Annotated in this window: 100 protein-coding genes and 1 pseudogene (1 of these 101 cut by a window edge); 56 read left to right on the top strand and 45 right to left on the bottom strand. The window is 71.8% G+C overall.

Translation table 11 applies throughout. The features are described 5' to 3' along the window. Window positions 1–828: SCO6745 family protein (locus G5C51_RS00775; protein WP_165229726.1), on the bottom strand; the 828-nt coding region annotated here is incomplete at its 3' end. A 105-nt stretch (window positions 829–933) separates the two neighbouring features. Here G5C51_RS00775 and G5C51_RS00770 point away from each other — a divergent pair. Beyond that, window positions 934–1,884: a GlxA family transcriptional regulator gene (locus G5C51_RS00770; protein ID WP_165229723.1), complete on the top strand. Its 951-nt coding sequence runs from the start codon at window positions 934–936 to the stop codon at window positions 1,882–1,884. A gap of 43 nt (window positions 1,885–1,927) precedes the next feature. Further along, a complete protein-coding gene (locus tag G5C51_RS00765; RefSeq protein ID WP_165229720.1) occupies window positions 1,928–2,557 on the top strand; it encodes a DJ-1/PfpI family protein in 630 nt (209 codons plus the stop codon). A 7-nt stretch (window positions 2,558–2,564) separates the two neighbouring features. On the opposite strand, the gene G5C51_RS00760 is transcribed toward G5C51_RS00765, so the two are convergent. The 3 genes from G5C51_RS00760 to G5C51_RS00750 form a co-directional block, all read right to left on the bottom strand. Then, entirely contained in the window at window positions 2,565–3,680 is a 1,116-nt protein-coding gene (locus tag G5C51_RS00760) for a DUF6528 family protein (RefSeq protein ID WP_165229717.1), read from the bottom strand. Window positions 3,681–3,793: 113 nt separating this feature from the next. Continuing rightward, window positions 3,794–4,549, bottom strand: a complete 756-nt coding sequence (locus G5C51_RS00755; RefSeq protein WP_165229714.1) for an enoyl-CoA hydratase/isomerase family protein — start codon at window positions 4,547–4,549, stop codon at window positions 3,794–3,796. A 62-nt stretch (window positions 4,550–4,611) separates the two neighbouring features. Next, on the bottom strand, window positions 4,612–6,246 hold the full coding sequence (locus tag G5C51_RS00750) for an ABC-F family ATP-binding cassette domain-containing protein (protein WP_165229711.1): 1,635 nt from the start codon (window positions 6,244–6,246) through the stop codon (window positions 4,612–4,614). Window positions 6,247–6,650: 404 nt separating this feature from the next. Here G5C51_RS00750 and G5C51_RS00745 point away from each other — a divergent pair, with 404 nt between their 5' ends. Next, on the top strand, window positions 6,651–7,154 hold the full coding sequence (locus G5C51_RS00745) for an ATP-binding protein (protein ID WP_165229708.1): 504 nt from the start codon (window positions 6,651–6,653) through the stop codon (window positions 7,152–7,154). On the opposite strand, the gene idi is transcribed toward G5C51_RS00745, so the two are convergent. Continuing rightward, complete coding sequence (gene idi, locus G5C51_RS00740; protein ID WP_240929274.1) at window positions 7,129–7,686, bottom strand: isopentenyl-diphosphate Delta-isomerase; 558 nt, start codon at window positions 7,684–7,686, stop codon at window positions 7,129–7,131. The genes G5C51_RS00745 and idi overlap by 26 nt on opposite strands. Window positions 7,687–7,819: 133 nt before the next feature. Between idi and G5C51_RS00735 the strand changes: the two genes are divergently transcribed. After that, the gene (locus G5C51_RS00735; RefSeq protein ID WP_165229704.1) at window positions 7,820–8,455 is read left to right on the top strand and encodes a GNAT family N-acetyltransferase; all 636 of its coding nucleotides are present in this window, start codon (window positions 7,820–7,822) and stop codon (window positions 8,453–8,455) included. Here G5C51_RS00735 and trxA read toward each other — a convergent pair. Then, window positions 8,347–8,718: a thioredoxin gene (trxA, locus tag G5C51_RS00730; RefSeq protein WP_165229701.1), complete on the bottom strand. Its 372-nt coding sequence runs from the start codon at window positions 8,716–8,718 to the stop codon at window positions 8,347–8,349. The two genes, G5C51_RS00735 and trxA, sit on opposite strands and share 109 nt — an antisense overlap. Window positions 8,719–8,772: 54 nt before the next feature. On the opposite strand from trxA, the gene G5C51_RS00725 reads away from it, so the two are divergent. The 4 genes from G5C51_RS00725 (at window position 8,773) to G5C51_RS00710 (ending at window position 13,522) form a co-directional block, all read left to right on the top strand. Beyond that, the gene (locus G5C51_RS00725; protein WP_165229698.1) at window positions 8,773–10,203 is read left to right on the top strand and encodes a dihydrolipoyl dehydrogenase family protein; all 1,431 of its coding nucleotides are present in this window, start codon (window positions 8,773–8,775) and stop codon (window positions 10,201–10,203) included. Window positions 10,204–10,298: 95 nt separating this feature from the next. Next, window positions 10,299–11,813, top strand: coding sequence for an NAD(P)/FAD-dependent oxidoreductase (locus tag G5C51_RS00720; RefSeq protein ID WP_165229695.1), 1,515 nt, complete (start codon window positions 10,299–10,301; stop codon window positions 11,811–11,813). Beyond that, the gene (locus G5C51_RS00715) at window positions 11,773–12,900 is read left to right on the top strand and encodes a hypothetical protein (RefSeq protein WP_165229692.1); all 1,128 of its coding nucleotides are present in this window, start codon (window positions 11,773–11,775) and stop codon (window positions 12,898–12,900) included. The genes G5C51_RS00720 and G5C51_RS00715 overlap by 41 nt, the downstream gene beginning before the upstream one ends. Before the next feature lie 4 nt (window positions 12,901–12,904). After that, window positions 12,905–13,522, top strand: a complete 618-nt coding sequence (locus tag G5C51_RS00710) for a TetR/AcrR family transcriptional regulator (protein WP_165229689.1) — start codon at window positions 12,905–12,907, stop codon at window positions 13,520–13,522. 1,223 nt (window positions 13,523–14,745) lie between these two features. Here G5C51_RS00710 and G5C51_RS00700 read toward each other — a convergent pair. Beyond that, a complete protein-coding gene (locus G5C51_RS00700) occupies window positions 14,746–15,282 on the bottom strand; it encodes an SAM-dependent methyltransferase (protein ID WP_165229774.1) in 537 nt (178 codons plus the stop codon). Between G5C51_RS00700 and G5C51_RS00695 the strand changes: the two genes are divergently transcribed. After that, on the top strand, window positions 15,281–15,889 hold the full coding sequence (locus tag G5C51_RS00695; protein ID WP_165229686.1) for a dihydrofolate reductase family protein: 609 nt from the start codon (window positions 15,281–15,283) through the stop codon (window positions 15,887–15,889). The two genes, G5C51_RS00700 and G5C51_RS00695, sit on opposite strands and share 2 nt — an antisense overlap. Before the next feature lie 46 nt (window positions 15,890–15,935). On the opposite strand, the gene G5C51_RS00690 is transcribed toward G5C51_RS00695, so the two are convergent. Further along, window positions 15,936–16,826: an arginase family protein gene (locus tag G5C51_RS00690; protein ID WP_165229683.1), complete on the bottom strand. Its 891-nt coding sequence runs from the start codon at window positions 16,824–16,826 to the stop codon at window positions 15,936–15,938. 43 nt (window positions 16,827–16,869) lie between these two features. Beyond that, window positions 16,870–18,231: a sulfatase family protein gene (locus tag G5C51_RS00685; protein ID WP_165229680.1), complete on the bottom strand. Its 1,362-nt coding sequence runs from the start codon at window positions 18,229–18,231 to the stop codon at window positions 16,870–16,872. Window positions 18,232–18,368: 137 nt separating this feature from the next. On the opposite strand from G5C51_RS00685, the gene G5C51_RS00680 reads away from it, so the two are divergent. Beyond that, window positions 18,369–19,355 (top strand): isopenicillin N synthase family dioxygenase, encoded by a 987-nt coding sequence (locus G5C51_RS00680; protein ID WP_165229677.1) that lies wholly within the window; start codon window positions 18,369–18,371, stop codon window positions 19,353–19,355. A 174-nt stretch (window positions 19,356–19,529) separates the two neighbouring features. Here G5C51_RS00680 and G5C51_RS00675 read toward each other — a convergent pair. The 7 genes and pseudogenes from G5C51_RS00675 to G5C51_RS00645 all read right to left on the bottom strand — a co-directional run. After that, a pseudogene (locus G5C51_RS00675) lies at window positions 19,530–20,087 on the bottom strand (NAD(P)H-dependent oxidoreductase); the annotation flags it as partial. A gap of 37 nt (window positions 20,088–20,124) precedes the next feature. After that, on the bottom strand, window positions 20,125–20,592 hold the full coding sequence (locus G5C51_RS00670; RefSeq protein WP_165229674.1) for an NUDIX hydrolase: 468 nt from the start codon (window positions 20,590–20,592) through the stop codon (window positions 20,125–20,127). 9 nt (window positions 20,593–20,601) lie between these two features. Continuing rightward, on the bottom strand, window positions 20,602–21,546 hold the full coding sequence (locus tag G5C51_RS00665; protein WP_165229671.1) for a DUF6895 family protein: 945 nt from the start codon (window positions 21,544–21,546) through the stop codon (window positions 20,602–20,604). Next, window positions 21,543–22,265, bottom strand: a complete 723-nt coding sequence (locus G5C51_RS00660; RefSeq protein ID WP_165229668.1) for a hypothetical protein — start codon at window positions 22,263–22,265, stop codon at window positions 21,543–21,545. The genes G5C51_RS00665 and G5C51_RS00660 overlap by 4 nt, the downstream gene beginning before the upstream one ends. 5 nt (window positions 22,266–22,270) lie before the next feature. Continuing rightward, complete coding sequence (locus G5C51_RS00655) at window positions 22,271–23,314, bottom strand: serine hydrolase domain-containing protein (protein WP_165229665.1); 1,044 nt, start codon at window positions 23,312–23,314, stop codon at window positions 22,271–22,273. Between the two features lie 110 nt (window positions 23,315–23,424). Further along, window positions 23,425–23,604 (bottom strand): hypothetical protein, encoded by a 180-nt coding sequence (locus G5C51_RS00650; RefSeq protein ID WP_165229662.1) that lies wholly within the window; start codon window positions 23,602–23,604, stop codon window positions 23,425–23,427. A 64-nt stretch (window positions 23,605–23,668) separates the two neighbouring features. Further along, the gene (locus tag G5C51_RS00645; RefSeq protein WP_165229659.1) at window positions 23,669–24,220 is read right to left on the bottom strand and encodes a hypothetical protein; all 552 of its coding nucleotides are present in this window, start codon (window positions 24,218–24,220) and stop codon (window positions 23,669–23,671) included. A gap of 232 nt (window positions 24,221–24,452) precedes the next feature. On the opposite strand from G5C51_RS00645, the gene G5C51_RS00640 reads away from it, so the two are divergent. After that, window positions 24,453–25,046, top strand: a complete 594-nt coding sequence (locus G5C51_RS00640; RefSeq protein ID WP_165229656.1) for a DinB family protein — start codon at window positions 24,453–24,455, stop codon at window positions 25,044–25,046. A 110-nt stretch (window positions 25,047–25,156) separates the two neighbouring features. Here the strand turns inward: G5C51_RS00640 and G5C51_RS00635 are convergent, their stop codons facing one another. The 4 genes from G5C51_RS00635 to galE form a co-directional block, all read right to left on the bottom strand. Continuing rightward, a complete protein-coding gene (locus G5C51_RS00635) occupies window positions 25,157–27,274 on the bottom strand; it encodes an ATP-binding protein (RefSeq protein WP_165229654.1) in 2,118 nt (705 codons plus the stop codon). A gap of 30 nt (window positions 27,275–27,304) precedes the next feature. Beyond that, window positions 27,305–28,288: a PP2C family protein-serine/threonine phosphatase gene (locus G5C51_RS00630; protein ID WP_165229651.1), complete on the bottom strand. Its 984-nt coding sequence runs from the start codon at window positions 28,286–28,288 to the stop codon at window positions 27,305–27,307. Between the two features lie 303 nt (window positions 28,289–28,591). Then, window positions 28,592–29,536 carry a cation diffusion facilitator family transporter gene (locus G5C51_RS00625; protein WP_165229648.1) on the bottom strand — a complete coding sequence of 315 codons (945 nt, stop codon included), beginning with the start codon at window positions 29,534–29,536 and terminating at the stop codon, window positions 28,592–28,594. Between the two features lie 145 nt (window positions 29,537–29,681). Then, a complete protein-coding gene (gene galE / locus G5C51_RS00620) occupies window positions 29,682–30,686 on the bottom strand; it encodes a UDP-glucose 4-epimerase GalE (protein WP_165229645.1) in 1,005 nt (334 codons plus the stop codon). 291 nt (window positions 30,687–30,977) lie between these two features. Here galE and G5C51_RS00615 point away from each other — a divergent pair, with 291 nt between their 5' ends. From G5C51_RS00615 to G5C51_RS00585, 7 genes are read left to right on the top strand one after another with little or no spacing between them, the layout of a single operon-like run. Further along, a complete protein-coding gene (locus G5C51_RS00615; RefSeq protein ID WP_165229771.1) occupies window positions 30,978–32,759 on the top strand; it encodes a DUF5941 domain-containing protein in 1,782 nt (593 codons plus the stop codon). Beyond that, window positions 32,756–33,493, top strand: a complete 738-nt coding sequence (locus G5C51_RS00610; protein ID WP_165229642.1) for a phosphocholine cytidylyltransferase family protein — start codon at window positions 32,756–32,758, stop codon at window positions 33,491–33,493. The genes G5C51_RS00615 and G5C51_RS00610 overlap by 4 nt, the downstream gene beginning before the upstream one ends. After that, a complete protein-coding gene (locus G5C51_RS00605) occupies window positions 33,481–34,545 on the top strand; it encodes an iron-containing alcohol dehydrogenase (RefSeq protein WP_165229639.1) in 1,065 nt (354 codons plus the stop codon). Before G5C51_RS00610 ends, G5C51_RS00605 begins: the two co-directional genes overlap by 13 nt. Next, complete coding sequence (locus G5C51_RS00600; protein ID WP_165229636.1) at window positions 34,523–35,302, top strand: CDP-alcohol phosphatidyltransferase family protein; 780 nt, start codon at window positions 34,523–34,525, stop codon at window positions 35,300–35,302. Before G5C51_RS00605 ends, G5C51_RS00600 begins: the two co-directional genes overlap by 23 nt. 5 nt (window positions 35,303–35,307) lie before the next feature. Beyond that, the gene (locus tag G5C51_RS00595; RefSeq protein WP_206313270.1) at window positions 35,308–36,195 is read left to right on the top strand and encodes a glycosyltransferase family 2 protein; all 888 of its coding nucleotides are present in this window, start codon (window positions 35,308–35,310) and stop codon (window positions 36,193–36,195) included. 59 nt (window positions 36,196–36,254) lie between these two features. Beyond that, complete coding sequence (locus G5C51_RS00590; protein WP_338117964.1) at window positions 36,255–37,187, top strand: ABC transporter permease; 933 nt, start codon at window positions 36,255–36,257, stop codon at window positions 37,185–37,187. Next, the gene (locus G5C51_RS00585; RefSeq protein WP_165229630.1) at window positions 37,174–37,977 is read left to right on the top strand and encodes an ABC transporter ATP-binding protein; all 804 of its coding nucleotides are present in this window, start codon (window positions 37,174–37,176) and stop codon (window positions 37,975–37,977) included. The genes G5C51_RS00590 and G5C51_RS00585 overlap by 14 nt, the downstream gene beginning before the upstream one ends. 30 nt (window positions 37,978–38,007) lie before the next feature. On the opposite strand, the gene G5C51_RS00580 is transcribed toward G5C51_RS00585, so the two are convergent. Beyond that, window positions 38,008–40,191 carry an MMPL family transporter gene (locus G5C51_RS00580; RefSeq protein WP_165229627.1) on the bottom strand — a complete coding sequence of 728 codons (2,184 nt, stop codon included), beginning with the start codon at window positions 40,189–40,191 and terminating at the stop codon, window positions 38,008–38,010. Window positions 40,192–40,275: 84 nt separating this feature from the next. On the opposite strand from G5C51_RS00580, the gene G5C51_RS00575 reads away from it, so the two are divergent. From G5C51_RS00575 to G5C51_RS00520, 12 genes are all read left to right on the top strand, one after another. After that, on the top strand, window positions 40,276–40,947 hold the full coding sequence (locus G5C51_RS00575) for a TetR/AcrR family transcriptional regulator (protein ID WP_165229624.1): 672 nt from the start codon (window positions 40,276–40,278) through the stop codon (window positions 40,945–40,947). A 419-nt stretch (window positions 40,948–41,366) separates the two neighbouring features. Continuing rightward, window positions 41,367–42,224 (top strand): squalene synthase HpnC, encoded by an 858-nt coding sequence (gene hpnC / locus G5C51_RS00570; RefSeq protein WP_165229621.1) that lies wholly within the window; start codon window positions 41,367–41,369, stop codon window positions 42,222–42,224. 8 nt (window positions 42,225–42,232) lie between these two features. Beyond that, window positions 42,233–43,174, top strand: coding sequence for a presqualene diphosphate synthase HpnD (gene hpnD / locus G5C51_RS00565; protein ID WP_165229618.1), 942 nt, complete (start codon window positions 42,233–42,235; stop codon window positions 43,172–43,174). A 142-nt stretch (window positions 43,175–43,316) separates the two neighbouring features. After that, entirely contained in the window at window positions 43,317–44,723 is a 1,407-nt protein-coding gene (gene hpnE / locus G5C51_RS00560) for a hydroxysqualene dehydroxylase HpnE (protein WP_165229616.1), read from the top strand. After that, on the top strand, window positions 44,720–45,823 hold the full coding sequence (locus G5C51_RS00555) for a polyprenyl synthetase family protein (protein WP_165229613.1): 1,104 nt from the start codon (window positions 44,720–44,722) through the stop codon (window positions 45,821–45,823). The genes hpnE and G5C51_RS00555 overlap by 4 nt, the downstream gene beginning before the upstream one ends. Before the next feature lie 31 nt (window positions 45,824–45,854). Beyond that, entirely contained in the window at window positions 45,855–47,843 is a 1,989-nt protein-coding gene (shc, locus tag G5C51_RS00550; protein WP_165229610.1) for a squalene--hopene cyclase, read from the top strand. Further along, the gene (locus G5C51_RS00545) at window positions 47,843–48,475 is read left to right on the top strand and encodes a phosphorylase family protein (RefSeq protein ID WP_165229608.1); all 633 of its coding nucleotides are present in this window, start codon (window positions 47,843–47,845) and stop codon (window positions 48,473–48,475) included. The genes shc and G5C51_RS00545 overlap by 1 nt, the downstream gene beginning before the upstream one ends. A 6-nt stretch (window positions 48,476–48,481) precedes the next feature. Beyond that, complete coding sequence (hpnH, locus tag G5C51_RS00540) at window positions 48,482–49,507, top strand: adenosyl-hopene transferase HpnH (protein ID WP_165229605.1); 1,026 nt, start codon at window positions 48,482–48,484, stop codon at window positions 49,505–49,507. A gap of 24 nt (window positions 49,508–49,531) precedes the next feature. Then, a complete protein-coding gene (gene dxs, locus G5C51_RS00535; protein WP_165229602.1) occupies window positions 49,532–51,427 on the top strand; it encodes a 1-deoxy-D-xylulose-5-phosphate synthase in 1,896 nt (631 codons plus the stop codon). Further along, on the top strand, window positions 51,424–52,803 hold the full coding sequence (locus G5C51_RS00530; RefSeq protein ID WP_165229598.1) for an aspartate aminotransferase family protein: 1,380 nt from the start codon (window positions 51,424–51,426) through the stop codon (window positions 52,801–52,803). The genes dxs and G5C51_RS00530 overlap by 4 nt, the downstream gene beginning before the upstream one ends. 190 nt (window positions 52,804–52,993) lie before the next feature. Further along, the gene (locus tag G5C51_RS00525; protein ID WP_165229595.1) at window positions 52,994–53,338 is read left to right on the top strand and encodes an STAS domain-containing protein; all 345 of its coding nucleotides are present in this window, start codon (window positions 52,994–52,996) and stop codon (window positions 53,336–53,338) included. Beyond that, entirely contained in the window at window positions 53,331–54,419 is a 1,089-nt protein-coding gene (locus tag G5C51_RS00520) for a sensor histidine kinase (RefSeq protein ID WP_165229592.1), read from the top strand. Before G5C51_RS00525 ends, G5C51_RS00520 begins: the two co-directional genes overlap by 8 nt. On the opposite strand, the gene G5C51_RS00515 is transcribed toward G5C51_RS00520, so the two are convergent. Beyond that, window positions 54,303–55,091: a tyrosine-protein phosphatase gene (locus G5C51_RS00515; RefSeq protein WP_165229589.1), complete on the bottom strand. Its 789-nt coding sequence runs from the start codon at window positions 55,089–55,091 to the stop codon at window positions 54,303–54,305. The genes G5C51_RS00520 and G5C51_RS00515 overlap by 117 nt on opposite strands. Before the next feature lie 109 nt (window positions 55,092–55,200). Here G5C51_RS00515 and G5C51_RS00510 point away from each other — a divergent pair, with 109 nt between their 5' ends. After that, window positions 55,201–57,288, top strand: a complete 2,088-nt coding sequence (locus G5C51_RS00510) for an alpha-galactosidase (RefSeq protein ID WP_165229586.1) — start codon at window positions 55,201–55,203, stop codon at window positions 57,286–57,288. 79 nt (window positions 57,289–57,367) lie between these two features. Further along, entirely contained in the window at window positions 57,368–58,192 is an 825-nt protein-coding gene (locus tag G5C51_RS00505; protein WP_165229583.1) for a GDSL-type esterase/lipase family protein, read from the top strand. Here G5C51_RS00505 and G5C51_RS00500 read toward each other — a convergent pair. After that, window positions 58,165–58,755, bottom strand: coding sequence for a carboxymuconolactone decarboxylase family protein (locus G5C51_RS00500; protein WP_165229581.1), 591 nt, complete (start codon window positions 58,753–58,755; stop codon window positions 58,165–58,167). The two genes, G5C51_RS00505 and G5C51_RS00500, sit on opposite strands and share 28 nt — an antisense overlap. A gap of 123 nt (window positions 58,756–58,878) precedes the next feature. Between G5C51_RS00500 and G5C51_RS00495 the strand changes: the two genes are divergently transcribed. After that, entirely contained in the window at window positions 58,879–59,472 is a 594-nt protein-coding gene (locus tag G5C51_RS00495; RefSeq protein ID WP_165229765.1) for a phosphoribosyltransferase, read from the top strand. On the opposite strand, the gene G5C51_RS00490 is transcribed toward G5C51_RS00495, so the two are convergent. Beyond that, entirely contained in the window at window positions 59,450–60,250 is an 801-nt protein-coding gene (locus G5C51_RS00490; protein ID WP_165229577.1) for a VOC family protein, read from the bottom strand. The genes G5C51_RS00495 and G5C51_RS00490 overlap by 23 nt on opposite strands. A 125-nt stretch (window positions 60,251–60,375) precedes the next feature. On the opposite strand from G5C51_RS00490, the gene G5C51_RS00485 reads away from it, so the two are divergent. Beyond that, on the top strand, window positions 60,376–61,308 hold the full coding sequence (locus G5C51_RS00485) for a DUF4436 family protein (protein ID WP_165229574.1): 933 nt from the start codon (window positions 60,376–60,378) through the stop codon (window positions 61,306–61,308). Here G5C51_RS00485 and G5C51_RS00480 read toward each other — a convergent pair. Next, window positions 61,259–62,044, bottom strand: a complete 786-nt coding sequence (locus G5C51_RS00480; RefSeq protein WP_165229571.1) for an SAM-dependent methyltransferase — start codon at window positions 62,042–62,044, stop codon at window positions 61,259–61,261. The genes G5C51_RS00485 and G5C51_RS00480 overlap by 50 nt on opposite strands. Before the next feature lie 207 nt (window positions 62,045–62,251). On the opposite strand from G5C51_RS00480, the gene G5C51_RS00475 reads away from it, so the two are divergent. Then, window positions 62,252–63,904: a GAF domain-containing sensor histidine kinase gene (locus G5C51_RS00475; RefSeq protein ID WP_165229762.1), complete on the top strand. Its 1,653-nt coding sequence runs from the start codon at window positions 62,252–62,254 to the stop codon at window positions 63,902–63,904. A gap of 6 nt (window positions 63,905–63,910) precedes the next feature. Here the strand turns inward: G5C51_RS00475 and G5C51_RS00470 are convergent, their stop codons facing one another. Both G5C51_RS00470 and G5C51_RS00465 read right to left on the bottom strand, forming a co-directional pair. Continuing rightward, complete coding sequence (locus tag G5C51_RS00470; protein WP_165229568.1) at window positions 63,911–64,645, bottom strand: hypothetical protein; 735 nt, start codon at window positions 64,643–64,645, stop codon at window positions 63,911–63,913. A 263-nt stretch (window positions 64,646–64,908) separates the two neighbouring features. After that, window positions 64,909–65,838: an SDR family NAD(P)-dependent oxidoreductase gene (locus tag G5C51_RS00465; protein WP_206313269.1), complete on the bottom strand. Its 930-nt coding sequence runs from the start codon at window positions 65,836–65,838 to the stop codon at window positions 64,909–64,911. A 173-nt stretch (window positions 65,839–66,011) separates the two neighbouring features. Between G5C51_RS00465 and G5C51_RS00460 the strand changes: the two genes are divergently transcribed. From G5C51_RS00460 to G5C51_RS00440, 5 genes are all read left to right on the top strand, one after another. Then, window positions 66,012–67,163 carry a sensor histidine kinase gene (locus G5C51_RS00460; RefSeq protein WP_165229565.1) on the top strand — a complete coding sequence of 384 codons (1,152 nt, stop codon included), beginning with the start codon at window positions 66,012–66,014 and terminating at the stop codon, window positions 67,161–67,163. Beyond that, entirely contained in the window at window positions 67,160–67,816 is a 657-nt protein-coding gene (locus G5C51_RS00455; RefSeq protein WP_165229561.1) for a response regulator transcription factor, read from the top strand. The genes G5C51_RS00460 and G5C51_RS00455 overlap by 4 nt, the downstream gene beginning before the upstream one ends. A gap of 167 nt (window positions 67,817–67,983) precedes the next feature. Continuing rightward, a complete protein-coding gene (gene bdeA / locus G5C51_RS00450; protein ID WP_476715128.1) occupies window positions 67,984–68,895 on the top strand; it encodes a bis(hydroxyethyl) terephthalate hydrolase in 912 nt (303 codons plus the stop codon). Between the two features lie 82 nt (window positions 68,896–68,977). Next, window positions 68,978–70,642 carry a LuxR C-terminal-related transcriptional regulator gene (locus G5C51_RS43910; protein ID WP_165229554.1) on the top strand — a complete coding sequence of 555 codons (1,665 nt, stop codon included), beginning with the start codon at window positions 68,978–68,980 and terminating at the stop codon, window positions 70,640–70,642. Window positions 70,643–70,703: 61 nt separating this feature from the next. Next, window positions 70,704–71,222, top strand: a complete 519-nt coding sequence (locus tag G5C51_RS00440; protein ID WP_165229551.1) for a mycothiol transferase — start codon at window positions 70,704–70,706, stop codon at window positions 71,220–71,222. Window positions 71,223–71,267: 45 nt separating this feature from the next. On the opposite strand, the gene G5C51_RS00435 is transcribed toward G5C51_RS00440, so the two are convergent. The 6 genes from G5C51_RS00435 to G5C51_RS00415 all read right to left on the bottom strand — a co-directional run bounded on the left by G5C51_RS00435 (window position 71,268) and on the right by G5C51_RS00415 (window position 77,167). After that, complete coding sequence (locus G5C51_RS00435; protein WP_165229548.1) at window positions 71,268–72,860, bottom strand: serine/threonine-protein kinase; 1,593 nt, start codon at window positions 72,858–72,860, stop codon at window positions 71,268–71,270. Window positions 72,861–72,914: 54 nt separating this feature from the next. After that, window positions 72,915–73,712 (bottom strand): SAM-dependent methyltransferase, encoded by a 798-nt coding sequence (locus tag G5C51_RS00430; RefSeq protein WP_338117963.1) that lies wholly within the window; start codon window positions 73,710–73,712, stop codon window positions 72,915–72,917. A 14-nt stretch (window positions 73,713–73,726) separates the two neighbouring features. Next, window positions 73,727–73,960, bottom strand: coding sequence for a DUF1963 domain-containing protein (locus tag G5C51_RS42715; RefSeq protein ID WP_338117962.1), 234 nt, complete (start codon window positions 73,958–73,960; stop codon window positions 73,727–73,729). Between the two features lie 17 nt (window positions 73,961–73,977). Further along, window positions 73,978–74,409: a DUF1963 domain-containing protein gene (locus G5C51_RS42710; RefSeq protein ID WP_240929286.1), complete on the bottom strand. Its 432-nt coding sequence runs from the start codon at window positions 74,407–74,409 to the stop codon at window positions 73,978–73,980. A gap of 77 nt (window positions 74,410–74,486) precedes the next feature. Beyond that, entirely contained in the window at window positions 74,487–76,199 is a 1,713-nt protein-coding gene (locus G5C51_RS00420; protein ID WP_165229542.1) for a P-loop NTPase fold protein, read from the bottom strand. A gap of 11 nt (window positions 76,200–76,210) precedes the next feature. Further along, a complete protein-coding gene (locus G5C51_RS00415) occupies window positions 76,211–77,167 on the bottom strand; it encodes an NHL repeat-containing protein (protein ID WP_165229539.1) in 957 nt (318 codons plus the stop codon). A gap of 161 nt (window positions 77,168–77,328) precedes the next feature. On the opposite strand from G5C51_RS00415, the gene G5C51_RS00410 reads away from it, so the two are divergent. Next, window positions 77,329–78,483, top strand: a complete 1,155-nt coding sequence (locus G5C51_RS00410) for a magnesium and cobalt transport protein CorA (protein WP_165229536.1) — start codon at window positions 77,329–77,331, stop codon at window positions 78,481–78,483. 21 nt (window positions 78,484–78,504) lie between these two features. On the opposite strand, the gene G5C51_RS00405 is transcribed toward G5C51_RS00410, so the two are convergent. Further along, on the bottom strand, window positions 78,505–79,491 hold the full coding sequence (locus G5C51_RS00405; protein WP_165229533.1) for a glutathione S-transferase family protein: 987 nt from the start codon (window positions 79,489–79,491) through the stop codon (window positions 78,505–78,507). Between the two features lie 16 nt (window positions 79,492–79,507). Then, window positions 79,508–79,723, bottom strand: coding sequence for a DUF4236 domain-containing protein (locus tag G5C51_RS00400; RefSeq protein ID WP_165229530.1), 216 nt, complete (start codon window positions 79,721–79,723; stop codon window positions 79,508–79,510). Window positions 79,724–79,862: 139 nt separating this feature from the next. Here G5C51_RS00400 and G5C51_RS00395 point away from each other — a divergent pair, with 139 nt between their 5' ends. Beyond that, window positions 79,863–80,699 carry an enoyl-CoA hydratase-related protein gene (locus tag G5C51_RS00395; RefSeq protein ID WP_165229527.1) on the top strand — a complete coding sequence of 279 codons (837 nt, stop codon included), beginning with the start codon at window positions 79,863–79,865 and terminating at the stop codon, window positions 80,697–80,699. Window positions 80,700–80,706: 7 nt separating this feature from the next. Here G5C51_RS00395 and G5C51_RS00390 read toward each other — a convergent pair whose 3' ends face one another. The 5 genes from G5C51_RS00390 to G5C51_RS00370 all read right to left on the bottom strand — a co-directional run bounded on the left by G5C51_RS00390 (window position 80,707) and on the right by G5C51_RS00370 (window position 85,150). Further along, window positions 80,707–81,723, bottom strand: a complete 1,017-nt coding sequence (locus tag G5C51_RS00390; protein ID WP_165229524.1) for a CU044_5270 family protein — start codon at window positions 81,721–81,723, stop codon at window positions 80,707–80,709. Continuing rightward, window positions 81,720–82,307 carry an RNA polymerase sigma factor gene (locus G5C51_RS00385; RefSeq protein WP_165229756.1) on the bottom strand — a complete coding sequence of 196 codons (588 nt, stop codon included), beginning with the start codon at window positions 82,305–82,307 and terminating at the stop codon, window positions 81,720–81,722. The genes G5C51_RS00390 and G5C51_RS00385 overlap by 4 nt, the downstream gene beginning before the upstream one ends. A 75-nt stretch (window positions 82,308–82,382) precedes the next feature. Beyond that, on the bottom strand, window positions 82,383–83,258 hold the full coding sequence (locus G5C51_RS00380) for an SDR family oxidoreductase (protein WP_165229521.1): 876 nt from the start codon (window positions 83,256–83,258) through the stop codon (window positions 82,383–82,385). Further along, window positions 83,227–84,744 (bottom strand): SulP family inorganic anion transporter, encoded by a 1,518-nt coding sequence (locus G5C51_RS00375; RefSeq protein WP_165229518.1) that lies wholly within the window; start codon window positions 84,742–84,744, stop codon window positions 83,227–83,229. Before G5C51_RS00375 ends, G5C51_RS00380 begins: the two co-directional genes overlap by 32 nt. Before the next feature lie 49 nt (window positions 84,745–84,793). Continuing rightward, complete coding sequence (locus G5C51_RS00370; RefSeq protein WP_165229515.1) at window positions 84,794–85,150, bottom strand: hypothetical protein; 357 nt, start codon at window positions 85,148–85,150, stop codon at window positions 84,794–84,796. Window positions 85,151–85,294: 144 nt separating this feature from the next. Here G5C51_RS00370 and G5C51_RS00365 point away from each other — a divergent pair, with 144 nt between their 5' ends. The 8 genes from G5C51_RS00365 to G5C51_RS00330 all read left to right on the top strand — a co-directional run bounded on the left by G5C51_RS00365 (window position 85,295) and on the right by G5C51_RS00330 (window position 94,497). Then, window positions 85,295–86,329: a LacI family DNA-binding transcriptional regulator gene (locus G5C51_RS00365; protein ID WP_165229512.1), complete on the top strand. Its 1,035-nt coding sequence runs from the start codon at window positions 85,295–85,297 to the stop codon at window positions 86,327–86,329. A gap of 211 nt (window positions 86,330–86,540) precedes the next feature. Further along, a complete protein-coding gene (locus G5C51_RS00360; RefSeq protein ID WP_165229509.1) occupies window positions 86,541–87,464 on the top strand; it encodes a carbohydrate ABC transporter permease in 924 nt (307 codons plus the stop codon). Continuing rightward, window positions 87,457–88,374, top strand: coding sequence for a carbohydrate ABC transporter permease (locus G5C51_RS00355; RefSeq protein ID WP_165229506.1), 918 nt, complete (start codon window positions 87,457–87,459; stop codon window positions 88,372–88,374). The genes G5C51_RS00360 and G5C51_RS00355 overlap by 8 nt, the downstream gene beginning before the upstream one ends. After that, the gene (locus G5C51_RS00350; protein WP_165229503.1) at window positions 88,374–89,711 is read left to right on the top strand and encodes an ABC transporter substrate-binding protein; all 1,338 of its coding nucleotides are present in this window, start codon (window positions 88,374–88,376) and stop codon (window positions 89,709–89,711) included. The genes G5C51_RS00355 and G5C51_RS00350 overlap by 1 nt, the downstream gene beginning before the upstream one ends. A 115-nt stretch (window positions 89,712–89,826) precedes the next feature. Then, window positions 89,827–90,948, top strand: coding sequence for a Gfo/Idh/MocA family protein (locus G5C51_RS00345; protein ID WP_165229500.1), 1,122 nt, complete (start codon window positions 89,827–89,829; stop codon window positions 90,946–90,948). Further along, entirely contained in the window at window positions 90,945–91,883 is a 939-nt protein-coding gene (locus G5C51_RS00340) for a DUF6807 family protein (protein WP_165229497.1), read from the top strand. The genes G5C51_RS00345 and G5C51_RS00340 overlap by 4 nt, the downstream gene beginning before the upstream one ends. Next, window positions 91,877–92,635: a cupin domain-containing protein gene (locus G5C51_RS00335; protein ID WP_165229493.1), complete on the top strand. Its 759-nt coding sequence runs from the start codon at window positions 91,877–91,879 to the stop codon at window positions 92,633–92,635. Before G5C51_RS00340 ends, G5C51_RS00335 begins: the two co-directional genes overlap by 7 nt. A gap of 20 nt (window positions 92,636–92,655) precedes the next feature. Beyond that, the gene (locus tag G5C51_RS00330; protein ID WP_165229490.1) at window positions 92,656–94,497 is read left to right on the top strand and encodes a glycoside hydrolase family 2 protein; all 1,842 of its coding nucleotides are present in this window, start codon (window positions 92,656–92,658) and stop codon (window positions 94,495–94,497) included. Between the two features lie 11 nt (window positions 94,498–94,508). Here G5C51_RS00330 and G5C51_RS42450 read toward each other — a convergent pair whose 3' ends face one another. Together G5C51_RS42450 and G5C51_RS00320 are read right to left on the bottom strand one after the other, a co-directional pair. Then, window positions 94,509–94,946 carry a hypothetical protein gene (locus G5C51_RS42450; RefSeq protein ID WP_240929272.1) on the bottom strand — a complete coding sequence of 146 codons (438 nt, stop codon included), beginning with the start codon at window positions 94,944–94,946 and terminating at the stop codon, window positions 94,509–94,511. Window positions 94,947–94,968: 22 nt separating this feature from the next. Then, a complete protein-coding gene (locus G5C51_RS00320) occupies window positions 94,969–95,925 on the bottom strand; it encodes an alpha/beta hydrolase (RefSeq protein WP_165229487.1) in 957 nt (318 codons plus the stop codon). Between the two features lie 94 nt (window positions 95,926–96,019). Between G5C51_RS00320 and G5C51_RS00315 the strand changes: the two genes are divergently transcribed. The 5 genes from G5C51_RS00315 (at window position 96,020) to G5C51_RS00295 (ending at window position 103,315) form a co-directional block, all read left to right on the top strand. After that, window positions 96,020–96,673, top strand: a complete 654-nt coding sequence (locus tag G5C51_RS00315; protein WP_165229484.1) for a TetR/AcrR family transcriptional regulator — start codon at window positions 96,020–96,022, stop codon at window positions 96,671–96,673. A 181-nt stretch (window positions 96,674–96,854) separates the two neighbouring features. Continuing rightward, window positions 96,855–100,145 (top strand): serine hydrolase, encoded by a 3,291-nt coding sequence (locus tag G5C51_RS00310; RefSeq protein WP_165229481.1) that lies wholly within the window; start codon window positions 96,855–96,857, stop codon window positions 100,143–100,145. A 10-nt stretch (window positions 100,146–100,155) separates the two neighbouring features. Then, window positions 100,156–101,286, top strand: a complete 1,131-nt coding sequence (locus tag G5C51_RS00305; RefSeq protein WP_420824775.1) for a M20 family metallopeptidase — start codon at window positions 100,156–100,158, stop codon at window positions 101,284–101,286. Further along, the gene (gene menC, locus G5C51_RS00300; protein WP_165229475.1) at window positions 101,283–102,398 is read left to right on the top strand and encodes an o-succinylbenzoate synthase; all 1,116 of its coding nucleotides are present in this window, start codon (window positions 101,283–101,285) and stop codon (window positions 102,396–102,398) included. The genes G5C51_RS00305 and menC overlap by 4 nt, the downstream gene beginning before the upstream one ends. 56 nt (window positions 102,399–102,454) lie before the next feature. After that, window positions 102,455–103,315, top strand: coding sequence for a GNAT family N-acetyltransferase (locus G5C51_RS00295; RefSeq protein ID WP_165229472.1), 861 nt, complete (start codon window positions 102,455–102,457; stop codon window positions 103,313–103,315). Between the two features lie 15 nt (window positions 103,316–103,330). Here G5C51_RS00295 and G5C51_RS00290 read toward each other — a convergent pair whose 3' ends face one another. The 3 genes from G5C51_RS00290 to G5C51_RS00280 all read right to left on the bottom strand — a co-directional run bounded on the left by G5C51_RS00290 (window position 103,331) and on the right by G5C51_RS00280 (window position 106,763). Further along, the gene (locus G5C51_RS00290; RefSeq protein ID WP_240929271.1) at window positions 103,331–104,794 is read right to left on the bottom strand and encodes a sulfatase family protein; all 1,464 of its coding nucleotides are present in this window, start codon (window positions 104,792–104,794) and stop codon (window positions 103,331–103,333) included. A gap of 67 nt (window positions 104,795–104,861) precedes the next feature. Continuing rightward, the gene (locus G5C51_RS00285; RefSeq protein ID WP_338117960.1) at window positions 104,862–106,106 is read right to left on the bottom strand and encodes an MFS transporter; all 1,245 of its coding nucleotides are present in this window, start codon (window positions 106,104–106,106) and stop codon (window positions 104,862–104,864) included. A 207-nt stretch (window positions 106,107–106,313) separates the two neighbouring features. Beyond that, the gene (locus tag G5C51_RS00280; RefSeq protein WP_165229469.1) at window positions 106,314–106,763 is read right to left on the bottom strand and encodes a hypothetical protein; all 450 of its coding nucleotides are present in this window, start codon (window positions 106,761–106,763) and stop codon (window positions 106,314–106,316) included. A 130-nt stretch (window positions 106,764–106,893) separates the two neighbouring features. On the opposite strand from G5C51_RS00280, the gene G5C51_RS00275 reads away from it, so the two are divergent. Then, window positions 106,894–107,361, top strand: partial view of an ROK family protein gene (locus G5C51_RS00275; RefSeq protein WP_165229466.1) — the start only. It continues 687 nt past the right edge of the window; 468 of the gene's 1,155 nt are visible here — the first part of the coding sequence; it begins with the start codon at window positions 106,894–106,896; the stop codon falls past the right edge of the window.

The following is a 107,361-nucleotide window of genomic DNA, read 5'->3' as shown; positions in this document are numbered from 1 at the left end:
CGCCAGCGCCGCGCCGGCGAAGCCCCCCGCCAGCTCCGTCAGCCGCTCCACCCCCGCCGCACCCAGGTGCTCATACGGCGCGGCGTCCACCCGGTCCGTCTCGTCCTCCAGCCCTTTGCGCAGGCCCATCCCCGCCTCCGTCAGCGTGCCGTCATCGGCCAGCAGCCCGCGCTCGCGCAGTCGCTCCTCGGCCGTCGACCACGCGGCCTCGCTCCAGCCCCGCGACTTGCGTGCGAACTCCGGCGTGAAGCCCTTCCCCGACGCCGTGTGCGTGACCAGCGCCTCCAGACCGCCCAGTTCCGCGTTCACCAGCAGCGCGATGTGCCCGTCGCCGCGGTGCTCGCGCAGCATCGTCGCGGCGTGCCAGAGCGCGAGGTGCGGGGCCTCCGGTACGGGCAGCCCCGACTCGGCCGCGTACAGCGGGCGCCCGGAGACGCCGCACCCCTCCGCCGCGCGCAGCGCGAGCTCCGCGGCCTCCGCCATCTCCTTCGAGGCGACCGCCTCATCGCCCAGCAGCCGCCGCAGCGCCCGGTCGACCGCGCGCTCCCGCGTGGCCAGGACCGTCGCCGGTGCCGCCGTCTCCCACGCCGCCGGGATGCGCTCGGCGACCAGCTCCGGGCTGAAGTTGTAGAACGTCGCCGTGACCGTGCCGGCTCCCGGCGCACCCAGCGCCGCGGAGCGCGCGGCCAGATAGGCCCCGTTCCAGTCGGTGAAGCCGATCTCCTTCGCCTCCTCCAGGAACTCGGCGGAGAAGTACAGCGACGAGTGCAGCGGATTGAGGACGTTGTGACAGCGGCGGCCGGCCCGTGCCGGGAGGGTGATCGTCATACGGCGCAGCGTACTGAGCGGGCGCTTAGCAAGGAAGAGCGGGTGGCAGGAAAGGAGGGAGATTCGTCATTGCCGCCATCGGTGCGGTACCACCACGATGAGGACATGCCACGCGACGTCCTCTTCGTCCTCTACGACGACCTGCAGAGCCTCGATCTGACCGGCCCGCTCGAGGTCTTCGCCGGCGCCAACCGGGGCAAGCCCGGCACGTACCGGATCACCACCGCCTCCCTCGACGGCCGCACCGTCCGCGCCTCGAGCGGCCTGCGGCTGACGCCCGACACCGCGCTCGCCGACGCCCCGCCCCCGCACACCCTGGTCATCCCCGGCGGCTACGGATCGCGCCGGATCGACCCCGGCATCGTGGCGTGGCTGCGGCAGGCCGGGCCGCGCGCCGAGCGCCTCGTCTCGGTCTGCACCGGAGTCATCCCGCTGGCCCGGGCGGGTCTGCTGGACGGGCGACGGGCCACCACGCACTGGGCGTACGGCGACCAACTCGCCGCCGACCACCCGGACATCGACGTCGACCTCGAGCCGATCTACATCCGCGACGGCCGCATCGCCACCTCGGCCGGCGTCACCTCCGGCATCGACCTCGCGCTCGCCCTCGTCGAGGAGGACCTGGGCCGGGAGACGGCGCTCACCATCGCCCGGCACCTCGTCGTCTTCCTCCGCCGGCCGGGCAACCAGACCCAGTTCAGCGCCCAGCTCGCCGCCCAGACCGCGCTCCGCGAGCCGCTCCGCGACGTACAGCACTGGATCACCGAACACCCCGGCGCCGACCTCTCGGTGGAGGCGCTCGCCGAACGCGCCCGGCTGTCCCCGCGGCACTTCGCCCGCGCCTTCCGCGAGGAGACCGGCATGACACCGGGCCGCTACGTCGCCCGGGTCCGCCTGGAGGCAGCCCGCCGGCAGCTGGAGGACTCGTCCGACAGCATCGAGCAGATAGCCCGTGCGTGCGGCTACGGAGCGCCGGAGGCGATGCGCCGGGCGTTCGTGAAGACACTGGGCTCGGCACCCGCCGAGTACCGCCGCCGCTTCACCGCGGCCGACTGAATCAACTGAATCAACTGAATCAACTGAATCAATGGGAGCGAACATGCAGGTAGCCATCGCGCTCTACCCCGGCTTCACCGCCCTCGACGCCATCGGCCCGCACGACGTGCTGGCGCAACTCCCGGACACGGAGATCGTCTTCGTCGCCGAGACGGCGGGCCCGGTCCGTAACGACGCCGACACCTTCGATCTCGTCGCCGGCGCCTCCTTCGACGACGTCCGCAGCCCCGACATCGTCGTGGTGCCCGGAGGCCCGCTCAACCAGGTGCACGCCGAGGCCGGCCCGCTGCACGCCTGGCTGCGCGATGTGGACGCCACCGCCGACTGGATGACGTCGGTCTGCACCGGCTCCCTCGTCCTCGGCGTCGCCGGCCTGCTGAAGGGTCGGCGAGCCACATCCCACTGGCTCGCCGTCGACTTCCTCGCCGGGCACGGCGCCGAGCACGCCGCGGGCGAACGCGTCGTCTTCGACGGCAAATACATCACCGCCGCCGGCGTCTCCGCGGGCATCGACTTCGCCCTCACCCTCGCCGGCCGGCTGCGCGGCGACATCGCCGCGCAGGCCTGCCAGCTCGGCATCGAGTATGACCCGCAGCCGCCCTACGACGCCGGCTCCCCGGAAAAGGCGCCGGCCGAGGCGAAGGAGGCGCTGCTCGCGGCGTGGGCGGAGTGACGCCCGGTCAGTCCAGCTGCCGCGGGGTGGCCCAGCGCGCCTTGTAGAAGGGGTACGCCTTGCCGTTGTAGCGGAGCGTCCGGGTTTCGTACGGCCCGTGGAAGCGGGCCGTATGTGACCTCTGAGTCCGGTCGCCGTACGTGACGTTGGACAGCACCCGCCCCGACCCCGGATGCGTGCTCACGGCCTTGGTCCCCTTCTTGCTGACCCCGGGCACCTTCGACCACTTCTGCGTGCCCAGGCCGACCTGGTAGACGGGGGTGCCGCTGGCCACCCACACCCGGTCGGTGCCGGGCACCGGCATCAGATCGTGCAGCGCGCCGTACGGCGCCTTGATGCGCAGCGCAGTGTCCTCGACCAGCTTCGGCTTCCCGGGAATCGCCCTGTCGATGCGATACGCCACCAGCCTGGGCTCGTGCGGCCTGCGGGGGCTCAGCTGGCCGATGGCCCACAGCCGCTTGCGGGCCGGGTCCCAGTGGACGCCGTGCGCGTCGTACAGCTTCTGGCAGCTCCAGGCCTTCTTGCTGCCACGCGGGAAGAGGCAGACATTGCGGTTCGCGTACGCGACGCCTCCCTTCTTGGCGCTGCCGGAGGACGCCACGGCCACCTCGCCGGTGGGCAGCAGCTCGATGCTGTGCGGGTTGTACGCGTTCGGCTTGCGCGGCCGGGTGAGCACGTTCGTACCCCAGAAACGCTTCTTGCCCCGGCTGTACTCGACCACTGCCGCCAGCCCCCGGCCGGAGACCGTGGCCAGGTATGTCTTGCCGCCGAACGTGTAGAACTTGGCCTCGTTGGCCCCGTTCCACGTGCGCCCGGGGTCGAGATCGCCCCAGCCGGCGTCCTTGCGCGGGTCGAACGACCACTGCACGGCGCCGGGGTCGCGGCCGATGTCCCAGCGGGCCTTCCCCGGTTTCAGGACGAAGACCTTGGACGAGGTGACCGCCACCGGCGCCGGCAGCGCCGCCGCGGCGGCCGCGTCCCCGCCCGCCGCCCGCGCCCCGACCTTCGAGTCGCCGTCCCGGTCCGCGGCCCCGCCGCCGGTCGTTCCGTCCTGCCCGCAGCCGCTCGCGAGCAACGCCGCCACGGTGCCGCCCGCCACTCCTGCCCAGATACGTCGCCGCATCCGTCAACTCCCCCCGCTTGCCTGCACGTTCGAGGGAACGATCTCACCGGAAGCCGGGATTCGGCAGTGACGGCCGCGCCCTGTGACGCGGGAGTGACAATGCGGGGAAGCGGTCACACCGACCAGGTGAAGCGAGGCTCCCGCCGCTCCAGAAAGGCCGCCACGCCCTCCACCGTCTCGCCGCTGCCCCGCGCCTCGGCCTCCCAGTGCGCGATACGGTCCGCAGCCGCAGGGCCCGCCGCGTACTCCTTCGCCGCCGCCTGCGTCAGCTGCGACCGCGTGGCCAGTACGGCGGTGAACTCCGCCACCCGCTTGTCCAGTTCCGCCCCCGACGGCAGCACCTCGTCGACCAGACCGGTGCGCAGCGCCCGCGCCGAGTCGATCAACTCGCCGGAGAACAGCAGGTACTTCGCCGTCGCCGGGCCGACCAGCCGGACCAGGCGCTGCGTCGAATCGGGCCCGTAGACGATGCCGAGCTTCGCAGGCGTGATGCCGAAGCTGGCGCCGTCGGCGGCGAAGCGCAGGTCGCAGGCCGCGGCGAGCTGGCAGCCGCCGCCGACGCAGTGGCCACGGACGGCGGCGAGCGTCGGCTTCGGGAAGGTGGCTAGGGCCTCCTCGGCCGCGACCGCGAGGCCCTGCGTGCTGCCGCCCTGCTCGCGCAGCGAGGAGATGTCGGCGCCGGCGCAGAAGGTCTCCCCGGCGCCGGTGAGCACGACGGCCCGTACCGCCCGGTCGGCGGCCAGCCGGTCGAGCAGTACGGGCAGTTCGCGCCACATGTCCGCCGTCATCGCGTTGCGCTTGGCGGGGTGGTCGATGACGAGGGTGGCGACGGCGCCGTCTGTGGTGGCGCGCAGGTGTCCGGTGGGCATGCGGCGAGCGTAATGTGTCGCCCGCCGCACGCCCGCCGCACGCCCGGCGCGGCCCCCGCAGGTCACGCGGATTCCGGCTCCGGCTCCGCCCCCTCCCGCAGCTCGCCGTCCAGCTCGACCCAGCGGGTGATCCCGATCTCCTCCAGGAACCGCAGGTCGTGGCTCGCCACGATCAGCGCCCCTTGGAACGCGGCCAGCGCAGCCACCAGCTGCTTCACGCTCGCCATGTCGAGGTTGTTCGTCGGCTCGTCGAGCATCAGCAGCTGCGGCGCCGGCTCCGCCAGCATCAGCGCGGCCAGCGAGGCGCGGAAGCGCTCGCCGCCGGAGAGGGTGCCGGCGAGCTGGTTCGCGCGCTGTCCCCGGAAGAGGAAGCGGGCGAGCCGGTTGCGGATCTGCTGCTGCGGTGTGCCCGGGGCCAGCCGCGCCACGTTCTCGACGATGGTCAGCTCCGGGTCCAGGACATCGAGCCGCTGCGGGAGATAGCGCAGCGGCACATGCGCCTCGGCCGTCCCCGCCGCCGGTGCCAGCTCGCCCGTGATCGTGCGCAGCAGCGTGGACTTGCCCGCGCCGTTGCGCCCGGTCAGCGCGATCCGCTCGGGACCGCGCACGTCGAACGCCTCGGCGCGGGTGCCGTGCTGCAGCTCGAGCTCGCGCAGGCTGAGCACGGTGCGGCCCGCCGGGACGGCCGTGTACGGGAGGTCGACGCGGATCTCCTTGGCGTCCCGTACCGCCTGCTCGGCCTCGTCGAGCCGCTCCTTCGCGCCCTGCAGCCGGTCCTCGTGCAGCAGCCGGTGCTTGCCCGCGGACACTTGGGCGGCGCGCTTCTTGCCGCCCGCGACGATCTTCGGGATGCCGCCGGCGTCCTGGGCCCGCTGGCCGCGCGCGAGCCGCCCGGCGATCTTGTCGTGCGCCTCGACGAGATCGCGCTTCTGCCGCTTCACATCGGCCTTGGCGGCCCGCACCATCCGCTCGGCCGCCTCCTGCTCGGCCTCCAGGATCTCCTCGTACGCGGTGAAGTTGCCGCCGTAGTGCCGGACTTCGCCGTCGCGCAGGTCCGCGATCCGGTCGACGAGGTCGAGCAGCTCGCGGTCGTGGCTGACCACGACCATGACGCCCGGCCAGGACTGCACCGCGGCGTACAGGTGCTTACGGGCCTCCCGGTCGAGGTTGTTGGTGGGCTCGTCCAGCAGGAGCACGTCAGGCCGCTGCAGCAGCAGCGCGGCCAGCCGCAGCAGGACGGACTCGCCGCCGGAGACCTCGCCGATGGTGCGGTCGAGGCCGATCCGTTCCAGACCGAGGCCGTCGAGGGTGGCGCGGGCGCGCTCCTCGACGTCCCAGTCGTCGCCGACGATCGTGAAGTTCTCCTCGGTGGCCTCGCCCGCCTCGATGGCGTGCAGGGCTCGTCTCGTGGCGGCGATGCCGAGGGCCTCGTCGACCCGGGCGCCCGTGTCGAGGGTGAGGGTCTGCGGCAGATAGCCGACCTCGCCCTCGAAGTGGACGCTGCCGGCGGCCGGGGCGAGCTCGCCCGCGATGATCCGCAGCAGCGTCGACTTGCCGGCGCCGTTCAGGCCGATCAGGCCGGTGCGGCCCGGACCGAGGGCCAGGTCGAAGCCGTCGAAGACGGGGGTGCCGTCGGCCCAGGCGAAGCCGAGCCCGGTGATGACGACGGAGGTGGTGGGTGACTGGGGGAAAGACATGCGGGGGGCCTCCCGTGCGCGCTTCGTAAATGATCGATTACTGCGCGTACGAGACTCCGTACAAAGGCCATGCGACCGGGGGGATGGTTCGGTGCCCTGCAGGGACAGGGGGCGGCTCAAGCCTGAAGGTCGCACGTGCCACACGCGATCGCGTGATCGCGGGCACGGTGTCTCAAGACCTCAGGCGAGCAACGGCCTCTCCTATCGACGACTGCAGGGCCAAAGAAAAGGTACGACATCGCGGACAGCACCCGCAACGCATTTATTCGGTCTCAGGTTTCCCTGGCATATGCGAACCCGATCGGAAGATGTCCAATCCTGGCCAACTTCTACGCCTTGGCGTCCGGGACTGCCCCGTATACCAACACTCGGAGTGTGAGACGTCGCAAAGGTAGGTGCCGGTGATGACTGACCGCGGGACTTCCCCGCCCGAACCGACGGGTCAGCTCGCCCCGGCACCGTACGAAGGAGTGTGGAGATTCACCGCACCGGCCCTGGACTCGTCGGTGCCGCAGTCCCGGCATGCCGTACGGGACCTCCTGCACAAACAGGGGGTCCCGGTCGCCGACGAGCTGATCCACGGGCTGCTGCTGATCGTGTCCGAGCTGGTCACCAATGCCGTACGGCACGCGGCCCTGCTCTCGCCCCGGATCGGCGTCGAGGTCGCGATCGGCGCGGACTGGGTCCGGGTGTCGGTCGAGGACCAGCACCCGTACCGGCCGAAGGCGCTGCTGGCCGACGACGACGAGACCGGCGGGCGCGGGCTGCTGCTGGTCAAGTCGATCGCCGCGGAGGCGGGCGGGGTGTGCGACGTCCAGCACACCGACACCGGCGGCAAGATCATCTGGGCCTCGCTGCCGCTGTCCCCCGCGGCCGCCGTGCCTACCAGCCTGCCGCAGCCCCGGTGAGCTCCCGGATCGCCGGCCGCGCCGCATCCAGCACCGTCATGAACCACGCCGAGAACGGCCCCTGCTCATGCCGCTTGGCCAGCTCCTCGGGCGTGGCGAAGACGGTGTCGGCGACCTCCTCCGGGTCGGGCTGCGGGGTGCCGCGCACCCAGCCCGCGAAGAGGTGGTTGTACTCCTGCTCGACCAGACCGGAGTCCGGGTCCGGGTGGTTGTACGTGACGGTGCCGGCCTCGCGCAGCAGGAACGGCGAGATACCCAGCTCCTCGTGCGTCCGCCGGGCGGCCGCGGCGAACGGAGACTCGCCCGGGTAGGGGTGCCCGCAGCAGGTGTTCGACCACACGCCGGGGGAGTGGTACTTCCCCAGCGCCCGCTGCTGCAGCAGCAGCCGCCCGGCGTCGTCGAAGAGGAAGACGGAGAACGCGCGGTGCAGTTGCCCCGGGGCCTGGTGCGCGGCGAGCTTCTCCGCTGTGCCGATCGTCCGCCCGTCCTTGTCGACGAGCTCGAGCATGATCTGTTCCGTAGACGTCGGCATGACCCGTCCTCTGGTGCGTCGTGACTGACTCGCTGTTGGCTGCGGCTGCCAAGTGTGCCGTACGGGCCCGCCCGGACGGCGCCGGTCCCCGCCGGGCCGCTCGTCCGTGTCCCGGCTCACGTACCGTGGCGTTGTGGACTTCACGTGGCGCCGGCTGACGGAGGCCGACTTCCCGCTGCTGCGCGACTGGCTGCGGCAGCCGCACGTGCAGCGCTGGTGGAACCATGAGACCGCTCCGGAGGCGGTGGCCCGCGACTTCGGCCCGGCGGCGCGCGGCGAGGAGCCCTCGGAGGACCTGCTGGCCCTGCTGGACGACCGCCCGCTGGGCCTGGTCCAGCGCTCGTATCTGCGCGACTATCCGGATTACGAGGCCGAGTTGGCGTCGCTGACCCCGGTGCCGTCCGGCGCGATGACGCTCGACTATCTGATCGGCGATCAGAAACGGACCGGCAAGGGCACCGGCACGGCCATGATCCGCTCAGCCGTCGATCACCTCTGGACCGATCACCCCGCCGTTCCGGCCATCGTGGTCCCGGTGGTCGCGGCCAACACGGCCTCCTGGCGGGCCCTGGAGAAGTCCGGCTTCCGCCGCGTGGCCACGGGGCCGCTGACGCCGGACAACCCGGTCGACGACCCCACGCACCACGTGTACCGGCTCGATCAGTCCGTACCGCGCTCGGCGATCGACTTGCGGACCTCGGCCATGTCCAGCGCGCGCGCCTGGCCGATCACGTCGTCCAGGGCCTCCGACGGCAGCGCGCCGGGCTGACCGAACACGGCCACCTGGTCGCGGATGATCATGAGCGTCGGGATCGACTGGATGCTGAAGGCGGCGGCCAGCTCGGGCTGGGCCTCGGTGTCGACCTTGCCGAAGACCAGATCCGGGTTGGCCGCGGCGGCCTTCTCGTAGACCGGGGCGAACTGGCGGCACGGCCCGCACCAGGAGGCCCAGAAGTCGATCAGCACGAATTCGTTCTCGCTGACCGTCTGGTCGAAGTTCTCCTTGGTCAGCTCCACGGTGGTGCCGCTCATGGCCTTCTCTCCTCCTGCTGCTGGCGGGCGCGTCTTGTGACAACACTAGGCGTTATGACTGAAGCAATGACTTATGACGTAGTGGTGCTCGGCGCCGGTCCGGTGGGCGAGAACGTGGCCGAGCGGGCCCGGGCCGGCGGGCTGAGCGCGGCCATCGTGGAGAGCGAGCTGGTCGGCGGCGAGTGCTCCTATTGGGCGTGCATGCCCAGCAAGGCGCTGCTGCGTCCGGTGATCGCCCGCGCCGACGCCCGGCGGGTGCCGGGGCTACGCCAGTCGGTGCAGGGGCCGCTGGACGCGGCCGCCGTGCTCGCGCACCGCGACGGCTACACCAGCCACTGGAAGGACGACGGCCAGGCGAAATGGGTCGAGTCCATCGGTGTGGAGCTGCACCGCGGCCACGGCCGGCTGGCCGGGCCCCGTACGGTCACGGTCACCGCGCCCGACGGCGCCGTGACGACGCTGACCGCGCGGCACGCCGTCGCCGTCTGCACCGGCACCGCCGCCGCGCTGCCTGACCTGCCGGGCATCGCGGACGTGAAGCCGTGGACCAGCCGCGAAGCCACCAGCGCCGGCCACGCCCCCGGCCGCCTCGTGGTGGTCGGCGGCGGGGTGGTGGCCACCGAGATGGCCACGGCCTGGCAGGCGCTCGGCTCCCGGGTGACCATGCTGGTGCGCGGTTCCGGGCTGCTGCCCCGGATGGAGCCGTTCGCCGGCGAGCTGGTCGCGGGGGCGCTGACCGAGGCGGGCGTGGACGTGCGTACCGGCGTCTCGGTGTCGGCGGTGGCCCGCGATGCCGGCGGCGGCGCGGTCACCGTCACCCTCGACGACGGCTCGACGCTCGAGGCCGACGAGATCCTCTTCGCGACCGGCCGCGCCCCGCGCACCGCGGACATCGGCCTGGAGACCGTGGGGCTCGAGCCGGGCTCCTGGCTCACCGTCGACGAGAGCCTGCGCGTCGAGGGCAGCGACTGGCTGTACGCGGTCGGCGACGCCAACCACCGGGCGCTGCTGACCCACCAGGGCAAGTACCAGGCCCGGATCGCGGGCGCCGCGATCACGGCGCGGGCCGCGGGCGTCCCGCTGCTGGAGACCGACCGCTGGGGCGCGCACGCCGCGACCGCCGACCACGCCGCCGTCACCCAGGTCGTCTTCACCGACCCGGAGGCGGCGAGCGCGGGCCTCACCCTCGCCGAGGCCGAGGAAGCCGGCCACCGGGTGCGGGCCGTCGACTACGACCTCGCGAACGTCGCGGGCTCCGGCCTGTACGCCGACGGCTACGCGGGCCGGGCCCGCATGATCGTCGACCTGGACCGGGAGATCCTGCGCGGCGTCACCTTCGTCGGCCCCGCGGTCGGCGAGCTGATCCAGTCGGCCGCGATCGCGATCGCGGGCGAGGTCCCGGTCGAGCGGCTGTGGCACGCGGTGCCCGCGTATCCGACCATCAGCGAGATCTGGCTGCGGCTGCTGGAGGAGTACCGCGGCTGAAGTCCGAGGAAAGTCTGGCTTGTTGGAGCCACGGCTGTTAGCTTCCCCTGCCATCGATCATACATTCACTCGTGATGTGTATGAATGGAGGGCGGATGCGGGGAACGACGGCCGTGGTGCTCGGCGGCAGCGTGGCGGGGCTGTGTGCGGCGGGGGTGCTTGCCCGGCACTTCGACGAGGTGATCGTCCTGGAGCGGGACCGGCTCCCGCCGGACGCGGAGCACCGGCGGGGGGTGCCGCAGAGCAAGCACCCGCACTTCCTGCTCAACTCCGGGCGGCGCGCGATCGGCGAGATCTTCCCCGGGTTCGAGGAGGCGTTGATCGCCGCGGGCGGGATGCTCCTGATGCCGTCGCTGGACGCGGCGTACTGCGAGAATGACGGCTGGGCGCCGCGCAAGTCCGGCTCGATGACCATGATTTACAGCTCCCGGGTGCTCATCGAGCGGGTGCTGCGGGAGAAGGTCCGCGAGCTCCCGGCCATCGAGATCCGCGAGGGCGTGACCGTCACTGGGCTCCGTACCACCGGAGGCGGCAGCGCGGCCGGGCGCGTCGAGGGCGTCGAATTCCGCGCGGGCGACGTGGACGGCCACCTGCCCGCCGACCTGGTCGTCGACGCGCTGGGCCGCGGCTCTTCCGTCGCCGACTGGCTGGGCGCGGCGGGCTGGCCGGCGCCGCCCGAGAAGACCCTCGACGCCAAGGTCACCTACACCTCCCGGTGGTACGACCTGCCGCCCGCGGACAAGCGCCCGGACTCGTGGTGGTGGCAGCACCTGGTCGTCACCCCGACCCAGGACACCGGCGCACATCCGGACGAGCACGACTTCCTCAGCAACTTCTTCCCGATCGAGGGCGACCGCGCCATCGTGTGCATGGGGTCGTGGGGCATCCAGATGCCGCGCCAGGCCGACTCCTTCGAGGCGGCGGCGGATCGCGTACGGGCCGCGGCCTTCGGGCAGGCGACGCGCGTCTGCACGCCGACCTCCGAGGTGCACCTCACCCGCTCGACCGGCAATAAGTGGCGCCGCTACGACCTCCTCGACCGGCCTCCGCTCGGTCTGGTCAGCGTCGGCGACTCGATCTGCGCCTTCAATCCGTTCTACGCCCAGGGCATGAGCTCGGCGGCCCGCTCGGCGCTCATCCTGGCCGAGCTGCTGCAGGCCCGGGACGCCCTCGATCACGCCTTCTTCCGCGAGTTCCTGGCCCGGCAGAAGAAGTCCCTCGACGTGCCCTGGATGCTCGCGATGGCCCGCGACCAGGCCTACGACTTCGCCACCGGGACCGAGATCATCGCGCCCTGGCGCCGCCGGCTCGCCGCGCGCTTCAGCTGGCCGGTCTTCAACGCCATCACCGCCACCAGCCGCGAGGACGCGTATGTCGAGCGGACCTTCGCGGAGGTCTTCAACCTCGACAAGTCGCTGCGGCAGATGGCCACCGACCCGCGGTTCTGGTTCGGCATCGCCCGCTACAAGGTGCGGCAGCGGCTCGGCCGCACCGTCGTGCCCGGCGGCTTCGACGACCAGCAGGACCCGCCCGGCACCGACTTCACCGACGTGACCCGAGGAGCGAGCCATGGGCAACCCGTGCGATCCGGCAGCCGAGCGGCTCGCTGACCAGCTCGGCTTTTCCTGCCGCGACGCCAACCCCGTCATGGACCTGCGCAACCCGTTCGATCTCGCGAGCGGCACCATGCCGTTCCTCGAACTGCTCGTCATCGGCGGCGCCGTGTTCGCCCTCGTCCACGCCTGGCGGCGCCGGCGGCGCGACGGCGACCCGGTGAACATCGCGCTGTGGTTCGCCTCGGTCGTCTACCTCGCGGTGATCGAGCCGCCGCTCTACTTCCCGGCCTGGTTCGGCCTGGAGGAGCACGTCGGTCTGATCTTCTCCCACAACCTCTTCACCGTGCAGTTCATGTACGACCGGCTGCCGCTCTACATCGTCGCCTTCTACCCGGCGCTGTCCCAGCTCGCCTACGAACTCGTCCGCGCCCTCGGCATCTTCGCGCGCCGCGGACCCCTGGCCGGCTCGCTGGCGGTCGCCTTCGTCTGCCAGGTCTTCTACGAGATCTTCGACCAGCTCGGCCCCCAGCTGCGGTGGTGGGCCTGGAACCCCGGCAACGAGAAGATCAACGAGCCGGCGCTCGCCTCGGTCCCGATGAACAGCATGCTCCTGTTCGCCTCGGTGTCCTTCGGCGCGATGACGTATCTCGTCGTCCGGCTGGTCGGCGCGCGGGAGGGGCGGGGGACTCTCACCGGCAGGCAGATCAGCCTGCGCACCATCGCCGCCGGTGTCGTGACACCGCTGGCGATGACGATCGTCAGCGCACCCAGCGGCGCCTTCCGCGGCGAGGACCAGCTGTGGATCCAGCGGACCATCCTCGGCGCCGAGCTCGCCGTGGTCTGGATCATCGGCCTGTATCTGGTGGCGGAGGCCTGGCGCGCCCGGCGCACCGATCCGGTGCCGGTGGCGTCACCGCTCTTCGCGCGCACCTACCCGGCGCTCTTCCTCGCCGTCCTCCTCGCCCTGTGGCTGGTCGCGCTGCCGGACTGGTTCGCGGCGGACGACGGCATCACCGAGCAGGGCACGCCGACCGGCAGCCTCTGGTACGTGGCGCTGTGCGCCGCCGCCGCGACCGGTCTCGTCGTGGCGGCCCTGCGGGCGACCGCCTCCCGGCCGGCCGCAACGCCTGTGCCATCCTGAGGCGATGGGGCACCACGGCTGGGCAGGCCGGCCTCCGGCATCGGACGCGGAGGCCCGGCAGCGCATCATCGACGCGACCGTCCGCTGCATCGACCGGCACGGCGTCGCGAAGACGACGCTGTCCGACGTAGCCGGCGAGATCGGCGTCACCCGCCAGACCGTCTACCGCCACTTCGGCAGCATCAGCGACATCTTCGGCGAGGTGGCGGCCCAGGGCGCCGAGGCGTTCGTGGACCAGCTGATCGCGCACTTGCAGGGGACCACGGACCCGGCCGATGCCGTGGTCGAAGGCATCCTCTTCTGCGTACGGACGATCCCCGCCGACCCGAGCCTGAGCCCTCTCCTCCAGCTCGGCGACACCACCGCCTTCGGCCGCGGCGCCACGACGCGGGACACCATCACGTACGGCGCCAAGATGCTGCAGCGCTTCCCCGTCGACTGGACCGCCGCCGGTATCGACGACGAAGACCTCAACGGCCTCGCCGAGATCATCATGCGTCTCCTGACCTCGCTGCTGCAGCACCCGAACGACCCCGCACACGACGAGGCCCACCTCCGCCCCCTCCTCAACCGCTGGCTGGCCCCAGCACTGACCCGGGGGCGTGCACCAGTGCATCGGTGACCTTCGGTGCATGAGGCTGAACTGGCCGTTGTCCAGCCTCACTTGGAGGAAGAGATGCACCTCGTCGCCTCGGCGCTCTGCTGCGGCCTGCTGCTGAGCGGGCCGACTCTCGCCACCGCTACCGCCGTCGCCGCGCCCGCCGCTCAGTCACAGACCCAGCAGAAGGAGCGCGGCCGCGGCGCGCTGGTCTCGGCCGAGAAGCTGTACACGCTCGCGACGCGGCAGGCGGTGGCCGCCGAGTTGGGCGAGGGCGGATTCGACGACGACACCGTGCGGCACGGCGTGGTCGCGTACCGGCTCGTCTACCGCACCATCGATGCGCACGGAAAGCCGTCGACCGCGAGCGGGCTGCTGGTGCTGCCGCGGAGCGGCGAACGACGCCTGCCGACCGTCTACTTCGGGCACGGCACCGGCAGCCACAAGGACGACTCCCCGTCCATGCGGCGCGGCGCGTTCGTCTCCGCGCCGGTGATCGCGCACGCGTCGGCCGGCGCCGCGGCGGTCGCGCCCGACTATCTCGGGATGGGCACGGGCCCCGGCCTGCACCCCTGGATGGACATCGGCTCCGAGACCACGGCGTCCCTGGACATGCTGCGAGCGGCCCGCGCCTTTACGGCCGCCCGTACCGGACACGTGCTGGAGCGCGACGTCCTGGCGACCGGCTTCTCCCAGGGCGCGTCGGCGGCGCTCGGGCTCGGCCGGGCGCTGCAGGCGGGGGAGGACCGGTGGTTCCGGCTGGGCGCGCTGGCGCCGGTCAGCGGCGCGTACGACTTCGGCGGCGCGGAGCTGCCCGCGCTGCTCGCGGGTGAGCTGGAGCCCAAGTCGAGTGTGCTGTACACGGTGTACACGCTGGTGGCTTTCAACCGGGTGCACCACATCTATGACGACCCGGGCGAGTTCTTCCGGGCTCCGTACGACACCACCATCGAGGCGCTCTTCGACGGCGCCCACACGGGCGAAGAGCTGATGCGGGGCACCCCGGGCACCGTCGCCGAACTGCTCACCGAGCAGGGGCGCCGGCGGCTGGCGAACCCGACGGGTGGGCTGGCGGAGGCGCTGCGTATCACCGATGCCGTCTGCACCGACTGGGCTCCCCGCGCCCCCGTCCGGCTGTACATGGCGACCGGCGACGAACAGGCCACCACCACGAACACCGACCACTGCGAAGCGGCCCTGCGCAAGAACGGGGTGGCGGCGCCGGTCGTCGACCTGGGCGCCACCGACTACGAAGGCTCCCGGCACCTGGGCTCCAATGTCGCGGCCACATCGGCCCACTTCGGCTGCTGGGTCTGCTCGGCGGGCGTGAACTCGGCGGTGTACGGCTTGATATCCAGCACCGGCGTCCCGTCGACCGCGTCCAGCCCGCGCACATGCAGGTCGAGCCCGTCCACCCGGTCGAGCCGGCATCGCGAGACGCCGAGCCGATTCGGCCGGTACGGGCCGCGGTGCGCGAAGACGCCGACGAGCGGCCAGTCCGGGTTGTTGCGGGGATGCCGCAGCCCGGTCTGGATCCTGGCCGGGTCGAGCTGGTCGAAGAAGAACACGACTTCGAGGTGCGAGTACCCTTCGACACCGGTCAGCGCGTCGGGGGCGAACTGCTCGGAGTCCAGCCTGATGATGGCGGTGACGTCCCCCCAGTTGTCCTCGTAGATCTCGGTGCGGCCACCGGTCACGGTGGCGACAGGGCGGAGGGTGAGTTCGGCCGTCACGCCGCCAACGCTACAGCGCCGGTGTTCAGCCGCGAAGGGAACGGCGACCATGAAACTGACGACCGTCACGAACGTCTCCGTCGACGGAGTGACCCAGGGGCATCGACGTATCGCCGGGGAAGCCCCGGGCGGATTCGAGCGCTTCGGGTGGGGCCCGCCGCTGCTCGACGACGAGGCGTCGACGTTCATCAGCGAGACCTTCCAGCGCGCCGACGCCTTCCTGTTCGGCCGGCGGACCTACGAGATCTTCGCGGGCTCCTGGGGGGCCGGCATGGATCCGGGAAACCCCGTCGGAGAGGCGCTGAACAAGCGGCCCAAATACGTCGCTTCGACCACGCTCACCGACCCGCGGTGGGCGGGCACGACCGTCCTGTCGGGCGACGTCGCGGGCGACGTCCAAGGGCTGCGGGCCGCCGAGCGGGGCGGTGAGCTGCAGGTGTGGGGGAGTGGCACCCTGATCCGCTGGCTGCTCGACCGCCGGCTGGTCGACGAGATCGTTCTGCTCACGTATCCCGTGGTCGTCGGCCAGGGCACGCGGCTCTTCCCCGCCACGGGCCCCGACCTGGGACTCGAGCTGGCCGACCTGCGGTCCACCCCGAAGGGGCTCACGATCCAGACCTACCGCACCACCGGCCGCCCGCGGTACGAGACGACCTGAGGGCTCTTGCTACGCGTCGCGATGAACCCGGACCCTGGGGGACGGGTCAAGCGCTGGTTTTCGCCGCCCCGAACGCCGCCACCAGTACGTCCGCCAGCCGCCGCCCCGCGGCGAAGCCGGGATCGCGGTCCGGGTCGTAGATCGTCACGTCCAGGCCGAGGACGCCCGGGGACGCGAGCAGCCCGCCCAGCACGGCTTCGAGCTCGTCGAAGCTGATGCCGCCCGGATCCGCGGCGTCCACGGCGGGCATCACCGCGGGGTCGAGGACATCGGCGTCGAGGTGGATCCAGAAGCCGTCCAGCGGCTCCACCACCGCGAGCGCGCGGGCGGCGGCGGCTCCCGGGCCGGCGCCGACCTCGGCGGCATCGATGAGACGCAGGCCGTCGGCCGCCGCCTCCGCCGCGCTCTCGTCGTACGACCGGATCCCCATCGCCACGGTGTCCTCCGGCCGGAGATACGGGCGGGCGCCGTCCAGTTCGGCGAGGATGCCGCCCTTGCCCGTGACCATGGCGAGGCTCTCGCCGCCGGCCGCGCCGACCTGGGTGCTGTTCCCCGGATGCCGGTAGTCGAGCCCGTCCAGGGACACCAGCCCGTACCGCCCGGGCCTGCGGTGCAGCGCCAGTCCTGGGCCGAGGAGGATGCTGCAGTCGCCGCCCAGCACCACCGGCAGCTCGCCGGCGTCCAGGATCGCGGCGAGCCGGTCCGCGAGGTCGCGCGCGTATGTGGCGATATCGGCTTCGTTACGGACATTGCCCGGCACCCAGGCGGCCCGGTAGCGCGGCGCGGTCAGCACCCCGGCGTCCCGCGCGCCGAGCCGCGTCAGCAGCCCCGCGTCGCGGAACACCCCCGGCGCCTTGTAGCAGCCGGGCACCGAGCCCTCCTCCGGAGGCCGCAGGCCGAGGTTGGAAGGGGCGTCGAGGATCGTAAGGAGTCTCATGCCGTGCGAGCGTACGTCCCGGACCGGCCGGATCGCGCGGCGGTCATACGGCCTGCCCCGCCGCATCCGCGTCCGCATCCAGCGCCGCCAGCGTGCGGTGGTGCAGGGGCGGGGTGACGGCGCCGTCGACGAGCGGGTCGCCGGTGCTCCGCATCCACGACGCCAGGCGGCCCGCGAGCTCGTCGCGGATGCCGGCCGAGTCCGGGTCGTGGGCCAGGTCCACCATCTCGTCCGGGTCCCGTACGAGGTCGTACAGCTCGACCGGCGGATGGAAGGGCACCCTGGCCGCCCCGCTGGTACGCGGTGTGCTGCGCGGTCTCCAGGACTGGCTGGAGTCCATGATCTCCGGTGCCGAGCTGAAGTTGGCGATCAGTTTGTACTGGTCAGTGCGGATGCACCGCTTCGGGTCGTAGTAGTCGTGGTGGGTGAGTTCGCCGAAAATCTCCGTGCGCGGGCGGTAGCTGCCGCCGTCGAGGAGGGAGGCGAGGCTGCGGCCGTGCAGGACGGCGTCCGACGGCAGGCCCGCGGCGTCGAGGAGCGTCGGCACGATGTCGATGTTGGGGACCAGCGCGTCATGGGTGCCACCGCCGCCCCAGCCGCGAGCGGGCAGCCGCATGATCAGCGCCGTCTCCAGCCCCGGGTCGTACAAGGTGCACTTGGCGCGCGGCAGGGCGAGGCCGTGGTCGGTGGTGAAGACGACCAAGGTGTTGTCGGTCAGCCCGAGTTCGTCCAGCCGGGCGAGCACCCGCCCGGCGGCGGCGTCCATGTGCCGGATCGCGCCCTGCAGTTCGGCGACCTCGACGCGCGCACCGGCGTCGTCGACGAGGTACGGCGGTATCTCGACGCCGAGGTGGTCGTCGGGTTCGATGGCGTCGCCGAGGAAACCCGCCACGCCCTCCGGGTCCCGCTTGCCCGGCAGCCGGTGCGGCTCGAAGAAGCCGGCCTGCAGATAGAAGGGGGCGTCGCCGGCGGCGAACCGCTCCAGCCGCTCGATCGCCCGGTCCGCCACCACATCGGCCAGCCCGCCGGTCACGACCTCGTCGAAGCCGAGACGCGCGGCGATCCGCGCGTCCGCGCGGACCCGGGACTCGTGGTGAACGCCGACTAGTGAGGTGCGGTATCCAGCGCCGCCGAGCCGCTCGGCGAGATGCCGTTCACCGGGATGCAGATCCCACCCGAAGTCACCGTGGGTCAGGCCCATGACACCGGTGGAGTGCGGCCAGCGCCCGGTGAAGAGCGACGCCCGGGACGGGCTGCACTGAGGCGCGGTGGCGAAGGCCTGGCTGAAGGTGACACCGTCCGCGGCCAGTTGGTCCAGATGCGGGCTGCGTACCGTCCTGTTGCCGTAACACCCCAGATACCGCCCGAGATCGTGGCAGTGCAGCAGCAGGACGTTGGGTCTCATCGCGTTGCCTCTCGTTGTCGCCGGCTCTGCCGCCGTATTCTTCACGGCTGGGTGATCTCGCCCGCCCGCGGGCCCCTGGCTTTCCGGCGCAGCAGGTCGCATTGCGGGCGCGGGTGCCGCGTGCTAACGGTTCGAGAATGAGGCGCGAGATTCCCCGGGTCGACCTGGCCGACGCGACGGCGGCGTCGGTGGCCCGGCGACGAGCATTCGGCGAAACCGTGGAGCGGGGGCTGCGCGAGATCGGCTTCGTCTTCGTCCGGACGCCGGACGTCGCGCGGATGCTGCCTGCCGTGTACGGGGCGTACGCCGAGGTGTTCACCCGCCCCGCCGAGGAACTGGAACGGTATCGGCGACCCGAGATCCACCATCTCCGCGGCTACACCCCGCTCGGCGTCGAGACGGCCGCGGCATGCCGGCGCTCCGGGGCGGACGGCGGGCCGCAGCCCGACCAGCGCTCATGCTGGCTGATCGGCCCCGAATCGATCACTGATCCGGCGCTCAAGGACCGCTTTCCCGCGTTCTACGCCGACAACGTATGGCCCGAGCAAGCGCCGGACTTCCACGACGGCGCGCTCTCCCTCTTCGATGCCCTCAACGACGTAGGCCTAGAGGTCCTGCGCGCCCTCGAACCACGACTCGGCTACGCCGACGGCTACTTCGCCGAGCTCACCCGCGACGCGAGTACGGCGCGGCGGCCGCTGTGCTATCCGCCGGTCTCCGCGGAACAGCTCGGACGGGTCGTCTGGGGCTGCCGCCACACCGACGGCAACCTCGTCTCGGTCCTCCCGCCCTCCACCGGCAAGGGCCTCAAGGTCAAGCTCCGCGGCGGCGGCTGGATCGAGGGCACCGCCCCGGAGGGCCACACCATCGTGCAGGTCGGCGACATGCTGCAGTACCTGACCGGCGGCCATCTCCGCTCGGCCGTCCACCGCATCGACGCCCCCACCACCGCGACCGCCCGAAGCCGCTACTCCAGCCCGCTGTTCATCTACCCACGCGCCGACGTCGACCTGCGGCCGGACGAGCGCCGGCGGGCCAACTCCCTGAAGCACCCCTCGATCACGGCGGCCGCATTCTTCGAGGCGCGGCTGCGGACGGTGGGGCTGGAGGCGGCGGTCACCTGAGGGGTGCGCGGACGCGTGTGCCGGCAGGATCCGGGGTCGCCGGGCGGGCCGCCGGCTCCGGCGTCGGCTCGCTGCGGTGCGATACGCCAGCGGGGCCGTGGTCTCGAGGCCGGCGAGCCGGGCACGGAGGGCGTCGGCGTGGGTGCGGAAGTCGTCGCCGTCCGCCGTGAGGTGGTCGGCGCCGTACACGGTGAAGGGCGGCAGTGCGGCCATGCCGGTGTACCAGAACGTGCCGTGGTGCAGCGGCCAGAGCACCTCATCCATGTGCCCGTGGATGCCACGCGGCCCGAAGCTCGCCTCGCGGGCGCCGACGGACGTGACCACCATGCCGCGCTTCCCGGCGAGCCCGCCGTCGCCGTATCGCCGGGTCCGCCCCTCGCCGTCCTTCACCCTGGAAGCAAGCCCTTGGACCAACACCCGGTCGAACCAGCCCTTGAGGATCGCCGGCGGCCCGAACCACCACAGCGGAAAGTGCACGATCACGGTGTCCGCCCAGGCCAGCTTCTCCTGCTCAGCCCGGATATCCGCACTGATGGTCCCGGCCCGCCAGGAACTCTCCTGAGCGTCACCGACGAGCATGCGCCCCCCGTCCCCGGCGCCGTAATCCTCCGCGTCGAGGACTGCCTTCCACCCCATCGCGTACAAGTCGGACTGCCGCACCTCGTGCCCAAGTCTCTCCAGGTGCCGCACTCCCTCATCGCGCAGCGCGTACGAGAGCCGGATAGCCAACATCCGCAAGGATCTGGCCCCGACGGCTGTCGTGGCGTGCCTAGTGCCGGATGCGGCCGGCGACCGGTACGGGTGCGACGTGGCCGGTCGGCGGAGCGGTCTGCGCCAAAGCGAGACCGACGTCCACCAGTGATGACCGGCGCAGGCCCGTGACATCGGCGCGCGGTGTCCAGACCGATTCCGCGATCTCGCCGTCCGGCTCGGGCCGGAGCCGGCCGCCGGTGATACGAACGCGGTAGAAGATGCCGACGTTCTGATGCTCCACACCGGCGCGGGCCTCGGCAGCCGGGATCAGCCTGGAGTCCACGCCCAGCAAGCGCTCGACCACCGCATCACAGCCGGTCTCCTCGGCGATCTCCCGGATCACCGCGTCGTACGGATCCTCCCCGTGCTCGACCCGGCCGCCCGGGAGCGTCCAGGTGGATACGCCTTCCGCGGACACGTGCCGGGCCAGCAGCACTCGCGCATCCTCCATGCACACGCCATAGGCAGCCAGCCGAAAACTCATCTCCGGACCCTAGCCCGAGCTCCGGCCGAGCGCGATCACACCCGCGGCCGTAGCGACGCAGGTGGGGTGCTGGTGGTCGCGGAAGGCCTGGTCGGGGTCGGCGGTGACGCCTTTCGCGTTGTACGGAACGAGGCCGTCCGCGTGCTGTGCCCGGGCGAGCGTCTCCCACATTTCCTCGGGGTGCTGCGGCTCCGGCAGGCAGGCGTCCACCATCAGGAGTTCGGCGAGCAGGTCCCACTCGCAGGTCTCTGCCCACACCTCCATCCATACGGGCAGCCACTGCCTCAGGTAATCCGCGATTCCATTGCCGAGGCGGTGCGGCCGCATGCCCCAGTCGGTGAGGTGGAAGACCGTGTGCGTCATGGCGTAGGCCGTGTCCCAGTCGATCAGCCACGGCTCCGGCAGCCGGCTCAGCCAGGTCGGCACGGACCCGGTCGCCGTCGCCGTCGCCGCCGACAAGGCGGCCACGTCGGCATCGTCGTTTCGCAGCCCGGCGAGCAGCGCGGCGTTGGCGACCGCAAGGCGCCGGTTCGGCTGCTGCTCGACCGCCGCGTAGGAATCCGTTGCCAGCAGGTGGTTCAGCAGTTCGTCGAGCCGGGTGTGCCGATGGCCGGCGGCGGCGAACAGGGCGTAGACCTCCAACGGGTCCGTCAGCAACGGATGTCGCAGCTGCCGCTCATAGAGCAGGTCGCCCGCACGCAGCTGACTCCAGCAGAATTCCCGTAGCTCCAGCGCCTTCTCCCCATCGCCGGGCAGCGCACCGGGGTACCGGTGCAGCAGGCCCGCCATCAACGCCATCTCGGCCAGCGGCTTGTAATCGGCATTCGGATCGGCGAGCACCAGCGACTCATCGGACGGGAACGCACCCCGTAGGCGATGGCGATGCACCCAGCCGAGGGCTCCACCGGCCACCCGCGCCGCCGCTGCCTGCCAGGGCTGGGCGACGGCGCTCATGACGCCCCCTCCCGTGCGACGAGTCGTCGGACGATCGCCGTGTCCAAGGCCATGCGGGCGTCATCGCCACCGCACAGCGCGATATGCCGTACGGCTTTGGCCACCCCGTGAGATCCCAGTCCGGTATCTGCCCCCCGCAGCTGTGCGATGACCGCCCAGCGCGCCAGCCTGGCGGCGGTCGGGAGGTCGCGCCGGAGCACCGCCCGTACGAGACCGCGACCGATGTCAGCGGCACGTTCGCCGACGCTGTCCGCCACCGGTCCGCCGAGGCCCGGCCAGGCCAGCGGGGCCAGCAGGGCCTGGCGCTGGGCCCAGATCCGCCATGCCGCACCGGATGCGGCCGCGACGCATTCCGCTTGACTCCACGGCGCGTTGGCGGTGGTTCCGGCTCCCGGATCGGCAAGAACCGCCTGCGCCTCCCCCAGACACCGCGCCTCTGCGGGAGCGGCGTCGTCGCAGGGATGGACGGCCAAGGCCCGCTCCAGCACCCAGCGGTCACCCCCGTCGGGGGCATAGCCGCTCAGCAGCGTCGGTGCGACGGCGTCGGGGCCCAGCACGCGGACCGCGGCGAGCGCCGTCGACTCCTGCTCTGCCGCACCGAGGAATGCGGGCAGGACGCCGTGGATCTGCCCGGATTGCAGGGCCTGGTGCAGACAGTCGGCGAGGCTCTCGCTCGCCGAGGCGACGGCCTGCCCCGACGCCGGATGCGGCAATGACATGCGACTCACCCTCTCCGTGAAGGTGCGGCTTCGATCTGCTGGTGGAGGTGGGCATAAGCGTGATTCACAAAGGCGTTGCGGCGGTCCGGGTTGTTGTTGGTCAGGGCGGCATACGCAAGTCCGGGCTCGATGCTGAATCCGATGAATGCGGTGAAGCCGCGGGTCCCGCCGCCGTGATAGTGGACCGTGCGGCCGGTGGCGGTGGTCCGCCGATTCCAGATGAGGGGCGGCGTGCGGGCGTCGGGCCCGTCCGGGCGCAGCACAAGTCCGAGCGCCTTTCGCAATTCGGGGTCGTCGGTGCAGGCGTCGGGATTCATCAGACAGCGCATGTGCCGGATCAGGCCGCGGGCGGAGGAGCGCACCACGCCGGCGCCGGGCAGCCCGGGCAGGGCGGCAGGAGGGCGGGTGCGTCCTCGCCAGTGCCCGGTGGCCTGGGGCGTGCAGGGATCGGCGGTCGTGTCGGCCAGGCCGAGCGGGCGGACGACCAGATCGTCGAGCAGGCGGGCATACGTACCGCCCGTGGCCATCTCCATGATGCGGCCGAGCAGACCCACGCCGAAGTTCGAATACTGTTGCCGGCTGCCGGGCTGACTCCGTAGCCGCGTGCGAGTCAATGCCGGGAGAACGTCGCCGGCGTCGAATGTCGCATACGGGTTCACATTCCACGACCGGATGGCCCGTCGCCTGAGGCCCGGAGGGTGGAAAGGCAGCCCGGAGGTGTGCGTGGCCAGGTGCCGTAGCGTCATCCGGTCCGCCCCGCGCTGCCGCATGGGAAGATACCGGTCCACGCGGTCGTCCAAGGTGAGTGCGCCGCGGACACACAACACGGCCAGCATCAAAGCGGTATACGTCTTGCTGACGGACCCGACTTCACAGTGGGTCGTATCGGTCAGTGGTACGGCATGGCCGGTTTCCGCGAACCCCAGCGAGGCCGTCTCGTAAGTCTCCGCACCATCCCCGGAGTTACGGAACTGAGCGACGATGGCGGCAGGATGCGGGCCCGCGGCAGCTGCCAACTTCTGTGTCATGGTGCTGGTCGCGTCGGTCAAGATGAATGAACACCGCCCGGGGAGTAGTCACCGTAGCCGACGAAGGGGACCGGGACCGTACGACGGCACCGGGCCCCTCCCTCAGCGCGTTCTCGGCGCGCCTGCCGAAGTCAGCTGAGCCTCGGCCCCTTCGGCTCGTCCGGGTCCTTCGGCGAGAAGACGACGTAGGCCGCTACCGGCGGGATATATGCGGGAGCGCCACTGAGTGGCAGCTCGTCCCGCATAATCAGCGCCTCGATCGCCACCTTCTCCTCCGTGCCGACCGGCCGGATCATCTCGCGCGTAGACATCATTTCCTCCTCGATTCCTGATCTCTGTTTCACTTCATGCTCGGTGCCGGGAGGCGGGGGGGGGTCACTCCTGGCTGAAGAACTTCACCTGAGCCTTGCCCTCCGCAGTGACCTCACCGCCGGATTCCTCCCCGCTGGCGCTGGAGGACATCTCCATCCTGGCGTTGGCGAACCTCGTGCTGTCGGAGGTCACCTGCGCGGTGGCGACGCCCTTGCCGGACACTTCGCTACCCGATTCGGTCTCCGACTGGTCAATGGTGTCCAGTACCGCCGTAGTTGCCGTGCCGTCGCTCCAGGTGATCTCCAACTGGCCCTTGGCCTCGGTCACCGCCCCCTCGTCGCCCGCTTCTGTCTCGACCATGCGTGATTTCCAGGACCCGCTGAGGTCCGCACCGCACTCGATGGTCCCTTCGCCGCTGAAGGCCTCCTTGCCGTCCCCCTGGTTTTCGTTGGTGGTGCTCCCGGTGGCGCTGCATGAAGCCAGCTCCGTCTGGGCCGGGACGGCGGCGGTCGCGACTGGCGCAAGGCCGAACAATCCGATCGCGGTGATTCCTGTCGTAGCGAGGAGATTACTCATAACCCTGGACATGATGAATGAACCTTTCTTGGTCAACATGGCCGCGAATTAACCCCGATGAGGCAGAATCGCGCACCGAAGCCGGAATTGACTCCGGCACTTCGACCGTACGCACGTTCCGGACCCCGCCGCTATCGGCGCTTCGGTATAGTGCGAAGGTTCCATTTTCGGTCGGCGGTCATGGGTTACGGCCAGGCATTGACTCGCCAGTCGTTGGGGACCACGTACGGGAGCTTGAGACGCAGAGCAGCCCATGGCAGGCTCAAGCCGCATGATCGATGAATGGGCGAAGGACAACCTGCACGGGAGACTGCGGCGGGACCGCGAGGCGCTGCTCTGGAAACTCGACGGCCTACCCGAATACGACGCCCGCCGGCCTTTGACGGCGACCGGGACCAACCTCCTCGGCCTGGTCAAACACGTGGCCACCGTCGAGGCCCGGTACTTCGGCGAGGTCTTCGGCCGCCCTTCCCCGGAACCGCTGCCCCGGTGGCAGGACTCCGACGGCAGCGATCAGTGGGCGACCGCGGACGAGACCCGCGACCAGATCGTCGGCTTCTACCGGCGCACGTGGGAACACTCGGACGCGACGATCAACGAGCTTCCCCTCGACGCCCCCGGCCACGTGCCGTGGTGGCCGGAGCCTTATACCAACACGACCCTGTTCGCCGTCATGGTCCATGTCCTCGGCGAGACCATCCGGCATGCCGGGCACGCCGACATCCTGCGCGAAGGCCTCGACGGCCGCACCGGGTTGCGCCCCGAACATGAGCAGCCGATCGACGAGAAGGCCCGCGCGACCCACCGCGCGAAGATCGAACAGGCCGCCAGGGCGGCTGCACCAATGCTCAGTGACAGACCTTGAAGTTCTCTCTCACAGCGCTGGAGCCGCAACTCGCCCGAGAGCACGAACTCGGGATCTGCAGCCGTGAAAGCTATTGAAGCCGTCTGCCACCGGACTCCATGGGGCCGCGGTCAGTCGATCTCGGGGTGCCGTGGGGCAGTCCCAGGCGCGGAGAGGGCATGGGTGATGCCGGCGTCGAGGCCGCTGTCGTAGCTCGCACGGAAAGCGGTCTCATAGATATCGCCGCCGAGGGCCTGACGGGCCTGCGCCTCGCACGCCTGGCGGGCGGCGACGAGTTCGGGTGCCCCCATCTGGGGGGAACCGAGGGTCTGCCATACCCGGTCGGCGGTGCCGAGGAGCTGGGCGGTTCGCTCGGCGTGCCCGGACGCGAGCGTCGCGGAGGCGAGTGCTTCGAGGGCCATGGCGATGCCGAGACTGTCGCGGACGCGGCGTTTGCCGTCGAGGGCGTCGCGGGCATGGGCTTCGGCCTCTGCCGCCCGTCCCAGGGCCAGCGCGGCGAGGGCGCGAAGGTAGTCGCCCCAGGCGCGGGCATGGGTCTCGCCGTGCCGGTCGCATACGGCGCAAAGACCGTCCGCGACGACCGCGGCCTCGGCGATCTGCCCGAGCTGGATGTGGACGAAGGACCGGGCGACCTGGACGAGCGACCACGCCGCGTCGTAGCGCCCGGGGGACGGCGGGGTGCGCGGCGCCGCGTCGAGCGCCTCGGCCGCCTGCGTCTGCCGGCCGCTCAGCGCGAAACAGGTGCCCTCGAGAAGGGCAGCGGCGACCGGGGCGGTCTCATCGGCCTCGTCGGCGGTGACCTTCCGGAAGGTGTCGAGGAGGCGGAGGCCGGTCTCCATGTCACCCACGATCTGGCCGGACATACCGCGGGCCCACAGGGCCTTGGCGCGGTCCGGTCCGGGGGCCGGATCCAGGTCAAGGGCCCGGTCGAGGTAGTACACGCCCTCATGGGCGAAGCCGCAGGCGTACCAGAAGAACCACAGCGCCCCAGCCATCTGCAGCCCACTCTGCCCGTCCTGCTCGGCGAGGCAGAAGTCGAGGGCGGCGCGGAGATTGGCGTGTTCGGTGGTCGTCCGGTCGTGCCAGGCGACCTGGTCCGGTCCCATCCAGGCGGCATCCGCGGCCTGGGCCAGCGCCCGGAAGTAGTCCCGGTGCCGGTGGCGCAGCGTGGACTCCTCGCCGAGGCCGCGCAGCCAGGCGGCGCCGAACTCGCGGATGGTGTCGAGCATCCGGTAGCGCTCGCCACCGCCGGTCGGCTCCCACATCACGATCGACTTGTCTGTCAGGGAGGCGAGCAGCCCCGGGATCGCCTCCTCGGGAAGGCGCGTGTCGGCACACACCGCCAGGGCGGCCTCGGCGTCGAAGCCGCCGACGAGGACGGAAAGGCGGGCCCAGAGCAGCCGTTCGGCCGGGCTGCACAGTTCGTGGCTCCAGCCGATCGCGGTACGCAGCGCCTGATGCCAGGGCGGCTCGGCGTCGTCCACCACCTCGTCGGTGGTGCCCAGGACGGCGAAGCGGTCGTCCAGCTTCTCGGTCAGCTCGGCTACGGACTGGTCGCGCAGGCGGGCCGCGGCCAGTTCGATGGCGAGCGGGAGGCCGTCCAGGCAGCGGCACAGGCGTACGAGATCGGGCCGGTTGGCGTCGGTGACCGCGAAGCCGGGCACCGCTTCGGCGGCCCGCTCGGCCAGCAGGGCCATCGCGTCCGCACCACCGCATGCCGCGCCCTCGCCTTCGGGTACGGGCAGCGGGTCGACGGTCAGCAGCCGCTCCATGTGCGTGCCCAGAGGGCGGCGGCTGGTGACCACGATGCGCAGCCCCGGCGCGGCCCGCAGCAGCACATCGGCGGCCAGTGCGCACTCGTGGACCAGGTGTTCGCAGGTGTCCAGGACAAGCAGCACCTCGCGCTCCGCCAGGTAGTCGGCCAGTACATCGATCATGGGCCGCGTCGTCTGATCCACCAGGGCAAGGACCTCGGACACGGCGTGTGCGAGCAGCGCGCCCCGGCGCAGCGACGAGAGCTCCACCCACCACACCCCGTCCCGGAAGGACGGCCGCACCTCGTGCGTGGCCCGCAGCGCGAGCCGCGTCTTGCCCACCCCGCCGACCCCGGTCACCGTCACAAGCCGGGCGCCGTCGTCGAACAGCCGCCGGATCTGCGCCAGTTCCTGCTGCCGGCCGTACAACTCGCGTGTCTCCGGGGGGAGATTTCCCGCTCCTTGCCGCCGCATGGCCGCACCCTTCTTCCTTCTCTTCGCTCTTCACGACCGATCGAGGTTGCCCTGTGGTGCGCTCGGTGCGTCTTCGTTCTTCGGTACGGGGGGTACCGGTCCCGTCAGCAGGTCGGCGGTGGGCTGGACAAGCAGCAGGGTGAGGTCGTCGCCGTGGCCGTCGCCGACGGGGGCGGCAGCGTGGTGGTCGACGAGGTCGACCAGGTTTGCCAGGGCCTCGTCGAGGGTGAGGGCGCTCAGCGCGGCCCGGACCCGGCGGTCGAGGGCCAGTGGGGTGCCGTGCGCGTTCCGCGCCTCGGTGAGGCCGTCGGTGTAGAGCAGCATGCGCTGCTCGGGGGTGAGCAGGACGGCCTGTACGCTCGGCGTGGGCGACAAACCCAACGGCGGGGAGGGGCAAGGGGATTCAAGGACCTCCAGGCACCGGCCCACCTGCAGCGGCGGCGGGTGCCCGCAGTTGACCAGGCGGACCGCGCCGGGCACGAAGTCCGCGAGGAGCAAGGTGACGAAGTCCTCGTCTCCGAGGTCGTCTCGCACGCGGTCGTCGAGTATGTGGGCGAGGCGGACCAGGTCGGGCTCCGTGGCCGCGGTGTGGCGGAAGGCGGAGAGCACCGCCGCGCTGATGCGGACCGCGTCCAGGCCATGACCCGTCACGTCTCCGACGATCAGGCGCGGCCCGGACGGCAGCAGGACGGCGTCATGGAGATCCCCGCCGATCAGGGCGTCCTCGCTCGCGGAGCGGGTCCTTACGGCCGTGGCCAGGCCGCCCAGATCGGCGGGCAAGGGGCGTACGAGAGCACGTTGGGTGAGTTCGGCGACGCGGGTCATGCGGGCGAGGGAGGCCTTGCAGTGCATGCGGTCGCGCGCCATCAGGATCGTCCACAGGCCGTGGGCGGCGAGCAGCGGCCCGACGACGAGCAGGGCGCAGTCCGGCACCGCCGGGTGGGCCGCGGCACCCGCCGCGATAGCCGCCTCAATGGCTGTTGTCAGTAGTAGCCATCCACGCTCCGAGAGCATCGCGTGCCTCCGCGGCAGGTCGTTCCTTGCCCCGCGCCAAGCCATGCACGGTCCCACACTTGCCCGAGGCATGTGAGGCCCTTCACGCCATCGGTCACGGGATGCGCCCGCCTGCCGGGGCCGTACTCGCTTACGAAGACGGAACCACCAGCTCAGGCGGAGTGTGCGCCACCACTTACTGACGAAGCGTCAGTCCGCGAACAAACCTCGACGTGACACCGCCTGATCAGACAGTGACCGCAAATGTCACCGCCCGGCGCGGCTCCGGCGCATCCGCCCCGCGCCGGACTGCCGCTCTCCAGCTCAGTGACAGAGCTTGACCTCGTGATCCGCATGCCCCACCGGCTCCAGCTGGAACGTGCAGTGCTCCACGTCGAAGTGGTCGCCCAGGCAGTCCTGCAGATCGTGGAGGAGCTTTTCGTGGCCTACCGCGTCCAGGGCTTCCTTGGTGACCACGACGTGGGCCGACAGGACTGGCATGCCGGAGGTGATCGTCCAGACGTGGAGGTCGTGGAGGTCCTCCACGCCGGGGAGGTCGAGGATGTGCTGGCGGACCTCGGCGATGTCGACGTCCTTCGGGGCTGTCTCCAGCAGGACGTCGATCGCCTCGCGGAGGAGCTTGAAGGTGCGGGGGATGATCATCGCGCCGATGGCGATCGAGGCGATCGGGTCGGCGTAGCGCCAGCCGGTGAGCATGATGATGAGCGCCGAGACCAGGACCGCGACCGAGCCGAGGGCGTCGGCCGCCACCTCCAGGAAGGCGCCGCGGACGTTGAGGCTCTCGCGCTGGCCGGCCATCAGCAGGGAGAGGGAGATCAGGTTCGCCACCAGGCCGATGGCGCCGAAGACCATGGTGAGGCCGCCGTCGATCTCCTCCGGCTGGACGAAGCGCTTCACCGCCTCGTAGAGGATGTAGCCGCCCACGCCGAAGAGCAGCAGGCAGTTCGCCAGCGCCGCCAGGATCTCGGCCCGGGCCAGGCCGAAGGTGCGGCGCTCGGCGGTGGGGCGGTTGGCGAAGTGGATGGCCATAAGGGCCATCGACAGGCCGATGACGTCCGTGGCCATGTGGCCGGCGTCCGCGATCAGGGCGAGGGAGCCGGTCAGCGCGCCGCCGACGATCTCCGCGATCAGCACGGTCGTGGTCAGGCCCAGCGCGATGCGCAGGCGACCCCGGTAGGCCGCCGCCGCGGTGGCGGACGTGCCCGGAGGCGGCCCGTGGGAGTGCCCGTGGTCGTGCCCTGCCCCCATGGCGCAGCCTTCCGTAGTCCAGTGGTCCCGTGGTCCGCCGTCGTGGCTTCAGTGGCCAGTGAACTACGGGGCCGGGGTATGGAGCAACACGAAGCTGAACACCGTTGTCATAGTCTGACCTGCGGAAACGCTCCCACGGCTGTGATCAGGAGACACGTGCCTCCGGGTGGTGCAGGCACCAGCCCTCCCACGCCGAGGTGACCATGTCGCGGACATCGCGCTGCGGGGTCCAGCCGAGCTCGCGCTTCGCCCGTTCATACGACGCCACCACCCGGGCCGGGTCGCCGGGACGCCGCCCGACCACCCGGGCGGCCGGCTCGTGGCGGCCGCTCACCTCGGCGATGACATCCGCCAGCTCGCGCACGGACACGCCCGTACCGCTTCCGAGGTTCACCGTGATGTCCCCAGAGCCAGAGCCAGAGCCGGCCGCGTCGGCCCGGGACAGCCGCCGGGCCGCCGCGAGATGCGCCTCGGCGAGGTCGACCACATGGATGTAGTCCCGGATGGCCGTCCCGTCCGGAGTCGGATAGTCATCGCCGTAGATCAGCGGCGCCTCACCGCGCGTCAGCCGGTCGAAGTAGATCGGGATGACGTTGAACACCCCCGTGTCCGCCAGCTCCGGCGTCGCGCACCCGGCGATGTTGAAGTACCGCAGACAGGCCGTGGCGATGCCGTGGGCCTGGCCCGCGGCGCGGACCAGCCATTCGCCGGCCAGCTTCGTCTCGCCGTACGGAGACAGAGGCGCGCAGGGCGTGTCCTCTGTCACCAGGTCCACGTCCACCGACCCGTACACCGCCGCGGACGAGGAGAAGACGAAGCGCCGCACCCCGGCCGCCGCCACCGCCTCCAGCAGGGTGGTCAGGCCCAGCAGGTTCTCCCGGTAGTACAGCAGCGGCTGCTCGACCGACTCGCCGACCTGCTTCTTGGCCGCGGTGTGGATCACACCCGTGACGCCGTGCTCCGCGATGGCGCGGTCGACGGCGGCCCGGTCGGTGACCGAACCGCGGATCAGCGGCACGTCCGCCGGGAGGCGCTCGGGGAAGCCGGCCGAGACGTCGTCCAGCACCACCACGCCCTCGCCCGCGTCCTTGAGCGCCCGGACAACATGTGCGCCGATGAAGCCGGCGCCGCCTGTGATCAGCCAAGTCATGCCCCGCAGCGTAACGGGGGAGAGGGGGCAACCGGCGAGGCCTGTGGACAACCTGTGACACTCGCCCCGGCACACCCCGCCGATGGCCGGAAACCCCCAGGTCCAGCCGCCGCCCCGCGTGCTCAGCTTGTACCGCGCAGCGGCGATGCACCATGATGATCGCATTCGGGCAGCCGGGCGGCGAAACCATCCCCACGAGGATCCGCTAACCTCTGCCGACATGCCGCCGGCCGGTTGGGGGACGGGGCGGTGCCCCTGCCCTGCCGCTGTGCTGTCAAGGAGTGAGTTCGACTGCGGACCGCAATCGTCATCGGCCCGCCCGTGCCCGGATCGCCCCTCGACGGCGACCTGCGGGCGCTGGGCTTCGACGACATCCAGACAGCGGCTGACATCGCGGACGCCGCCACGGTGCTGGCCTTCATCCCCGAGGGCCGCCGCATCGCGCTCGTCGACAGTCACTTCGTCGGCCACCGGCACAGCCTGCGCCTCGGTCTTACGGACCCGCGCTGGCCCGCCGCCGCCATCGAAGGGGCCGTGACGGCGCAGCCCGAGGCGCGCGCCGCACTCTCCCGCGCCGCCATGCGCAGCCAGTCGATAGAGGGTGTCGCCGACCAGCTCGCCACCCAGCTGGAGGCGGACGGCCTCGCGCTGGCCCGCCCCGAGCTGGGCGTCCTGGTCGCCGCCACGCCGCAGGATCTGACCGAGCGGGCCAAGACCGAGGACTCGGTCGCCGCCGTCAACGAGGAGAAGGCCCGGCTGAACTCCGTCGTGAAGGCCCGCGACGGCTTCTTCACCACCTTCTTCATCAGCCCCTACTCCAAATACATCGCGCGCTGGTGCGCCCGCCGCGGCTTCACCCCGAACCAGGTCACCACCGCGAGCCTGCTCACCGCCGTGATCGCGGCAGGCCTCGCCGCCACCGGCACCCGCCCCGGCTTCGTCGCCGCCGGCGTGCTGCTGCTCTTCTCCTTCGTCCTGGACTGCACGGACGGCCAGCTGGCCCGCTACTCGCTGCAGTACTCGACGATGGGCGCCTGGCTCGACGCCACCTTCGACCGCGCCAAGGAGTACGCGTACTACGCGGGCCTGGCGATCGGCGCGGCCAACGCGAACAACGACGACGTCTGGGCGCTCGCCCTGGGCGCGATGATCCTGCAGACCGTCCGCCACGTCGTCGACTTCTCCTTCAACGAGGCGAACCACGACGCGCAGGGCAATACGAGCCCCACCGCGGCCCTCTCCTCCAAGCTCGACAGCGTCGGCTGGACCGTCTGGCTGCGGCGCATGATCGTGCTGCCCATCGGCGAGCGCTGGGCCATGATCGCCGTACTGACGGCGCTCACCACGCCCCGCATCGTCTTCTACGCGCTCCTCATCGGCTGCGCCCTCGCCGCCTGCTACACCACGGCGGGCCGCGTCCTCAGATCCCTCACCCGCAAGGCCGAGCGCACCGAGCGCGCCACCCAGGCCCTCGCCTCGCTCGCCGACACCGGCCCGCTCGCGGAAGGCGTGGCCGCTGCCACCAGCCGGATCAAGGCCTTCAGCCCCTTCCAGGCCCCCGCCGTCGCCGCCCTCGGCGGCGCCCTGGTGGTCGGCGCAGCCTTCCTCGACGGCCCCTGGCCGCTGATCGGCGCCCTCGTCTACGTACTGACCTCGGGCCTGGCCGTAGCCCGCCCGCTGGCCGGTCCGCTGGACTGGCTGGTGCCGCCGCTCTTCCGTGCGGCGGAATACGGCACGATCCTGGTGCTGGCCGCCCGGTCCGACGCCTCAGGGGCGCTCCCTGCGGCTTTCGGCCTGGTCGGTGCGGTCGCCTACCATCATTACGACACGGTGTACCGCATCCGCGGTGGCACCGGCGCACCTCCGCACTGGCTGGTGCGGGCGATCGGCGGGCACGACGGACGGACGCTGCTGGTGGTAGTGGCGGCTGCCCTGCTGAACGACTCAGGGTTCACGATCGCGCTCACGGCGCTGGCCGTGGCCCTGGCACTGGTGGTGCTCGTAGAGAGCATCCGTTTCTGGGTCTCTTCCGGAGCACCCGCTGTACACGACGAATCAGGAGAACCCGCATGATCGGCCTCGTGCTGGCGGCAGGCGCCGGACGGCGACTGCGCCCCTACACCGACACCCTCCCCAAGGCCCTCGTGCCGGTCGACGGTGACACGACCATCCTCGACCTCACCCTCGGCAACTTCGCCGAGATCGGCCTCACCGAGGTAGCCATCATCGTCGGCTACAAGAAGGAGGCGGTGTACGAGCGCAAGGAGGCCCTGGAGCAGAAGTACGGCCTCAAGCTCACGCTGATCGACAACGACAAGGCCGAGGAGTGGAACAACGCCTACTCCCTCTGGTGCGGTCGTGACGCGATCAAGCACACCGTGATCCTCGCCAACGGCGACACCGTGCACCCGGTCTCCGTCGAGAAGACCCTGCTCGCGGCCCAGGGCGGCGGCAAGAAGATCATCCTCGCCCTCGACACGGTGAAGCAGCTCGCCGACGAGGAGATGAAGGTCGTCGTGGACCCCGAGAAGGGCGTCCAGAAGATCACCAAGCTGATGGACCCGACCGAGGCCACCGGCGAGTACATCGGCGTCACCCTCATCGAGGGCGAGGCCGCCGAGGAGCTCGGCGACGCGCTGAAGACCACCTGGGAGCGCGACCCGGACCTGTACTACGAGGACGGCTACCAGGAGCTCGTCAACCGCGGCTTCAAGGTCGACGTGGCGCCGATCGGCGACGTGAAGTGGGTCGAGATCGACAACCACGACGACCTCGCCAAGGGCAGGGAGATCGCGTGCCAGTACTGACCCGGCTGATGCCGGCCCCGGTTGTCGTAGACATCCGGGCCGGCGCGCTGGACGACCTGGCCACGATCCTGACCGACCAGCGCATCGCCCCCACCGGCAAGCTCGCCTTCGCCATCAGCGGCGGCTCCGGCCAGGCGCTCAAGGAGCGCTTCGCGCCGTCCTTCCCCGGCGCCGACTGGTTCGACGACGCCGACGGCACCATCGACGGTGCCGTCAAGCTCGCCGACTCCATAAAGCGCGCGGGCCGGTACGACGCGGTCGTCTCGCTCGGCGGCGGCAAGGTCGTCGACTGCGCGAAGTACGCCGCGGCCCGGGTGGGCCTCCCGCTCGTCGCCGTCGCGACGAACCTCGCCCACGACGGCCTGTGCTCCCCGGTCGCCACGCTCGACAACGACGCGGGCCGCGGCTCCTACGGCGTGCCGAGCCCGATCGGCGTCGTCATCGACCTCGACGTGATCCGCGACGCCCCGGCGGCGTTCGTACGGGCCGGCATCGGCGATGTGATCTGCAAGATCTCCGCCGTGGCCGACTGGGAGCTGTCCCAGAAGGTCAACGGCGAGGCGGTCGACGGGCTGGCCGCCGCCATGGCGCGGCAGTCCGCGCACGCGGTGTTGCGGCACCCGGGCGGCATCGGCGACGACGAGTTCCTCAGCGTCCTCGCCGAGTCCCTGGTGATGTGCGGTCTGGCCATGTCGGTGGCCGGCGACTCGCGGCCGGCGTCCGGCGCCTGCCACGAGATCTGCCACGCCTTCGACCTGCTCTTCCCCAAGCGCAATTCGCCGCACGGGGACCAGTGCGGGTTCGGCGGCACGTTCGCCACGTTCCTGCGCGGCGACGTCGACACGGCGAAGGAGATGGCGCGGACCCTGCGCCGGCACGGGCTGCCCGTGCTGGCGAGCGAGATGGGCTACAGCGACCAGGACCTCGTCGACGCGATCCTCTTCGCGCCGCAGACCCGCCCGGGCCGCTACACCATCCTCGAGCATCTCGACCTTTCCGCCGACCAGATCAGGGACGCGTACGCCGACTATGCAAAAGCCGTCAGTAGCTGAACTCCGCCCTGTCGTTCACCCCGCGGGGGTGAAGGACCGGAGGAGCGGTGAGCACTGGGGCGGCCGGCTCTACATGCGGGAGATCTCCCTGCGCGTGGACCGGCACCTGGTGAACACCAAGGTCACCCCGAACCAGGTGACCTACGTGATGACGGTCGTGTCCGTCCTCGCCGCCCCGGCGCTGCTGGTGCCGGGGCTGGCGGGGGCGCTGCTCGGCGTCCTGATGGCGCAGCTCTACCTGCTGTTCGACTGCGTCGACGGCGAGCTCGCCCGCTGGAAGAAGCAGTACTCCATGGCCGGGGTCTACCTGGACCGGGTCGCCGCGTACTTCCTCGACGCCGCCGTGCTGCTCGGCTTCGGCCTGCGCGCCGCGGACATCTGGGGCGAGGGCCGGATCGACTGGCTGTGGGCCTTCCTCGGGACGCTCGCCGCCCTCGGCGCGATCATGATCAAGGCCGAGACCGACCTGGTCGGCGTGGCCCGCCATCAGCAGGGTCTCCCGCCGGTCCAGGAGTCGGCGGCCGAGCCGCGTACATCCGGCGTGGCCCTGGCCCGCAAGGCCGCGGCCGCGCTGAAGTTCCACCGGCTGATCCTGGGCATCGAGGCGTCGCTGCTGATCCTCGTGCTGACGATCCTGGACATGATCCGGGGTGACCTCTTCTTCACGCGCCTCGGTGTCGCCGTGCTGGCCGCGATCGCGGTCCTGCAGACGCTGCTGCACCTGGTGAGCATCCTGGCCTCGAGCAGATTGCGGTGAAACCAATGAATGGTGAACAGCTGAGGCTCGGGGCAGTGATCATCACCATGGGCACCCGCCCGGAGGAGCTGGGCGCCCTGCTCGACTCGGTCGCCAAGCAGGACGGCGCCCCGATCGAGTGCGTCGTGGTCTTCCAGGGCGCCGAGCCGACCGCCCTGCCCGAGGGCGTACGGGCCGTGCAGCTGCCGGAGAACCTCGGCATCCCCGGCGGCCGCAACGTCGGCATCGAGGCCTTCGGCGAGCACGGCCAGGACGTCGACGTGCTGCTCTTCCTCGACGACGACGGGCTGCTGCCCCGCCAGGACACCGGCGAGCTGATCCGCGCGGCGTTCGCCGAGGACGCCGAGCTGGGCATCGTCAGCTTCCGCATCGCCGACCCGGACACCGGCGCCACCCAGCGCCGGCACGTCCCGCGGCTGCGGGCCGCGGACCCGCTCAGGTCCTCCCGCGTGACGACCTTCCTCGGCGGCGCCAACGCCGTCCGTACGAAGGTCTTCGCCGAGGTCGGCGACCTGCCGGCGGAGTTCTGGTACGCCCACGAGGAGACCGACCTGGCCTGGCGGGCCCTCGACGCCGGCTGGCACATCGACTACCGCGCCGACATGGTTCTGCACCACCCGACCATGCCGCCGTCCCGGCACGCCACGTACCACCACAACGTCGCCCGTAACCGCGTCTGGCTCGCCCGGCGCAATCTGCCGGCCCCGCTGATCCCGCTCTACCTGGGGATCTGGTTCGCCCTGACGGTCCTCAGGAAGCCGTCCGCGGCCGCGCTGAAGGCCTGGCTCGGCGGCTTCAAGGAGGGCTGGAGCACCCCCTGCGGTCCTAGGCGTCCGATGAAGTGGCGTACGGTATGGCGGCTGACCCGGCTGGGACGTCCGCCGGTCATCTGACAAGCTCGTTACAAGCGACAGCGCGATACGCACGCACGAGAACGGGAAGACGCGAGACAGTGAGCGATACGGCTACCGGTGCCCCGCCGGGCCATTCGTCCGACGGTGAGCTCCCCCCTGCACAGCTGGCGGCCAAATACGGGCTGACGCAGAGCGGTGCCCGGCCGACGCTGCCGGGTTATGTGCGGCAGCTGTGGGACCGACGGCATTTCATCCTGGCCTTTTCCCAGGCCAAGCTGACGGCGCAGTACAGCCAGGCGAAGCTGGGGCAGCTGTGGCAGGTGGCGACGCCGCTGCTCAATGCCGCTGTCTACTTCATGATCTTCGGGATCATTCTGGGTGCCCGCGACGGCGTCCCCGGCGGCAAGCACAACTACGTCCCGTTCCTCGTGATCGGGGTCTTCATCTTCACGTTCACGCAGCAGTCCGTGATGACCGGCGTGCGCTCGATCACCGGGAATCTCGGCCTGGTGCGGGCGCTGCACTTCCCGCGCGCCTCGCTGCCGATCTCCTTCTCGCTGCAGCAGCTGCAGCAGCTGCTGTTCTCCATGATCGTGCTGCTGGTCATCCTGCTTGGGTTCCAGGAGTGGCCGACGTGGCGCTGGTTCCTGGTCCTTCCGGCGCTGGCCCTGCAGTTCGTGTTCAACATCGGCCTTGCGATGATGTTCGCGCGGATGGGCAGCAAGACGCCCGACCTGGCCCAGCTGATGCCGTTCGTGCTGCGCACCCTGATGTACGCGTCCGGCGTGATGTTCCCGCTGCACGCCATGCTGACCAAGAACACCAGCGCCCCGACCTGGGTGGCCGATGTGCTGCAGGCCAACCCGGTGTCGGTCTACATGGACCTCATGCGCTTCTCGCTGATCGGCGACTACTCGATCCACGACATCGCACCGCACGCCTGGTGGCTGGCGCTGGGCTGGGCCCTGCTCTTCGGCGTGCTGGGCTTCGTGTACTTCTGGAAGGCTGAGGAGCGGTATGGCCGTGGCTGAGCAGGGAGCGATCGAGGACAGCAAGCCGGCGGGCGAGAAGATCCCGACGGTCATCTGCGACGACCTGCACATCGTCTACCGGGTCTTCGGAGGCGGCGGCCGCGGCAGCGCCACCGCCGCCCTGAACCGGATCATCAAGCGCCAGCCGTCCCCGCGGATGCGCGAGGTGCACGCCGTGCGCGGCGTCTCCTTCACGGCGTACCGCGGCGAGGCCATCGGCCTCATCGGCACCAATGGCTCCGGCAAGTCCACGCTGCTCAAGGCGGTGGCCGGGTTGCTCCCCCCGGAGAAGGGCAAGGTCTACACCGACGGCCAGCCCTCGCTCCTCGGCGTGAACGCCGCGCTGATGAACGACCTCACCGGTGAGCGGAACGTGATCCTCGGCGGTCTCGCGATGGGGATGTCCAAGGAGCAGGTGCGCGAGCGCTATCAGGGCATCGTGGACTTCTCCGGGATCAACGAGAAGGGTGACTTCATCACCCTTCCGATGCGGACGTACTCGTCCGGTATGGCGGCCCGGCTGCGGTTCTCCATCGCCGCGGCCAAGGACCACGACGTGCTGATGATCGACGAGGCCCTCGCCACGGGTGACAAGAAGTTCCAGAAGCGCTCGGAGGCCCGTATCCGCGAGCTCCGCAAGGAAGCCGGGACGGTCTTCCTGGTCAGCCACAACAACAAGTCGATCAGGGACACCTGCGACCGGGTGCTGTGGCTGGAGAAGGGCGAGCTGGTGATGGACGGGCCTACGGACGAGGTCCTGAAGGCGTACGAGAAGGAGACGGGCAAGTAGCCCGTCCCCTTCCCGGTCGAGCGGTCGGCGTCAGGCGTTGACGGGAGCCTTTGGCTCCTCCGATTCGCTTACGCCGACCCTGCCGTGGACGCGGCGGAGCCAGGCGGGGGCGTACCAGGCCGTCCGCCCGAGGACCCGCATCGCCGCCGGTACGAGGACACCTCGTACCGCCACCGCGTCGATCAGGATCGCCAGCCCGCTGCCCAGGCCGAACATCTGCATGAAGCTGACGCTGCTGGTGCCGAAGGCGAAGAAGCTCACCGCCAGCAGCCCTGCCGCCATCGTCACGATCCGGCCGGTCCTGGACAGCCCCTTCGTCACCGCCTCAGCGGGCTCCGCGCCCGCATCGTGCAGCTCCTTGATGCGGCTGGTCAGGAAGACCTCGTAGTCCATCGACAGGCCGAAGACAATGCAGAACATCAGCACCGTCATCGCGGTGTCCATCGGCTGCGCGGTGAAGCCGAGCAGGCCGCTGAGGTTGCCGTCCTGGAAGATCCACACCATGACGCCCATGGCCGCGGTGAGGCTGACCGCGTTCAGCAGCAGGGCCCGCAGCGGCTGCACCACGCTGCCCGTGAAGAGGAACAGCAGCACGAAGGTCGTCAGCGACACCCAGATGATGGCCATCGGCAGCCGGCTGCCGATCGAGTCCTTGGAGTCGACGAGCCGCGCGTCATTGCCGCCCACCAGGACCGATCCCGGCGCGGGCACGTCCCGTACCGCCGTCACCAGGTCCTGCGCCCGGCCCGAGCGCGGCGAGAGGTCGTGCACGACGGTGAGGCGCTGGGCGTCCGGGCGGCCGAGCGCCGCGGCGCCGGGGCCGGCGGGCTGCGCCGTGCCGTCGCGGTAGGTGCCGCTGCTCGCGTTCACCTGGACCACGCCGGGGAGGCGGGACAACTTCTCGGCGTACGGGGCGAGCTCGCCCTTGGGCACGCCCGCGGTGGAGACCACCTGGATGGAGGCGTTGTCGTTCGCCGCGAAGTCGGCTCGCATCGCCGTCGCCACCTGCCGGCTCTCCGCGCTCTCCGGCAGCACCCGCTCGTCCGGCGTGCCGAAGGTGACGCCCAGCAGCGGGCTCGCCGCCACCAGCAGCACCGCGAGCACCGGCAGCGCGGTGAGCGCCGGGCGGCGCATGACCGTGGCCGCGAGCCGGCCCCAGAAGGCCGAGTCCGGGCGGCGGACGGCCCGGGCGCCGGGCAGCCGGCCCTTGTTGACCCGGTGGCCGAGGAGCACCAGCAGCGCCGGTACGACGATGAGCGAGCTGATCGCGGCGATGGCGACGACGCCGATGCCCGCGTACGCGAACGAGCGCAGGAAGAACATCGGGAAGAGCAGCAGGGCAGAGAGCGCCGCGATGATCGTCGCCGAGGAGAAGGCGATGGTGCGGCCCGCGGTGGTGACGGTCCTGCGGATCGCCTCCGGGATGTCGTCGCCGTGCGCGAGCTGTTCGCGGAAGCGGCTGACCAGGAGCAGGCCGTAGTCGATGCCGAGGCCGAGGCCGAGGGCGGTGGTGAGGTTGACGGAGAAGACCGAGACGTCCGTGACGCTGCCGAGGAGATAGAGCTCGGCGAAGGTGCCGAGGATCGCGATCAGGCCGATGACCAGCGGCAGCAGGGCCGCGATCAGGCTGCCGAAGGCGAGCACCAGCAGGATGAGGGTGATCGGCACGGCGATCATCTCGGCGATGGCGAGGTCCTTGCCGACCTGGGACGAGATGTCGTTGCTGACGGCTGTCGTGCCGCCGGCCTCGACCGTCACGCCGTCGCGCTCGCCGCCGTATTCGTCGATGAGCTCTTTGGCGCGGTCGTCCTCCACCTTGTCGCCGCCCTTGATGTGGGCGAGGACGAGGGCCTGGGTGCCGTCGCGGGAGAGCAGCGCGTCGCCGCCGCGGTCCCAGTACGACATGACGCCGCCGACCGTCGCCTCGTCCTTGAGCCCGGTGGTGATCGCCTCGCCGCGGGCCTTCGCGGCGGGGGAGTCCGGGCCGCCGTCCGCCGAGCGGACGAGCAGGACCAGGTTCGTATCACCGCCGAAGCGCTCCTCGATGAGGTCGGCGGCCTTGCTGGACGGGGCGCCGGGATCGTCGAAGCCGCCGGAGGCGAGCTTGCCGAAGGCGCCGAAGCCGATGGCGGCCATCGCGACGACGGCGACCACCGACAGGGCGGTGAGGAGCTTCGCCCGTCGTACGGCCAGATTGGCGATGCGCAGGAGCATGTTTCCCCCCGGGGAAGTTAACGATGTCAACATGGACTGTCGCAGGGGATGTTAATGCTGTCAACATCGGGCATGATGTCGACCATGAGTGCGAGCAAGGGCGGCCGGTCGGCCTATCACCACGGGGATCTCCGCAACGCGCTGGTGGAGGCCGCGACCGAGCTCGCGCGCGGCGACGGCCCCGAGGCGGTCGTGCTGCGCGAGGCCGCGCGCCGGGTCGGGGTGTCGGCGACGGCCGCGTACCGGCACTTCGCGAACCAGGCCGACCTGCTGCAGGCGGTGAAGGTGCGCGGCCAGCGCGAGCTCGCGGATTCCATGCAGCGCGGCGTCGAGGCGGCGCCCGGCGGCGGCGACAAGCAGCAGGCCGCGCGGGACCGGCTGTGGCAGATCGGCCGCGGTTACGTGCGCTTCGCGCTGGCCGAGCCGGGGCTGTACCGGGCGGCGTTCTGCCGGGTGCCGCACGTGTCCGACCATCCGTGGGACGAGGGGCAGCCGGACGCGGCGGAGCACGGGGAGGAGTACCGGTCCTTCGACATGCTCGTGGAGACGCTGGACGGCATGGAGGCGGCCGGCGTGATGCGGCCGGGCGTGCGCGAGGGCGCGGAGTTCGCCGCCTGGTCGGCGGTGCACGGGCTGGTGATGCTCATCCTGGACGGGCCGCTGTCCCGGCTTCCGGAGCCGGTGCGGGACGCCGTGATCGACCGCACGATCGGGACCGTGGTCGCCGGGCTGACCCGCGAGCCGGTCAGGTCGTAGTCAAAGATCGGTCAAGTCCCGGGCGTAACGGGAAGTTTCGGCGACGGTGATCTGTTGTCGCAACAAGCTGTACACCCTGTCTCACGTATGTCGGATGTACGGCGTACGCTGTGCTCCGTGCCGATCAGTGGCTTGCCGGGTGAAATCGGCCCTGCCGATCGGTAGCTGCGCAGCTCAGCGGGTGTATGCCCCTGTGCGGCGTGTCCGAAATAGATTGGTCTGAGGGATCGGTGTAGAACGGGAGGCGTGACGGCATTGGCAACTCGAGACACCCCGCGTCGAGGTGCCCCCTCCGCATCCGTTCCGAGGGCGCGCTCGGGCAGTAAGCGGTGAGCGGCGGCAACCAAAGGGTGCGAAACGCCGTCTCCGCCAGAGTGACGGGGGAAAGGCGCAAACGCCCAGCAGACGGGCAGAGCGCCGTGCTCGACCAGGCCGCCACCGAGAATTTCCCGGTGGCGCCCTTCTTCCTGCCACGCGCCTGGCGCGCCGACCTGATGGCCGTCTACGGCTACGCCCGCCTCGTCGACGACATCGGCGACGGCGACCTGGCGCCCGGCGGCGCCGACGCCCGGCTCCTCGGCCTCGGGCCGCACTGGGAGGGCGACCGGCTCGGGCTGCTGAAGGCCTTCGAGGACGACACCCACCGGGTCTTCGACTCCACCCCCAGACACCCGCTGCTCAAGAACCTGCAGCCCACCGTGCGGCGCCATGCGATGAGCCGCGCGCCCTTCCTCGGGCTGATCGAGGCCAATCGCCAGGACCAGATCGTCCGGCGCTACGAGACGTACGACGACCTGCTCGGCTACTGCGAGCTGTCCGCCAACCCGGTCGGCCGCATGGTCCTCGAGCTCGCCGGGGTGACCTCCCCCGAGCGCGTCCGGCACTCCGACGCCATCTGCACCGCGCTGCAGATCGTGGAGCACCTGCAGGACATCACCGAGGACTTCACCCGCGACCGGATCTACCTCCCGTCCGAGGACATGAAGCGCTTCGGCGTCAGCGAGCGCGACCTGTCGATGCCGACCGCCGACGACCCGGTGCGCGCGCTCATCGCCTTCGAGGCCGAGCGCGCCGCACGCCTGCTGGACGAGGGCGCCCCGCTCGTGGGCAGCGTCAGCGGCCGGCTGAGACTGCTGCTCGCGGGCTTCGTGGCCGGGGGGCGCGCGGCACTCAAGGCGATCGCGGCAGCGGAATACGACACCCTCCCCGGCCCTCCCAAGCCCACCAAGCCGCTGCTGTTGCGCGAGGTGGGCGCCACTCTGCGACGGAAAGGGTGAGGCGCATCATGTCAGGAGCAGCCCGCACACACGCCCCGTACGCATCCGGGCAGGTCCTCGCCGCGTACGGCTATTGCGAGGCCATCACCGGCACCCAGGCCCGTAACTTCGCCTACGGCATCCGGCTGCTGCCCACGCCCAAGCGCTATGCGATGTCCGCCCTCTACGCCTTCTCCCGCCGGGTCGACGACATCGGCGACGGGCCGCTGCCCGACGACGCCAAGCTGGCCCGGCTCGAGGACACCCGGCTGCTGCTGCGGCAGATCCGGGACGGCGAGATCGACGAGGACGACACCGACCCGGTCGCCGTCGCGCTCGCGCATGCCGCACGGCAGTTCCCCATCCCGCTCGGCGGGCTCGACGAGCTCATCGACGGGGTGCTGAGCGACGTCCGCGGCGAGGAATACGAGACCTGGGACGACCTCAAGGCGTACTGCCGGTGCGTCGCCGGAGCCATCGGGCGGCTGTCGCTCGGCGTCTTCGGCACCGTGCCCGGCGCGCGCGGCGCCGATCGCGCCCCGGAGTACGCCGATACGCTCGGCCTCGCCCTGCAGCTGACGAACATCCTGCGCGACGTGCGCGAGGACGCCGAGAACGGGCGCACCTACCTGCCCGCCGAGGACCTCGCCAAGTTCGGCTGCTCGGCCGGATTCGGCTCGGCCACACCGCCGCCGGGCGCGGACTTCGCCGGGCTCGTGCACTTCGAAGTGCGGCGCGCCCGCGCCCTGTTCGCCGAGGGGTTCCGGCTGCTGCCGATGCTGGACCGGCGCAGCGGCGCCTGCGTCGCCGCCATGGCCGGGATCTACCGCCGGCTGCTGGACCGGATCGCCGACGACCCCGAGGCCGTGCTGCGCGGCCGGGTGTCGCTGCCGGGCCGGGAGAAGGCCTACGTCGCGGTGCGCGGACTGAGCGGTCTGGACGCCCGGCAGGTCGCCCGGAGGCGGATGTGATGTGTGACGACGCCCCCGGCGGGCCAGGGATTGGTCGTGCTGCCACCGTTATCGCCCTTATCTCCGCCGATATCGCCCCAAGCGGCGGGCAACCCTCCGCCGTACCGTCCGCCTCTCTCGCCGTGATGACCAAGGGGGGCTCATGACCGAGGCACCCACCGCGGTGGTCGTCGGCGGCGGGCTCGCCGGGACCACCGCGGCACTGACCCTCGCCGACGCCGGCGTGCGGGTCACGCTGCTGGAGGCGCGGCCGCGCCTGGGCGGACTGGCGTTCTCCTTCTCCCGCGACTCGGCCGCCGGGCCGCTCACCGTCGACAACGGCCAGCATGTGTATCTGCGCTGCTGCGCCGCCTACCAGTGGTTCCTCGACCGGGTGAAGGGGCGCCATCTGGCGCCGCTGCAGGACCGGCTCGACGTACCCGTGCTGCATGCGCAGACGCGGAAGCTGGGCCGGCTGCAGCGCGGCAATCTGCCGGTGCCGCTGCACCTGGCCGCCAGCCTGCTGCGCTATCCGCATCTCTCGCTCGCCGAGCGGGCCGGCGTCGGCCGCGCCGCGCTCGCCCTCAAGGGCCTCGACCTCGCCGACCCGGCGCTGGACGACGAGGACTTCGCCACCTGGCTGAACCGGCACGGCCAGTCCGACCGGGCCGTCCAGGCGCTCTGGGACCTGGTCGGCGTCGCCACGCTCAACGCCACCGCCGGGCAGTCCTCGCTCGGCCTGGCCGCCATGGTCTTCAAGACCGGCCTGCTCACCGACCGCGGCGCCGCCGACATCGGCATCGCCCAGGTCCCGCTCGGCGAGCTGCACGACACCCTCGCCCGCAAGGAGCTGGAGGAGGCGGGCGTACGGACCGAACTGCGCGCCCGCGTCGGCTCGTTGGAAGAGCTCGAGAAGGGCGGCTGGAGCGTCACCGCCGGCACCGGACCCGGCGCGGACGAGCGCATCGACGCGGACGCCGTCGTGCTCGCCGTGCCGCAGAAGGAGGCGCACGGGCTGCTGCCCGACGGCGCCCTCGACGACAAGGAGGCGCTGCTGAAGATCGGCACCTCCCCGATCCTCAACCTCCACGTCATCTACGACCGCAAGGTGCTCAAGCAGCCGTTCTTCGCCGCCCTCGGCACGCCGGTGCAGTGGGTCTTCGACCGTACGGACACCAGCGGGCTCAGCGGTGGCGGGCAGTATCTCGCCGTCTCCCAGTCCGCCGTCCACGACGACATCGACCGGCCCGTCGGCGAGCTGCGCGAGCGCTATCTGCCGGAGCTGGAGCGGCTGCTGCCGGCCGCCCGCGGCGCCGAGGTGCGGGACTTCTTCGTCACTCGCGAGCGCACCGCGACTTTCGCGCCCACGCCCGGCGTCCGCGCGCTGCGCCCTCAGGCCCGTACCAACGCGGCGGGTCTCGCGCTGGCGGGCGCGTGGACCGCCACCGGGTGGCCCGCGACCATGGAAAGTGCCGTGCTCAGCGGCATCAAAGCCGCCCACGCCACCCTTACCGGGCTCGGCCGTACATACAGCACCGCAGGACTGCCCGCCACGCTCGAGGCGGCATGAGCAGCACCGGATATCAAGGAGAGAGCGTGACCAGTCTGGAGTCGAACTCAGCGAGCAAGGTGGATGTACTCGCCCTGCTGGAGCGCGGCCGGGAGCTCTCCACCCCGCTGCTGCGCGAGGTCGTGGACCGCCTCGCGCCGCCCATGGACACCGTCGCCGCCTACCACTTCGGCTGGATCGACGCGGCCGGCAACCCGGCGGCCGGCGACGGAGGCAAGGCTGTCCGGCCCGCCCTCGCGCTGATCTCCGCCGAGGCCGCGGGGGCGCCGCCGGAGAAGGGCGTGCCGGGCGCGGTCGCGGTCGAGCTGGTGCACAACTTCTCGCTGCTGCACGACGACCTGATGGACGGCGACGAGCAGCGCCGGCACCGCGACACGGTCTGGAAGGTGCACGGCCCGGCCCAGGCCATCCTCGTCGGCGACGCGCTCTTCGCCCTCGCCAATGAAGTCCTGCTGGAGCTCGGCACCGTCGAGGCCGGGCGGGCCACCCGGCGGCTCGCCGTCGCCACCCGCAAGCTCATCGACGGGCAGGCGCAGGACATGTCCTTCGAGGACCGCGAGCGGGTCTCGGTCGACGAATGCCTGGAGATGGAGGGCAACAAGACCGGCGCGCTGCTCGCCTGCGCCGTCTCCATCGGCGCCGTCCTCGGCGGCGCCGACGACAAGACCGCCGACGCCCTGGAGCGTTACGGCCACCACCTCGGCCTCGCCTTCCAGGCCGTGGACGACCTCCTCGGCATCTGGGGCGAGCCGGCCGAGACCGGCAAGCAGGCCTGGAGCGACCTCAGGCAGCGCAAGAAGTCGCTGCCGGTGTGCGCGGCGCTGCAGGCCGGCGGGCCCGCTTCGGAGAAGCTTGCGGAGCTGCTCGCCGCCGATGCCAAGAGCGTAGGAAAAGAAGAGGAAGGCTTGACCTTCGACGAGGAAGAATTCGCGACCAGGGCCGCGTTGATCGAACAGGCCGGAGGCCGCGAATGGACCTCCGAGGAGGCGAAGCGGCAGCACGCCACCGCGCTCGCCGCCCTCGAGGGAGTGGACATGCCCGACAGCATCCGCGAACAGCTCACCGCCCTCGCCGACTTCGTCGTCGTACGCCGGCGCTGACGGACCACCTTGTCAAGCGTAGGGAGTGAAATTGACCGCCACGACACAGGGAAGCAACGGACCAGCCCGCGCCGAGGCCCTCAAGGCCACCGCCGCCGCCAAGGACGCCCCGGCTGTCTTAACGGCCGCCGATGCGGCCAGAGAGCGCGCCGTCGGCCACCTCCTCTCCCGCCAGGACGCGGCGGGCTGGTGGAAGGGCGACCTGGAGACCAACGTCACCATGGACGCCGAGGACCTGCTGCTCCGCCAGTTCCTGGGCATCGGCGACGACCGCACGCTGGCCGCGGCCGCCCGCTGGATCCGCTCCCAGCAGCTCGAGGACGGCACCTGGAACACCTTCCACGGCGGCCCGGGTGACCTGTCCACCACCATCGAGGCCTACGTCGCGCTGAAGCTGGCCGGCGACGACCCGGACGCGCCGCACATGGCCTCCGCCGCCCAGTGGGTACGGGAGCAGGGCGGCATCGCGAAGAGCCGGGTCTTCACCCGCATCTGGCTGGCGCTCTTCGGCTGGTGGAAGTGGGACGACCTGCCCGAGCTGCCGCCGGAGGTCATGTATCTGCCGCCGTGGTTCCCGCTGAACATCTACCAGTTCGGCAGCTGGGCCCGGCAGACCATCGTGCCGCTCACCGTCGTCTCGGCGAAGCGCCCGGTGCGGCAGGGCCCCTTCCCCATCGACGAGCTGCACACCGACGCCGCGCACCCCAACCCGCCGCAGGAGCCGGCCCCGGTCAACACGTGGGACGGCTTCTTCCAGCGCCTCGACAAGGCGCTGCACAAGTACCACAAGGTGGCCTTCCGCCCGCTCCGTAAATCCGCGCTGAAGAAGGCCGCGGCCTGGATCGTCGAACGGCAGGAGAACGACGGCTGCTTCGGTGGCATCCAGCCCCCGGCCGTCTATTCGATCATCGCGCTGCACCTCCTCGGCTACGACCTCAACCACCCCGTGATCAAGGCGGGGCTGCAGGCGCTGGACGACTTCGCGATCTGGCCCGACGAGGACACCCGCATGATCGAGGCGTGTCAGTCCCCGGTCTGGGACACCTGCCTCGCCACCATCGCGCTCGCCGACGCCGGCCTGCCCGCCGACCACGAGGCGCTCCTCAGGGCCGCCGACTGGATGCTCGACGAGCAGGTCACCAAGCCCGGCGGCGACTGGGCGGTGCGGCGGCCGCAGCTCGCCTCCGGCGGCTGGGCGTTCGAGTTCGAGAACGACACGTATCCGGATACGGACGACACCGCCGAAGTGATCCTGGCGCTGCGCCGGGTCGAGCACCCGGACCCGGCGCGGGTCGACGCCGCCGTGGAGAAGGCGGTCCGCTGGACCGCCGGGATGCAGTCCAAGAACGGGGCGTGGGGCGCCTTCGACGCCGACAACACCTCGGTGCTGCCGACCAAGCTGCCGTTCTGCGACTTCGGCGAGGTCATCGACCCGCCGTCCGCGGACGTCACCGCCCACGTCGTGGAGATGCTGGCGCGCGAGGGGCTGGCCAACGACCCGCACGCCCGCCGCGGCATCGCCTGGCTGCTCGCCGAACAGGAGCCGTCCGGCGCCTGGTTCGGCCGCTGGGGCGTCAACTACGTCTACGGCACCGGGTCCGTCGTCCCCGCCCTCGTCGAGGCCGGGCTGCCCACCTCGCACCCGGCGATCCGCCGGGCGGTGAGCTGGCTGGAGTCGGTCCAGAACGACGACGGCGGCTGGGGCGAGGACCTGCGCTCCTACAAGTACGTCAAGGAGTGGAGCGGCCGCGGCGAGTCCACCGCCTCGCAGACCGCGTGGGCGCTGCTGGCGCTGCTCGCGGCGGGGGAGCGGGAGTCGAAGGCCACCGAGCGCGGCATCGAGTTCCTCGCCCGTACCCAGAACGAGGACGGGTCCTGGGACGAGCCGTACTTCACGGGTACCGGCTTCCCCTGGGACTTCTCCATCAACTACCACCTGTATCGCCAGGTGTTCCCGCTCACCGCCCTCGGACGGTATGTGGGGAGCGCCGGGGAGGCCGGCGAGGAGGCAGGCGCTTAATGCCGAACGGCCCTGTGCCCCTGCTGATCGCCTGCGCGCTGGGCATCGAGCGCCGCGCGCTCCGCGCCGGCCTGCGCGAAGGCGCGGCCGGGCCGGTCGCGCTGGTGCGTACGGGCATGGGGCCGAAGGCGGCCGAGAAGGCGGTCGCCGAGCAGCTCGCCCAGGACACCTTCACCGATTCGCCGGTGATCGCCACCGGCTTCTGCGCCGGGCTCGTACCCGGCATGCGGCCAGGGGACGTCTTCGTCGCCGAGGCCACCGAGGACGCGCATGGCCGCGTCGAAGCCACCGGGAACCAACCGCTCGCCGAGGCGCTCGAACTCCTCGGCGCAACCGTCCATACGGGGCTGCTCACCGGCTCCGACCATGTCGTACGCGGCGCCGAGCGGGCCCGGCTGCGGGCCGCCGGCGCCGCCGCGACCGACATGGAGTCCGCTGCCACGCTGCGCACCGCCCGCAAAGCGGGCCCGCGCCCCGTGGCCGCCGTCCGGGTGATCGTCGACGCGCCCGAGCATGAACTCATCCGAATCGGGACGGTCCGGGGCGGCATAACGGCTTGCCGCGTGCTCAGCTCTGTCCTTCCCGCCTTTTACGAATGGCACCGTACGTTGCCGCCGCTCCCCAGGAGGTGAGCCCAGATGGCCATGCCGCTGCGCCAGTCCATCAAGGTCGCGAGCTATCTCTTCGAGCAGAAGGTCATCCGCAGGAACGAGAAGTTCCCGCTGATCGTTGAGCTGGAGCCGCTCTACGCCTGCAACCTCGCGTGTGAGGGCTGCGGCAAGATCCAGCACCCGGCGGGGGTGCTCAAGCAGCGCATGCCGGTGCAGCAAGCCGTCGGCGCGGTGCTGGAGTCGGGGGCGCCGATGGTGTCCATCGCCGGCGGCGAGCCGCTGATGCACCCGAAGATCGACGAGATCGTGCGCCAGCTGGTGGCGAGGAAGAAGTACGTCTTCCTCTGCACCAACGCCATGCTGCTGCGCAAGAAGATGGACAAGTTCACCCCGTCCCCGTACTTCGCCTTCGCCGTGCACATCGACGGCATGCGCGAGCGCCATGACGAGTCGGTGGCCAAGGAAGGCGTCTTCGACGAGGCGGTCGAGGCCATCAAGGAGGCCAAGAAGCGCGGCTTCCGGGTGACGACCAACTCCACCTTCTTCAACACCGACACCCCGCAGACCATCATCGAGGTGCTCAACTACCTCAACGACGACCTGAAGGTCGACGAGATGATGCTCTCGCCCGCCTACGCCTACGAAAAGGCGCCCGACCAGGAGCACTTCCTGGGCGTCGAGCAGACCCGCGAGCTGTTCAAGAAGGCCTTCGCGGGCGGCAACCGGCGCCGCTGGCGGCTGAACCACTCGCCCCTCTTCCTCGACTTCCTCGAGGGCAAGGTGGACTTCCCGTGCACCGCCTGGGCGATCCCGAACTACTCGCTCTTCGGCTGGCAGCGGCCCTGCTATCTGATGAGCGACGGTTACGTCACCACGTACAAGGAACTCATCGAGGACACCGACTGGGACAAGTACGGCCGCGGCAAGGACCCGCGCTGCGCCAACTGCATGGCGCACTGCGGCTACGAGCCGACGGCAGTGCTGGCCACCATGGGTTCGCTCAAGGAGTCCCTGCGGGCGGCGAAGGAGAGTGTCGCCGGGAACCGGAACTGACGGCGTGAGAAAAGGGGGCGGGACATGACCTTGCTCGAGAACCTCCGCGGACCGCAGGATCTGAAGGCGCTGCCGGAGGAGCACCTGGACGAACTGGCGGAGGAGATCCGCCAGTTCCTGATTCACGCGGTGGCCCGCACCGGCGGCCATCTGGGCCCGAACCTGGGCGTGGTGGAGCTGACCATCGCCCTGCACCGGGTCTTCGACTCGCCGGCCGACCGCATTCTGTGGGACACCGGCCATCAGTCGTACGTGCACAAGCTGCTGACCGGCCGGCAGGACTTCTCCAAGCTGCGCGGCAAGGGCGGCCTGTCCGGCTACCCGTCGCGGGAGGAGTCCGTCCACGACGTCATCGAGAACAGCCACGCGTCGACCGTGCTGGGCTGGGCGGACGGGCTGGCGAAGGCGAATGAGGTACGGGGGAGCGGCGACCACGTCGTCGCGGTGATCGGCGACGGGGCGCTGACCGGCGGCATGGCGTGGGAGGCGCTGAACAACATCGCGGCGGCCAAGGACCGTCCGCTCATCATCGTCGTCAACGACAACGAGCGGTCCTACGCGCCGACGATAGGCGGCCTTGCCAACCACCTGGCGACGCTGCGGACCACGGACGGATACGAGCGCTTCCTCGCCTGGGGGAAGCGCGTTCTGCAGGACACCCCGGTGATCGGGCAGCCGCTCTACGAGTCGCTGCACGGCGCGAAGAAGGGCTTCAAGGACGCCTTCGCGCCGCAGGGGATGTTCGAGGACCTGGGCCTGAAGTACGTAGGCCCGATCGACGGGCACGACACGGCGGCGGTCGAGTCGGCGCTGAGCCGGGCGAAGCGCTTCCACGGGCCGGTCCTGGTGCACTGCCTGACCGAGAAGGGGCGCGGCTATCAGCCGGCGCTGGAGGACGAGGCCGACCGCTTCCACACGGTCGGCCAGATGGACCCGCTCACCTGCGAGCCGGTGGCCAAGCCCGGGCCGCCGTCGTGGACCTCCGTCTTCAGCGAGGAGATGGTGCGGCTGGGGGCCGAGCGCGACGACATCGTGGCCATCACGGCGGCGATGCTGCAGCCGGTCGGCCTCGCCCCGTTCGCGAAGGCCTACCCGGGCCGGGTCTGGGACGTCGGCATCGCGGAGCAGCATGCGGCGGTGTCGGCGGCGGGACTTGCCACGGGCGGGCTGCATCCGGTGGTGGCGATCTACGCGACGTTCCTGAACCGCGCCTTCGATCAGGTGCTGATGGATGTGGCGCTGCACAAGTGCGGGGTGACGTTCGTCCTGGACCGGGCCGGGATCACCGGTCCCGACGGGGCCTCGCACCACGGCATGTGGGACATGTCGATCCTGCAGGTGGTGCCGGGGCTGCGGATCGCCGCGCCGCGCGACGCCGAGCAGCTGCGGCTGCAGCTGCGGGAGGCCGTCGAGGTCGATGACGCGCCGACGGTGGTGCGCTTTGCCCGCGGTTCGGTCGGCGATCCGGTGCCGGCCGTGGACCGGATCGGCGGCATGGATGTCCTCGCCCGCGGCGATACGGAGGACGTGCTGCTGGTCGCCGTAGGAACGATGGGGGAGACCTGCGTGCAGGTGGCCGAGCTGCTGGCCGGGCGCGGGATCGGCTGTACGGTGGTCGACCCGCGCTGGGTGAAGCCGGTCGACGAGCAGCTGGCGCCGCTGGCGGACCGGCACCTGATGGTCGCGGTGGTGGAGGACAACTCCCGCACCAGCGGCGTCGGTTCGGCCGTCGAGCGGGCGCTGCGGGACGCGGAGGTGGATCTGCCGGTGCGCTGCTACGGCCTGCCGCAGCAATTCATCCCGCACGGCAAGCGCGGCGAGGTGCTGGCCGAGCTCGGGCTGACCCCGGCGGAGATCGCGGGCTCGATCGGGGGCGCGCTGGCCGCTGCCGAGGCCCGTAAGGAGAAGGACGGCAGATGAGCTTCGACCTCGGCGAGCTGCTCGCCGCCCGCGGCAAGGAGCGGTACGAGCTGCATGCGCGGCATCTGAACCACCAGCTGCCGCGCATGCTGCACACCATCGGCTTCGACAAGGTCTACGAGCGGGCCGAGGGGGCGTACTTCTTCGACGAAGAAGGCAACGACTACCTCGACATGCTCGCCGGCTTCGGGGTGATGGGCATCGGCCGCCACCACCCGGTGGTGCGCAAGGCGCTGCACGACGTGCTGGACGCGGGCCTGGCGGATCTGACCCGCTTCGACTGCCAGCCGCTGCCGGGCCTGCTCGCCGAGAAGCTGCTGTCGTACACGCCGCATCTGGACCGGGTGTTCTTCGGGAACAGCGGGACGGAGGCGGTGGAGACGGCGCTGAAGTTCGCGCGGTACGCCACCGGCAAGCCGCGCGTCCTTTATTGCGACCATGCCTTCCACGGCCTGACCACGGGCTCGCTGTCGGTCAACGGCGAGTCCGGCTTCCGCGACGGCTTCGCGCCGCTGCTTCCCGATACGGCGATCGAGCTGGGGGATCTGGCGGCGCTGGAGCGGGAGTTGCGGAAGGGGGATGTGGCGGGCTTCATCGTGGAGCCGATCCAGGGCAAGGGGGTGCTCGAGCCGCCGCCGGGGTTCCTGCGGGCCGCGCAGGAGCTGCTGCACCGCTATAAGGCGCTGCTCATCGCCGACGAGGTGCAGACCGGGATGGGGCGGACCGGCGACTTCTTCGCGTACCAGCACGAGGACGGCGTGGAGCCGGATCTGGTGTGCGTGGCGAAGGCGCTGTCGGGCGGTTATGTGCCGGTCGGTGCCACGCTCGGCAAGGACTGGATCTTCAAGAAGGTCTACTCGTCGATGGACCGCGTCCTGGTCCATTCGGCGAGCTTCGCCACCAACGCGCAGGCGATGGCTGCGGGGTTGGCGACCCTCTCCGTCATGGAGGACGAGGAACTGGTCGCGAACGCCCGCGCCACCGGCGATCTGCTGCGCGGCCGGCTGGAGGCGCTGGTCCCGAAGTACGAGCTGCTGAAGGAGGTCAGGGGCCGCGGCCTGATGATCGGCATCGAGTTCGGCAGGCCGAAGTCCCTGAAGCTGCGCAGCAGATGGACCATGCTGCAGGCGGCGCGGAAGGGGCTCTTCGCCCAGATGGTCGTCGTCCCGCTGCTGCAGCGCCACCGCATCCTCACCCAGGTCTCCGGCGACCATCTCGAGGTCATCAAGCTCATCCCGCCACTCGTGGTGGGGGAGAAGGATGTGGACCGCTTCGTAGATGCCTTCACGCAGGTGATGGACGACGCGCACGCCGGCGGGGCGCTGATGTGGGACTTCGGCAAGACCCTCGTCAAGCAGGCGGTGGCGAACCGCTAGAGGCGTACTGTGGGTAGTGAATCCGTGACTGCCCCTCCGGTGCGAGCACAGGCTCGAGGTGGGCATTCGGCGGCCTCCGGGGAAGGAGGCGCCATGCCGCGAGCGGAAAATTTCCCGGTCCCGTGGGGCCGGGCCACCGCCGCCTCGCGCGCCGGAACCCTGCACGCGAGGCGCAGGGAAGAGGCTCCTCGTGCCCGCTGCATACGCCGATGCGCTGCTGCGGATCTGGCGTACCGAGGAACCGCCGGGCCTCCGCCTGGTCGGTCAGGTGGACATCACCAACCAAGTGGCGTTCATGGGGCAGTTGCTGGCGCTGGACGGCGCGCCGACGCATCTGACCGTGGACCTCCGTGAGGTGTCGTTCGTCAGCTTCGCCGCGCTGCACGTACTCGTGACCTTCGCCGTGCTCCTGGACCCCGACCGGCGCCTGGTTGTTCACACAAAGAGTCCCGCACCGGCCCAGATGCTCCGCGTATGCGGCTGGGACCGGCCGGCGGTGCCGATCACGCTCCTGGAGGAGATCGACGATGACTGACCCCCGCGCGCCTGCCCGGCCCGGGTTCCACCGCCCCGCGCACCACCTGCTGCTCTACGGCGGCGATCCGCAGTTCCTGGCCGCCGCGCTGCCGTTCGCCCGCGAGGGCCTGGCCGCCGGCGAGCCGGTGTTCATCGCCACCACGGCGCGCAACGCCCGGCTGCTCCAGCGGCACTTGGGCCGCCAGGCGCGTCAAGTCGACTTCGCCCCGCCCGACTGGCATCGCACCCCGCCGCAGTCGCTGCTGGCGTACCACGACCGGGCGCACACCGCTGTCGGCCCGTCCCGGGTGCTGGGCGAGACTCCGTGGCTGGGACTCACCAGCGCCGAGGCCCGCGAGTGGAGCCGCTTCGAAGCCCTGCTCACCCTCGCCCTGGCGGCCACCGGCGCCTGGCACCTGTGCCCGTACGACACCCGGACGCTGCCGGCGTCCATCCTGAAGACCGCCCACCTCACCCACCCCGGATTGACCAGCGGCGTCACCCACCGGCCCAACCCGGCGCACCTCGACCCCGAGGATTTCAGCGCCGCCTGCGACTCGGTCCCGCTTCCCGAACCCTCGGCCGGGGCCGCGGAGTTCCGCTTCGACGGGCTCGATCAGCTCGCGGCGATGCGCGCCTTCACCCGACGTGAGGCGCGGGCCGCGGGACTGCCGCGGTCGGCCGTCGAGAACCTGCTGATCTGCGTGGACGAGGCGGCCGCCAACGCCCTGCGGCACGGCGGCGGCACCGGCCGCTGCCGGATCTGGACCACACCGACCGACCTGCTCTGCGAGGTCACCGACACCCACGGCACCCTCAACAGCGCCCTCGCGGGCTACCTCCCGCCCGCCACCGCGCCGCTCGACGGCCGCGGACTGTGGATCATCCGGCAGCTCAGCGACGCGGCTGACATGCGCAGCAGCGACGACGGGACCATCATCCGTATCCGCATGCGCCGGATGCCCCCCCCGGAGGGCCCCCGCCTAGGCGAGCAGCCGCTCCCTGAGGAGGTCGCGGGTCTCGGCGGAGAGGCCGAGACCCTCGGTGAGATAGGCCTCGACGGTGCCCCACCGCGAGGTCATGGTGGCGAAGGCCGCTGAAAGATAGGAGGCGCGCGCGTCGAAGAGGGGGCTGAGGAGCTCCATGACCTCCGCCGACATGCCGCCACCGGCGTTCTCGTCGCGCTTGACCTTGTAGCGGCGGTGCTTGGCGTTCGACTCGAGGTAGTCGGCCTTGATGGCGTCCTGCTCGACGCCCACGGCCAGGAGCGTGATCGCGATCGTCAGACCCGCGCGGTCCTTGCCGGCCGCGCAGTGCATCAGAGCCGGGACGCTCTCCTCCGCGAGGGAGTGCAGGACGCGGGAGTGCTCGGCGGTGCGGTCGAGGATCATCGCGCGGTACGAATCCTCCATGCGGCCCGCGGCCTGGCCGTCGCCGAGGATGGCGCGGAGCTGGCCGAGGTCGCCGTTGCGGACCATCGTCCAGAATTCCTTGCCCTCGGCCGGGTCGTTGAGCGGCAGGTTGAGGTTGCGTACGCCGGGGAGCTCGACGTCCGGGCCCTCCAGGCGGATGTCCGCCGCGTTGCGGAAGTCGAAGACCGTGTGCAGCCCGAGCGTGGTGAGGAAGGCGGCGTCCTCGGGGGTGGCGTGGGCGAGGTGGCCGCTGCGGTACAGCCGGCCCGGGGCGACGTTACGGCCGTCCACCGTGGGCAGGCCGCCGACATCACGGAAGTTGCGTATGCCGGTGAGCTCGGGCTCGGTCGTCTGCGTCATCTGCACTCCTCAGCGTCGGGGCCTTTCGACCATACGTCACCGGCCTCTGGCCAGGGCGATCAGCCTCGGGTGATGATGTGCGGACGTGTGTGGGAGTGGGGTTTTCTGCATGATCGAGAGTGGTGGAGACGGGCAGCTCTGGCTGCTCTCCGGGCCGGACAGCAGCTACGCGCTCCGGCTGACCGACGCCGGTGACCTGCTGCATCTGCACTGGGGGCCGCGGATCGGGCTCGCCGACGCCGAGGCGCTCGCCGCCGAGCCGGTCCGGCAGCCGCGCGGCTTCGAGTCGGCGCTCGACGGGCGCGAGGAGTACCCCGTCGAGGGCGGCCCGCGCTTCGCCAGGCCCGCGCTGATCGTCCGGTCCGCCGACGACCCGGCGGTCCGGGGGACCGAGTGGTCCCGCCAGGGCGCCGTCGCCGTCAACGGCGAGCTGCGGATCCTCTTCCACGACGCCGTCCATCACCTCGACATCCACCTCCACTACCGGATCTCCGACGACGCGGACGTCCTGGAGCGCTGGGTCACGCTGTCGCACATGGGCGTGCCCGGCACCTCCGCGGTGGACGTGCTGCGCGCCGACGCCGCGGCCTGGACGCTGCCCGTACGCGACCGGTGGCGGCTGTCGCACCTGCACGGGCGGTGGGGCGCGGAGAGCCGGCTGATACGGACCGACGTCACCCCGGGCGAGAAGCTGCTCGGCAGCCGCCGCGGGCACACCTCGCACACCGCACTGCCGTGGATCGCCCTCGACGACGGCGACGCGGGGGAGGAGCACGGCGAGGTCTACGGGGCCGCGCTGGCCTGGTCCGGGTCCTGGCGGATCGCCGTCGAGCGGCAGCCGGCCGGGGTCGTGCAGGCCTCCGGCGGGGCCGGGCACGACGACTCCGGGCTGGTGCGGCTCGGACCCGGGGACACGTACACCACGCCGGTCTTCGCCGGGCTGTACTGCGCCGCCGGCTTCGGCGCCGCCTCCCGAGCCTGGCACGCCTGGCAGCTGGCGCACGTCATCCCGGACGCCGGCACCCCCCGGCCGGTGCTCTACAACTCGTGGGAGGCCACCACCTTCGACGTCGACATCGACCACCAGCGGGAACTCGCCCGCCGGGCCGCGGAGATGGGCGTCGAGCTGTTCGTGGTCGACGACGGCTGGTTCGGGCGGCGGACCGATGACAGGACCGGGCTCGGCGACTGGACGCCGAATCCCGACCGCTTCCCGGACGGGCTGAAGCCGCTCGCCGACGATGTGCACGCGCTCGGCATGCAGTTCGGGATCTGGGTCGAGCCGGAGATGGTGAATCCGGACAGCGATCTCTATCGCGCCCACCCGGACTGGGTGCAGCAGCGCGACGGGCGGCACCGCACCGAGTTCCGCAACCAACTCGTCCTGGACCTCGGCCGCGAAGACGTACGCGAGCACCTCTGGGAGCGGCTGGACGCGCTGCTGCGCTCGGCGGCCGTCGACTACGTGAAGTGGGACTTCAACCGCTCCTTCAGCGAGGCGCATTACACCGGCCCCGAGCATGTCCACGGGCTCTACGCCCTGCTGGACCGGCTGCGCGCCGCCCACCCGCAGGTCGCCTTCGAGTCCTGCTCGGGCGGCGGCGGCCGGGTCGACCTTGGCATCCTCGCCCGTACGGACCAGGTGTGGACGTCCGACAACACCGACCCGCTCGACCGGCTGCCGATCCAGCACGGCTTCAGCCAGCTGCACCCGGCCCGGGTGATGGCCGCCTGGGTCACCGACAGCCCCAACCACCAGATGCAGAGCCGGGCCGCCTCGCTGCGCTTCCGCTTCGTCAGCGCCATGGCCGGCGTGCTCGGCATCGGCGGCGACCTGGCGCGGTGGAGCGAGGCGGAGCTGGCGGAGGCGGCCGGGTGGGTGGCGGCGTACAAGCGGATCAGGCCGCTGGTGCAAGGCGGTGAGCTGCACCGGCTGCGGCCGCCGCAGGAGGGGCTGAGCGCCGTGCAGTACGTGCGCGGCGACGGCGCCGAGACGGCGGTGCTCGGCTGGCTGCAGGCGCAGCGCTACGCCGAGCCGGTGCCGCCGCTGCGGCTGCGGGGGATCGACCCGGAGGCGGAGTACGAGGACGTCGAGAGCGGGGTCGTGCACCGCGGTGCCGTGCTCGCGCACCGCGGGCTGGTGCTGCCGCTGCGCGGCGATCTGGACGCGGCGGTGGTGCACCTGCGCCGTCGGTGACCGCTGTGGCTGATCTCACCCCCGGATGGGCTTGCCTACGATGGCGTAGGTCGACTCGCGGGGTGAAACATGGACCGACGTGGCAGATGCAGCGATACCCCCGGCGTCCTACCCGAAGTCCTACGTAGCCATCGGCGACAGCTTCACCGAAGGGGTCGGGGATCCGGGTCCGCACGGGCAATTCATCGGCTGGGCCGACCGGTTCGCGGCGCTGCTGGCGCGCGGCTCCGACGGCGCGGGCCTCGCGTACGCCAACCTCGCCATTCGCGGGCGCGTCCTGGACCAGATCGTGGCCGAGCAGGTGCCGCGGGCGATCGAGTTCCGGCCCGATCTGGTGAGCTTCTGCGCCGGCGGCAATGACGTGATCCGGCCCGGCACCGACCCGGACGACATCGCCGAGCGCTTCGAGGCCGCCGTCGCCCGGCTCACCGCCGTCGTGCCGACCGTCATGATCACCACCGGCTTCGACACCCGCGGCGTGCCGGTGCTGCGGCATCTGCGCGGCAAGGTCGCCACGTACACGGCGCACATCCGGGCCATCGCCGACCGCTACGACTGCCCGGTGCTCGACCTGTGGTCGCTCCGATCCGTACAGGACCGGCGGGCCTGGGACGCCGACCGGCTGCACCTGTCGCCGGACGGGCACACCCGGGTCGCGCTGCGGGCGGCGCAGGCGATCGGTCTCGAGGTGCCCTGCGACCCGGACCAGGCGTGGCCGCCGCTGCCGCCGCGCGGCACGTACGAGACGCGCCGCGACGACATCCACTGGGCCCGCGAGCACCTGGTGCCGTGGGTCGGGCGGCGGCTGCGCGGCGAGTCGTCCGGCGACGGGGTCCGGCCGAAGCGGCCGGACCTGACGCCGCTGGAGCAGTCGGATCACTCGCTGGCGGGCCCCGAGGACTGAGTCGTGGCAGCGGCCGCGTTCGGCACCTCGCAGAACTCCTTGAAGCCCTGGCTGGTCAGCCCCAGCGCGGAGTTGATGCGGGAGCGCAGGTTCTCCAGCGCCACCATGGCGGTGAGCTCCACGAACGCGGCCTCGCCGAGCTCGTCGAGCAGCGTCTGCGCTAGCGTGTCGTCGACCTCGGGCGGGGTGGCGGTCATGGCCTCCGCGTACTCCATGACATCGCGCTCCAGCGGGGAGTAGACAGCGCTCTCCCGCCACGTCGGCACGTCGCGGAGCTTCTTCGGGTCCATGCCCTGCTCGTGCGACTCCCAGTAGCCGAAGTCCATGCACCAGCTGCAGCCGATGGCGGCGGACGAGGCCATGACGGCGAGCGCCTTCAGCTCCGGGTCGAGGGCGTCCCATTTGGCGGCGGAGCGCTCCAGCTTTACGTCGGTCATGAGCACCTTGCGGTTGTGGGCCAGGGCCTTGCCCGGGTCCAGCACCTTGCCGTAGGTCCGCTTGGAGTACCACTCCATGGCGCGGAAGAAGAGGGTGCGCGGAGGGGAGAGCGAGATGCGGGCCATGTCGGGCGCCTCCATCCAGGGGGTTCTTTCGTTCTGACACCCCTGCGACGTATGCCGGACGGTGGAATGTGACATGAGCTCATGTGAAGCGGGTCACAACCAGGGCACTCGGAGGGCATGACCATGCGTTTTCACGACCGAAGGGAGGCGGGCCGGGCGCTCGCGGAGCGGCTGCGCGGGCGCTGGGACCGCGAGGACCTGCCGGAGCCCCTGGTGCTGGCGCTGCCGCGCGGCGGCGTGCCGGTGGCGGACGAGATCGCCCGGGCGTTCGGGGCGCCGCTGGACATGCTGGTGGCCCGCAAGATCGGCATGCCGGGGCGCGAGGAATACGCCCTCGGCGCCGTCGCGGGCGGTGGCCCGCCCGTATACGACGCGCGGGCGCTGGCCGCCGCCGGCTACACCGAGGAGGAGCTCGCGCCCGCGGCCGAGCGGGAGGAGCGCGAGGTGCGCCGCCGCGAGGACGCCTACCGCCAGGGCCGCCCGGCCCCCGAGGTGACCGGCCGCTGGGTGCTGCTCGTGGACGACGGGCTGGCCACCGGCTCCACCGCGCGGGCAGCCGTGCGCGCGCTGCGCGCCGAGGCCGACGACGTCGAATGCCTGCACCAGCCGCCCGGCTTCGGCGCCGTCGGCTTCTACTACGACGACTTCGCCCAGCTGACCGACGCGGACGTGATCGCCGTACTGAACGCGGCGGCTACGGGGCCGGGGCCGACGTGATGATCGCGAGCATGGCGCCCGCCGGGTCCGTGAACATCGCGAACCGACCGACGCCCTCGGCGTCCATCGGCGCCATGATCTCGCTCGCCCCCTTTTCGACGGCCTTCGCGAAGGCCGCGTCGCAGTCGCTCACCTCGAAGTACGGATGCCACTCCGAGGCCGAGCCGCGCTGCCGGCTCTCCTCCGGCAGCTCCATGATCCCGGCGTGCCCCGTCTCGTCGGTGGCACCGGCCGCCGAAGCGACCGTGTAGATGCCCATGCCGGGCATCTCCATGTCATTGGTGCGCCAGTCGAGCACCGTGCGGTAGAAGTTCACCGCCGCGGCCCGGTCCGTTGTGTACAGCTCCGCCCACGCGAAGGTGCCCGGCTCGGTGACCGCGTCGAGCCCCCGGATGTCCCGCGGCTGCCACACCGCGAAGTCCGCGCCCGTCGCGTCGGTGAGGTCCGCCTGCCGGCCCGCGGTGAAGACGTCCATCGGCCCGTTGCGTATTCGGCCGCCGGCCTGCTCGACCGCCTTGACGGTGGCGTCCGCGTCGGTGGTGGTGAAATAGACCGTCCAGTACGGCTGGTCGCCCTCCCTCATGCCGGGCATGAACGGGCCCACCGCCGCGACGGTCCTGCCGCCGAGCTGGAAGTACCCGTATCCACCCGCGTCCGGTCCGGCGGAGGCGAACTCCCAGCCGAACACGGCGCGATAGAAGTCTGTGGCGCCGTCGACGTCGGTGGTGGTCAGATCCACCCAGTTCGGCGCGCCCGGCACATAGTCCGTGGTGATCATGTGGGACCCCCTTCGGGATAGCCCTCCCTGACCCTGAACAGCATGGCACCGCCCACTGACAGCGGGCCTCGGACGATCGGCGTGTTGTACGGCGCGGGCGCGGGCCGCGCGATCATGCTGAGAGGATGCTCCGCCGAGCCTTACGCCGCCGCACCGTCGTCCACGCCGGCGTGCTGGCGCTGATCGCGGTGCTGTGCACCGCCGGGATCCTGCTGTATTTCAACGAACGGGACACCCGCCAGGTGGAGCGGGTGCTCGGGGAGCGGGAGTCGGCCGTCCCGATCTGGTTCGACGTGTCCGGGCAGCGGGTGGACCCCACCGCGCGTGAGCTGACGGTGGCCATCGTCCCGGAGCTCACCGACCGCATGAGGTCCGAGGAGAACGACCTCGGCCCCAAGCGGCGGCTGGTGATCACGACATCGGCGGCCGAGCGTCCTGAATTCGTTCTCCCGGCGCACAAGCCCATCGGGACGCAGTGGATGGTCTTCCCCGTGCGTCGCGGCACGGTGACCGACTACCCCTTCGACCGCTACCAGCTCAGGTTCGGCATCATGGCGGAGGACGGGGACCGGCGACTGCCGGTGCGGGTCAAGTTCCGGGAGACCGACCCGTTCTTCCAGGTGCACGTGAAGAACGTCCGGATCGACAACAAGATCCTGATCATGCAAGCCGAGGTCAGCCGCAGCCGCAGCACCCTGATCCTGGCCTGGTTCATGATGATCGCCATGTGGGCGATCGCCCTCGCCGTGCTCGGCGGCGCCTGGGTCGTCGTCGGCAAGAGCGACGGCGTGAACTGGTCGGCCCTGAGCTGGATGGCCACCAGCCTCTTCGCCCTGGTCGCCTTCCGCAACGCCGCCCCCGGCACGCCCCCGATCGGCTCCGTGATCGATTACGCGGCGTTCTTCTGGGCCGAGGGCATCATCGCGGCCTGTGTGGTCTACGTCGTGCTCAGCGGGATCTGGCAGGAGCACGGGCAGCTCGAGCAGGAAGCAGAGACCACCGAGCCGGTCACCGCTTCCGGGCCACCCCCGCCGCCATCAGACGGTCCCACAGCGTGAGCTCACCCGGCGGCAGGCCGTCGGGACGCCACACCGGCAGCGGCACCACCCCGGGCTCGATCAGCTCCAGGCCGCGGAAGTACCCGGTGATCTCCTCGATCGTGCGGAAGCGGCCCGTACCGAGGAAGGTCAGGAACGTCTCCTGCAGCTCCCGCGCCTCGGGACCCACGTCGCAGAAGTGCGAGATCGCCAGGTGGCTGCCGGCCGGCACCGCGTCCATGTAGGCGTCGACGATGCCCTGCGGGTTCTCGTCGTCGTGCAGGTGGTGCAGCAGGCCGATCAGCAGTACCGCGACCGGACGGCCGCGGTCGATGAGCTCGCGCGTCGTCGGGTGCTCCAGCACCGCCGTCGGGTCGCGCAGGTCCGCGGTGATCACGCCGGTACGGCCGTTCTCGGCCAGCAGCGCCTGGCCGTGGGCGAGCACGATCGGGTCGATGTCGACGTATACGACGCGGGTGTCCGGGTTCTGCGCCTGGGCCACCTGGTGGGTGTTCTCCATGGTCGGCAGCCCGGCGCCCAGGTCGAGGAACTGGTCCAGGCCTGCCTCGCCCGCGAGATAGCGCACCGCCCGCCCCAGCAGCCGCCGGTTGAGCCACGCCAGGTCGTCGATCTGCGGCACCGTGGCCCGTAGCTGGTCGGCGAAGGCGCGGTCCGCCGCATAGTTGTCCTTGCCGCCGAGGACGACGTCGTAGGCGCGGGCGATGCTCGGGCGGCTCGGGTCGATCTCCTGGGACACGGCGGGCTCCTCTGCCTCAAGGCCGGCGGCGTGATCGGGTCGCAGCGTATCGAATGCGACTGCAACGCACCTTGCCCAAAGTGCAGTTGGGACGGATAACGTGAACACGCGGTGAGGGGGGTGAGCGAAGTGGAGGGCGGCGGCAGCAGGCTGCCTCGGCTGCAGTTGGATCAGTTGCTGGAGGAACTCCAGGCGCGCATCGACGACATGCGCGGAGCGCGGGACCGTGTGCACACGCTCCTGGAAGCCGTGATGTCGGTCGGCCGCGGCCTGGAGCTGCCGCAGGTGCTGCACCGCATCGTGGAGGCCGCGGTGGTGCTGGTCGACGCCGAGTACGGCGCGCTCGGCGTGGTCGGCGGGCACGAGCGGCTGGCCCAGTTCCTGCCCGTAGGCATGGATCAGGCGCAGATCGAGGCGATCGGCCGGCTGCCGGAGGGGCACGGCATCCTCGGCGAGCTGATCCGGCACCCGGAGCCGCTGCGGCTGGAGGAGATCTCCGAGCATCCGTCCTCGTACGGCTTTCCGGCCAACCACCCGCCGATGCACTCCTTCCTGGGCGTGCCCATCAGGGTGCGCGAGGTGGTGTTCGGCAATCTCTATCTGACCCAGAAGCGCGGCGCCAAGGAGTTCGACGCCGAGGACGAGGCGGTGCTGTCCACCCTCGCCGTGGCGGCGGGCGTGGCCATCGAGAACGCCCGCATGTACGAGCAGTCGCGCTATCGCCAGCAGTGGCTGGAGGCGAACGCGGAGATCGTCTCCGCGCTGCTGTCCGGCGCCGCCGAGCGCAGCGTCCTGGAGCAGATCGTCGACCACGCCAGCCGCATCCTGCACGCCGACCATGCCGTCCTGGCCGTCCCCGACGAGGACAGCGGCGAGCTCGCGGTGGCGATCGTCAAGGACACCCGGGGGGCGGAGCACGAGGCCTTCCCGGTCGCCGAAGTCGTGCGCAGGGAGGGCACGTTCCTCGGCGCGGCCGCCTCCGCCGGCGTCCCGGTCAGCACCCCGGACCTCGCCTCCGACCCGCGCAGCGCGCACGGCCCGCTGGCCAGTACGGGCATGGGCCCGGCCGTCGCCGTGCCGCTGAACTCCTCCGCAGGCGTGCGCGGCGTGCTGGCGCTGGCCCGGCTCGACCGGGTCGCCGTCTTTGCCGAGGACGAGATCGAGCCGCTGCTCACCTTCGCCGGGCAGGCCGCCATCGCCATGGAGCTCGCCGACCGGCGGGGCGACGCCGAGCAGCTCGCCGTGCTCGCCGACCGCGACCGGATCGCCCGGGACCTGCACGACCTGGCGATCCAGCGGCTGTTCGCGACCGGGATGACGCTGCAGAGCCTGGTGCGCTTCGTGGAGCGGCCCGAGGCGAACGAGCGGCTGCTGCGGGCGGCCGAGGACCTGGACGAGACGATCAAGATCATCCGGTCGACGATCTTCGGGCTGCGGGTGCACGAGGCCGGGCCCGGGCTGCAGGGGCTGCGGGTGCGCACCGCGCGGGTGATCGAGGAGGCCGTGACCGCCCTGGGCTTCACCCCCGCGCTGCGCACCGAGGGCCTGGTGGACACCGACGTGCCGCCTGTGGTCGCCGACCACGCGATCGCCGTGCTGCGGGAGGCGCTCACCAACGTGGCCCGGCACAGCCGGGCTTCGGCCGCGGACGTGTCGCTGGTGTCCGACGGCGGCTCGCTGACCGTCACGGTGATCGACGACGGCATCGGCATCGCGGCCGAGGGCGGCCGCCGCAGCGGCCTGCGTAATCTCGCCGAGCGGGCGCGGCAGTTGAGCGGCGACATGGCCATCGGCAAGCCGCCGGGCGGCGGGACCCGGCTGATGTGGTGGGTGCCGCTGCGGGTGACCGACGAGAACTGAGCCGGGCTACGGCCCGTATCCGAGCCGCAGCGCCACCAGCGGGTGCCGGGCCGCCGCCTCCGCGCCCAGCCGCCAGGGGTCGGGGGTCTCCAGTGGGGCCACCCGGAGCGCGTGGGCGGTCGCGGTGAGCAGCACGTGCTGCAGCGCCTGCCCGGCCCGCAGCCAGCCGGCGGGGTCGTCGTGGTCGGTGGCGAGCACGGCGATCAGCGGGGCTCCGGTCGCCGCGAAGGACAGCGCCGCGCCCTCCGCCTGTGCGGCCTCGCGCAGCGCGGTCGTGACCGCCGCGGGCGGGCGGCGGTCGCGGGAGAGCGGGATGACGCTGGAGTGGCGGCGCCAGACGGAGGCGTAGAGGTCGGGGCGGTTGCGGGTGCCGGGCAGCACCGGTCCCGCGAGCCGGACGGTGGCGAGCAGGTCGGGGGACGCCGGCGCGGGCAGCAGCCGCACCACCGGTTCCCAGCCGAGGTGGGCCATGGCCACGCGGAGGTTGAACAGGGCGGCGCCGACGCACAGATGCAGCGACCGGTCGCCGGGCAGCGGCGCCTGCACGGCGCGTACCTGCACCGTGGCGTGCTCCGGGTCGAGCCGGAAGCGCCACGGCTGCCGCGTCGGCCGGACCAGCGGGCCCAGCGTCGCGGGAATGCCGGGCACCCCCGCCGCCCGTGGTGCGCCGGGCGGCGGGGGCGCGGCCATGGCGGCGGAGACGAGCTTCTCCAGAGCGGCCGCGTCGAGTGTGGCTAGCATGGCCGGTCCTCACGGGGGCTGGGGCGCATACGTCGGCTGGGTCCAGGCTGGCCGTCCCCGGCACCCCCGGCGAGGGCCGGATGGTCCCCACCCCGGGCCACCCGGCCCCCGGGCCACAGCCGCCTGCTTATGCTGCGCGAACAACCTTTTGTCCGCTTCTTGAAGGGGCGTTCACGCAACCTTCACGATCACGGTCGAGGCTGCCTGCATGACCACCTTCCGCGTCACCGTGAACCGCCTCCGCGCGACCCTCCACTCCGCGGTCACAGCCCCGCCAGCTGCCCGCCGTCGACCAGCACCGTCGCGCCGGTCTGGAAGCCCAGGTCCGGGGAGGCGAGGGCAAGCGCGGCGGTAGCCATCTCCTCCGGCTTCGCCATCCGCTTGAGGGCGTCTACGCCCTGGGCGGCCATCTGCGCCTTCGCCTTGGCCCAGTCCGCGTCGGACAGCCCGTCGGGCCGGTGCACCTCCAGCATGGGCGTGTCCGTGGTGCCGGGCGCGAGCGAGACCACCCGGATGTTGTGCTTGCCGTTCTCGATCGCGGCCGCCTGCACCAGGCCCGTGACGCTGTTCTTGCTCGCCGTGTACGAGCCGAGCCCGGCCCGGGTCTGGAACTGGTTCGACGACCCGGTCACCAGGATCACGCCGCCACCGCGCCGCCGCAGATGCGGGATCTCGTACTTCATGGCGAGGAAGACGCCGCGGGTGTTGGTGAGCGTGACGTCGTCCCAGTCCTCGACCGGGACCTCGTGCAGATCGGTGAACGGCCGCTGGATACCCGCGTTGTTCAGCGCGATGTCCAGCCCGTCGTAGCGGCGCACCACTCCGTCGACGAAGGCCTCCACCTCCTCGGGGCGGCGCACGTCCGCCTTGAGGTACGTGGCCTCCCCGCCGGCCGCGCGGATCTCCCGCTCCACCTCCCGGCCCAGCCGCTCCCGGCGGCCGCAGAACCCGACCTTCGCCCCCTCGCGGGCGAACGCGAGGGCCGCCGCCCGGCCGATGCCCGAGGTCGCGCCGGTGATCAGGACGGTCTTGCCGGCGTAACGGCCCTTGGCGGCGGGTGCCTTGTCGGCGGCCGCCGCCGTGCCCCCGAAAGCCTGCCCGGCCGCCGCGCCGACCGCCGCCGCGGCCGTACCGCCGAGCATGCTGCGCCGGGACATCCGCCGGGCCTGCCCGCTGGATCCGTTGCTCGCCATTGCTGTGCCTCTCTCGCGGAGTTCGCTTGACAGGGCCCCAGCCTGCGGCGCGGGGCCTCCGCCCGGATCCGCCGAAGGGCGGTCCGCGAGCACCGACGAAGGTCGGGGACGGCGCCCCCGCACCCCGACTTTCGTCGAATGTGTGCCGTACCAAGGCCGCTTACGATGCGGGCATGACTGTGACGCCACGCCAACGCCGGCTGCTCGAGGCCGCCGGGCTCCTCTTCGTGACGTACAAGTCGGTGCGCGAGGCGCTCACCGAGGACGCCGGGCTCATCTCCGGTCCTGCGGGCAGCACCGCCGTGGCGGTGGCGCTGTGTGCCGCGCTGCTGCTCGCCCGGCGGCTGCCGCTGACCGTCGCGGCGGTCGCGCTCGCCGGCTTCCTGCTGGAGAGCCAGGTGTGGCCGGTGCTGGTGGCGCTGTACGCGGTCACCGTGCGGGAGCGGCCCCGGTACGCGATCGGGCTGACCGCGGCCGCGTTCCTGCCCGCCTGGTACGGGCCGTTCCGCGAGCTGGTGAACATGCCGCTGGTCACCTATCTGCCGTGCGCGGTGCTGATCGTGCCGGTGGCGTTCGGCCTCGCCGCCCGCAGCCACCGCGACCTCGCGCAGTCGCTCGCCGTCCAGCTCGACCACGTCGAGGCCGCGAACCGGCTGCGCGACGACCGCGTCCGACTGGCCGAACGGGCCCGTATCGCACGGGAGATGCACGACGTCCTGGCCCACCGCCTCAGCCTGCTGGTCCTGCACACCGGCGTCCTCCAGCGCCGCGCCACGGAGGTGCCCGAGCCGGTACGCGAACGGCTCGGCCAGCTCCGCGACACCAGCGCGCACGCCCTCGACGATCTGCGCGACCTGCTCGGCGCGCTGCGCGACGAGGACGGTCCTGCACCGCTCACCCCGACCGCCGACGACCTGCCCGCGCTGGTCGCCGCCGCGCGCGCCGCGGGCACCCCGGTCGACGCGGAACTCGCCGAACTGGCCCCGCTCCCGGCCGCGGTGCGGCTCGCGGCGCACCGCATCGTGCAGGAGGCGCTCACCAACGCCCGCAAGCACGCGCCGGGCCGGCCGGTCACGCTGGCGGTGGCGGCGGACCGCGCCCGGGTATCGATCCGGGTCGCCAACCCCGCGCCCGCCAAGAGTCCCGACTCTTCGCACCGCGGCTACGGACTCATCGGCATCGCCGAGCGGGTGGCCGCGCTGCACGGCGAACTCAGCCACCGGCGCGCGGACGGCCGCTTCGAGCTGCGCGCCGAACTGCCCGTACCGGCGCATCCGCAGGACGCCGATACGGGCCTGGTGCCGGCCGCGGCGGTGGCCCGTTGATCAAGGTGATGATCGTCGACGACGACGCCTTCGTCCGCGCCGGGCTCACCGATCTGGTGGCCACCGACGACGGCCTGGAGCTGGTCGGCGAGGCGGCCGACGGCCGGGAGGCGGTGGAGCTGGCCCGCCGGCACCGTACGGACGTGGCGCTGGTCGACATCCGGATGCCGGTGATGGACGGGATCGCGGCCACCGGCGCGCTGCGGGCGCTGCCCTCGCCGCCTGCCGTGACGGTGCTGACGACCTTCGACCTCGACGAGTACGTATACGGTGCGCTGGCCGCCGGCGCGGCCGGCTTCCTGCTCAAGTCCACGCCGCCGGACGAGATTCTGCATGCGGTACGGGTGGTCGCCGGCGGCGCGGCGATGCTGTCGCCCGCGGTCACGCGCACGGTGATCAGCCGCTTCCACCGCCCGGACTCGGCCCGTACCCGCGCCGCCAGGGAAGCCGCCGGGCGGCTCACCGCGCGCGAGCGGCAGGTGCTGGAGAGCGTGGCGGACGGGCTGACCAACGCCGAGATCGGGGAGCTGCTGCGGCTGCGCGAGTCGACCGTGAAGGCGCATGTGAGCCGGATCCTCACCGAGCTCGGGGTGTCGAACCGGGTGCAGGCCGCCATCGTCGCGCGGGACTTGCGCACCGGCGGGACGGGGTAGGGCGGGTCACCGCAGGGTTGCCGCGAGGTTACCGCCGCGTACGACACCGGTGATTTCGCCGATGTGCCGGGCGCAGGGGCGCCGCGATAGTTGCCGCTGTCAGCGACCGAGGCGGAGTTCCGCGGCCCCCCTGCGCGGCTCCGCTCCCAGTGAGAGGAACCCTCGTCGTGCAGCAGACATCCCCCACCCGGCGGGCGCGCCGGCGCCCGAAGCGACTGATCCGCACCGGTATCGCGGTGCTCCTGGCCACCGGCGCCCTGGTGACGAGCCAGGCGATCGGCGCCGAGTCCGCGGAGAATCCGTACGAACGCGGCCCCGATCCGACCACCTCCAGCATCGAGGCGTCGCGCGGCCACTACGCCGTCTCCCAGTCGTCCGTGTCGCGGATCAGCGTGAGCGGCTTCGGCGGCGGCACCATCTACTACCCGACCTCCACGGCCGACGGCACCTTCGGCGCGATAGCCATCTCGCCCGGCTTCACCGCCACCCAGTCCACCATCGCCTGGCTCGGCCCGCGGCTGGCCTCGCAGGGCTTCGTGGTCTTCACGATCGACACCAACACCACCTCCGACCAGCCCGCCAGCCGCGGCCGGCAGCTGCTGTCCGCGCTGGACTACCTGACCCAGCGCAGCACCGTGCGCAGCCGCATCGACAGCTCGCGGCTCGGCGTGATGGGCCACTCGATGGGCGGCGGCGGCTCGCTGGAGGCCGCCAAGTCCCGTACGAACCTGCAGGCGGCGATCCCGCTCACCGGGTGGAACACCGACAAGAGCTGGCCGGAGATCAAGACCCCGACGCTGATCGTGGGCGCGGACGGCGACTCGATCGCCCCGGTGTCGTCACACTCGGAGCCGTTCTACACCAGCCTGTCGAGCAGCCTCGACCGGGCGTATCTGGAGCTGAACAACGCGTCGCACTTCACGCCGAACAGCTCCAACACCACGATCGCGAAGTACTCCATCTCGTGGCTGAAGCGCTTCATCGACAACGACACCCGCTACGAGCAGTTCCTGTGCCCGCTGCCGCAGCGGAGCACGACCATCGAGGAGTACCGGGGCAACTGCCCGCATGAGGGCTGAGTTCCGCTTCCCCATGGGGCCAGGCCCGCGCACCGGTGCGCGGGCCTGGCGCGGCGTGGGCCGCGGTCGTAGCGTGACGGGCGTGACCCGAGCGAACGGCGCGTCCTCGCCCCTGCCGGCGGACCGGGCCCTGCTCCTGACCCGCGCCGCGGAACACGCCCTGCGCGCCGGACTGCCCGACCACGCGGCGCACTTACTGCAGCCGCTGCGCGCGGCCACGGCCCCGTCACCGGCCCGCGGCCGCGCCGCCCTCGTCCACGGAATGCTCGCCCTGCGCACCGGCCCGGTCGCCGACGCCCGGGCCTCGCTGCTGCTGGCGGCGCGGCTCCTCGACGACGACGGCGATCACGAGCGGGCGATACGGGCCCGGCTGGGCGCCGCCGAGGCGTGCTGGGCGATGGGCGACGCCGCCGCGTATCGCGAGGTGCTCGGGCCAGGCCCGTCGGGCGGCGGCCTGCTGGAGCGCTTCCTGCGCGCCATGACCGCCGTGGTCGGCGGGCCAGGACCGGACTTCGGCGGCGGGCTGCGGGAGCTGCGCCGCGTCGTCGAGCTGGCGGCGGACGAGGACGACCCGGAGCTGCTGGTGCCGGCGGGCTCGGCCTCGCTGGTCCTCGGCGACCTGACCGCGGCGGGCGAGCTCGGCGGCCGCGCGCTCGCCGTCGCCCGTGCGCACGGCCTCACCACCGTCGTCCCGCGCGCCCTGGAGGTGCTCGCCTACGCGGAGCTGCGGCTCGGCCGGCACGTCAGCGCGCGGGCGCATGCCGAGGAGGGCGTGCGCGCGGCCCGGCAGGCCGGCGAGAGCAATGTGCTCGCCCACCACCACGCCGTCCTCGCCCTCGTCGCCTCCCTCGACGACGACGCCGAGGCGGTCGCCGCCCTCGCGGCGGCGGCGGACGCCACGGCCGTACGGCACGGGCTGGCGCAGGCCAGGACGCTGACGCAGTGGGCGCTGGCGCGCGCCGACCTGGCCCGCGGCCGGGCGCCGGACGCGGCGGCGCGGCTGCGGCCGCTGGTGCGTACCGGGCCGCGGGGCGGGCACTTCGCGCTGCGGATGATGGCGGTGCCGTGCTTCGTCGAGGCCGCGCTGAGCTCGGATACGGACCGGGAGGAGGCGGCCGCGGAGGCCGTGGAAGCGCTGGCCGGCTACGCGGTCTGGGCCGGGCTCGGGCCCGATCCGCAGGCCGCGGCGCAATTGCTGCGCTGCCGCGCCCTGGTCGCGGCGGCCGGCGGCGACGACGATGCGGCCGAGGCGCACTTCGGGCAGGCGCTGGACCGGCATGAGGACCTGGACGGGGAGTTCGAGCGCGCCCGTACCGCGCTGCAGTACGGGCAGTGGCTGCGACGGCAGCGGCGTCCGGGGCCTGCGCGGGAGGCGCTGCGGGACGCGCGGGTGGCGTTCGAGCGGTGCGGGGCCGGGGTGTGGGCGGGGCAGGCGGAGGCGGCGCTGCGGGCCACGGGCGCGGTGTCGGCGGCTGCCGGGGCGGCGGCTTCGGCTGCGGGGGCTGCCGGGGGCTCCGGCGCTGCCGGGCCCGAGCCGCCCTCCGTACTGGAGCGGCTGACGCCGCAGCAGCTGCGGATCGCCCGGCAGGTGGCGGAGGGGGCCACCAACCGCGAGGTCGCCCGGCTGCTGTCGGTGAGCCCGCGCACGGTGGACCACCACCTGCGGAATGTGTTCGTCGCGCTCGGGGTGCGCTCGCGGGTGGAGCTGTCGCGGCTGGTGGCGCGCGCGGACGAGGGTGAGAGGTGACTGTCGGTGGCCGGGTGCACGATGGGGGAGTACCGGACATCTCGCGCAAGGAGTCGCCACCATGGCCACCAACGCAGACATGCTCGTCGACCACTTCGGCCGGATCCTGGAGGAGGTCGACGCCGCGGTCGCCGGGCTCGGGCCCGCGGAGCTCGAGGCCAGGCTCGACGACGAGGCCAACTCCATCGCGTGGCTCGTCTGGCATCTGACCCGGGTGCAGGACGACCACATCGCGGAGGTCGCAGGGCTGGAGCAGGTGTGGACGGCGAAGGGGTGGCACGAGAAGTTCGGCCTGCCCTTCGAGCCGGCGGAGACGGGCTACGGGCACAGCGCCGAGGAGGTCGCGGCGGTGCGGGGGGTGACGGCCAAGCAGCTGGCGGGCTATCACCGCGCCGTGCATGACCAGACGGTGGCGTATGTCCGTGGCCTGAGCGACGAGGACCTCGACCGCGTCATCGACAAGAACTGGACGCCGCCGGTCACGCTGGGGGTGCGCCTGGTGAGCGTGATCGGGGATGACCTGGAGCACGTGGGGCAGGCGGCCTTTGTGCGGGGGGTGGTGGAGCGGCGTAAGGGGTGAGTGGCTGGCCGCGCCGCGCCGGGCCGCGCTGCGCCGCGCTGCGGCTCAGCGGCGGGTGCAGACGCCGCCGCCCTCCGGGGGGCAGTAGAGGGTGTTGTCGTCGGGGAGGTCGCTGAGGTAGCGGCCGTAGCAGAGGCTGGTGGTGGCGCGGCCGATCTTCTTGCAGTACGCCACGGCGGCGTGGCCGTCGGCGAAGTCGCCTGCGGCGTAGACCACCCAGTGCCCGGGGTTCAGGGAGGCGTAGTCGTCGCTGTGCAGCAGCCGGGCCTCGGGGACCGAGGAGCGGATCTTCGCCAGCTGGCTCTCGGCGACCGACTTGCTCTTCTCGCTGTCGAGGACGGCGATCCAGCGGCCGTCGCTCGCGTCGGGGGGCTTGGTCTCGGGTGGGGACTCCTTGTCGGGGCCGGAGTCGCTCGGCTCGGCGGGCGTGGTGGACCCGCCGGGCTGTTCGCCCGCCGGGGTGGTCTGCCGCTGTGAGTTCTGCGGCTGCTTGCCCGGTGGCTGCTGTGCGGTGCTGCCCTTGGCGTCGTTGCCCCCGCCGTCCCGGCCGCCGTTCCCGTTGTCGCCGCCGGCCCACAGCACGAAGCCGGCCGCCATGGCGCCGAGCAGCACCATCGCCAGCGCGATGGCCGCGACCAGGAGCGTGGTGCGCTGCCGGGAATCGCCGGGCGGGTGCTGCGGTCGCGGGCTGTCGAGCGCGGTCGGGGTGTACGCGCGGGGGCCGGCGCCGCGGCCGCCCGGCGCGGCTGTGCGGGTGACGGCGAAGGCTCCGCCGGCCGCCGCGCCGGCGCGCGCTCCGCCGTCCCCGGCCGTGACGGCCTCGCGCAGCATGCCCTCCAACCGCTGCGCGTCCGGCCGCAGTTGTGGGTCCCGTACGAGCAGCGCCTGCAGCACCGGGGCGAGCGTGCCGGCCCGTTGCGGCGTGGGCAGCTCGGCGTCGAGGACCGCGGCCAGCGTGGCGAGGGTGTTCTCGCGGCGGAGCGGGCTGACGCCCTCCACCAGCACGTACAGCAGCATGCCGAGCGACCACAGGTCGGCGGCCGGATGATCGGGTGCGCCGCGGATCCGCTCCGGCGCGATGTATTCGGGCGAGCCGATCACATCGCCCGGCCGGGTCAGCGCGTCCGAGCCCTGCAGCGCGGCGATGCCGAAGTCGGTGAGCACGGCGCTGCCGTCGGCACGCAGCAGCACATTGGCCGGCTTGACGTCGCGGTGGTGGATTCCGGCGGCGTGCGCGGCCCGTAACCCGGCCAGCACATCGAGGCCGAGCCGCGCCGCCGTGACCGGGTCCAGCGGGCCGTGCGCGGCCAGCAGGTCCTGCAGGCTGCCGCCCGGCACCAGCTCCATCACCAGCCACGGATGCGGCTCGGCATCGACGATGTGATGGATGGTGACGACATTCGGATGACTCAGCCGCGCGAGCGCCTGCGCCTCCCGTAACACCCGTTCCCTGAGCATCCGTTCGGCCTCGGGATGGTCGGCGAGCAGCGCTGGGTCGGCGGTGCGCACCTCCTTCAGCGCGACCTCGCGCCGCAGCGCGGTGTCGCGGGCCCGCCACACCGTGCCCATGCCGCCGCTGCCCAGCCGCTCGAGCAGCTCGAACCGCCCGTCGATCAACCGCCCCCGGTCCCCGTGCATGCCAAGAAGAGTAGCGGCGGCAGCCGACAAGGCACCCCAAATCGCGCACCCTGCCTAGGGCTTGCGCCCCACCGCCCCGTATGCGTCGATCGACTCCGGCGCCCCCGTGCCCCCGTCCTCGGGCCGCCAGAGCGTGATCGGCGTCAGCCCGGGCTCGACCAGCTCGAGCCCCGCGAAGCACTCACCCAGCTGCGCCGGACTCCGCAGGACATACGGCACCCCGCCCGACTCCACCAGCTTCTCGCCGCCCTCGACGACGGCGTCCCCGGTGTCGGTGCCGTCCCAGAGCACCAGATGGCTGCCGGACGGCACCGCCGCCATCACCGTGCCGACGATGGAGCGCAGCACCGCGAGGTCCTGCTCGTACCCGAGCACGCCCATGAACATCACGGCCACCGGCCGCTCGAAGTCCAGCGTCTTCGCCGCCTCGCGGACGATGAGCTCCGGGTCGTGGTAGTCGGCGTGGACGTAGGTGGCGGTGCCCTCGGCCGTGGTGTTGGTGAGCAGCGCGCGGGCATGGGCCAGCACCATGGGGTCGTGGTCGACGTACACGACCTTGGTCTCGGGAGCGATCTGCTGCGCCACCTCGTGGGTGTTCTGCATCGTCGGCAGCCCGGTGCCGATGTCCAGGAACTGCCGGATGCCCGCGGCACCGGCGAGATGCCGCACGACCCGGATCAGGAACTGCCGCGACTGCATCGCCATCGTGACGATGTCCGGATACACCTCGGCGACCGCGTCACCGGCCGCCCGGTCCGCTTCATAGTTGTCCTTACCGCCCATCCAGTAATTCCAGATCCGCGCGGCATGCGGCGTCGACTCATCTATCCCGGGAACCTCGGCACTGCCCACAACAACCCCTCCCGTCAGCTGCACTGCCAGGTGAACATGGCCCGCTCGAAGCGCCCCGCCGCCAGATCCTCCGGCCGTATCAGCCAGTACAGCGAGCCGCAGTCACCCCACATCATCCCCGCGGCATCCTCGCTGTCGAACTGCGCCAGCAGCACCCACCGCCCGGCCTCCTCGTCGATCCGCGGGTCCTGCCAGTCATCGCAGCCGAGGAAGCCGTGCGCCACCTCGTACTCCACCGGGTTCTGCACGGGGGCGGCATGGCCACCTATGCGATGCCCGCCGGCGCGAACGCCGCATGCGCGGCGGGCGCCCACGGCTCGGCGGCGGTCGCGGCGACGCTCGCCGCCAGCGGCACCTCGGGATACGACTTCAGCTCCGCCGGCGCCGCCCGCTCCACGGCGTCCGCCTCCGCGGGCACGTACAGCACCCGCGCCCCCGCCCACGACTCCCGATCGTCGGGCATCACCAGCGCGTCACCGTCATCCACGCTGCCGTCGAAACAGAAGAACGCCAACGTGCCCCCCTCCGGCAGCACCACATCCAGCTCACCACGCGGCAACGCCGCACACTCCACGGCCGCAACGAACGACAACGGCCCATGCCCCTCCCATGCAGGCCACACCACCCCCTCCGGCAACCGAGGCAACCCCCCGAGCCGCCCGACGACCGCCTCACCCACCTCAGCAACCCGAAGCATGGCAGCCGGCCGCAACAGCCCAGCGTCCATACCGGCCATCCTGCCGCCCGGCACTGACAATTCCACGCCGAGAAAGGTCAGGACTTCTTCTGCTGGGGCGGAGCCGGGGAGGACCTGGTCGGATACGAGTAAGGGCTGGCCGCCGGCTGCAGGGGCACCGGGAACGTGCCCGTCGAGTCGGGATCCTGGGTGTCGGGCTCGGGGTCGAATGCGGGCGTCGGCGGGGCACCGCCACCGGCGGCGGCCGGGCGCGGTTCCAGCCTGAACCCGCAGGTCCTGCACCACTCGTCATCGGGCTCGTTGCCGGTGTGTCCGTTCGGGCACCTCCGCACCGCGTACGGCGAGGCAGTGCCGCGGGGAAACACCGGCCCCGGCTCCGGTGCGTTGGCCGTCGGCGAGACGCCGGTGCGCCGGACGTGCTGCCACAGCTGCTTCGCCTCCGGCATGGCCTGTACATCAGAGAGCAGGGTGACGAAGTCATCGTCCGCGGCCAGTCCGGTGAAGACGGGCGGGAGCGCCGCTTCGAGATCGCTCAAGCGCTCCGGCCACACCTCGGGATGCACATCCGATGGCGTGACGAGGTCCAGCTCCGTGAAGAGCGCATCGACGTTGTCCGGCTGCTCACCCACCTCCTCCGGCTCGCTGCCCGCGCGGCCGAGCCGCAGCATGCTCCGGGCCTGCCGATAACCGAGAAAGTCCGCCACCATATCCCGCCCCCCGGGCCGCGCCGCCGCCCGGTAGAAGTCCGGATACAGATGCTGCAGCAGCACGATATGGATCAGCGCCTCCGGGCCGAACTCCCACCACTGCGGCGCCAGGTGATACTCCAGCACAAAGCTGTTGATCAGCCGCTTGATCCGCCGCGGATTGCGCCCCGTGCGCTCCGCGAGTACCTCGGGCAGCCGGCCGCTGATCACGGTCTGGGTGCGGGAGTCCTCGGTATACGCCAGCACCAGGTTGCGAGCTTCCTCCGCCGTCGGCGCCGGGATCCGGTAGCTGCTCTGGATGATCTTCTCGAGGTAGTCGACCGCCCCGTAGCCACCACCCTCCGCCCGGCCCGCCGACGCCAGCCGCGCCTGGTCGCAGCCGAGCACGAACACCAGGCCCGGCACGTCCAGATACACCTTCACCGCCTCGCACACCGCCTGCACGGTCTCGTCCGCGCAGCGGTCCAGGTCGTCCACGAAGACGACCAGCATGCGCCGGCCCCCGGTCTCCGGCACCGGCCGCGCGGCCCAGTCCGCGGCCAGGTCCTTGATGACCTGCCGCAGGTCATTGCGCGACTTGGCGTCGCCGGCGAAGGCCGCCCACACATCGTCGACCGCGGACCCGAGGCGTACGAGATCGAGCAGGGCGCGCGCCACACCCCGTAAGGCCAGCAGCGGCCGCTGGTGCCGGCCGACCCGGCGGGCGGTGCGGCGCAGCGCGCTGCGGTCGAAGCGCTCGAGGACCGACTTGATGAGGGCTTCCAGAGCGTCGTCGCCGTGCGAGGTCCACGCGTTGAACCAGACGCACTCCACACCCGGTTGCGCCTCGAGGTCGCTCCGGACCCGGTGCATGAGGCTGGACTTTCCCATGCCCCAGTCGGCGTCGACGGCGATCGTGAACGGCGTCACGCCCGAGGAGCGCAGGATCAGCGCGCTGAGCTGCGCGGCGCGCTGTCCGGTGCCGAGCAGGTCCACCGCCGGCGCCCGCACCGGCTCGTCGTTGAGCAACCGGCACTGCAGGAGCGCGGGGTGCGCCGCGTTCCAGCCGGGCGCTTGAACCGGCGCAGGTTCCCGGAGGTCCACGAGGAATCAGTCTAGATCCGCACCGCCACCGCCGTATACGGCGTCTGCGGCGTCGGCTCTGTCGAGAAGCGGGCGTTGGGGAGGTAGAGGCGGTCGCGGAAGCGGGCCACTGTGGTCGGGATGTCGAAGCGGGGGTCGGTGATGCACTTGACCAGTGAGCCCTTGCGGGCGGACGGGTCGAGGCGGAATACGTCGATGGCGTTCTGGCGGTTCTGCACGACGTACAGCGTGCGGCCGAGCAGCAGCATCCCGTCGCCGTTCGGCAGCCTCGCCGGCCCCAGGTCGACCCGCCGCGCGACGCCCGTAGCCGGGTCGACGCGCACCAGGCCGCCGCCGTCCAGGGTCTGGTCGATCATCAGCAGGCCGCTGCCGTCGGGGGTGCGGGTGATGCCGTTGGCGGAGAAGCCGCCGGGCGGGGCCTGTACCCAGTCGCCGGAGAGGGGGACGGTGTCGAAGCCGGTCGGCAGGCCGCCGCGGTGGCCGAGCCGGAGGGCGTAGAGGCGCGGCTGGAACGAGTCGGTGAAGTAGGCGGCGTCGGGCGTGAGCACCACGTCGTTCACGAAGCTCTGGTCGGGCGTCCCCGCCTGATAGGTCTTCAGGATGGTGCCGTCGGCCGCCGATACGACCCGCAGCTGACCACTCGGGCCGCCGGACGCGAAGATCCGCCCGTGCCGGTCGGTCGTCAGCCCTACGGTCGGCGCTCCTGGCGCCGGGCCGAGCACGGCGCCGCGCCCCGTGGCCAGCTCGACCCGGTACACCGCGCCGTCCGCGAGCGAGCCGAAATAGGCGTACGGGCCGGGGCCGATGGCGATGCCCTCCGGACGGAAGCCGTCAGGTAAGCGGATGGTGGTGGGTGCGGCGCCGGCGCGGGCGGCGGGCGCCGAGACGGCGACGCCCGCCGCGGCGGCGGCGCTCGCGGCGAGCAGTCTTCGGCGGGTGATGGTCGGGCGCGCAAGGGAAGGTCTCATGGGCGTCTCCCTACAGGCGGGTGCCGGACGTGAGTTCCCCCTTACCTCAACATACGTTTGCCCCCGCGCGCACCATGCGTGCGCATTCCGCCCGCATTGCGGGCACCCGTAGAGACGTTATCGTCGCGCCCAGGCTCCGCCCCCGTCCCAGGAGGATCCCCATGGCCGACCGGCTCGCCCGCTCGCTGCGCCCTGCCCGCCGCCTCGCCCGGATCCAGCACGACGAGGACCGGGAGGCGGCGCCCGAGACGACCATGGAGACACGGCTGCCCGTGCAGCCGCCGCCGGCGGTGGAGAAGTCCGTGGTGGACGCCGCCGTGTACCGCGACGGCCGCCGCACCCGCACCCCGGCCACCCTCACCGAGGCGTACGAGCAGCTGCCGCACGGCGACGGCACGCTGGCCTGGATCGGCCTCTACCGCCCCTCCGAGGCGCAGCTGCACTCCGCGGCGGAGGCGTTCGGGCTGCACGAGCTGGCCGTGGAGGACGCGGTGGTCGCGCATCAGCGGCCGAAGCTGGAGCGGTACGGCGACACGCTCTTCGTGGTGCTGCGGGCGGCCCGCTATCTCGACGACGTCGAGGAGGTGAACTTCGGCGAGCTGCACCTCTTCGTCGGACCCGGCTTCGTACTGACGGTGCGGCACGGCCAGTCGCCGGACATCGGGCGGGTGCGCCGGCGCCTGGAGGACGACCCTGACCTGCTGCGGCTGGGGCCCGAGGCGGTGCTGTACGCGATCCTCGACGCCGTCGTCGACGGGTACGCGCCGGTGGTGGCCGGGCTGCAGAACGACATCGACGAGATCGAGACCCAGGTCTTCGGCGGCGACCCGAACGCCTCCCGCCGCACCTATGAACTCTCCCGCGAGGTGGTCGAGTTCCAGCGCGCCACCCGCCCGCTGCTGGGCATGCTGCGCGGCCTGCAGGCCGGCTTCGAGAAGTACGACACGAACGAGGAGCTGCAGCGCTACCTCCGCGACGTCGCCGACCACGCCACCACGGTCGCCGAGCGGGTGGACGGCTTCCGCCAGGCGCTCACCGACATCCTGACGGTGAACGCCACCCTGGTCAGCCAGGCGCAGAACGAGGAGATGAAGGCCCTCGCGCAGGCGAGCAACGCCCAGAACGACGAACTCAAGAAGGCCTCCAGCTGGGCGGCCATCCTCTTCGCCCCGACCGTCATCGGCGGCATCTACGGCATGAACTTCGACACCATGCCGGAACTCCACTGGGCGTTCGGCTATCCCTTCGCCATCTTCCTGATGGGCGTGGTGTGCGTCGTGCTGTATCTCATCTTCAAGCGCCGCGACTGGCTCTGAGCCCGCACCGCCCGGCCCCGCTCACGTCAGCGGTGGCACCCGCTCGCCCTCCGGCGGCGGTCCCGGCGGGGTGCCGTCGCCGAAGGGGCGGCCGCCGAGGTCCTCGCGGCCGTGCGGGCTGAGCCAGTCGCCGGGGTACGGGCCCTTGGGGACGATCCCGGACGGGTTGATGTTGCGGTGGACGCCGTAGTAGTGCGTCTTGATCTGGTCGAAGTCGATCGTGTCGCCGAAGCCGGGGGTCTGGAAGAGGTCCCGGGCGTACGCCCACAGCGCCGGCATCTCGCTGAGCTTCTGCCGGTTGCACTTGAAGTGGCCGTGGTAGACCGCGTCGAACCTGACCAGCGTCGGCCACAGCCGGACGTCGGCCTCGGTGAGGGAGTCCCCGACCAGGTAGCGGCGGCCTTGCAGCCGCTCCTCCAGCCAGTCCAGGCGCTCCCACAGCCGGTCGTACGCCGTGTCGTACGCCTCCTGCGAGGTCGCGAAGCCGCACTTGTAGACGCCGTTGTTGATGTCCCGGAAGACCAGCTCCGCGACCTCGTCGATCTCGTCGCGCAGCTTCTCCGGGTACAGGTCGGGCGCGCCGTCGCGGTGCAGGGCCTGCCACTCCTGCTCCAGATCGAGGGTGATCTGCCGGAAGTCGTTGGTCACCACCGCGCCGGAGGGGATGTCGACGAGCGCCGGGACCGTGATGCCCCGCGGGTAGTCGGGCCGGCGCTTGAAGAACGCCTCCTGCAGCCGCTCGATGCCCAGCACCGGGTCCTTGCCGTCCGGGTCCAGATGGAAGGACCAGCTGCGCTCGTCGTGCAGCGGTCCCGCGATGCCCATCGACAGCGCGTCCTCCAGGCCCATCAGCCGCCGGACGATCGCCGCCCGGTTCGCCCAGGGACAGGCGCGGGCGATCACCAGGCGATAGCGGCCCGGCTCCACCGGATAGCCGTCCCGGCCGTCGGCGGTGATACGTGTCGTGAGGTAGTTCTGATCCCGCTTGTACTCTCCGCGATCAGCCATGGGCCGAGCCTAGTGGTCAGTGCACGCGACGGCGACGTTTTCGGCCGGAATGAGTGGTTTTCCGCCAGCCGAAAGGCCCGGGCAGGTCCATCGACGTGGTGCGCCGGCCCGTACTGCTGTGGGTGCGGCGCGGGCCGTGGCGGCCGCCGGTGGTGATCGACCAGGAGTGGCGGCTGATGTTGAGGCGTACGCCCGGAAGTATCCGGAAGCTCTTGCGGAATGTGAGGGGCATGGCCTGACTCCTTCCGTCGGGTGTCGGCTACCCATTCGCCGCGAGGTCAGGCATGCACGGCATGGCGACGCGCGGCATGGACGGCTAGTGCCCACCCCCCTAAGCTGACGCGACGTCAGATCCGTGGAGGGGGCAGCCGGTGATCGACACGATCCGCACCGACATCGACGAGGGCGAGGAGCGGCTGCGCCTGGACGTCGAGGACGGAGGGCTCGGCGTCCTCACCCTCTGCCGCCCGCAGAAGCTCAACGCCTGGAGCTGGGAGTCCACCCGCCAGCTCGGCCTCTTCGCCGACCGGATCCGCTTCGACGACCGCATCCGCGCGGTGCTGCTGCGCGCCGAGGGCCGGGCGTTCTGCGCGGGCATCGACATCGGGGCGCCCGGCGGCGGTATTACGGGCCGGTCGGGCTCGGAGCGTACCCGCAACTACCACGAGGGCATCCGCTGGGTGCACGAGCGGATGCGGGTCTTCGCGGGCCTGCCGCAACCGGTCGTCGCCGCGGTGCAGGGCTACTGCCTGGGCTTCGGCTTCGAGCTCGCGCTGATGGCCGACATCCGCGTCGCCGCCGACGACGCGGTCTTCGCGCTCCCGGAGGCGCAGCTCGGCGCCGCGGTCGACGCCGGCGGCGACCTGCGGATCGCGCGGGACGCGGGCGCGGGCTGGGCGAAGTACCTGGCGCTGACCGGACGCCGCATCGACGCGGCGACGGCCGAACGGCTGCACCTCGTACAGCAGGTGACGCCGGCCGACGAGCTGGAGAAGACCGCCCGCGGCCTCGCCGCCGACATCGCCGCCAACGCCCCGCTCGCCGTCCAGGGCATCAAGCGCGACATCGACGCCTTCGCCGACGCGGGCCTCACCACCGCCCTGGAGAGCTCCGCCTTCGCCGCCGCCGTCACCCTCACCTCGGACGACGCCCGCGAGGGCTTTACGGCCAAGGCGGCGCGGCGGCCGCCGGACTTCGAGGGGCGGTAGGCGGCGCTCAGGACCCGTCGGCCAGGGCGTCGACCACGGCGCGCTTCAGGACGGCGGTGCCGCTGACCACGTCGCCGATGTGGAGCACATCGCACTTGTCCTTGGGGCCGGAGACGTCGACCGTGTTCGTGCCCATGTAGGTGAGGTCCTGGCGGTCGAAGACCAGGTCGAGCCGTACGCCGCCCAACTGCTGGAACCGGACGCCGATCCCGTTGCGCCCGGCCACGTCCTTCGTGCTCAGCAGCTCGGTCTTCTGGTGCCCGCCCTTCGTCATACGGGCCAGTGCCCGGTACACCGCGGCCTCCGTCTTCGGCGGCAGCAGGTGGTCGTTGAGCAGCCGCGCGGCGGTCCGGGAGCCGGTCATCTCGTTCGGCAACCCGGCCCGCATCTGCGGCGGGGGCAGCTTCCCGCTCCCCGACAGCCACCAGGACATGGTGCGGGCGTCCGTCGGCACATCACGCTGCACCTGCCGATACGACGTGGGCATCCCCTTGCCGGGCAGCTGCTTGGCGATCTGCCGCTCGACGGTGCGCCCGTCGCGGTGCTCGCGGGAGCTGCCGACGTGCTTGCCGTCGACCGAGGCCGCGATCTCCCGCAGCCCGTACGGATGGCCCTCATCCGTGGTCGCGCATCCGGCCGGCAGCTTGATGCCGGGGTCCAGTTTCCAGTGATAGTCCTGCCGCTTCGTATAGATGAACTGCTGGTCCGCGACCTTCGGCGGCGCCTTCGCCTCGGCGCGCCGCGCGGCCTGCTCGAACAGTGCGGAAGCGCTGGTGAAGCTCAGGTCGCTCGAAGGCCCCGGCGGCGCCTCGTCGTTCCCGTCCCGCGTCACAGCCACCCCCGCCGCGACGGCGACGGACAGGGCGACGACCGCGGCCGGCGCCAGAAGCACCGAGCGGCGCCACACGGGCCGGGCCGCCGCGGCCGGCTTCTCCGGGTCGAACTCGCGGGCCAGCTGCTCCCGCAGATAGCGGTGTCGCTCGGCCGGGAGCCGGCGGTCGCGGGCGGGCGGAATCCGGGTCACGTTCGCTCCTCCTTCATGCGCCCGTCCGGAGACGGTCGGTCACCCTGTATCTGTCCGGATCCGGCGCCGAGTTCGGCGGAGAGCCGGGACCGTGCCCGCGACAGCCGCGAGCGCACCGTGCCGACCGGGATATCCAGGGCCTCGGCGGCCGCCGCGTAGTCGAGACCGCCCCACACGCACAGCGCGAGCACCTCCCGCTCGGGGCGGCGCAACTTCCGTACCGCCACCCGCACGGCGTCGAGATAGGCGGCGTCGTCCAGCCGGCCTGCGACGTCGTCGGCGATGTCGCGTACCGGCTCCGGTGGCGTCAGGCGGGCCAGCACCGCCGTGTGGCGGCGGGCCGCGCGGCGCATGTTGCGGGTGACGTTGGTCGCGATGCCCAGCAGCCACGGCCGCAGCGAGCCGCCGTCCGCGGCCGCCTTCTCGCGCAGCCGCCAGGCCTCGAGGAAGGTCAGCGACACGACGTCCTCGGCGGCCGACCAGTCACCGGTCAGCCGGAAGCCATGGTTGTAGACGGCGCCGGCGTACGTGTCGAACAACTCGGTGAACGCGGCCGCGTCACCGCCCCTGACCCGGCTTCGCAGCACGCGCAGGGCCCCCTGATTGGTGTCCACACCCTCTTACTGTCCGCTCGGCCCCATCGGGTTCCCGCGACCGGCTCATCCGTCGTACGGACCGCGCCCCAACTGCTCCCGGATCGGCGTCACTTCGGGTGTCACGAGATCTCGCCGCTGCCAGTTCGCGCCGTCCACGACCAGTGTGTGGCCGCTGATGAAGCGCGCGTACGGCGAGGCCAGAAAGGTCGCCGCCCAGCCCAGCTCGCGCGGCGCGCCGACCCGTAGCGCGGGCTGGCGGGCATTGGCGGAGCGGACCCGGTCGAGGTTCGCGCGGATGTCGGCGGTCATGTCCTCGTGCGGCATCAGGCCCGGGACCAGACCGTTGACCTGGATGCCGTACGGGCCCCACTCCACGGCAAGGGTCTCGACCAGATTCTTCACGCCGGCCTTCGCGGCGGCGCTGTGCGCGTAGCCGGGGCCGCCGGTCCAGGCGTACGAGGCACCGACGTTGATGATGGAGCCGGTCGTACGGGCCGCCAGATGCCGCCTGGCGAACTCCCGCGCCGTGAAGTACGTCCCGTTCAGCGTGATGTCGACGACCGACCGCCACGCATTGGGCGACATGTCCTCCGCGGGCACGGGGAAGTTCGCCGCCGCGTTGTTGACCAGCACGTCCGGCAGCCCGAAGGCCTCCTCCGCGGCATCGAAGACCTCCGCGATCCGCTCCGGCTCGCGGATGTCGCACGGCACGGCGAGCACCCGCGCCCCGGCGGCGGCCAGCCCCTCCTCGGCGCTCTTGAGATGCTCGGCCTTACGGCTCGCCACCACCAGATCCGCGCCCAGCCGCCCGAACTCGGCCGCGATCGCCTTGCCGAGCCCGGTCCCGCCGCCGGTGACGAGGACGACACTGCCGTCGTACGTCCCCGGCGGCAGTGCGCCGGTGCCTTCAGGGGGAGGTGCGGGCAGGCCGGAGTTCATGGCCGTATGGATACCCGACCGGTCCGGAAACCTCCATAGCGTCGGCGGCGGCCGCGTTGTGCCGCTCCACGCAGGCGGCCATGGCGACGCCGGAGGCGTGGTCGACGTGCTGCAGCCCGGACAGGTCCAGCACGATCGGCCGCTCCGCGGGCAGCGACTCCAGGGTGTCGAGCAGCTTCGGCAGCCGCAGGAAGGTGGCGTTGCCCGTGGGGCGCACGGTGATCGGTCCGCTGCCGGAGCGGTCGACGGTGGTGTGGACGTGCGAGATGTCCCACGCGGTCTTCACCACCGCCATCGCGAGGCCGATCAGCACCCCTTCGAACATGTTGACCAGGACGATCGCGCCCGCGGTGGTCACGAGCACGACCACCTCCCCGCGGTGCTCGCGCCACAGCTCACGGACGTGCCCGAGCGGCAGCAGCTTGAAGCCGGAGTAGACCAGCACACCCGCGAGCGCGGCGACCGGGATGAGCGCGAGCACGGCGGGCAGCAGGGCGGCGAACAGCAGCAGCCATACGCCGTGCAGCACGCGGGAGACCTTGGTCTTCGCCCCGGCCTGGACATTGGCCGCGCTGCGCACGATGACCGCGGTCATCGGCAGCGCCCCCAGCAGCCCGCAGACGGTGTTGCCCGCGCCCTGCGCCATCAGCTCCTTGTCGTACGAGGTCCGCGGCCCGTCGTGCATACGGTCCACGGCCGCCGCGCTGAACAGGCTCTCGGCGGAGGCGATGAGGGTGAAGGCGAGCACGGTCCCGGCCGCCCCGGCGAGGGCCCCGAAGGCCTCCGCACCCGGCGGCTGCATGACCTCGAGGAGGCCGTTGACCTCGACCGTACGCGCCGGCAGGTCGAGGACGAAGGCCGCGGCCGAGGTGAGCACGACGGCGGCCAGGGCGCCGGGCAGCACCCGCACCTTGGCGGGCAGCCGCGGCCAGAGGGCCATCACCGCGATGGCGGCGGCGCCGAGCGCGAAGGTGGTCAGGGCCCGGGCCGAGCCGGCCAGGTCGGCGACGAGGCCGGGAAGGGCGGTGAACTTCTCGATGCCCGTGGCGGGCGCCTCGGCGTCCGCCATCGCATAGAGCTGCCCGGCTATGAGGATGAGGCCGATGCCGGCCAGCATGCCCTCGACGACGGCGACGGAGATGGCCCGGAAGAGGCGGCCGAGCCGCAGCGCCCCGAGCAGCAGTTGCAGCGCTCCGGAGGCGAGGACGATGGCGCCGAGGGCGGCGAGCCCGTACTCCTGGACGGCCTCGAAGACGAGCACGGTCAGGCCCGCGGCCGGGCCGCTGACCTGCAGGCTGCTGCCCGGCAGCAGCCCGGTGACGAGGCCGCCGACGATGCCGGTGACCAGGCCGAGTTCGGCGGGCACGCCGGAGGCGACGGCGACGCCGACGCAGAGCGGGACGGCGACGAGGAAGACGGCGAGGGAGGGCAGGAAATCGGTGCGGAGGGCATGACGGAATGACAATGAGGGTGTGGGGGCAGACATGGTGCTCTTTCGCTCGCGGTGGTTCTTCGGTGGGCGGCGAAAGGCCCGGTCAGCAGCGGAAGATCTGAAGGGCGGCCGATGTGGGGGCGGCGCCCGCGGTGGGGCTGCAGGACTGTCTGGCCGTACGGGAGAGATCGGGCAGCGGCTCCGGCGCCCGCGGCCCGACGGCGGCGGGCGCGGCGGCCGGCGGATTCTCGGCGTCCGGGCCCGGGCAGGCGGCCGCACACCGGCTGCGGGAGCCGGCCATCGCGGCGTCGGCGGGAACCGGCTCGTGCGCGGGCACGCCCTCGGCGCTCGGCGCGGCCGCGGCGGCGACGGCCGGGAGGTCCCCGTGGTGCCCCAGCGTCGCAGGTGCGAACAGGCAAGCGAACAGCAGAGCGAGGAGCGCTGCTGCACGACGAGCCATCATCACTCCAGGTGGCGCGGGGCGGGCGATTCACGCTAACTGCCTGTAGTGAAGCCTGTGTTACCCATGAGTGAATATCAATAGGGGTCCGGAGGCGAAGCCGGGGCTTCCGGCGCACCGCCGGGGCGTGAAAAGGTGGCGCACATGGCGGAGGTGGTGCCGGCGCCCCGCGGGGCCAGTGCGAAGAAGCGCCCGACGATCTGGGAAGTCGCCCGGCTGGCCGGCGTGTCGCACCAGACCGTCTCCCGCTTCCTGCGCGAGGACCCGACCGTACGCCCGGAGACCGCCCGCAAGGTCGCCGCCGCGGTGAAGGAGCTCGGCTACCGGCCGAACCAGGCCGCCCGCACGATGCGCACCCGCCGCTCGAACCGGCTCACGCTGATCCTGCCGGGCAATACCGAGCGCATCTCGCCGGAGCTGCTGCGCGGCGCGGCGGCGGAGGCGCACGAGGCGGGCTACCTGCTGGACGTCGTCAGCCTCGAGGGCGACGCCGAGGCGCGGGCCGCCCGGCTGGAGGCGTTGCTGGAGCCCGAGGGGACGGACGGGGTGCTGTCCTTCACCTCGCTGGGCGAGGGCGCGGCCGCGCAGCGGAGCGTGCCCATCGTGATCGACGGCGTGTACGACGACGAGATGCGCTCACGTGGGGCCTTCGCGGACGCGTCGCGTACGGCCGATCTGATTCGGCACCTCGCGGACCTGGGCCACCGCCGGTTCGCGCATGTGGCCGGGCCCGACGAATGGCCGTCGGCGCAGGGGCGGCGGGCGGTGTACGAGGAGACGGTGGCCGAGCTGGGGCTGGAGTCGTGCGCCATCGCGGCGGGGGACTGGAGCATGCGGTCGGGGTGGGAGGCGGCCAAGGGGGTCATCGCGGAATGCGGCGCTACGGCGGTGTTCGCCGCCTCTGACCAGGTGGCGTTCGGCGTCATCGCGGGGCTGCAGAGCATGGGCATCGAGGTGCCGCGGGACATCAGCGTCTGCGGCTGGGACGACTGGGAGATCGGGCGCTACTACCGGCCCACGCTGACCACCGTCAGCGTGAACCGGGAGCGGCAGGGGCGGCAGGCCGTGCGGCGACTGCTGGCCCAGCTGCGCGGCGAGCCGCCGGTGGGGCCGATGGGGGCGGCGGAGTTGAGCCGGATCATCCTGCGGGAGTCGACGGGGCCGGTACGTACCGACTGACGACGAGCGTTGACGACAAGCGCTTACTTCCAACGTTGGAAATTCGCGCACAACCCTTGTGTGAACGTTCACTTGAATCCTAGGGTCGCGCACAACCGGCCCCACGCAGCTCTGTTGACGGGCCGAGCCCTCAAGCCCCTTGGTTCACCAGGGAGGAGCAGAGCCGCATGTTCCCTGACACCCCCCGCCCGACTGCCTTGGCAGGTGCCGGATGAGCGCCCTGGGCGAGTTCCGTACGCTGCGCCGCTCGCGCGTCCGCGAGGAGGCGCCGGACAACAAGGCCGCCGCGATATTCCTCGCGCCGTGGATACTCGGCCTGCTGGGCATCACCCTCGGGCCGATGATCGCCTCGCTGTATCTGGCGTTCACCGATTACAACCTGCTCCAGGACCCCAAGTGGACCGGCCTGGACAACATCCAGCGGATGCTCCACGACGACCGCCTGGGCCACGCCCTCCAGGTCACCTTCACCTACGTGATCGTCTCCGTGCCGCTGCAACTGGCCTTCGCGCTCGCGATCGCGCTGCTGCTGGACCGGGGCATTCGCGGACTGTCCCTGTACCGGTCGATCCTCTATCTGCCGTCGCTGCTCGGCGCCAGCGTCGCCATCGCCATCCTCTGGCGGCTGATCTTCGGCAATGAAGGCCTGGCGACCAAGTTCATGGGCCTGTTCGGCTACGACGGACCCGGCTGGATAGCCGATCCGGACACCTCCATCTACACGCTGATCATCCTGCACGTGTGGACGTTCGGCGCCCCGATGGTGATCTTCCTGGCCGGCCTGCGCCAGCTGCCGCGCGAGCTCTACGAGGCCGCCGCGACCGACGGCGCATCCAGATTCCGGCAGCTGCGCTCCATCACCCTGCCACTGCTCAGCCCGATCATCTTCTTCAATCTGGTCCTCGGGATCATCGGCAGCTTCCAGTCCTTCACGCAAGCGTTCGTGGTCTCCAACGGCACCGGCGGGCCCAGCGATTCGACGCTGTTCTTCTCGCTCTACCTCTACCAGGAAGGCTTCACCAGCTTCCGGATGGGATACGCCTCCGCCCTCGCCTGGGTGCTGCTCCTCATCATCGGCGCCTTCACCGCCCTGAACTTCTGGGCCTCGAAGTATTGGGTTTTCTACAATGACTGACGCGCTGCAGATCAAAAGCAGGCCCGGCACGGACGCGCAGCCCGAGCCCGCCTCACCCGTACGCCCCAAAGAGTCCGCCGCCCGCCGGCGCACCCGCAGCGTGCTCAAGCACACCGGACTGATAGCCGTCTGCCTCCTGATGCTCTATCCGGTGCTGTGGATGGCCGCCAGCTCGCTGCGCCCGAAGGACGGGATCTTCAGCAACTTCGGGCTGTTCGTCGACACCTTCAACCTGGACAACTACCCGAACGGCTGGGACGCCCTCGGCACCCCCTTCGGCACGTATCTGCTGAATTCCTTCCTGGTCGTGCTCGGTTCGGTGATCGGCAATCTGATCTCCTGCTCCATGGCCGCCTACGCCTTCGCGCGGCTGCGCTTCCGCAGCCGGAAGGTGGCCTTCATGATCATGCTGCTCACGATCATGCTGCCGATCCACGTGCTGATCATTCCGCAGTACGTGATGTTCGCGCAGATCGGCTGGATCAACACCTATCTGCCGCTGATCGTGCCGAAGTTCCTGGCCACGGACGCCTTCTTCATCTTCCTGATGGTCCAGTTCATCCGCGGGATTCCGAAGGAGCTCGACGAGGCGGCCCGGATCGACGGCGCCGGGCACGGCCGGATCTTCACGCAGATCATGCTGCCGCTGATGATCCCGGCGCTGGCCACCACCGCCATCTTCACCTTCCTGTGGACCTGGAACGACTTCTTCTCGCAACTGGTCTTCGTCACCGAGCCGGACAAATACACCGTGCCCGTGGCGCTGCGGTCGTTCCTCGACGCGACGACGACCTCGGACTACGGCGCCATGTTCGCGATGAGCATCGTCTCGCTGGTGCCGGTGTTCCTGGTCTTCCTGTTCGGGCAGCGGTTCCTGCTCCGCGGCATCGCCACCACGGGAGGCAAGTGATGAGGGACAAGACCATGAACCTCCGTGCGCGCAGGGGTGTCCGCACTGCCATCGCCGCGGCGCTCGCCGGCCTCGTCCTCGCCTCCTGCGGCGTCGGCGGCGAGCCGGTGGAGAACCCCAAGCTGTCCAAGGGCAAGGTGACCATCACCTTCAACTGGTGGGGCGCCGACCCCCGGCACCAGGCGTCGTTCAAGGCCATCAAGCTGTTCGAGAAGGAACACCCGAACATCAACGTCAAGCCGGTGTACGCGGACTGGGTCGGCTACTGGGACCGGCTGGCGACCAGCACCGCCAGCGGCGAGATGCCCGACGTCAACCAGTTCGACCAGCTCTACCTCTCCTCGTACGCCGAGCGTGGCGCGCTGCTCGACCTGTCCACGGTGCAGAAGTACCTGGACACCTCGGAGCTGGACCCCAAGGCGCTGGAGGCGGGGCGGGTCGGCAAGACCCCGTACGCGGTGCCGGTCGGCAACACGACCAACAGCATCCTGATCAACAGGTCGCTGTTCAAGAAGTACGGCGTCCAGCTGCCGGACACCGCGCGCTGGACCTGGGCCGAGTTCAAGAAGGCGGCCGCGGAGCTGAACAAGGCGTCGAAGGGCAAGGTGTACGGCGTCGGCCCCACGGGCTCGGACTCCTTCAGCCTCAACGTCTGGGCCCGGCAGCACGGAAACCAGCTGTTCAACAGCAAGGGCGAGGTGTCCCTCAAGCCCAGTGTCCTGGCGTCGTACTGGAAGGCCATCCTCGGCTGGATCAAGAGCGGGGCCGCGCCGTCGGGGAGCCACATCATCGAGATGGACGGGGTGGCGCTGGATCAGGGCGACATGATCAACAACAGGACGGGCATGGGGTTCATACCCTCCGGTCAGTTCACCTCGTTCAAGGAAGGCGCACCGAAGATCGACTTCGACATGGCCGACTGGCCTTCCGACCCGGACACTCCCAAGGGGTCCCAGTACCTCAAGCCCACCATGTACTGGGCGGCGTCGTCCTCGACGCAGCACCCCGCCGAGGCCGCGCTCTTCATCGACTTCCTGACCAACGACCAGCGCGTCGCCAAGATCTTCGGTCTGGAGCGGGGCATCCCGGGCAACCCGGCCGCGGCGAAGGCGCTCAGGGCCACCCTGGACAAGCCGGGCAAGGACCTCATGGCCTTCTCGGACGAGATGTCGCACAAGGTCGGTGACACCCCGCCGATCACCCCGAAGGGCGCCAGCGACATCGATGCCGTGCTGAAGCGGCAGTACCAGCGGGTGCTGACCGGGGAGGCCGACCCCGATGAGGCGGCGAAGACGTTCGTGGGAGAGCTCAAGGACTCGGTGGATGCCGCCAGCTGAGGCTGCCGGATGCCGATAGCGGATCGTCCAGGAGTCCCCGATATCCCTTGAGTGAACGATCACTTGACCGTAGGGTTGAGCGAAGGAAAGCGCTTTCTGCGCGAGGAGACATCACATGCCAGCATCCCCGTCCCGCCTCCGCGTAGCCGTCGTCGGCACCGGCGGCATCGTCACCGGCGCTCATCTCGCCGCCCTGCGTGCCCAGTCCGACCGCGCCGAGCTCATCGCGGCGGTGGACATCGATGCCGGCCGGCTCGCCGCCTTCCAGGAGGCGGCAGGCCCCGGCGTCCAGGGCTTCTCCGACCTGAGCGCGATGCTCGACACCGCCCGCCCCGACCTGGTCCTCATAGGCACCCCGCCCTCCCTCCACCGCGAGCAGACCATCGCCGCACTCAAGTCCGGCGCCTGGGTGCTGTGTGAGAAGCCGCTGTGTCTGTCGCTCGCCGAGTACGACGAGATCGCCGCCGCCGAGGATGCCGCGCCGGGGTTCGCGTCCGTGCTCTTCCAGCACCGGTACGGCTCCGGGGCCGTGCACGCCCGTCGGTTGATCAGCGGCGGCGAGCTCGGTGATCCGCTGGTCGCGCACTGCCAGACCACCTGGTATCGCGACCGGGCCTACTACGCCGTCCCGTGGCGCGGCCGCTGGGCGACCGAGGGCGGCGGGCCGACCATGGGGCACGGGATCCACCAGTTCGACCTGCTGCTGCACCTGCTCGGTGACTGGAGCGAGGTCCGCGCCATGGCGGGGCGGCTGGTGCACGATGTGGAGAGCGAGGACGTCTCCAGCGCGCTGATCCGCTTCGAGCACGGCGCCATGGCGACCGTCGTCAACAGCGTTCTCTCGCCCGACGAGGTCAGCCGCATCCGTATCGACTGCGCCGACGCCACCGTCGAACTCACCCACCTGTACGGCCACCAGAACGACAGCTGGACCTACACCCCCCGCCCCGGCCTCGCGGACGACGACCCCCGCGTCACCCAGTGGCGCACCCCGGCCGCCGACGTCCCCAGCTCGCACGCCGCGCAGCTCGGCGCCCTCCTCGATGCGTACGAGCGCGGGGTACGGCCGCCCGGCAGCGGGCCCGACGCCCGCCGCACGCTCGAATTCGCCGCCGCCCTCTACAAGTCGGCCTTCTCCGGCCGCCCGGTGCACGCCGGCGAGATCACCCCCGGCGACCCGTACTACACCTCCATGCACGGCGACCACCCCGACTGGGCCCCCAAGGAGCAACAGTGACCGCGCGCCTCACCACCGTCCACACGCTCGGCGACCGCGTCACCGTCGCGGCCGGCGAGACCGAGATCCTCTCCTACGTCTACCGGCCCGACCCCGACCCGTACGAGGCCCGCAAGCCCTACATCCACCCGCTGCGCACCCTGGCCGGCAACCTGGTCTCCGGCTACCGGCCCAACGACCACCGCTGGCACAAGGGCCTGCAGATGACCGCCAGTCACCTGTCCGGGCAGAACTTCTGGGGCGGTGTCTGCTACCTCGGGCCCGAGCAGGGCTACCAGCGCGTACCGGAGCGGGTCGGTTCCATGCGGCACGACGACTTCACCGCCGTCGAGGCGAGCGATGAGCGGGTCACGCTCGACTCCGACCTCACCTGGGTGGCGAACGGCGGCGCCGAGTGGGCCCGTGAGCGGCGCGGCGTCACCGTGCACTCCGCGGACGCCGACTCCGGTTCGTACGCCATCGACTGGTCCATCCACCTCACCAACATCCGCGCCGACGGCGAGCCGCTGCGCTTCGGCTCCCCGACCACCGCGGGCCGCGAGATGGCGGGCTATACCGGACTGCAGTGGCGCGGTGCCCGCGACTTCACCGGCGGGCAGGTGCTCACGCCTGCCGGGCCCGCGACCGACCAGGAGACGATGGGCACGGCGGCTGCCGATGCCAACTGGGTCGGCTTCACCGCCGAGCACGACGACGTGGACGCGCACTCCACGCTGCTCTTCGAGCACGCGCCGGAGAACGCGGAGGCGATCCACGCCTCGCACTGGTTCGTACGGTCGCAGCCCATCCCGTCGGTCGCCTTCTCCTGGGCCTTCTTCGAGGAGTTCGAGCTGCCGCCGGGGGAGTCCTTCGCGTACCGCTACCGCGTCGTCGTCGCCGACGGCGCCTGGGATCACGAGCGGGCCGCCGCGCACCTCAAGGGCCTGCCGTGGTGAGCCCCAGCCTTCCGCACCCGCTGCCCGGCGCGGTCGGGCTCTCCCACCTCTCCGCATACGAGTGGGAGGCCGCCGACGGCGTGTGCGGCGGCAGCCCGCATCTGCACCTCGTGTGCACCGAGGCGTACGTCGTCACCGGCGGCCGCGGCGCCGTGCAGACGCTGTCGCCCGACGGCTACCGGGACATCCCGCTGGAGGCCGGCTCGGTCGCCTGGTTCACCCCGGGCACCGTGCACCGCATGGTGCAGGGCGGCGATCTGCGGATCACCGTCCTGATGCAGAACAGCGGTCTGCCGGAGGCGGGCGACGCCGTCTTCACCTTCCCGCCCGACGTGCTCGCCGACCCCGAGCGATACGCTGCCGCCGCCCGGCTCCCGGCCCCCACCGGTCCCGATGCTGAGGCCGCGGCCCGCAAGCGCCGTGACCTGGCCGTCGAGGGCTATCTGCCGCTGCGCGAGGCGCTGCAGGCGGGCGACGTCGGCCCGTACCGCGAATTCCAGCGGGCGGCGGCCCGGCTCGTACGCGCCAAAGTGCCGCGCTTCCGCGAGCTGTGGGAGGCCGGCGCGCTGGCCACCGCGCAGCGGACCGGAGCGCAGCTGGACGCCCTCGGGGCGGGCGGCGATGCCGCGTATCTGGCTGACGCGACGGCCTTGACGGCCGGGCCGTCCCGGAGCGGAGGCTATGGCATGTGCGGCCGCCGGGAGGAGTACGAACTGCCCGGGGCCACGCTCCCGTACGAGACCACCCGATAACGCACCCCGGAGGAAACCGTATGCCCGCACCGTCGCAGCCGCCCCGCCCGGAGTACCCGCGGCCGAGCTTCGTCCGCCAGGACTGGCTGAACCTCAACGGCACCTGGGAGTTCGCCCGCGATCCCGGCGACAGCGGCCTGGAGCGCGGGCTGGTGGGGGAGCCGCTGCCGGAGCGGATCACGGTGCCGTTCTGTCCGGAGTCGGAGCTGTCGGGCATCGGCGACACCGACTTCCAGCACGCGGTCTGGTACCGGCGCACGGTGCGGATCCCGGCGGAGTGGGCGGGCCGCCGGACGATCCTGCACTTCGGCGCCGTCGACCACGACGCGACGGTGTGGGTGAACGGCACCGAAGTCGCCCGCCACAGCGGCGGCTTCACCCCCTTCAGCGCCGACCTCGGCGAGGTGGCGCGGCCGGGGGAGGAGGCGGTGATCGTCGTACGGGCCCGGGACTCCGCCCGCGGCCCGCAGGCGCGGGGCAAGCAGTCCGACCGGTACGCCAACTACAGCTGCCTGTACACCCGCACCACCGGCATCTGGCAGACCGTCTGGCTGGAGCCGGTCGCCGCCACGCACCTGCGCCGCCCGCGCATCACCCCGGACCTCGCCGGCGGCTGCTTCCACCTCGAGCTCCCGCTGTCCGGCAACCGGGCAGGGCACCGCATCCGCGCCCGCCTCCTCGACACCCACGGCACGGTCGCCGAGGCGTCGGTGGAGGCCCATCTCGACCTGGCGCCGCGGCTGGTGCTGCCCGTACCGGAGGACCGGCGGCGGCCGTGGAGCCCGGAGGATCCGCATCTCTACGAGGTGGAGCTGGAGGTCCTCGACCGGTCCGGCACGGTGGTGGACCGGGCGGTATGCACGGCGGGGCTGCGGTCCGTGGCCATCGACGGGAAGCGCATCCTGATCAACGGGAAGCCGGTCTTCCAGCGGCTCGTCCTGGACCAGGGCTGGTATCCCGACGGGCTGATGACGGCGCCGGACGACGCCTCGCTCGTACGGGACATCGAGCTGTCGATCGCCGCCGGGTTCAACGGGGCGCGGCTGCACCAGAAGGTCTTCGAGGAGCGCTTCCTGCACCACGCGGACCGGCTCGGGTATCTGGTGTGGGGCGAGTTCGCCGACTGGGGCGCCTCGACGGGGCCGGTCGGCGAGGACAACCAGCAGCCGACGGCCGGCTATGTCGCCCAGTGGGCCGAGGCGCTGGAGCGCGACTACTCGCACCCGTCGATCATCGGCTGGTGCCCACTGAACGAGACCCGGCAGCTGCTCGGCGACCGGGCGACGGTGCTGGACGAGGTCACCCAGGCGCTCTTCCGCGCCACCAAGGCCGCCGACGCCACCCGCCCGGTCATCGACGCCTCCGGCTACGCCCACCGGGTGCGGGAGACCGATGTCTACGACTCGCACTGCTACGAGCAGGACCCGGAGGCGTTCCGCGAGCTGATGGCCGGGCTCGACAAGGACCAGCCGATGATCAATCCGCAGGACATGGAGGACTGGCCCGAGGACACCGTCTGGTCGCTGCCGTATGCAGGACAGCCCTACTTCTGCAGCGAGTTCGGCGGCATCTGGTGGAACCCGGAGGCGGCCGCCGAGGGGCGCGGCTACGACCGCAATGTCTCGTGGGGTTACGGGCAGCGGCCGCGCGACGAGGAGGAGTTCCACGAGCGGTTCGCGGGTCTGACGGGCGTCCTCCTCGACGACCCGAACATGTTCGGCTACTGCTACACCCAGCTCACGGACGTCTTCCAGGAGGAGAACGGCATCTACCGCTTCGACCGCTCGCTGAAGCTCGACGTGGCCCGGGTGCGGGCGGCGCAGCAGCGGACGGCGGCGTACGAGCGGGGGGCCGACTCCTAGCCGCACGAGGGTTATTGGCGGGGGGATGGCTTCCACAGCAGGGCGACTGCCAGCCCGCCCGCCAGACTCGGGGCCGTCCCGGCCCAGCCGAGGGCCATCGGCAGGCCGGTGTCGCCGGACGTGTCCTTGGTGAGGAGGGCGGTCAGCGCGACGGTCGCGCCGACCACGAACATCGCGGTCGCGGCCGGGCGCGCCCAGCGCCCGGCCGACTTGACGGCCCGGATGCTCCAGAGCCAGGCGAGGCTGCCGAGCCCGCCGATGGCGGACAGCAGCGCCAGGTAGGTGGTCACGGCCGAGTCGACACGGGAGTCGGAGTACGCGGGGTAGCCGGCCCGGATGTGGTCGGCGAGCAGGCCGGTGGTCGCGTACGGGATGAGCGCGGCGATGACGGTGAGGGCGAGGCCCGTGTACATCGCGGCGAGGGCGGGCTGTCTCTGGCGTGTCTTCATGGTCGGAGTCCTTTCCTGCTGCTCAGGAGGTGAGGGCGGCCCGGAGGTGCTCGGTGATCTCTGCCCGGGCGGGCTCGGCCTGCGCGGCCAGGCCCGGCACGCTGAGGAAGCCGTGCCCGGTGGCGGGGTATTCGGAGAGCCGCGCGGATGTGCCTGCCGCCTGGAGGCGTTCGGCGTAGCGGCGGCCGTGGTCGGCGATCGGGTCGTCGGTCGGCACCACCACCAGCGTCGGGGGCAGGCCGCCGAGGTTGTCCGCGTATACCGGCGAGACCGCGCGGGCATCGGCGCCAGAAGGCGCGGCAAGCCGCCGCACCAGCTGCAGCACCGGCAGTGAGAGGGTCGGGGTCTTCGCGTACTCGGTGGCCGAGTGGTAATCGAGCATCGTCTCGGTCACGTCGACGGCGGGATTGACCAGCACCTGCGCCCGCAGGCCCAGGCCGGCCTCCCGGGCCCGGATGGCGGCCATCGCGCAGATCAGCCCGCCGCCGCTCTCGCCGAAGACGGCGGTGCGTGCGGGGTCGATGCCCCACTCGGTGGCGTGCTCGACGATGTGCCGGAGCGTGTCCCAGCCGTCGTCGACGGCGGCGGACATCGGCGTATCGGGGGCGAGGAGGCGGTGTTCCACCGAGACGACGACCGCGGGCAGTTGGGCGGCGACGTGGCTGGTGACCCAGTCGCACTGCACCGCGGTGCCGACGAACCCGCCGCCGTGCACATGCAGCACGAGGGGGAGCGCGGTCCGGTCGGCCGCATTCCCGCTAGAGGCCGGCCGGTGGACGCGGACCGGGAGGTCCCGGCCCGGCAGGGCTATCTCCTGCCATGCGATCAGCGCGCCGGGGTCCGGCTCACCGAGGAGCGCCCGCGCCTCGACGGACGCCCGGGCGCGGTTCTCCGCCTCGCGATAGGCGAACAGCTCCTCGTCCGTCACCGACAGCCAGTCCGGCTCCGGCGGCCGGTTCACGGCGATGGCTTCGTTCATGATCTCTTCTCCTCCGGTCGATGTCCTCATTATGCACGCAGTGCGTGCAACAGCAAGTGCATAAGCTATGCTGAAGCCCGACGAGAGGGGCGAAATGGCAGGCCGACGGCGCTGGTCGACCGAGGAGATCCTGGATACGGCGGCGGAGTTGCTGCGGACGAGCGACGCCGACACGTTCAGCGTGCGCAAGCTCGCCGCGGCGCTGGGGACCGACTCCTCCAGCCTCTACCGGCACTTCCGCAACAAGACGGAGCTGATGCGCGCGGTCGCCGACCGGATCCTGCTCGGCGCCATGGACGGCTACCGCCCCGAGGGCGACTGGAAGGAGCGCATCACCGACCTGGCGCTGCGCCTGCGCGCGGCGTTCGGGCAGCAGCCCCAGGTCGCCGCGGTCTGGGGACGCTATGTGTCCGGCGGACCCGGCTCCCGGCTGGTCATGGAGGAGGTGCTGCAGGCGCTGCGCACCTCTGGGCTGCCCGATGAGGAGATCCCGGCGCGCTACCACCGGCTCGCGATCCTCCTGGCCGCGCTGATCGCCGCCGAATCCGGCCTCAGCACCCTTACCCCCACGGAGTACGAGCAGGGCATGGAGCACTTCCGCGTCGGTGTGCTGGGCGCCGACCCCGAACGCTTCCCCGCCCTGGCCCACTTCGCCCGCGACCTGCGCCCGCTCGGCGCCGACCGCCAGGCCGCGTTCGAGGAGATCCTCGCCGCCCAGCTCGACAGCATCGAGGCCGGGATCGCCTGACGCGACCGGCTCGCGGAGAGCGCCCCGTTCGTACGCGCCGACGAAACCCACCACCCCGGCTTGGCGCCCGCGACGAAGCCCGGCCCGGGCGCGCTGATCTACCGTCCCGGAAGCACCGGCTCGATGCTTCGGAGGTGGCGTTTCGCATGTGGACCGACGACCCGCGAGGAGACACCGCGCCGTGACCCGACGCCTGGACATCGACGACCTCTATGACATAGCGCTGCCGGAACAGCCGGCCCTCTCACCGGACGGCACCCGGGTCGTGTACGTGCTGCGTACCGCGGACCGCGAACACGACCGGACCGAGCGCGCGTTGTGGACGGTGCCCACCGGCGGGGGAGCGGCGCGGCGGCTCACCCGCGGGCCCGCGGACACGGCGCCCGCCTGGTCGCCGGACGGGCGGTGGCTGGCCTTTCTGCGCGGCGGCGACGGTGCCGCGCAGGTGTGGCTGCTGCCCGCCGAGGGCGGTGAGGCGGAGCAGATAACCACGCTGCCGGGGGGAGCGGGGGAGCCGGTGTGGAGTCCGGACGGAACGGCGATCGCGTTCAGCGCCCCGGTCGGTGGCGGTGGCGGTGGCGAGGCGGGGCGCACCCCGGCTCCGGTGGAGACCGAGCGGCTGAGCTACAAGGCCGACGGCAAGGGACTGCTGGGTGCGGCCCGCAGCCACCTGCATGTGCTGGTCTTGGAGAGCCGGGAGGCGCGGCAGCTCACCCGCGGCGACTGGCATGCGGGAGCACCGAGTTGGTCGCCTGACGGGAGCCGGCTGGCCTTCGCGGCGGCGCGGGACGCCGATGCCGATCTGACGCTGCGCTCCGGCGCGTACGTCCTCGACCTGGCGGCGGGCGACGAGCCGCGGCCGGTGGGCGGCGGCGAGGGCGTGGCGTACACCGCCGGCTGGACCGCCGACGGCGACGCGCTGCTGGTCGTGGGCCGTACGGACACCGAGCTCGGACACGCGCGCCTGCTGCGGGTGCCGCTCGACGGCGGCGCGACGGCCGACCTCACGGCCGGGCTCGACCGCAACGTCATGCCCGGCGGCCCGGGTTACCCCGGCGCGCTGCCGACGACCGCGGCCGGCACGCTCCTCTTCTGCATACGCGACCGGGGCTGCACCCACCTGTACGCGGCCGACGGCGGCGAGCCCCGCGTCCTGATCGGCGGCCCGGGCCGCGTCGTCTCCGGCCTGTCCGCCGCCGGCGACACCGCCGCCATCGTGCTGGCGACCCCCACCTCGTACGGCGAGATCGCCACCGTCGACCTGGCCACGGGACGCGATCAGGTCCACACCGCGCACGGCCTCGACGTCGAGCTGATCACCCCGCAGGAGCGGGAGTTCACCATCGCCGACGGCACCACCGTGCACGGCTGGCTGCTCCGCGACCCGGCCGCCGCCACCGCCCCCGGGCCGCTGCTGCTCGACATCCACGGCGGCCCGCACAACGCCTGGCACGGCGCTGCCGACCCCGTCCACCTCTACCACCAGGCGCTCGTCGCCCGCGGCTGGTCGGTGCTGACGCTCAACCCGCGCGGCAGCGACGGCTACGGCGAGGAGTTCTTCACCGCCGCCCGCGGCGGCTGGGGCAAAGCCGACGCGCCGGACTTCCTCGAGCCGCTCGACGCCCTGGTCGCCGAGGGCATCGCCGACCCGGCGCGGCTCGCCGTCGCGGGCTACAGCTACGGCGGCTTCATGACCTGCTATCTCACCAGCCGCGACGACCGGTTCGCCGCCGCCGTCGCCGGCGGCGCGGTCGCCGATCTGACGAGCATGAACGGCACCAGCGACGAGTCCCGCGCGCTGGCCGTCACCGAGCTCGGCGGCCATCCGTGGCAGGACCGCGAGCTGCACGCCGAACTCTCCCCGTACTCCCGGGTGCAGGACGTCCGCACCCCGACGCTCGTCCTGCACGGCGCCGCCGACGAGCGCTGCCCCGTCGGCCAGGCCGAGCAGTGGTTCAGCGCGCTGCGCGAGCGCGGCGTGCCGGCCAAGCTGGTGCTCTACCCGGGCGCCTCGCACCTGTTCCTGCTCGATGGCGCCCCCTCGCACCGCGCCGACCTGAACCGCCGCATCGTCGACTGGGTGGAGCGGCACGCCGGCGGCCGCCCGCCGCTCGACGCCGCGCACTGGCAGGCCCGGCTCGCGGCACTCGCCGAGCGCTATCGGGTGCCGGGCGCGGTCCTCGGCATCCAGCGGGGCGGCGAGACGGTCGAGGCCGCGTACGGCGTGCTCAACAAGGACACCGGCGTCGCGACCACCACCGACTCCCTCTTCCAGATCGGCTCGATCACCAAGGTCTGGACCGCGACCCTCGCCCTGCAACTGGCCGACGAGGGACGGCTCGACCTCGACGCGCCGATCGCCGACGTGCTGCCCGAGCTGCGGCTCTCGGACCCGGGAGTCGCGGCGAAGGTCACCATGCGGCACCTCCTCACCCACACCAGCGGCATCGACGGCGACATCTTCACCGACACCGGGCGCGGCGACGACTGCCTGGAGCGCTACGCGGCCGAGCTGGAGCAGGCCGCGCAGAGCCACCCGCTGGGCGCGACCTTCTCGTACTGCAACTCCGGCTACGTCCTCGCGGGCCGCGTCATCGAGAAGCTCACCGGCACCACCTGGGACGGTGCGCTGCAGGAGCGGCTGTGCACACCCCTCGGCCTGGCGCACACCGTGACGCTGCCGGAGGAGGCGCTGCGCTTCCGCGCCGCGCTGGGCCACGACGCCGCGGGCGGCGGGGAACCCCGCCCCGTCCCCGCCTGGGGCCTGCCGCGCTCGGCCGGGCCCGCCGGGCTGATCAGCGCGTCCGCCGCCGACGTGCTGGCCTTCGCCCGTATGCACCTCGCGGGCGGCATCGCCCCGGACGGCACCCGGGTGCTGTCGGAGGCCTCCGCCCGCGCGATGACCGTTTCGCAGGTCGAGCTGCCCGACCGGCACACCCTCGGCGACTCCTGGGGCCTCGGCTGGATCCGCTTCGACTGGGACGGCCACCGGCTGCTGGGCCACGACGGGAACACCATCGGCCAGTCGGCGTTCCTGCGCGTCCTGCCCAAGGCGGACCTCGCGGTCACCCTCCTGACCAACGGGGGCGCCACCCGCGACCTGTACCTGGAGCTGTTCCGGGAGATCTTCGCCGACCTCGCCGGGGTCACGATGCCGGCACCTCTGGAGCCGCCGACCGTACGGCCCGAGGTCGACATCACGCCGCACCTGGGCCGGTACGAGCGGGCCAGCGCGGACGTCGAGGTCCTGGACGGCGCCGAAGGGCCGCGGCTGCGGCAGACCACGACCGGACCGCTGGCCGCGATGGTGCCGGAACCGGTGCAGGAGTTCGCCCTGGAGCCCGTAACGGACGACCTCTATCTCGTCCGGCCACCCGGCAGCGAGGCCTGGATGCCCATCACCTTCTACGCCCTGCCCACCGGCGAGCGCTATGTGCACTACGGCGTCCGCGCGACCCCGCAGGTGTCCTGACGTGGCGGGAATCGACGTCGACCGCTTTCGCGCCGCGTTCCCCGCCCTGACCGCCGATATCGAACGGCTGGTGACCTGCGAGTCCCCGTCCGCCGACCGCGCGGCGGTGGCGCGCAGCGCCGAGGTGGTCGCCGCCATGGGCACGGCGCACCTCGGCGCGGCCCCCGAGGAGATCGTGCTCGACGGCCGTACGCATCTGCGCTGGCGGCTGGGTGACGGGCCACGGCGGGTGCTGCTGCTCGCCCATCACGACACGGTGTGGCCGCTCGGCTCTCTCGACACGCACCCGTTCGCGGTGCGGGACGGGGTGCTGCGGGGGCCCGGCTGCTTCGACATGAAGTCGGGGCTGGCGATGGCGTTCCACGCGCTGGCGGCTCTCTCCTACGTCGACGGGGTGACGCTCCTCGTCACCGGCGACGAGGAGTTGGGCGCACCGTCCTCGCGCGAGCTGATCGAATCCGAGGCGGCGGGCTGCGCCGCCGCGCTGGTGCTGGAGGCCTCCGCCGACGGCGGTGCGCTGAAGACGGAGCGCAAGGGCATCTCCCGCTACGACGTGCTGCTGCACGGCCGGGCGGCACACGCGGGGCTCGAGCCGGAGCGCGGCGTGAACGCGAGCATGGAGGCCGCCCACCAGATCCACGCGGTCGCCGCCCTAGCCGACCCGGCGGCGGGCACCACGGTCACGCCGACGCTGCTGAGCGCCGGGACCACGACGAACACGGTGCCGGCGGCGGGCCGGTTCGCCGTGGACGTGCGGGTACGGGACGTGGCCGAGCAGGCGCGGGTGGACGCGGCGATACGCGAGCTGCGGCCCGTACTGGAAGGTGCGGGCGTCGAGGTGGAGGGCGGGCCGAACCGGCCGCCGATGCCCGCCGCGAGCTCCGCGGCACTGTTCCGCCGGGCCGGGCAGCTGGCCGACCGGCTCGGCATCGGGCCGCTCACGTCGGCCGCCGTCGGCGGGGCCTCGGACGGCAACTTCGCGGCGGGCGTGGGGACTCCGACGCTCGACGGGCTCGGCGCGGTGGGCGGCGGCGCGCACGCGGACGACGAGCATGTGCTGGTCGATGAACTCCCCGGGCGGACGGCGCTGGTGGCGGCGCTGATCGAGGACTTTCTCCCCGTACGAAAGGACGCGCAATGAAGCTCACCGGAGTCGAAGTCCGCGAGATCCGGCTGCCGTTGGTGGCGCCGTTCCGTACGTCGTTCGGTACGCAGCACGAGCGCACCGCGCTGCTGCTGCGCGCGGTGGGGGCGGAGAGCGAGGGCTGGGGCGAGTGCGTGGCGATGGCGGATCCGCGGTACTCCTCGGAGTACGCCGCGGGCTGCGCCGATGTGCTGCGCCGCTTCCTGATCCCGGCTCTGGCCGGGCGCTCGCATCTCGACGCCGCCGCCGTCGCCCCGGCGCTTGCCCCCTTCCGCGGCCACCGGATGGCGAAGGCCGCGCTCGAAATGGCCGTCCTCGACGCGGAGCTGCGGGCCCGCGGCGTGCCGCTCGCCCGCGAGCTCGGCGCCGTCCACGACCGGGTGCCCTGCGGGGTGTCGGTAGGCATCATGGACTCCCTCCCCGAGCTGCTGGAGGCGGTGGCCGGCTATCTCGACGCCGGCTATGTCCGTATCAAGCTGAAGATCGAGCCCGGCTGGGACATCGAGCCGGTACGGGCCGTGCGCGAGCACTTCGGCGACGCGCTGCTGCTCCAGGTCGACGCCAACGCCGCCTACACCCGCGCGGACGCGCGGCATCTGGCGCGGCTCGACCCGTACGGGCTGCTGCTGATCGAGCAGCCGCTGGACGAGGAGGACGTCCTCGGGCACGCGGCGCTCGTGAAATCCCTGGCCACGCCGGTGTGCCTGGACGAGTCGATCACCTCCGCGCGCGCCGCCGCGGACGCGATCGCGCTGGGCGCGTGTGACGTGGTGAACGTCAAGCCCGGCCGGGTCGGCGGCTATCTGGAGGCCCGCCGCATCCACGACGTGTGCGCGGCGCACGGGGTGCCGGTGTGGTGCGGCGGCATGCTGGAGACCGGCCTCGGCCGGGCCGCAAATGTCGCGCTGGCCGCGCTGCCGGGCTTCACGCTGCCCGGCGACACCTCCGCGTCCGATCGCTACTACCGCACGGATGTGACCGACCCGTTCGTCCTCGACGACGGGCACCTGGCGGTGCCGACCGGGCCCGGGCTCGGCGTCGTACCGAAGCCGGACGTGCTCGAGGAGGTCACCGCCGCCACCGAGTGGATCCCGCTGTTGGCCGGGTGAAGGCATCGCCCGCACCGGCTACGCTCCATCGCACGACGTCCACGAAGGAGCGCCGCATGGCCCTGTCGAGCAGCACCGATCTTTCCCGGCTTCCGGTCCGGCGGCTGGCGACCAGTGAGCTGGCCGCGATTCAGGATCTGGCGTATGGGCGGGACTGGTATTACCCGGATCGGACTTGGCAGTTGCTGTTCGACGTCGGCGAGCTGCACGGCATTGCCGGGCCGCGCGGGGAGTTGCTGGCCGTCGGGGCGGTTACGCGCTTCGGGGCCGAGCTGGCGGCGATCGGGATGGTCATGACCGACCCGGGGTTCGAGGGACGCGGGCTCTCACGGCGGGTCATGGAGCGGCTGGTGGAGCGTGCCGGGGCGGCGGCGCAGGTGACGCTGTATGCCACGACTGCGGGGCGGCCGCTGTACGAGAAGCTCGGCTTTGCCGCGACGGCGTCGAGCGTGATGTACGTGGGCCGCCCCGCCGGCGTGACCCCGGCCGGACGCTCCCGGCCCGCCGAGCCCGCCGACCTCCCCGCCATCCTCGAACTGGACGCCCGCGCCATGGGAGTCGACCGCTCCCAGCTGCTGATCCGGCTCTTCGACTACGCCGACCAGCTCCGCGTCATCGAGAGCGACGGCCGGCTCCTCGCGTACGGCGGTGCCTGGCGCGGCGCCGACAAGCTCGTGATCGGCCCCGTCATCGCCGAGGACGACGCCGGCGCCCTCGCCCTCCTCGACGACATCGCCTCCTCCGCCCGCGGCACCCTCCGCCTGGAGGCCCACAGCGACCGCCCCCACCTGACCAAGTGGGCCACCGACCACGGCCTGCGCGAACAGGCCACGATCACACCGATGGCGCTCCTGGACCGGCCCCTGCCCGGGGAACGGGCGCTGTGGCACATCCCGCTGTCGGTCGCGATCAACTGACGCGGGGCGCGGGCGTCATCCGTGGTACTTGACGTTGTCCCAGAAGTCGGTCCGCGGGTCGACGGCGCGCGGGTCGTCGGTGCGGCGCATCCAGTCGTGCAACTGCTCCCGGAGCCGGGTCTGTACCGCGGCAGATGCGGGACGGTCCGCGAGGTTGTGCAGGCTGTGCGGATCGGATGCGAGGTCGTAGAGCTCCTCCGCCGGCCGCTTGGCGGTGGCCAGCTGGAATGCCTCGGCGAATTCCGGGCGGTCCCGGTTCTCGAGGAGCTGGGTCTTGGTGGGGCCCGCGTCGATGTCGGCGAAGGCTCCGCGGTCGGGCGCGGGGGGCTGCGGGTCGCCGGCGGGCCAGCGTTCCGGGAAGAAGTTGCGGATATACAGCCACCTGTCCGTCCGCAGGGCGCGGACGGGGTACGCGAGGTTCCCCGCCCGGGCGAAGGAGTGCCGCTCGCGCTCGAGGACGACGAACTTGCGCGCGGCGGGCGCGCCCGAGAGGGCCGGCACCAGCGATTGCCCGGTCATCGCCGGCGGCGTCGGCAGCCCGGCGGCCTCCAGGAAGGTGGGGGCGAGATCGCTCAGCACGGTCAGACGGTCGATCACTGTTCCCGGGGCGGCCCGGCCCGGCCAGCGGATCGCGAGCGGCACGCGGGTGCCGGAGTCGTAGAGGTTGGTCTTGGCCCGCGGCCAGGGCCAGCCGTGGTCTCCGGTCATCACCACGATCGTGTTCTCGGCGAGGCCACGCTCGTCCAGGAGCTGCAGGGCATCCCCGACCTCGCGGTCGAAGCGTTCCACCTCGGCCAGGTAGTTGACGGCATCGGCGCGGATCTCCGGCGTGTCCGGGAGATACGGCGGGATGTCCACGTCGGCCGGGTCGATGCCGGACTGCTCGCCCAGCTCGGGGTCGTACGGCCGGTGCGGATCGGAGGAGCCGAGCCAGAAGCAGAACGGCGCCCGTTCCGGCTGCTGTTGGAGGAACTCGCCGAACGACGGGAAGTCCGGGCCCGACGGGTCGTGCGGCCACTGCGGGAACACGCCGGGGCCGTAGCCCTTGCGCATGCGCCCGATGCGGTATCCCGCCTGCTCGAGGAGATCCGGGTATACGTCGAACGTGGCCGGGAGCTCGGACCACAGGTTCGCTCCCGCTCCGAGGCGGTGCGGCGCCTGGCCGGTGAGGATCGCGTTCCGCGACGGCGTGCACGAGGGGGCCGCGCAGAAGGCGCGGGTGAACAGTGCGCCTTCCGCGGCGAGCCGGTCGAACGTCGGCGTCCGCGCGGCCCGGGAACCGTTGGCGCCGGCGTCCGGGTAGCCCCAGTCGTCCGCGATCGCGAACAGGATGTTGACCGGTCGCTCCGGCTCGCCCCTCGCCGCCCGGGCCGGCGTGCTCAGCGACAGCGCACCGGTGATTCCGGTGATCCCGGCTATCCCGGAGATCAGCATCGTGCGCCTGCGCACGTCATTGCCGGTCGGGTTCCCTGAACTCATCGAAGCCCTCCGCTCGGGTCGTCAGCCATCATGTACAACGTTGCATAACACCAGGCTCAGCGTGCCCTCAACTGCTCTGAGGAAACGTCCGGCCCAGGCGGGGCAGCGGGGACAGGGCGATCAGCACCGGTGACGCCAGCATCGCCGCGGCCGTTGCCAAGAGGCTGGTGCGGAGGCCCCATTGCTGGGCGAGCAAGCCGCCGAGCAGGGAGCCGAGCGGGGTCATCCCCATGCCGATGAGGTTGATGGTCGCGGCCGCGCGGGCCTGCATGTCGTGCGGGGTGGCGGCCTGGCGGACGGCCATGAGCGTGACATTGACCAGCTGGCCGCCGAGGCCGAAGACGAAGTTGATCGCCAGCAGCGCGGGCACCGTCACCGCGGAGGAGGCGTGCAGCGCGGGTACGCACAGGAACACCCCGTCGCCGAGCACCGCCGCGGAGATGAGCGCCGGGCCGTAACCGATCCGCTGCGGCAGGCGGGCGGCCAGCATCGCGCCCAGGAGCGCACCCGGGCCGGTCGCCGCGAGCGCCAGTCCGATGACGGTGCCCGACAGGTGCAATTCCCGCGGCAGGAAGAGCAGATAGCCGGTCATCGTCGCCGAGAAGGAGAGCTGGAAGGCGGCCGAGGCCAGGCACACGGTGCGTAGCGAGGGCTCCTTGACGACGAAGCGGAGGCCGTCGCGGATCCGCCGCCAAAGGCGCGGGGGAGTGCCCGAGCGCTCCGGAAGCGATTCGCTGCGCCGGATCCGCCGCGCCGAGACGAACGACAGCGCGAAGAACAGCGCGCTCGACGCGACGGCGACCGGCGCCGACAGCCAGGACACGAGAGCACCGCCCAGGGCCGGGCCGCCGATCTGCGCCGCCGAACGGCTGCCTTCGAGCGCGCTGTTGCCCCGCACCAGCTGATCGCGCCGCACCAGCCGTACGAGCGACGTCTGGTACGCCACGTCGAAGAACACCGACAGCGCCCCGACGGCGAAGGCCACCGGAAACAGCGCCGGCAGCACGAGCCAGCCGCACAGCCCGGCCGCCGCGGCCCCGCCCAGGATCAACGCCCGGCCGGCATCCGTGAGCACCAGCACCGTACGGGTCCGCCATCGGTCCACCCACGCGCCGACGAAGAGCGAGAGCAGCAGGATCGGCGCCTGCCCCACCGCGCGCAGGACGCCGAGCTGTCCGGCATCGGCATGGAGGGTCAGGACGGCGAACAGCGGCAGGACCACCAGGCTTGCGTGTTCGCCCAGTTGGGACGCCGTCTGACTGGCCCAGAGCCGGCGGAAGTCGGCGTCCCGCCACAAGGAAGCGGACGGCACAGAAATCCCCTGAAGTACCGAAGGGTTCAAGCGGAAGAAGGCTCGCTGTGCCGCGACAACATCAAGGGCAGCACGCGATGACGGGCCGGATAGGGCCTACGACGTCAACGCGCGCTCGGAAGACCGGGCATGTTTCGTCAGCTCCTCGTGGATCACTGGCTGCACCCGCATGCTAGTGCGCCGCATGGCTGGGCGCGCACCCCTTTATCAGGCCGCGAAGGCCATCCCCCAGGGCGATCCGCCGTGGCGGGTCAGGCGGGCGAGGGAGGGCAGCGGGAATGCCCCGCCTGCGACCGGGAGCTCGGCCGGCCCCGCTGATCCGAGGCCGAGCGTGATCGCGCCGGCGGTGAGCGCGGCGGCGGCCGCGGCCGGGTCGGTGGTCAGGACGGCGCAGGCGCCGACCGGGGCGCCGAACTGGTCGGCGGCTGCCGCGTACGTGTCCGGCGTGGCGGTGCCGCTCGCCAGCAGGGCGGGGGCGGGCAGGCCGGCCGCCGCGCACCGGCCGGCCGCGTCGGCGAAGCCCTGCTCGGTGAGGGCGCCCCAGGTGTGGCCGGCGAGAAAGGCGGCGAGCGCGGTGCGCTCGTCAGGGGAGAGGTCGGCGAGGTGGTCGACGTCGACGAGGACGGCGTCGGAGTGGACCGTTATGTGCGAGGTCATGGGGGAGCCTTCCGGGTGAGCCCATCGCGCCCTGGGCGATGTCGAGACGTCCCGTGCGTGCGGTGAGGCGGTGGAGCACGTACTTTGTTCTCGTAAGTACAAAGTAACCCAAGCAGGAGTCCGGCACAAAGTGACAAAGGCCCCGTCCTCCGCATCCCGCCTGCTCAAAGCCGTGCACCGGCACGGCCCGCTCACCCGTGCCGTCGCCACCGAGCGGGCCGGACTGGCCCGTAGCGCCGCCGGGCGGGCCGCGGAGCAACTGCAGGCGGCCGGGCTGATCCGCAGCGGCGAGCAGCACACGGCCGGCATGGGGCGGCCTTCCGTCGTATTGGCCCCTGACCCGGGCGGCCCGCTCGCCCTCGCGGTCAAGGTCGAGCCCACCGGGGTGCAGGTCGCGGCATACGCGCTCGGCCTGCACCGGCAGGGTCGGGTGGCCACGCGCGCCATGGAGGTGCGTGGCGCGTCTCCGCGGCGGCTGTGCGCGGCCATCCGCGAGTTGGCGGAGCAGGTGCTCGGCGGCGCCTGGGAGCGCTGTGCGGGGATCGGGGTCGCTTTCCCCGGCATGGTCGATCCGGACGCCGGGGTGGTGCAGTTCTCG

It is taken from the genome of Streptomyces coryli, from assembly GCF_011044975.1.
Lineage (GTDB): Bacteria > Actinomycetota > Actinomycetes > Streptomycetales > Streptomycetaceae > Streptomyces > Streptomyces coryli.
The sequence above is the reverse complement of the archived record's forward strand: the minus strand, read 5'-3'. Positions and strand labels throughout refer to the sequence as shown.

What these genes read in the sequence shown, in the direction of transcription:
- G5C51_RS00770 (WP_165229723.1), top strand. Translation starts at nt 934, where the DNA reads ATGCCACGCGACGTCCTCTTCGTCCTCTACGACGACCTGCAGAGCCTC.
- G5C51_RS00765 (WP_165229720.1), top strand. Translation starts at nt 1,928, where the DNA reads ATGCAGGTAGCCATCGCGCTCTACCCCGGCTTCACCGCCCTCGACGCC.
- G5C51_RS00760 (WP_165229717.1), bottom strand. Translation starts at nt 3,680, where the DNA reads ATGCGGCGACGTATCTGGGCAGGAGTGGCGGGCGGCACCGTGGCGGCG.
- G5C51_RS00755 (WP_165229714.1), bottom strand. Translation starts at nt 4,549, where the DNA reads ATGCCCACCGGACACCTGCGCGCCACCACAGACGGCGCCGTCGCCACC.
- G5C51_RS00750 (WP_165229711.1), bottom strand. Translation starts at nt 6,246, where the DNA reads ATGTCTTTCCCCCAGTCACCCACCACCTCCGTCGTCATCACCGGGCTC.
- G5C51_RS00745 (WP_165229708.1), top strand. Translation starts at nt 6,651, where the DNA reads ATGACTGACCGCGGGACTTCCCCGCCCGAACCGACGGGTCAGCTCGCC.
- idi (WP_240929274.1), bottom strand. Translation starts at nt 7,686, where the DNA reads ATGCCGACGTCTACGGAACAGATCATGCTCGAGCTCGTCGACAAGGAC.
- trxA (WP_165229701.1), bottom strand. Translation starts at nt 8,718, where the DNA reads ATGAGCGGCACCACCGTGGAGCTGACCAAGGAGAACTTCGACCAGACG.
- G5C51_RS00725 (WP_165229698.1), top strand. Translation starts at nt 8,773, where the DNA reads ATGACTGAAGCAATGACTTATGACGTAGTGGTGCTCGGCGCCGGTCCG.
- G5C51_RS00720 (WP_165229695.1), top strand. Translation starts at nt 10,299, where the DNA reads ATGCGGGGAACGACGGCCGTGGTGCTCGGCGGCAGCGTGGCGGGGCTG.
- G5C51_RS00715 (WP_165229692.1), top strand. Translation starts at nt 11,773, where the DNA reads ATGGGCAACCCGTGCGATCCGGCAGCCGAGCGGCTCGCTGACCAGCTC.
- G5C51_RS00710 (WP_165229689.1), top strand. Translation starts at nt 12,905, where the DNA reads ATGGGGCACCACGGCTGGGCAGGCCGGCCTCCGGCATCGGACGCGGAG.
- G5C51_RS00695 (WP_165229686.1), top strand. Translation starts at nt 15,281, where the DNA reads ATGAAACTGACGACCGTCACGAACGTCTCCGTCGACGGAGTGACCCAG.
- G5C51_RS00700 (WP_165229774.1), bottom strand. Translation starts at nt 15,282, where the DNA reads ATGGTCGCCGTTCCCTTCGCGGCTGAACACCGGCGCTGTAGCGTTGGC.
- G5C51_RS00690 (WP_165229683.1), bottom strand. Translation starts at nt 16,826, where the DNA reads ATGAGACTCCTTACGATCCTCGACGCCCCTTCCAACCTCGGCCTGCGG.
- G5C51_RS00685 (WP_165229680.1), bottom strand. Translation starts at nt 18,231, where the DNA reads ATGAGACCCAACGTCCTGCTGCTGCACTGCCACGATCTCGGGCGGTAT.
- G5C51_RS00680 (WP_165229677.1), top strand. Translation starts at nt 18,369, where the DNA reads ATGAGGCGCGAGATTCCCCGGGTCGACCTGGCCGACGCGACGGCGGCG.
- G5C51_RS00670 (WP_165229674.1), bottom strand. Translation starts at nt 20,592, where the DNA reads ATGAGTTTTCGGCTGGCTGCCTATGGCGTGTGCATGGAGGATGCGCGA.
- G5C51_RS00665 (WP_165229671.1), bottom strand. Translation starts at nt 21,546, where the DNA reads ATGAGCGCCGTCGCCCAGCCCTGGCAGGCAGCGGCGGCGCGGGTGGCC.
- G5C51_RS00660 (WP_165229668.1), bottom strand. Translation starts at nt 22,265, where the DNA reads ATGTCATTGCCGCATCCGGCGTCGGGGCAGGCCGTCGCCTCGGCGAGC.
- G5C51_RS00650 (WP_165229662.1), bottom strand. Translation starts at nt 23,604, where the DNA reads ATGTCTACGCGCGAGATGATCCGGCCGGTCGGCACGGAGGAGAAGGTG.
- G5C51_RS00645 (WP_165229659.1), bottom strand. Translation starts at nt 24,220, where the DNA reads ATGTTGACCAAGAAAGGTTCATTCATCATGTCCAGGGTTATGAGTAAT.
- G5C51_RS00640 (WP_165229656.1), top strand. Translation starts at nt 24,453, where the DNA reads ATGATCGATGAATGGGCGAAGGACAACCTGCACGGGAGACTGCGGCGG.
- G5C51_RS00635 (WP_165229654.1), bottom strand. Translation starts at nt 27,274, where the DNA reads ATGCGGCGGCAAGGAGCGGGAAATCTCCCCCCGGAGACACGCGAGTTG.
- G5C51_RS00630 (WP_165229651.1), bottom strand. Translation starts at nt 28,288, where the DNA reads ATGCTCTCGGAGCGTGGATGGCTACTACTGACAACAGCCATTGAGGCG.
- G5C51_RS00625 (WP_165229648.1), bottom strand. Translation starts at nt 29,536, where the DNA reads ATGGGGGCAGGGCACGACCACGGGCACTCCCACGGGCCGCCTCCGGGC.
- galE (WP_165229645.1), bottom strand. Translation starts at nt 30,686, where the DNA reads ATGACTTGGCTGATCACAGGCGGCGCCGGCTTCATCGGCGCACATGTT.
- G5C51_RS00610 (WP_165229642.1), top strand. Translation starts at nt 32,756, where the DNA reads ATGATCGGCCTCGTGCTGGCGGCAGGCGCCGGACGGCGACTGCGCCCC.
- G5C51_RS00600 (WP_165229636.1), top strand. Translation starts at nt 34,523, where the DNA reads ATGCAAAAGCCGTCAGTAGCTGAACTCCGCCCTGTCGTTCACCCCGCG.
- G5C51_RS00595 (WP_206313270.1), top strand. Translation starts at nt 35,308, where the DNA reads ATGAATGGTGAACAGCTGAGGCTCGGGGCAGTGATCATCACCATGGGC.
- G5C51_RS00585 (WP_165229630.1), top strand. Translation starts at nt 37,174, where the DNA reads ATGGCCGTGGCTGAGCAGGGAGCGATCGAGGACAGCAAGCCGGCGGGC.
- G5C51_RS00580 (WP_165229627.1), bottom strand. Translation starts at nt 40,191, where the DNA reads ATGCTCCTGCGCATCGCCAATCTGGCCGTACGACGGGCGAAGCTCCTC.
- G5C51_RS00575 (WP_165229624.1), top strand. Translation starts at nt 40,276, where the DNA reads ATGAGTGCGAGCAAGGGCGGCCGGTCGGCCTATCACCACGGGGATCTC.
- hpnD (WP_165229618.1), top strand. Translation starts at nt 42,233, where the DNA reads ATGTCAGGAGCAGCCCGCACACACGCCCCGTACGCATCCGGGCAGGTC.
- hpnE (WP_165229616.1), top strand. Translation starts at nt 43,317, where the DNA reads ATGACCGAGGCACCCACCGCGGTGGTCGTCGGCGGCGGGCTCGCCGGG.
- G5C51_RS00555 (WP_165229613.1), top strand. Translation starts at nt 44,720, where the DNA reads ATGAGCAGCACCGGATATCAAGGAGAGAGCGTGACCAGTCTGGAGTCG.
- G5C51_RS00545 (WP_165229608.1), top strand. Translation starts at nt 47,843, where the DNA reads ATGCCGAACGGCCCTGTGCCCCTGCTGATCGCCTGCGCGCTGGGCATC.
- hpnH (WP_165229605.1), top strand. Translation starts at nt 48,482, where the DNA reads ATGGCCATGCCGCTGCGCCAGTCCATCAAGGTCGCGAGCTATCTCTTC.
- dxs (WP_165229602.1), top strand. Translation starts at nt 49,532, where the DNA reads ATGACCTTGCTCGAGAACCTCCGCGGACCGCAGGATCTGAAGGCGCTG.
- G5C51_RS00530 (WP_165229598.1), top strand. Translation starts at nt 51,424, where the DNA reads ATGAGCTTCGACCTCGGCGAGCTGCTCGCCGCCCGCGGCAAGGAGCGG.
- G5C51_RS00520 (WP_165229592.1), top strand. Translation starts at nt 53,331, where the DNA reads ATGACTGACCCCCGCGCGCCTGCCCGGCCCGGGTTCCACCGCCCCGCG.
- G5C51_RS00515 (WP_165229589.1), bottom strand. Translation starts at nt 55,091, where the DNA reads ATGACGCAGACGACCGAGCCCGAGCTCACCGGCATACGCAACTTCCGT.
- G5C51_RS00510 (WP_165229586.1), top strand. Translation starts at nt 55,201, where the DNA reads ATGATCGAGAGTGGTGGAGACGGGCAGCTCTGGCTGCTCTCCGGGCCG.
- G5C51_RS00500 (WP_165229581.1), bottom strand. Translation starts at nt 58,755, where the DNA reads ATGGCCCGCATCTCGCTCTCCCCTCCGCGCACCCTCTTCTTCCGCGCC.
- G5C51_RS00495 (WP_165229765.1), top strand. Translation starts at nt 58,879, where the DNA reads ATGCGTTTTCACGACCGAAGGGAGGCGGGCCGGGCGCTCGCGGAGCGG.
- G5C51_RS00490 (WP_165229577.1), bottom strand. Translation starts at nt 60,250, where the DNA reads ATGATCACCACGGACTATGTGCCGGGCGCGCCGAACTGGGTGGATCTG.
- G5C51_RS00485 (WP_165229574.1), top strand. Translation starts at nt 60,376, where the DNA reads ATGCTCCGCCGAGCCTTACGCCGCCGCACCGTCGTCCACGCCGGCGTG.
- G5C51_RS00475 (WP_165229762.1), top strand. Translation starts at nt 62,252, where the DNA reads ATGCGCGGAGCGCGGGACCGTGTGCACACGCTCCTGGAAGCCGTGATG.
- G5C51_RS00470 (WP_165229568.1), bottom strand. Translation starts at nt 64,645, where the DNA reads ATGCTAGCCACACTCGACGCGGCCGCTCTGGAGAAGCTCGTCTCCGCC.
- G5C51_RS00465 (WP_206313269.1), bottom strand. Translation starts at nt 65,838, where the DNA reads ATGGCGAGCAACGGATCCAGCGGGCAGGCCCGGCGGATGTCCCGGCGC.
- G5C51_RS00460 (WP_165229565.1), top strand. Translation starts at nt 66,012, where the DNA reads ATGACTGTGACGCCACGCCAACGCCGGCTGCTCGAGGCCGCCGGGCTC.
- G5C51_RS00440 (WP_165229551.1), top strand. Translation starts at nt 70,704, where the DNA reads ATGGCCACCAACGCAGACATGCTCGTCGACCACTTCGGCCGGATCCTG.
- G5C51_RS00435 (WP_165229548.1), bottom strand. Translation starts at nt 72,860, where the DNA reads ATGCACGGGGACCGGGGGCGGTTGATCGACGGGCGGTTCGAGCTGCTC.
- G5C51_RS42710 (WP_240929286.1), bottom strand. Translation starts at nt 74,409, where the DNA reads ATGCTTCGGGTTGCTGAGGTGGGTGAGGCGGTCGTCGGGCGGCTCGGG.
- G5C51_RS00415 (WP_165229539.1), bottom strand. Translation starts at nt 77,167, where the DNA reads ATGAGACCTTCCCTTGCGCGCCCGACCATCACCCGCCGAAGACTGCTC.
- G5C51_RS00410 (WP_165229536.1), top strand. Translation starts at nt 77,329, where the DNA reads ATGGCCGACCGGCTCGCCCGCTCGCTGCGCCCTGCCCGCCGCCTCGCC.
- G5C51_RS00405 (WP_165229533.1), bottom strand. Translation starts at nt 79,491, where the DNA reads ATGGCTGATCGCGGAGAGTACAAGCGGGATCAGAACTACCTCACGACA.
- G5C51_RS00400 (WP_165229530.1), bottom strand. Translation starts at nt 79,723, where the DNA reads ATGCCCCTCACATTCCGCAAGAGCTTCCGGATACTTCCGGGCGTACGC.
- G5C51_RS00380 (WP_165229521.1), bottom strand. Translation starts at nt 83,258, where the DNA reads ATGAACTCCGGCCTGCCCGCACCTCCCCCTGAAGGCACCGGCGCACTG.
- G5C51_RS00375 (WP_165229518.1), bottom strand. Translation starts at nt 84,744, where the DNA reads ATGTCTGCCCCCACACCCTCATTGTCATTCCGTCATGCCCTCCGCACC.
- G5C51_RS00370 (WP_165229515.1), bottom strand. Translation starts at nt 85,150, where the DNA reads ATGGCTCGTCGTGCAGCAGCGCTCCTCGCTCTGCTGTTCGCTTGCCTG.
- G5C51_RS00365 (WP_165229512.1), top strand. Translation starts at nt 85,295, where the DNA reads ATGGCGGAGGTGGTGCCGGCGCCCCGCGGGGCCAGTGCGAAGAAGCGC.
- G5C51_RS00360 (WP_165229509.1), top strand. Translation starts at nt 86,541, where the DNA reads ATGAGCGCCCTGGGCGAGTTCCGTACGCTGCGCCGCTCGCGCGTCCGC.
- G5C51_RS00355 (WP_165229506.1), top strand. Translation starts at nt 87,457, where the DNA reads ATGACTGACGCGCTGCAGATCAAAAGCAGGCCCGGCACGGACGCGCAG.
- G5C51_RS00350 (WP_165229503.1), top strand. Translation starts at nt 88,374, where the DNA reads ATGAGGGACAAGACCATGAACCTCCGTGCGCGCAGGGGTGTCCGCACT.
- G5C51_RS00345 (WP_165229500.1), top strand. Translation starts at nt 89,827, where the DNA reads ATGCCAGCATCCCCGTCCCGCCTCCGCGTAGCCGTCGTCGGCACCGGC.
- G5C51_RS00330 (WP_165229490.1), top strand. Translation starts at nt 92,656, where the DNA reads ATGCCCGCACCGTCGCAGCCGCCCCGCCCGGAGTACCCGCGGCCGAGC.
- G5C51_RS42450 (WP_240929272.1), bottom strand. Translation starts at nt 94,946, where the DNA reads ATGAAGACACGCCAGAGACAGCCCGCCCTCGCCGCGATGTACACGGGC.
- G5C51_RS00320 (WP_165229487.1), bottom strand. Translation starts at nt 95,925, where the DNA reads ATGAACGAAGCCATCGCCGTGAACCGGCCGCCGGAGCCGGACTGGCTG.
- G5C51_RS00315 (WP_165229484.1), top strand. Translation starts at nt 96,020, where the DNA reads ATGGCAGGCCGACGGCGCTGGTCGACCGAGGAGATCCTGGATACGGCG.
- menC (WP_165229475.1), top strand. Translation starts at nt 101,283, where the DNA reads ATGAAGCTCACCGGAGTCGAAGTCCGCGAGATCCGGCTGCCGTTGGTG.
- G5C51_RS00295 (WP_165229472.1), top strand. Translation starts at nt 102,455, where the DNA reads ATGGCCCTGTCGAGCAGCACCGATCTTTCCCGGCTTCCGGTCCGGCGG.
- G5C51_RS00290 (WP_240929271.1), bottom strand. Translation starts at nt 104,794, where the DNA reads ATGAGTTCAGGGAACCCGACCGGCAATGACGTGCGCAGGCGCACGATG.
- G5C51_RS00280 (WP_165229469.1), bottom strand. Translation starts at nt 106,763, where the DNA reads ATGACCTCGCACATAACGGTCCACTCCGACGCCGTCCTCGTCGACGTC.